Here is an 82,353-nt window from a genome sequence, read left to right as displayed (position 1 = left end):
TGTTGCGCGGTTTCCCGCGCCCCTTTGGGGCGCTTGTCGCGCGTCGGCCTTCTTTGACCGCCGGGGGCTGGGCGCGTGCCTTGGGGCGGTAGGTGGGCTGTTTGTCAGCAGGTTTTCTTTGTGGTTGCGGCGGCCGGTTCGGGGGCGGAGAGGGCTGTGATGGCCTTGGTGGCCGTGGCCTGAGGGGTCAGGGACTTGAAGGCGTTGCCGATGATCAGGTCGACGGCGGGGCCCTTGCGGCCCGCTTCCGTGCGCTGGTCGGCGGCCGTCACCTGGGTGGCGAGGACCGGGAGCGAGGTCTTCAGGGCGGTGGCCGGCCCGAGCAGGACCGCCGTGCCCTTGACCTTCTGATCGAACTTCGCCGGTGCGTTGCCGACGTCGCCGATCTTGAAGCCACGCTTCTTCAGTTCGTCCGCGGTGTCCTTGGCCAGGCCCGTGCGGGTCGTGGCGTTGTAGACGTTCACCGTGATCTGGGCCGGCTTCGGGAACACCGCGGCCGACGTGCCGGCGGACGCTCCGGCCGCGGGGCTCGCGCTGGCGGCGGCCTGCTTGACGCAGTCTCCCGCGGAGCCGGCCGCCGAGGCCGTTCCGCCGCCGCCCGTGAAGACGTCGATGAGCTGCAGGGTGCCCCAGCCGACCAGGCCGAGCGCGGTGACGGAGGCGACCACGGAGAGGACGAGCCGGGCACGCCGCCGGCGCGGGCGCATGCGAGGGTATTTGTCCCCTGTGATCCGGTACTGGCCGCCCATGCCGGGGGGAGTCAGCATGCTCATGAGCGCAGCGTAGTGCGCCGCGGGTGCGTTGACTAATAGATGATCATCCGACGGCGCACGGTCCAACCCGAAAGGGCCAACCGGGGGGCAAATGCCCGATGGCCTACGGGTGTCAGCCCAGTTCGAGCACGCGCGCGTGCAGCACCTGACGCTGCTGGAGGGCGGCGCGGACCGCACGGTGCAGCCCGTCCTCCAGGTACAGGTCGCCCTGCCACTTCACGACGTGCGCGAAGAGGTCGCCGTAGAACGTCGAGTCCTCGGCGAGCAGGGTCTCCAGGTCGAGCTGCCCCTTGGTCGTCACGAGCTGATCGAGGCGGACCGGGCGCGGTGCGACGTCCGCCCACTGCCGGGTGCTCTCCCGGCCGTGGTCGGGGTACGGCCGGCCGTTTCCGATGCGCTTGAAGATCACACGGAAAGCCTACCGGTCCAGACGTTCCGGGCGCAGCCATGGCGACCGAGTGCGACGCTGGAAAAGACATCGTAAAGGTCATCAAGTGGGCCAAACGGGAACAGGGGGTCCGATGACGAGTTCCGGTGACGCCGGCGAAGCGAGCGTCAAGGGCCCCGCGGGCGCCGGCGATCCCGTGGTCGCCGGGATCGCCGCCGGGTACGCCTTCGCCGGTCAGGCGCTGGAGCTCGGCGCTGTCCTCCGGGACGGCCGGTGCTTTCCCGGCGCGCAGGTCCGCATCCCCCTCCCCATGCTCAACCGGCACGGCCTGGTCGCCGGCGCCACCGGCACCGGAAAGACCAAGACGCTCCAGCTGATCGCCGAGCAGCTCTCGGCGCACGGCGTCCCGGTGTTCCTCGCGGACGTGAAGGGCGACCTGTCCGGCATCGCCAGGCCCGGGCGGCCGGACGACAGGGTCGAGGGCCGGGCGGCCGAGGTCGGCCAGCAGTGGACGGCGACCGGCTTCCCCGCCGAGTTCCTCGCGCTCGGCGGCCTGGGCCACGGCGTCCCCGTCCGCGCCACGATCACCAGCTTCGGCCCGCTGCTGCTCGCCAAGGTGCTCCAGCTCAACCGCACCCAGGAGCAGTCCCTCGGCCTGATCTTCCACTACGCCGACACCAAGGGCCTGGAGCTGATCGACCTCAAGGACCTCAGGGCCGTGGTCGCCTTCCTCAGCTCCGCCGAGGGCAAGGCGGAGCTGACGGACATCGGAGGGCTCGCGACGGCCACGGCCGGGGTGATCCTGCGCTCGCTCACCGCCTTCGAGGCCCAGGGCATGGCGGACTTCTTCGGCGAGCCGGAGTTCGACACGGCCGACCTCCTGCGCACCGCCCCGGACGGCCGCGGCATCGTCTCGGTCCTCGAACTCCCCGCCGTCCAGGACAGACCCCTCCTCTTCTCCACCTTCCTGATGTGGCTGCTCGCCGACCTGTTCCACGACCTCCCCGAGATCGGCGACGCCGACCGGCCCAGGCTGGTCTTCTTCTTCGACGAGGCACACCTGCTGTTCGACGAGGCCTCGAAGGCGTTCCTGGACTCGATCACGCAGACCGTGCGCCTCATTCGCTCGAAAGGGGTCGGCGTCTTCTTCGTGACGCAGACCCCGAAGGACGTACCGTCCGACGTCCTCGGCCAGCTCGGCAACCGCGTCCAGCACGCGCTCAGGGCCTTCACCCCGGAGGACCAGAAGGCGTTGCGGGCCACCGTGCAGACCTTCCCGAAGTCGTCGTACGACCTCGAAGAGCTGCTCACCGGGCTCGGCACCGGCGAGGCCGTGGTGACCGTGCTCGGCGAGACGGGTGCCCCGACGCCGGTCGCGGCGACCCGGCTGCGGGCCCCCGAGTCGCTGATGGGGCAGGTCGAGGCGGCGGAGCTGGACGCGGCGGTGCGCGGGTCCGCGCTGCACGGACGTTATGCACAGGCTGTGGACCGGGAGTCGGCCTACGAGAAGCTGCAGCGGACGCCGGCCGAGCCGCAGGCGCCCGCAGCGCGCGGAGAAGCGGCGCGAAGAACCGTCGCTGGTCGAGCAGGTGGTCGGCAGCGGGATGTTCAGGTCCCTCGCCCGGTCGGTGGGCACGCAACTCGGCCGTGAGATCACCCGGTCGCTGTTCGGCACGGCCCGCCGACGGCGGTGAGCCGGGCGCCCGCACGGGACACCCGGCTCGGCCTGGGCTCGGTTCCGGCTCAGCTCCGCGGGATCAACCGCGTTGCTGCTCCTGCGGCCGTGGCCGCGGCGGTTCGGCCGTCTTCGTCGTCGGTTTCGGTGTGCTGCGCACGGCTTCCGCGCGCAGCAGGGCGCGCAGGACCGCGTATGGGTCTGAGGACATGACCGTGTTCCTTGCGTAGAGCTGACTGAGCTGACTGACCTGGGGGAGCGCGGGACAGGCCGGTCTCTCAGCAGCGCAGGACCACGGTGCGCAGCAGGGGGGTGGCGTACGGCGGACGCGGTGCCGTCGGGCAGGCCCGGCGGCGGTCCGCCGGGCCTGCGGGGGCCGGGTCGGGAAGCGGTGCGGGGCGCTGGAGTACGTCGGCGCGGTCGACGGGGCGGACGGGCGGCCGTAGCGGGATGTCGGGGACGTCGTGCTCGACGGTCTCCGCCGAGACGGCCGGGGCGGCCGCGGCGAGTGCCTCGGCCGCCGTCGGGACGCCGGTCAGCAGCAGGGCGAGCAGCAGCACGAGCACCCGCGGCCAGGCGGGGCCCGACCGCGGGCGGCGTCCGGTCGAAGGACCGCTGCTCATGGCGTTCATCTCCCCGCGAAGTGGGCGGTGTTCATCGCGCAGGGCCCGAGAACCGCTCGCACGGCGTACCTGCGAGGCGCGAGGTTGACGAAGTGGACGGGGCGCCGCCGACGGGGCCCGAGCCGCGCAAGAGGTTGGCGCCGCACACGAGGTCGGCGCCGCGCAAGAGGTTGGCGCCGCGCAAGAGGTTGGCGCCGCGCACGAGGTCGGCGCCGTCCACGAGGTCGGCGCCGTTCAAAAGCTCCGCGCCGCTCAGCAGGCCTGCGCCGCTCGCCAGGCCTGCGCCGCTCGCCAGGCCCGCGCCGCTCACGAAGCCCGCGCCCATGAGGCCCGCGCACGCGAGACCCGCGTCCACGAGGCCCGCCCCGGCGAGGCCGGGGTTCACAGGGCCTGTGGGATCTGCTTGGCGCGGCCGCGGATGCCGAACGCCGTGACGATCTCGACGACGCCCACGACGACCAGCCAGATACCGGCGACCAGGGTGAGCACCGCGACCGACCTGAACGGCGAGACGATCAGCACGACACCGGCGACGAACGTGACGATCCCGAGGAAGATCTGCCAGCCTCGCGCGGGCATCCGGGAGTCGGAGACGGCGGCCATGGTCTGGGTGATCCCGCGGATCAGCCAGCCGATGCCGATCCACAGGGCGAGCAGCAGGATCGACTCCAGGGGACCGCGGAAGCAGAAGAGGCCCAGCACGATCATCAGCGCGCCGCTGATGAAGGCCAGCACGCGCAACGAGGTCGCGCGGTGCGTGCCGAACGCGGAGACCAGCTGGAAGACGCCGGCGATCAGCAGGTAGATGCCGAAGAGCACACCGGCGGCGAGCAGCGAGGCACCGGGCCAGACGAGGACCAGGACGCCGAGGACCAGGGAGGCGATCCCGGTGAGCAGGACGATCTGCCAGGCGGCCCGGGAGAGGGCGTGCAGTGGTCCCTCGAAGGGCGGTTCGGGCTCATGCCGAGCGGTGCCGGTGGCGTGCGCCTTCCGGTCGTCGTCGGCGGGGTCGGTGCTGGGGGGCTCGGTCATGGTTCCAGCTGAGACCGGGTGGGGCGGCGGTGCCAGCAGGGAGGGGCTGATCGGATGACGCCCCGGGAGCCGCGGCCGCCCGCCCGGCGGGTGTCAGGGCGTGTCCGCCACCCGCTGCCCGGCCGCGCCCTTCGCGGCCTTCGCCGCCGCCTTCAGCTCCTGCTTGTGGGCCCGCACCTTCGCCAGCGACTCCGGCCCGGTGATGTCGGCCACCGACCGGTACGCGGCCGCCTCCCCGTACGCCCCGGCCGCCTTCCGCCAGCCCGTAGGCGTCACCCCGAGCTGCTTGCCCAGCAGCGCCAGGAAGATCTGCGCCTTCTGCTTCCCGAACCCGGGCAGTTCCTGGAGCCGCCGGAGCAGCTCCGCCCCGCTGCCGGCGTCGCGCCAGATGCCCTCGGCGTCACCGTCGTAGTGCTCGACGAGGTACTGGCACAGCTGCTGGATTCTCTTGGCCATGGAGCCGGGGTACCGGTGCACTGCCGGTTTCTCGGCGAGCAGCGCGGCGAACGCCTCCGGGTCCTGGGCGGCGATCTCGTGCGCGTCCAGGTCGTCCGTGCCCATGCGCCGGGCGATGGTCGCCGGCCCCTTGAACGCCCACTCCATCGGCACCTGCTGGTCGAGCAGCATGCCGGTGAGTGCGGCGAGCCTGCTGCGGCTGAGGAGTTCGTCGGCCTCGGGGTCCTGGGCGAGGTGCAGGGCGGGGGAGTCGGTGTCGGCGTCCATGGCTCGATGATCCCGCGCCCGGGCCGGCGCCGCGCGCTCGCGGCCGCCAGCGCTCCCCCGGCCTCTGTGACACCCGCACCCCTCGCGTACGATTCCCCCGCGATTCAACTTAGGCAAGGCTAACCTCAGACAAGGGGGTCACGGCGTGGCCATCGAGACGTACCGCGACGCCTGGGGCATCCCGCATCTGCGGGCGGCCGACGCGCTCGAACTCGCCCGCGCCCAGGGCCGGGTCACCGCCCATGACCGGGCCTGGCAGCTGGAGGTGGAACGGCACCGCGCGCAGGGCACGTCGGCGTCCTTCCTCGGTGCCACGGCCGTCGCCTGGGACGTCTTCGCCCGCCGGGCCCGCCTGGCGGACACGGCGAGACGCTGCTTCGCGGCGCTGGAGAGACGGGACCCGGAGGCGGCCCGGTGGGTACGGGCGTACGTGGCCGGCGTCAACGAGGGCCTGCCGGCCGGCGCCGCCCGCACCGAGGAGTTCGCCCGTACCGGTCTCGCCCCCGGCACCTGGGAGCCCTGGCATCCCCTCGGCGTCTGGCTGACCACCCACATCCTGTTCGCCGGCTTCCCGGCCAAGCTGTGGCGCGAGGAGGCGGTACGGCACCTGGGTGAGGCGGCGATCCCGCTCTTCGCCACGGACGGTCCGGGCACCGCGGGCAGCAACGGCTGGCTCCTCGCCGGCTCCCGCACCACCACCGGCCGCCCCCTCCTCGCCGGCGACCCGCACCGCTTCATCGAGGCACCCGGCGTCTACCAGCAGATCCGCCTCGCCTGCCCGGAGTTCGACGTCGTCGGCCTGGCGGTCCCGGGCGTCCCCGGCATCGCCCACTTCGCCCACACAGGCACGGTCGCCTGGTCCATCACCAACGCGATGGCCGACTACCAGGACGTCTACCGGGAGCGCCTACGGCGCACCCCGACCGGCACAGAGGCCCTCGCCCCCGACGGCACCTGGACCCCGACCACCCACCACACAGAAACCATCGAGATCTCCGGCAACCCCCCGATGCGCATCGAGGTACTCGAAACCCCCCGGGGCCCGATCATCACCGACTGGCCGGGGACGGGATCGGAGACGGGGACGGGACGGGAGACGCGGACGGGGACCGAATCAGAGACGCGGCCGGGGACGGGATTGGAGACGGAGGCGAGGACGGGGACCGAATCGGAGGCGAGGACGGGACCGGAGACGCGGACGGGGACGGCGATGAGACCGGGACCCGAGACGGGGACGGGATGGGAAGCGAGGACGGCGGCGGGACGGGAGACGCGGACGGGGACCGAATCGGAGACGGGGACGCGACCGGAGACGCGGACGGGGAGCGAATCAGAGACGCGGACGGGGAGCGAATCAGAGACGCGGACGGGGACCGAGCCGGGGACGGGGATGGCGGGGGACGACGGCGTTTCGCGGGGAGCTGCCGATGGCGCTCGGCCCCCGCTGGGGCCACCCGCACCCGACGACGAAAGCAGCACGGGTGGTGCGGGTGGGAAGACTTCCGCCGATGGCGAAGCCGAGGCGTTGGCGCTGCGCTACCCACCCCGCGTCACCGAAGACCTCGGCTTCAGCGCCCTCCTCCCCCTCCTCCGCGCCCGCCACGTCACCGACGTCGACCGCGCCCTCGACGCCTGGACCGAGCCCGTCAACGTGGTCCACGCCGCCGACACCGCCGGAGGCACCCTGCACCGCGTCGCCGGCCGCGTCCCCGTCCGGTCCCACACCAACCGCACCCGCCTCGCCCCCGCCTGGCTCCCCGGCCACGACTGGCAGGGCTGGCACGAGATGCCGTACGGCGACCTCACGGACGGCGTGGCCGTGATGGCCAACCAGCGCGGCCCGGCCGCCCCCCTCGGCGTCGAGTTCGCCCCGCCGCACCGCGCCGACCGCATCCGCGCCCTCCTCGACGAACGCCGCACCTGGTCCGCCGCCGGCCTGCCCGCGATCCACACCGACACCCACCTCGCCTCCGCCGCCCCCCTCCTGGACCACCTGGCCGCCCTCGACGACCTCACCCCCGAGGCCGGCGCGCTCCGCGACCGACTCCTCGCCTGGGACCGCCGGATGGACGCCGACAGCGCCGACGCCGCCGCCTACGCGGCCGTACGGTCCGCCGTCGTACGGCACCTCGCCGCCCACCCCGCGTTCGCCGCGCTCGCCGAGCCCCCGGCCCCCTCCGAGGTCCTGATCCCGTGGCTGGCCCTCACCCCGCGGATCGCCTTCGCCCTCGAACACCTCCTGAGGGCGGCGGAGTTGTTCGGCGTCGACCGCCCCGCCGCCGTCCGCGCGGCCGTGCAGGAGGTCGCGGCCGCCCCGCCCACCGGAACCTGGGGCGACACCCACCGCCTCGCTCCCTGGCAGGCGCTGGCCGGCCCGGCACCGTACGAGGGACCGGCGCTCTCCGGCGACCACGACTGCGTGCTGTGCACCTCCGCTGTCCCCGGTCTCACGGACCGCTCCGCACGCGGCCCGGCCGCCCGCTACGTCTGGGACCTGGCCCGCCGCGACGACAGCCTCTGGGTGGTCCCGTTCGGCGCGGACGGCGTCCCCGGCGCCCCCCACCACACCGACCAACTCGCTCTGTGGCTGGCGGGAGAACTGGCCCCGGTCGTCACGGACTGGGCCCGACTGAACCGCGTAGACCCCGAAGCCCCTGCAGCCCCCGTAGACCCCGCAGTCCCCGCAGTCCCCGCAGTCCCTGTAGACCCTGCAGTCCCTGCAGCCCCCGTAGACCCCGCAGTCCCCACGGAGAACACCGATGCCTGAGCGCGTCTTCGAACACCCCGTCCCCGGCTTCGGCACCGTCCGGCTCCGGCCCCTCGACCCCGAGCACGACGCGGCCGTCGTGCACACCTGGGTCGACACGGAACGCGCCGCCTTCTGGGGCATGACCGGCCTCACCCCCGCCCGGGTCGCCGAGATCTACGCCCACATGGCGGCCCTCGACACCCACCACGCCCACCTCGCCGAGAAGGACGGCACGCCGGTCGGCCTCCTGCAGACGTACGAGCCGGCCGCCGACCGGGTGGGTGAGTGCTACGACGTCCGCCCCGGCGACATCGGCGTCCACGTCCTGCTCGCACCGGCCGGGCCCGAAGGCCCCCGCCCCGGTTGGACGGAGGCGCTGCTGACCGCGTTCACGGCGTACGTGCTGCTCGCCCGGGACCGTCACCGCATCGTCGTGGACCCGGACGTCCGCAACGAGAAGGCGATCGCCCGCTTCCGGCGCCAGGGGTTCGAGCTCGGCCCGGCCGTCGTCCTCCCGGAGATCGACCTCCCCGACGTCCACCTCCCCGAGAAGCGCGCTCAACTGGCCTTCCTCACCCGGCCGGTAGCCTTCCCGGGTGACCTCCTCGATGCCGACGCCGATGCCGAGCCCTAGGCCGACCCCCGACGACCTCATCGCCCACTACGGCCTGACGCCGATCCCCCGCGAGGGCGGCCTGTTCCGGGAGACCTGGGCGGGTCCCGCCCGCCCCGACGGCCGCCCCGAGGGCACCGCGATCGTGGTGCTCCTGCCCGCCGACGACTTCTCGGCCCTGCACCGTCTCCCCACCGACGAGGTCTGGCACTTCTACCTGGGCGACCCGCTGGAGCTCCTGCTCCTCGCCCCCGACGGCACCACCCGCACCGCCGTCCTCGGCCCCGACCTCCTCGGCGGCCAGCACATCCAGCTGACCGTCCCGGCAGGCACCTGGATGGGTGCCCGGGTGGTGGCCCCGGGTGCCTGGACCCTGTTCGGCTGCACCATGGCCCCCGGATTCACCTTCGAGGGTTACGAACACGGGAACGCGGCCGACCTCACGGCGCGTTACCCCGCCGAAGCCGCCCGCATCACGGAACTCTGCCGTCCATGACCCACCTACTCGACGGACAGACCGCCCTGGTCACGGGCGCGAGCGGCGGCATCGGCCGGGCCATCGCCCGGCGCCTGGCGGAGGAGGGCGCGGCGGTTGCCGTGCACTGCCGCACGGCGGTACGAGCGGCGCGGGAGGCGGCCGCGGAGATCGCGGCCCTCGGCGGCAGGGCGACGGTCGTACAGGGCGACCTGAGCGACGAGGAGACCTGCCACCGCGTCGTCCGGGAGGCCACGGAGTGGGGCGGCGGTCGGCTGACGGCCCTGGTCAACAACGCGGCGGTACAGCCCGTACAGCCGCTGCCCGGCATGACCGCGGCCGACTGGCGCGCGGTCGTCGACACCAACCTCACCAGCGTCTTCGCCTGTACCCAGGCCGCCGCCGACATCATGCGCGAGCTGCCCGGCGGCGGCACGGTCACCCACATCGCGTCCATCGAGGCGAGCCGGCCGGCCCTGGGCCACGCCCACTACAGCACGGCGAAGGCGGCGGTGGTCATGCACGCGCGGGCGGCGGCCCTGGAGTACGGCCGCTCCGGCATCCGCGTCAACACCGTCTCCCCGGGCCTCATCGACCGGGAAGGACTCGCGGAGGACTGGCCCGAGGGGGTGCGGCGGTGGCAGGAGGCGGTGCCCACGGGCCGGCTGGGGAACGCGGAGGACGTGGCGAACGCGGTGGTCTTCCTCGCCTCGCCCCTCGCGTCCTGGATCAGCGGCCACGACCTGGTGGTCGACGGCGGGGTGTCCGCACGCCCGACGTGGTGACGCGCCCCGTGGCGGCACGCGGAAGTGCGTGACCAGCCACGACGAGCCCGCGGACAGAGTGAGCACCACGGGCTTCCCAGCCGTATGACCCAGGAACGCGTGTTTCCGAACTCCGAGCGGGTGACATGAGCGAAGGAAACGACCAGCGGCGATCGCCGACCGGCAGCCACAGGAACCTCGGGAACCACAGAGTCCTGCGCGCCCTCGCGCTCCTGGGCTCCCTCCTCGCCGCCCTCCTCCTCGCATCGGCCGCCCCCGCCTCCGCGCACGCCGCCCTGCGCGGCAGCGACCCCGCCGACGGTGCCGTCCTCAAGTCGTCCCCGGCAGCCCTCACCCTCACCTTCACGGAGGCCGTCGGCCTGCTCGACGACTCGTTCCGGGTGTACGACCCCACCAACCACCGGGTGGCCACCAGCGAGGCCGAACACGGGCCGGCCGGCTCGGACACCGCCCGGATCACCTTCCCGAAGAAGCTGGGCACCGGCACGTTCACCGTGGCCTGGCGGATCGTCTCGGCGGACAGCCATCCCGTCTCCGGCGCCCTCACCTTCTCCGTGGGCAAGCCGTCGGCGACCGCGGCGACCGTCTCCGCCGATCCCGTCGAGAACCCGGTCACCGGCAGCCTCTACAACATCGGCCGCTACGTCGCGTACCTCGCCGCGGCCCTGCTGATAGGCGCCGTCGCCTTCCTGGCCGTCTGCCGCCCGCCGGACCCCGCCCTGCTGCGCACCCCGGTCCGCACGGCGTGGTGGGCGCTCCTCGCCGCCACCCTCTTCCTCTTCGTCCTGCGCTCCCCGTACGAGGAGGGCACCTCCCCGACGACGGCCTTCGACCTCTCCGCCCTCGCCAGGTCCGCGACCGGCCGTCCGGGCCTGGCCCTGCTGGCCAGGGTGGCCCTGCTGGTGCTCACGGCAGCCCTGCACCTCCTGCTCCGCAAGCGCGTGGACCGGGACCTTCAGACCAGCCGGTCCGGCCGGTCCGGCCGGTCCGGCCCGTCCCGGCCGCTGCTCGCCACGGCCGCCGTCCTCTCCGTCGCCCTGGCCCTGACCTGGGCGGCGGCGGAACACGCGTCGGCCGGCATCCAGGTCCCGCTGGCGATGACGTCGTCGGTCCTGCACCTGCTGGCGATGGCGCTCTGGATGGGCGGCCTCGCGGCCCTCCTGATCACCCTCCAGCGCTCCACCACGCCGCTGCCCGCCGCGGTGGTCACCCGCTTCTCCCGCGTGGCCTTCGGATCGGTGACGGTCCTCGTCGTCACCGGCGTCTACCAGTCCTGGCGCGGCCTCGGTTCCTGGCAGGCCCTCACGGACACGTCGTACGGCAGGCTCCTCCTCGTCAAGCTCGCCGCGGTGACCCTGCTGCTGGCGGCCGCCTCGCAGTCCCGCCGCTGGACGGCGAAGTCGGCGCAGGCCCCGGCCGTGCCGGCCCCCGAGCGCGTCCCCCTTCCGGTCGGCGGCCCGGCGGGCCCACCGGCCGACAGGCAGGACGCTCCGCTCCCCGACGAGCCTTCGCTCGGCCCCGACGGGCCTGGGGACGCTCCCGCCGGGCGGCACCAGGCCGCCCTGCGCCGTTCGGTCCTCGCCGAAGTGGCCGTCGGCGTCGCCGTCCTGGGCATCACCACGATCCTCACCGGCACCCTGCCCGGCCGGGCCGCGGCCGAGGCGGGAACGGCGTCGGTCTCGGCCGGCATCCCCGCGGCCGCCGTCGCCCTCGTCCCCTTCGACGTCGGCACCCCGAACGGCCACGGCAAGGTGCAGATCACCCTGGACCCGGGGCGGGTCGGCGCGAACTCCGTGCAGGCGGTCGTCTTCGGCCCCGACAACGGCATCTCCGCCGTCCCCGAACTCCGCCTCTCCTTCACCCTCGACGCCCAGAAGATCGGGCCGCTCCCGGCGAACCTGACCGACCGCGGCGGCTATTGGGCCGCCGACTCCGTCAACCTCCCCATCGCGGGCGAGTGGACGATGTCGGTGACCGTACGGATCTCCGACCTGGACCAGGTGACGGTGACGAAGAAGGTGCGGATCGCCGCCTAGCCGCCCGCGCCGTGACGCTCCGTCTCGTCCCTGACCAGCAGGGTGAGCAGGGAGGCCACGGTCAGTCCGGCGCCGGCCTCGGCGGGGTGGCGGAGCACCTTGTCGGGGTCGATGCGGTACTGGTTGGTACGGCCGTTGCGGGTGTGCGAGAGGTATTCGTCCTGTTCCAGATCGGAGATGATCTTCTGGACGGCGCGTTCGGTGAGCCGGCAGCGGGCCGCGATGTCGCGGATCCGGGTGTTGTGGCCGTCGGCGATGCTGGCCAGGACCCGTGCGTGACTCGTCAGGAACGTCCAGCCGGTGTGCGGCTCGGGAACTCCGTCGACTCCCACCATGGCCCACAGCGTACGGCGGTGCGTTCGCACCGGCAAAAACCTCCGGCGGACCCCGACCGTGCGGAACGGGCCCGGAGACACGCGGCCCGGTGCGGCCGACCGGCTCAGGCGCCCACGGTGCCGTCGACGCCCTCGCGCAGGAAGTCGGCGTGCCCGTTGTGGCGGCCGTACTCCAGCAGCACGTGCAGCATCACCATCCGCAGGGACACCTCCTCCTCCCACCTCGGCTGGTATCCGGCCCGGTCCAGGGAGGCGGCCGCGCGCTCGATCCGGCGCGAGGTCGCCACCTCGGCCTCCCAGGCGGCGAACGCCTCCGCCCTGCTCGACCCGCTCGCGTCGTACGCCGCCTGGAAGTCGATCTCGTCGGACCACACCATGGGCGCGTCCCTGTCCTCGAACACCCGGCGGAACCAGGCGCGTTCCACTTCCGCCAGGTGCCGCACCAGACCGAGCAGCGACAACGTGGACGGCGGCATCGACCGGCGCCGCAGCTCCTCGTCGGTGAGCCCCTCGCACTTCATCGCGAGGGTCGCGCGGTGGTAGTCGAGGAAAGCCCGCAGCATCTCGCGTTCACTGCCGAAGCTGGGCGGTCCTGTGCGGGGGTCGCTGGTCACTGGCCGTACTCCTCGTCCGTTCACCGATCGTCCGCTCCGGCAACCCGGGCGCGCCAGCAGTATCCAGTCGACCGCACCCACTCCGGCACCCTTCCGTCCATGCCGACGCAGAACAGCGGTGCGGAGATCCGCTTGTCCGGCGAGTCGCGGAGAAAACCGTCGCGCCGAACAGCCCATACAGCGGGGCCGTATGGGCTGTTCGGCCGACGAAGGGAGGTGCCGTGCCTGGCGTCGCGGGCGCCGGAGGCATGCGACCTGTGATCATGGGACGGTCATCAAAGGTGACGGATGCGGAGAAAAGTGGCCGATGTGGAGCTCCGGGTCGCGGTGCCCGACGCGCCGCCGCCGTGGGGCGCTCGCGAGAACGCGCTGCGGGTGATGCGGTGAACTGGTTGACCTCGTTGCCGGCGGTGGTGCTGGTCGTGGGCGGGCTCCTGCTCGCCCTCCTGGTCGCGGCGGTGGCGCGGGTCGGCGTCCGGGCACTCGTACCGGCCGGGGAACGGGATCGGGTGCCGCAGATCGCCACCCCCCTGATGCCGACGCTCGGCGCCGCCTTCGCGATCTTCGCCGCACTGTCACTCGCCAGCGAGGCCGGCTACCTGCGCGCAGCCGAGGGGCTGGTGAGCGAGGAGGCGGCCGCGGCCTCCCGGCTGGCATGGGCGGCGACGAGTCCGCACGTCCGGTCGGAGCCGATCCATGCGGCACTGCTGGACTACCTGCAGACCACGCGGGCCAGGGAGTGGGAGGGTGCGGCAGCGGCGTCCGGCGACGATCCGGCCACCGCTCGTGCGATCGCGGGGCTGGAACGGAGCGTGCGGGCCGAGGCGGCCCGGCCCGAGGTGGGCGTCCCGACCGGCGGCGAGCTGGTGCTCTCCCTGGACGGTGTCACCAGCAGCCGGCGCGCCCGCGTCGCCGCCGCCTCGCGCGACGTTCCCACCCTCTACGTCGTCACCCTGGTGGTCAGCGGTGTGGCGCTGATCGTGAACTCCGGTGCCCTCGTCTTCCGCAGCAGTCTGCGCACGTCGCTGCTCATCGTGGGGGTCGCGAGTGTGGTCGGGCTGAGCCTGGCGTTGCTCTTCGCACTCACCGCGCCCTGGAACGGCCCCTTCATCGTCAGCGGGCACCCGCTCGACGCCGTCATCGGCGACCTGAAGTCCGGCTTCTTCGACGGCGGACCGTAGCGGAGGGCGCGATCTGCGCGCCGTGGGCAGGAACCAGGACAACGAGATCCGGCACTGGCGGAGGACACGAGATTCGAACGCGTGAGGGGTTGCCCCCAACACGCTTTCCGACTGTGGTGGTCGTCCCGGGGGCCTCGGACGGGTTCGTTCACCTGCGTTCATCGGCGGACGGTCGTAAGGGCGGCTACCGGCTTCGGTCCCGTCTGAACGACCGTGAACGGTGGTGAATGAGACGGAAACTGAGACGGAAGCCCACCCACCCCCAGCTTCAGGGCCTGAGCCTGTTCAGTTGGGGATCGAAGCAGACCAGCCCCATTGAGTCGGCGAGGATCGCCACGTAGGCGGAGGCCTCATCAGCCATGCTCCAACGCATCGGGAAGTAGACCAGCGGGCCGCGTGCTTCTCCCCTGTCGTCCGCCGCGGCGTCGTGGAAGACTGCTCCGGCCTGTAGGCGGACGCTTTGCACTTGGTCCGTTTCCTCATCAGGTCGATCACGAGGGTCTGCCAACGTCGACCAACCGCCCCTGCGCCTCGGCCGATCGTCCACTGAGGTCCGGCGTCCGCTGAGCCCGAACACCGACTTCCACATCTGGAAGAGACTCCTACGGGACGCTGGGGTGCGAGACGGCCGCCTCCATGACGCTCGTCACGCCGCCGCGACCGTGCTCCTGATCCTCGGGGTCCCGGACGTCGTGGTCGACGCGATCATGGGCTGGGAGCCCGGGGGAGCGGCCCGTATGCGGGCCCGGTACATGCATGTCACCGGGGCAGTGTTGAAAAGGACCGCGCAGCGGGTCGGCGAGGCCCTGTGGGATTCCGATGGACGGCATCTGCCATGATCCGGGATCGCCTGTCTCCCGTCCGGGAGGGGGCAGCGGGGGGAGGAACCATGGACAAGCGGACGGACCCTGTCGAGATCATTGCGCGCGTGGGTGGCGTGACGCCCTATTCGGATCGCGAGCGGGCCTTCGGCACCTGGGTGTATCTCGCCTCGAAGGCCGGCTGGCAGGTGGTCGAGGCTGATGGCTTCACCGCCGACAGCGATCGGGGCGTAATCGGTGCGGTGGACGTCGAGGGCGTTCGGTACGTGATTCGGCTCGGGCCACGAGTGCGGCGGCTGCTCTACGACGTCGTTGACGGGCACATGGTGAAGCGGGACGTCCTCGCGGTTGCGGCCTGGGCGGAGCCGGTCGTCACCAAAGAGAGCGCCCCTGGTTGGTACTCGGCAGAGGCCGACTGAGACGGAAAGTGTGACGGACAACGTCGAAGGGCCCCGCTGCAAACAGCGGGGCCCTTCGACATCGTGCCCGGTGAGGCACTGGCGGAGGATACGAGATTCGAACTCGTGAGGGGTTGCCCCCAACACGCTTTCCAAGCGTGCGCCCTAGGCCTCTAGGCGAATCCTCCGCTGGGAACATTACATGACCGAGAGGAGTGCTCGCGAACTCGTTCCTACCCGCTGACGTCGGGTACTCTGTGCAGAGCCCCTCACGCGGCGCTATCTGACTGAACTCCCCCAGGGCCGGAAGGCAGCAAGGGTAGGTCGGCTCTGGCGGGTGCGTGGGGGGCGCTTGCGTTTGTGGGCGGAGCTGGTTGTCAGTGGGCGCCTATAACCTCGTATGCGTGTCGTCTCTCGCGCTGTACCGCCGCTATCGCCCGGAGTCGTTCGCCGAGGTCATCGGGCAGGAGCATGTCACCGACCCGCTGCAGCAGGCGCTGCGGAACAACCGGGTCAATCACGCGTACCTGTTCAGCGGCCCGCGTGGGTGTGGCAAGACGACCAGCGCACGGATCCTCGCCCGGTGCCTGAACTGCGAGGTCGGCCCGACGCCGACGCCGTGCGGGGAGTGCCAGTCCTGCCAGGACCTGGCGAGGAACGGCCCCGGTTCCATCGACGTCATCGAGATCGACGCGGCCTCTCACGGTGGTGTGGACGACGCCCGTGAGCTGCGCGAGAAGGCCTTCTTCGGGCCCGCCTCCAGTCGCTACAAGATCTACATCATCGACGAGGCCCACATGGTCACGTCGGCCGGCTTCAACGCGCTGCTGAAGGTCGTCGAGGAGCCGCCGGAGCATCTGAAGTTCATCTTCGCCACCACCGAACCCGAGAAGGTCATCGGGACCATCCGGTCGCGGACCCATCACTATCCGTTCCGGCTGGTGCCGCCGGGCACCCTGCGGGACTACCTCGGCGAGGTGTGCGGCAAGGAGCAGATCCCCGTCGAGGACGGCGTGCTCCCGCTCGTCGTGCGCGCCGGTGCCGGGTCCGTGCGTGACTCCATGTCCGTCATGGACCAGCTGCTCGCCGGGGCGGGTGCGGACGGTGTGACGTACGCCATGGCGACCTCCCTCCTCGGGTACACGGACGGGTCGCTGCTCGACTCCGTCGTCGAGGCCTTCGCGACCGGGGACGGTGCCGCCGCCTTCGAGGTCGTCGACCGCATCATCGAGGGGGGCAACGACCCGCGCCGCTTCGTCGCCGACCTGCTGGAGCGGCTGCGTGACCTGGTGATCCTCGCCGCCGTGCCGGACGCCGCGGAGAAGGGGCTGTTCGACGCCCCCGCCGACGTCCTCGAACGGATGCAGGCCCAGGCCGGCACGTTCGGCGCCGCCGAGCTCAGCCGCGCCGCCGACCTCGTCAACCAGGGCCTGACCGAGATGCGCGGCGCCACCTCCCCGCGCCTCCAGCTGGAGCTGATCTGCGCCCGCGTGCTGCTGCCGGCCGCGTACGGCGACGAGCGGTCCCTGATGGCCCGCCTCGACCGCCTGGAGCGGGGCGTCAACTTCTCGGGCGGGGGCGTCGCGCCCACCATGGGGTACGTCCCCGGTCCCGAGGCGCACGTGCAGCCTCCGGCGCCCGTACAGCAGGGGGGAGGCCCGGCGGCGGCCCGGGCGGCCGTACGAGGGGGAGCGGCACCAACCGCGGCACCAACCGCGGCACCGACCCCGGCACCGGCACCTGCACCGACCCCGGCACCGACCCCGGCCCCTGCGCAGACTCCCGAGCCGCCGGCTCCGGCGCCCGCCGCCGCGCCCGCCCCGGCCGCTCCCGCGCCCGGTGCCTGGCCGACGGCGGCTCCCGCGGGCGGTGGCACCCGTCGCCCCGGCGGCTGGCCCACGGCCACGGCCACCGCCTCGGGCGGCGCCGCCGCTCCGGCGCCCCAGCAGGCTTCGCAGCCCTCGGCGGCCCCGGCAGCCGCCGCCCCGGCCCCGGCTGCCGCCGCCGGTGGCCCCGACCCCCGGGTGCTCTGGCCGAACATCCTGGAAGCGGTGAAGAACCGCCGCCGTTTCACCTGGATCCTGCTCAGCCAGAACGCCCAGGTCACCGGTTTCGACGGCACCACCCTGCAGATCGGCTTCGTCAACGCCGGCGCCCGCGACAACTTCGCGAGCAGCGGCAGCGAGGACGTGCTGCGGCAGGCGCTGGGCGAGCAGTTCGGCGTGCAGTGGCGGATCGAGGCGGTCGTCGACCCGACGGGCGGCGGTGGCGCGGCTCCGTCCGTCGGCTACGGGGGTGCGGCCCCCTCGGGCCCGGCCCGCCCCGCGCCCGTCCAGCAGGGCCCGACGGCCGCCGCCCCGGTCCAGAGCCCGCCGCCGCCCGCCCCGAGGGCGACGGCCCCGGCCCCCATGCCGGCCGCCGCCCCGGAACCGCCGCCGGTGTCCCCCGAGGACGACATCCCCGAGGAGGACGACCCCGACCTCGACGAGTCGGCCCTCTCCGGCCACGAACTGATCGTGAAGGAACTGGGGGCGACGGTGGTCGAGGAGATCCAGAACGAGTGACGCGTGGCGGGCGGCGGTCCGTCGCGGGCTGCGGGGCGGTGCGGGTGCGCGCGCAGTTCCCCGCGCCTCTGGGGTTCTCGGCGCATCCGGCGCCGGAGGGCGCCACGCGTGAGTGGTCCGCCGGATGTGCCGCGATGTGCCGTCGGACGGCCACGGCGCCGTCGTGGCCGGTCGCGCAGGTCCCCGCGCCCCTTGTGCGGCGCTGCCGCGCGGCCCGTCCGGTGACGGAGGCAGCGACCACCGCTCGGCCCCCGTCCCGTCCGGTGTTCGAGCACTTGGTCGGTCGGGCCGACCCCGAGGACCCCCTTGGAGGAACCTCCAGTCGGCCCGCCCGGCTACGCTGGCCCCCGTGAAGGTCCTCGTCATCGGCAGCGGCGCCCGCGAACACGCCCTGTGCCGCTCACTGTCCCTCGATCCCGACGTCACCGCGCTGCACTGCGCCCCCGGCAACGCCGGCATCGCCGAGGTGGCCGAGCTGCACCAGGTCGATGCCCTGGACGGCGGGGCGGTGGCCGCGCTGGCCCTGGAACTCGGCGCCGACCTGGTGGTCGTCGGCCCGGAGGCCCCCCTGGTCGCCGGGGTCGCCGACGCCGTGCGCGAGGCGGGTGTCCCGGTCTTCGGCCCCTCCGGGGAGGCCGCGCAGATCGAGGGGTCCAAGGCGTTCGCCAAGAACGTGATGGCGGGGGCCGGGGTCCCCACCGCACGTTCGTACGTCTGCACAAACGCCGAGGAGGCCGCCGAGGCGCTGGACGCCTTCGGCGCTCCCTACGTCGTGAAGGACGACGGGCTCGCGGCCGGCAAGGGTGTCGTCGTCACGGACGACCTGGACGCCGCCAGGGCACACGCGGCCGCCTGCGACCGTGTCGTCATCGAGGAGTTCCTGGACGGCCCCGAGGTCTCCCTCTTCGCGATCACCGACGGCGAGACGGTCCTCCCGCTCCAGCCCGCGCAGGACTTCAAGCGCGCCCTGGACGGCGACGAGGGGCCGAACACGGGCGGCATGGGGGCCTACTCCCCGCTGCCCTGGGCCGACCCCAAGCTCGTCGACGAGGTGCTGGAGACGGTCCTGCAGCCGACCGTCGACGAGATGCGGCGCCGCGGCACCCCGTTCTCCGGCCTCCTCTACGCGGGCCTCGCGATCACCTCGCGCGGCGTGCGGGTCATCGAGTTCAACGCCCGTTTCGGCGATCCGGAGACCCAGGTGGTCCTCGCCCGCCTGCAGACCCCGCTCGCCGGTGTCCTGCTCGCCGCCGCCAACGGCACCCTCGCCGACCTCCCGCCGCTGCGCTGGAGCGACGACGCGGCCGTCACCGTCGTCATCGCCTCGCACAACTACCCGGGCACCCCGCGTACCGGCGACCCCGTCACCGGCCTCGGCACGGTCGCCGCCGAGGACGCGCCGCACGCCTACGTCCTGCACGCGGGCACGAAGCGCGCCGGTGACGACGTCGTCAGCGCGGGCGGCCGGGTCCTCTCCGTCACGGCGACCGGCGCGGACCTGACCCAGGCCCGTGAGCGGGCGTACGCGGCGGTGGCGCGGATCGGCCTCGACGGTTCCCAGCACCGTACGGACATCGCCGCGAAGGCGGCGGCCGAGGCCCGGGAGGCCTGAGCCCGCCGCCCCCGCAGACCCGTCCCTGATCAGGCCCCGGACCCGAAATCCGGGGCCTGATCGTTGCTGTCTGTCGATCACCTCTGACCAAAGCCATTCCATCGAGTGACCGATGCCCTATCCGGCTGACGGGGGCCGAACCCCCAACTAGGGTGCGGCGCAGGCGTTCCGGCACTTGGCCCACCGGCATTGCGATGTCAGTGACGGGTGCCACAGTGGGGGAGTGAGCAACAGCCAGGACAGGCCGAGGACAGCAGGGAGGGGGTGAGGTCCGGACGTGACCAGTACCGGTATCGGTGCGGAGGCGGGAGCGCAGGCAGCGCGTACCCGGGCGCTCGCCGTGCTGCGCATCCGCGGCCGCGCCCTGGCCGTGGCGCTGCTGCCCGCCGCGGCCACGGTGATCCTGCTGGCCGGCGGTTCCACCGGCCACTTCGTCGGCCGCGGCTGGGACACCGCCCGCTGGACCGTCGGCGCCCTCGCCCTCCTCGTGCTGCTGGCCGCCGCCGGCATCGCCCTGGTGGTGGCCCGCGCCCGCCCGGCCGTGAGCCCGACGGTCGCGATCCCGGAGGAGTCCGCCCCCGACCTGTACCGGATGGTGCGCGACCTGGCCGACCGCCTCGACGTGCCGGCGCCCTCCGCGATAGCGCTCACCCCGGACTGCGACAGCTGGCTGGAGGACCGCACCCACCCGGCCCACGGCCCGCCCGTACCCAGGGGCGGCGACGAGCTCGGCACCCCCGGCCTGCACCGCCGCACCCCGGCCGCCCCCGTCCTCGTCATCGGCTCCCCGTTCCTGTGGTGGATGCGCGTCGGCGAGCTCCGCGCGGTCCTCGCCCCGGTCGTCGCGGGCACCGGACCCTCGGCGCACCCGGACATAGCGGCCGCCCGCCGCTTCGTACGGGGCCTGGACGCGGCGGTGGCGGTCTCCGCGACGTCCGCCCGATGTCCGGCCACCCGCCTGGTGTGCGCGGGTGTCGCCTGGGTGGCCCGGCTGCTGCTGCGTGGCTGCCGGGAGCACGCGGCGCTGATGGAGCGCGGGGTCGCCGCGGCGGCCGCCGAGCGGGCCCAGGCGGTGGACTACGGACTGCGGATCGTCGCCCAGGAACAGGTCGGCCTGGCCTACGCGGGCTGGGACCGGCTGCTGACCCGGGTCGCGCTGCCCGCCTGGCGGATGGGCCGCTGGCCCTCCCGGCTGGACGCGGGCGTGGTCGCGGCCCTCACCGAGCTCTCCCGGCGCGACCGGCTGGCCGAGGGCTTCGCCTCCCGGCTGGGCGAGCGGCCCGCCTGTGACCTGCTGGAGGAGCCGGGCCTGGTGGACGAGGCCGCCTCGCTGCTCGCCGCCCGCCTCTTCCACGGCGGCCCCGCCGAGCCCGGCCCGGCCTGGTCGCCGGTGGCCTGGCCGGAGTACCCGGACGAGGTCGTCGACCGCACCTGGCGCACCGAGGCCGCCCGCCTGCACCGCGTCCTGGACGCCCTCGGGGTCCGCGCCACCCTCGACCCCGGCGCCCCGGACCCCGGCGGCCCCACCCTGGCCCGGGTCCTGGACCACCTCACCGACCCGACCGCCGCCCCCGGCGGGCGCCGCTGCCGCCCGGCACCCGACGACGACGCCCGCGTCCTGGGCCACGACGTCCGCGCCCCCGGCTACGACGACGAGGCGGACGGCGAGCCCACCGGCACCGAACGCAGCGCCGCCCTCGCCGCCGGTCTCACCGCGGCCCTCGCCCGCGAGGAGCACGAGGGAGCGCACGCGAGCACGGCCGACACCACGCGCCCCGGCTGCCCCGCGGCCGCCGGCGGCCAGAGCGGCCCCGGCAGTCCCTTCTGGGACGACGGGGCACTGCCCCTCTTCCCGCTCCAGCCCCCGCGCACCGCCCGCGAACTCCTCGCCGACCACGTCAGGGCGATGGTGTGCTGCGCGGCCGTGGACACCGCCGGAGCCACCCCCGGCCTGGACTGGCTCGACGGTCCGGCCCTGCTGGTCGACGGCGAGCGGACCGCCGACCTGACGCCCAGAATCCTCAGCCTCATCGAGGAGGGAGACCCGGCCCCGCTGCGGGCCTGGCTGGTCGAGTCCGGAATACGTCCCGAGAAGCCGGTCCGGCTGGTCTGACCTCGACGTTTCGGCGCTTTAGCGGAGCAAATTGTTCCACTTCAGGCAAATTCGCAACGAACCGTGACCGTACACGTGCGTTATGTGATGTGCTGGGACCGTTGCCGGGTGTGGCAAGCGCATCCGACATAAGACAGACGCCACAGTCACGGCCCGGCACCGCACGGAGCGGCACCGCAAGGGCACAGCACCGCACGGAACGGCAGAGCACGGCACGCGGCACGAGACACGGCGCACACATCGCACATCGGCTCGTATCAGCACACTTCACGGGGGCACGAGGGAGGGGAGCCACCATGGCATCGGACCAGATCCGCCGCTGGGAGTCGGGAGCACTCGCGCACGCCGTCACGGACCCCTTCGGTCAGGGGCCCGTCCCCTGGCTGCGCGGCAGCGAGACCTATTTCGACGACACCGGTCATGTCGTCCCCTGGTACGTGGACCCCAGCCGGCCACAGCCCACCGGCGAGAACCCCCGGGTCCCGGCACCGCGCACCGCCGACGGCGGCCCGCGCTCCGCGGACGACGTGCACCGCCAGATCAAGGGGTTCACCTCGACCGGCGCGGTCACCCCGGGCGAGGCCGTCGACTTCCACATCACCGTCGACCCGCCGCAGGAGTTCAGCGTCGACATCTACCGCATCGGCCACTACGGCGGCGACGGCGCGTCCAAGATCACCACCAGCCCCCGGCTGTCCGGCATCGTCCAGCCCCCGCCGCTCGCCGCCGACCGCACGGTCTCCTGCCACCACTGGTGGCTCTCCTGGCGGCTGCAGGTCCCGTTGTACTGGAGCATCGGCGCGTACGTCGCCGTGCTCACCACGGCCGACGGCTACCGCTCCCACGTGCCCTTCACGATCCGCGACAACCACCCGGCCGACCTGCTGCTCCTGCTGCCGGACATCACCTGGCAGGCCTACAACCTCTACCCGGAGGACGGCCGCACCGGCGCCAGCCTCTACCACGCCTGGGACGAGCGGGGCCGGCTGCTCGGCGAGGCCGACGCGGCGACCACCGTCTCCTTCGACCGGCCGTACGCGGGCGCCGGCCTGCCCCTGCACGTCGGCCACGCCTACGACTTCATCCGCTGGGCCGAGCGCTACGGCTACGACCTCGCCTACGCCGACGCCCGCGACCTGCACGCCGGCCGCGTCGACCCGACCCGCTACCGGGGCCTGGTCTTCCCGGGCCACGACGAGTACTGGTCGCCGCAGATGCGCCGCACGGTCGAGCTGGCCCGGGACAGCGGCACCAGCCTCGTCTTCCTCTCCGCCAACACCATGTACTGGCAGGTGGAGTTGGGCCCCTCCCCGTCCGGGGTCGCGGACCGCCTGCTGACCTGCCGAAAGCGCAAGGGCCCGGGAAAGCCCGTGCTCTGGCGCGAGATCGACCGGCCCGAACAGCAGACGGTCGGCATCCAGTACGCGGGCCGGGTGCCCGAGCCGTACCCCCTGATCGTGCGCAACGCGGGGCACTGGCTCTGGGAGGCCACCGGCGCGCACGAGGGCGACGAACTCCCGGGCCTGGTGGCCGGCGAGGCGGACCGTTACTTCCCGCGTACCGCGCTGCCCGAGCACGAGGAGCGCATCCTGCTCGCCCACTCCCCCTACACCGACAACGACGGCGTCCTGCGGCACCAGGAGACCTCCCTCTACCGCGCCCCCTCCGGCGCCCTGGTCTTCGCCGCCGGCACCTTCGCCTGGTCGCCGGCCCTGGACCGCCCCGGTCACGTCGACCCGCGCGTCCAGCGGGCCACGGCCAACCTCCTGGACCGCATCTGCAAGCACGACTGACGCGGACGCGGCCGTCCCGCACAGGTGTCCGCGCGGCCCCGCTGTCCGTGCGCAACCCGGAATACGGGAGAATCGAGGGCACCTGTACAGAACCACGGGGAGGAACCGTGTCCGGATTCGTCGAAAAGCCCGAGCCCGTGGAGGTGCCGGGCCTGGTGCATCTGCACACCGGCAAGGTGCGCGAGCTGTACCAGAACGCGGCCGGAGACCTCGTGATGGTCGCCAGCGACCGGCTGTCCGCCTACGACTGGGTGCTGCCGACCGAGATCCCCGACAAGGGGCGGGTGCTCACCCAGCTCTCCCTGTGGTGGTTCGACAAGCTCGCCGACCTGGCGCCCAACCACGTCATCAGCACCGAGCTGCCCGAGGGCGCCCCCGCCGACTGGGCGGGCCGCACCCTGATCTGCAAGTCCCTGAAGATGCTCCCGGTCGAGTGCGTGGCCCGCGGCTACCTCACCGGCTCCGGCCTCGCCGAGTACCAGGAGTCCCGCACGGTCTGCGGCCTCGCCCTGCCCGAGGGCCTGGTCGACGGCTCCGAGCTGCCCGCCCCGATCTTCACCCCGGCCACCAAGGCCGAGGTCGGCGAGCACGACGAGAACGTGTCGTACGAGGAGATCGCCCGCCAGGTCGGCGCCGAGACCGCGGCCCAGCTGCGCCAGGCCACCCTCGCGGTGTACGGCAGGGCGCGGGACATCGCCCGGGACCGGGGGATCGTCCTGGCCGACACGAAGTTCGAGTTCGGCTTCGACAACGACACCCTGGTCCTCGCCGACGAGGTCCTCACCCCGGACTCGTCGCGCTTCTGGCCGGCCGACGAGTGGCAGCCGGGCCGCGCCCAGCCGTCGTTCGACAAGCAGTACGTGCGTGACTGGCTGACCTCGGCCGAGTCCGGCTGGGACCGCAGGAGCGAGCAGCCCCCGCCGCCGCTGCCGGAGCAGGTGGTCGAGGCGACCCGTGCGAAGTACATCGAGGCGTACGAGCGGCTGACGGGCAACAGCTGGTCGTGACGGAGGCGTCTCCCGGGCCCCGGGCCCGGGAGAACCGAAGGCCCCGAACGCGGAAGGCCCCCGGTGGGAACCGGGGGCCTTCTCTCCGAGCGGACGACGAGGCTCGAACTCGCGACCTCAACCTTGGCAAGGTTGCGCTCTACCAACTGAGCTACGTCCGCATGCGCCGTGGCGCGAGAGCAACTATACCCAACCTCGCTCCCGTGCGAGACGCACCGCCGCATGACGGTTCTCCGCACCGAGTTTGGTGACGGCCGAGGAGAGGTAGTTGCGCACGGTTCCCGGCGACAGCGCGGCCCGCTCGGCGATCTCCGCGACCGGCGCCCCGTCGGCCGCCAGCTCCAGCACCTCCGCCTCCCGCGCGGTCAGCGGCGAGTCCCCGGCGGAGATCGCGTCGGCGGCCAACTCCGGGTCGATGTACCGGTTTCCCGCGTGCACGGTCCGGATGATCTCGGCGAGGCGCTGCGCGCTCACCGTCTTCGGGACGAACCCGCGCACTCCGGCGGTCAGCGCCCGCTTCAGATGCCCGGGCCGGCCGTGACCGGTGACGATCAGCACCTGGCAGCCGGGCAGTTCGGCCCGGAGGGATGTGGCGACCCTCACACCGTCGGCGCCGGGCATCTGCAGGTCCAGCACCGCCACGTCGGGGCGGTGGGCCCGCGCCATGGCCAGCGCCTCCGGCCCGCTCGCCGCCTCCGCGACGACGACCAGGTCGTCCTCCAGGCCGAGCAGCGCGGCCAGCGCACCCCGGATCAGATGCTCGTCGTCCGCGAGCAGCAGTCGGACCGGAGATGTCATGAAGTGACTCCACTCACACTCGTTTCAGGCGTCGTGCGATCGGACAGCGGTACCGAGGCGACCACCCGGAAGCCGTCCGCCCCGACCGGCCCGGCCTCCAGCGTCCCGTCGACCACCGCGAGCCGCTCCCGCAGCCCGGCCAGTCCGGACCCGCCGTCCCGGGACGGGCCGGCGTCCCCGCGTGCCACGACCCCGTCGTTCTGCACCGTCAGCACCACGCTTCCCTCCCGTACCCGCAGCCCCACCGTGCACCGTCCGGCGTCCCCGTGCCGCAGCACGTTGGTGGTCGCCTCCCGCACCACCCAGCCGAGCGCCGACTGCACCTCGGCGGGCAGCCCGGCGGCGTCGCCGGTCACCTCGCAGGCGACTCCCGCGGCCGTCAGCACGCCCTGCGCCCCGGCGAGTTCGGTCCCGAGGTCGGCCTCCCGATAGCCCCGGACGACGTCGCGGACCTCCCGCTGCGACTCCTGCGCGATCCGCTGCACCTCGATCATCTGGTCGACGGCCTCGGGCCGCTCGCGCCGGGCCAGCTGGACGGCCAGTTCGCTCTTGAGGGCGATGACGGCGAGGTTCCGGCCGAGGACGTCGTGCAGATCGCGCCCGAACCGCAGCCGTTCCTCGGCGACGGCGAGCCGGGCGCGGGTCTCGCGGGCCTCGTCGAGTTCGTAGACCGCGTCCAGCAGCCAGACGGAGAAGATCGCGGTGACGGCGAGGAACGCGCTGCCGAGGAACACCACGAGCGCGGTGAGCAGCGCGGCCGGGACGGGGTAACCCAGCGGGAGGGAGACCGCCCCGGCTCCGCACGCGAAGCCCGCCACGAGCGACAGGACGCGTCTGCGGTTGCGCACGCCGAGTGTCATGGTCCCGGCGCCGAAGGACTGCACCCCGGTGAAGACGCCGGCCACGGCGGCGTCCAGGTCCGGGCCGGAGCCGTGCCTGCGCAGGACGAGCGCGACGACGGCGATGACGTAGGTCGCCGTGACGAGTGCCCAGAGCAGTCGCACCGGCTGCTCCCGGCGGCCCCGCGTCCAGTCCAGCGCGCGGGACGCCGTCACCGCGCAGAGCAGGGCGTGGACGACGACCAGGGCCATCAGCAGGCTCGCGAGGGCCGCCCCCGCCTGTCCGAAGACCGGCAGCCCGATGGCCGTGACCTCGATCAGCGCGAAGAAGTGGAACGACCAGCGTGTGTACGTCTCGACCTTGGCGGGGGTGGTCTTCCGCCGCCACCAGCCCCCTGCTGCCCCGCTCATCCCGGTCCCGTTCCCCTCGTTCCCCTCAGCGCCGGGGTTCCCAGCGGAACCACCGCCGTACAGCAAACACCGCGACCACCGTCCAGGCCAGGGCGGTGAGGACCGCGCCCAGGGCCTGGCCCGCGCCGAGCTCCCCGGTCCAGCCGGCCCGGACCAGCCGGACGGCCGGGGAGAGCGGGAGGAGTTCGCAGATCCGGGCGAGCCGGCCGGACAGGGCGTCCGCGGGGAGAGCGATGCCCGAGCCCGTCATGGAGACGAGGACCAGGGGCAGCGCGGTGATCTGGGCGCTCTCGGTGGTCCCGGTGAAGGCCGAGGTGAGCGCGGCGAGCGCGGCGCTGAGCAGCAGGCCGAGGAGGAGTCCGAGCAGCGTGAGGTACGGCGCCCTGGGCGCGCCCGCGCCGAGCAGCACCGTGCAGCCGGTGGCCAGCAGCAGCGCCTGTACCAGGCCGAGGCAGACGGCGGGCAGGGCGGTGCCGGTCAGGATCTCCGCGTCGGACAGTTCGCCGGTGCGCAGCCTCTTGAGGACGAGTTCCTCGCGGCGGGCGACGAACGCGCCGACCAGCGAGGTGTAGACGGCGAACAGGAGGGAGAAGCCGATCGCCGCGGTCAGCATCAGGGTGCCGAGGCCGATCCCCTTGATGCCGGCCCGGTCGACCGCGGGCCGCACGGTGACCGGGAGTGCGAGCGGTACGAGCAGCGCGGTGAGGACGGCGCTGCGGTTGCGGCCGAAGAGGAGCAGTTCGGCGTGGGCGAGGGCGCGCAGCCGCGCCGTGATCACGGTGTTCATGCGGCCGCCTCCCGCGCGATCCCCAGGAACGCCTCCTCCAGCGAGGCGGACCGCACCTCCAGCCGGTGCAGTTCGACCCCGGTCCGTTCGGCCCAGCCGAGTACGGCGGCGGCGGTCCGCTGCACCTCGCGGGTGCGCAGCCGGACGAGGCCGCCGTCGAGTTCGTGTCCGCACACCCCCATCGCGGCGAGCGGCGGCAGGTCCCCGAGGAAGTAGCCCGTGGGCAGTTCGAAGGACATCCGCGCGGGCCGGCCCGCGGTCACCTCGCCCGGTGTCCCGGCGGCCGCGATGTGTCCCTCGTGCAGGATCGCGAGCCGGTCCGCGAGTTCCTCGGCCTCCTCCAGGTAGTGCGTGGTGAGCAGGACCGCGGCCCCGTCGTCGCGCAGGGTGCGGACCAACTCCCAGGTGTCCCGGCGGCCTTCGGCGTCGAGTCCGGTGGTCGGCTCGTCCAGGAAGAGCACCTCGGGCCTGCCGAGCAGCGCGAGCGCCAGGTCCAGGCGGCGCCGTTCGCCGCCGGAGAGCTGCTTGACCCGGACGTCCGTCCGGCCGCCGAGCCCGACCAGGCCGAGCGCCTCGGCCGTGGGCCGGGCTCCCGTCGTACAGCCGGCCCACATCCGTACCGTCTCGCCGACGGTGAGCTCGGAGGGGAAGCCGCCCTCCTGGAGCATCACGCCGGTGCGCGGGCGTACCGCGGCCCGTTCCCGGTGCGGGTCGTGGCCCAGTACCCGTACCCGGCCGCCGTCGGGCGGTGCGAGTCCCTCCAGCAGTTCGACCGTCGACGTCTTTCCGGCGCCGTTGGTGCCGAGCAGCGCGAAGATCTCCCCGCGGGCCACGGAGAAGGTGATCCCACGGACCGCCTCGAACCCGCCCCCGTAGACACGCCGGAGATCTGTGACCTCAATCACGTGTTCGTAGTCCATGGCTCCAGCCTCCCCGTGGCCGGCGCCGGGGAGCAGTGCGCGGTGTCATCACGCGCCATGACAAATGTCAGAGAGCGTCGGGGGCGCGGAGGTGAGCGCACGAAAAAACCCCAGTCATACGACTGGGGTTTCCTCTATGAGCTGGAGCGGACGACGAGGCTCGAACTCGCGACCTCAACCTTGGCAAGGTTGCGCTCTACCAACTGAGCTACGTCCGCACTGCTCCCGACCGGCTCCCACCGATCGGTGCGAGCACCAGCCTACCTGATCCACAAGCATGCTCAGGACCGGCGGTGCAGAGCGGGTGACAGGAATTGCACACTGCGCCTTCCCCCTGGAAGGGGGATGTTCTACTACTGAACTACACCCGCATGTACTCCGTGGGCTTCGGCTTTTCGGCCTGGCCCGTCGGCGTGCTCCAGACATTAGCTGATCAGCAGGGGGGTAGCGCAAGTCGGCTGCCCCCAGGGGCGGCTGACGCTCCCTGAGGGCAGCCGGCCGCCCCGTCACTGGGCGGCGCTGAACGCCTCGTACACCTTCTTCGGGATGCGGCCGCGGGCCGGGACATCCATCTTGTTCGCCTGCGCCCAGGCGCGGACGGCCGCCGGGTCGGGGGCGACCTCCGTCTGCTTGTACGCCTTGCCCGACTTCGACCGCTTGCGGCCGGCCACCACGTAAGGCTCCAGGGCCTTGCGCAGTTTCTTGGCGTTGGCTTGATTCAGATCGATCTCGTACGACTTGCCGTCGAGTCCGAAGGCGATCGTTTCCGCCGCTTCCGAGCCGTCGATGTCGTCAAAGAGAGTGACCACGACCTTCTGCGCCACGAATATCCGGTCCCTTCGTGTGGCACGTCTATACAGCTCATCGACAGCTCATCGGCGATGACCGCGACGGCGGAAGATGACGTGCCGAGTATCGGCTATTGCCAATTCATTTGTACAGTGCCTGGCAATACAAAGTGAAGCCCGACTAAATCTGTCCGCGTGTCCCCGGCGCAATAGATGTCGTGGACGAACCCGGGGAACTTTCCCAGAACTTTTCGTGAGGATCGGCCGCTGTCACCCGATCGTGATGCGGCTCACGTAGTTTCCTACAACTCTACCCGCGTAGAAATTTTGTGCGGGTAGTCTGAAGGCACCGGTCGGAGACCACCGACGGGTATCACGGGTATCTGCTCAGCAGTCAGCACCACAACACCGGGAGTGCCAGTGGCACGCGTCGTAGTCGACGTCATGCTCAAGCCGGAGATCCTCGACCCCCAGGGCCAGGCGGTCCAGCGTGCGCTGCCGCGCCTGGGTTTCGAAGGCATCTCCGATGTACGTCAGGGAAAGCGATTCGAACTGGAAGTTGACGGGCCGGTCGACGAGGCCGCGCTCGCCCGCATCCACGATCTTGCGGAATCCTTCCTCGCCAACACCGTGATCGAGGACTTCACGGTTCGCGTCGACGAAGTCGCGGAGGCGGCGAAGTGACCGCTCGTATTGGCGTCGTCACTTTCCCCGGAAGCCTCGACGACCGTGACACCCAGCGCGCGATCCGGCTCGCGGGCGCGGAACCGGTCGCCCTCTGGCACAAGGACAAGGACCTCCACCAGGTCGACGCGGTGGTCCTTCCCGGTGGTTTCTCCTACGGCGACTATCTGCGGGCCGGCGCCATCTCCCGCTTCTCGCCGGTGATGGAGACGGTCATCGAGCAGGCGAAGGCCGGGCTGCCGGTCCTCGGTATCTGCAACGGCTTCCAGGTCCTCACCGAGGCGCACCTGCTGCCCGGCGCGATGCTCGGCAACAACCACCTGCACTTCATCTGCCGCGAGCAGAAGCTGCGCGTGGAGAACACCTCCAGCGCCTGGACGACGGACTACAGCGCGGGGCAGGAGATCCACATCCCGCTGAAGAACATGGACGGCCGGTACGTCGCCGACGAGTACACGCTCGACAAGCTGGAGGCCGAGGGCCGGGTCGCCTTCCGCTACGTGGTCCGCGGCGAAGCCGCTGATGGATGCGGCAACCCCAACGGCTCGCTGCGCGACATCGCCGGCATCACCAACGAGGCCGGGAACGTCGTCGGCCTCATGCCGCACCCCGAGCACGCCGTCGAGCCGCTGATCGGCACCGGCCGCACGGACGGCCTCCCCTTCTTCACCTCGATCCTCAAGAAGCTGGTCAACGCATGAGCCGGACGCCTCTGGACACGGTCGAGCACGCGGCCGCGACCCCCGACGTCGAGCTGCCCTGGGCCGAACTCGGCCTGAAGAAGGACGAGTACGAGCGGGTGGTGGAGATCCTCGGCCGCCGCCCGACCGGCGCCGAGCTCGCCATGTACTCGGTCATGTGGTCCGAGCACTGCTCGTACAAGTCCTCCAAGGTCCACCTCCGCCAGTTCGGCGAGAAGGCGCCCCAGTCGGACGCCCTGCTCGTCGGCATCGGCGAGAACGCGGGCGTCGTGGACGTCGGCCAGGGCTACGCCGTGACCTTCAAGGTCGAGTCGCACAACCACCCGTCGTACGTGGAGCCCTACCAGGGCGCGGCCACCGGTGTCGGCGGCATCGTCCGCGACATCATCGCGATGGGCGCGCGCCCGGTGGCCGTGGTCGACCCGCTGCGCTTCGGCGCGGCCGACCACCCCGACACCAAGCGGGTGCTGCCCGGCGTCGTCGCCGGCATCGGCGGCTACGGCAACTGCCTGGGCCTGCCGAACATCGGCGGCGAGGTCGTCTTCGACGCCTGTTACCAGGGCAACCCGCTGGTCAACGCCGGTGCCATCGGTGTCATGCGGCACGAGGACATCCACCTCGCCAAGGCCTCCGGCGCCGGCAACCAGGTCATCCTGTACGGCGCCAGGACCGGCGGCGACGGCATCGGCGGCGCCTCCATCCTCGCGAGCGAGACCTTCGACGACGCCAAGCCGTCGAAGCGTCCCGCGGTGCAGGTCGGCGACCCGTTCCAGGAGAAGCTCCTGATCGAGTGCACGCTGGAGGCCTTCGCCGAGAAGCTGGTCGTCGGCATCCAGGACCTCGGTGCGGCCGGCCTGTCCTGCGCCACCTCCGAGCTGGCCTCGAACGGCTCCGGCGGCATGACCGTCACCCTGGACGACGTCCCGCTGCGCGACTCGACCCTCTCGCCCGAGGAAATCCTCATGAGCGAGTCGCAGGAACGCATGTGCGCGGTGGTCGAGCCGGCCAAGGTCGCCCGCTTCCTGGAGATCTGCGAGAAGTGGGACGTCATCGCCACCGTCATCGGCGAGGTGACCGACGGCGACCGTCTGGAGATCTTCTGGCACGGCGAGAAGATCGTCGACGTCGACCCGCGCACGGTCGCCCACGACGGCCCGGTCTACGAGCGCCCGTACGCCCGTCCGTCCTGGCAGGACGCCCTCCAGGCGGACGACGCGAACAAGCTGCCGCGGCCCGCGACGGCGCAGGAGCTGAAGGACCAGGTCCTGAAGCTGGTGGGCTCCCCCAACCAGGCCTCCAAGAAGTGGATCACCTCGCAGTACGACCACTTCGTGCAGGGCAACACGGTGCTGGCCCAGCCCGAGGACTCGGGCATGATCCGCATCGACGAGGCCACCGGCCTCGGCGTCGCCATCGCCACCGACGGCAACGGCCGCTACGCCAAGCTCGACCCGTACACGGGCGCGCAGCTGGCGCTGGCCGAGGCCTACCGCAACGTGGCCACGACCGGTGCCAAGCCCCTCGCGGTCTCGGACTGCCTGAACTTCGGCTCGCCCGAGGACCCGGCGGTGATGTGGCAGTTCGCGGAGGCCATCCGCGGTCTCGCCGACGGCTGCCAGCAGCTCGGCACCCCGGTGACCGGCGGCAACGTCTCGCTCTACAACCAGACGGGCGAGGCGGCCATCCACCCGACCCCGGTGGTCGCCGTCCTCGGCGTGATCGACGACGTGGCCCGCCGCACGCCGGTCGGCTTCCAGGAGGAGGGCCAGCTGCTCTACCTCCTCGGCGACACGCGTGCGGAGTTCGGCGGCTCGGCGTGGTCCCAGGTCGTCCACGACCACCTGGGCGGCCTGCCGCCGAAGGTGGACCTGGAGCGCGAGCGGCTCCTCGCCGAGATCCTGATCTCCGCCTCCCGCGACGGCATGATCGACTCCGCGCACGACCTGTCGGACGGCGGCCTGGTCCAGGCGGTCGTGGAGTCCGCGCTCCTCGGCGACAAGGGCGCGCGCCTCGTGGTCCCCGACGGCCTCGACGCCTTCACCTTCCTCCTCTCCGAGTCGGCCGGCCGCGCCCTCGTGGCCGTACCGCGCTCCGAGGAGGTCCGCTTCAACGACATGTGCGGCGCCCGCGGCCTCCCGGCCACCCGCATCGGCGTCGTGGACGGCGACTCGGTGGAGATCCAGGGCGAGTTCGCACTCTCCCTGACCGAACTCCGCGAGGCGCACGAGGGCACGATCGAGGCCCTTCTGGCGTAACCCGCCGTAGCGCGACGAAGGCCCCGCCCGGGTTCATGTCTCCGGGCGGGGCCTTCGTCGCGCTCATCGGACGTAGTTCTCGAGGATCTCCGTGTCGAGTTCGATGCCCATCGGTTCGGGGAGGGCCAGCTTCTCGCCGACCTTCGAGGTCCGGACGCTGCGGTACCCGCCGACCTGCCGGTCCGGGCCGCTGTGCACCGTGACCGTGCAGGAGTCCCGGTCGATCAGGAGATACAGGGGGATCCCGGACCGACCGTACGCCGTCGGCTTCTCGTGCCGGTCCCGCCGGTCCGTGCACGGGTGATCACCCCGACCGGCGCAGGCGGGTGCGGACGGCGGTGCGGTCGATGTCGAGTTCGGTGAGGAGCGCCGCCACCGGATCCGGGTGCTCGCAGTCGAGCAGCGCCAGCAGCAGGTGTTCCGGGGTGATGCGGCGGCTGTGGGCCTTCCTCGTCTCGGTGAGGGCGCGGGGGAGGACCGCGCGGGCACCCGAGGTGAAGGGGGTTCGTTTGCGGGACGCCGGGATCGGCGCCCGCTCGATGCCCCGGACGTCGATGCCGACCACGGCCAGCGCCGAGCGGTCGAGGGCGTCGAGGGCGGCGCGGGCGGTCTCCAGGTCGGTGCCGAAGGCGCGGGCCGCGCCGGGGTCGCGCAGCACCCCCAGCAGGAGGTGCTCGGTGCCGATGCGGCGGTCGCCGCGCAGCGTGGTCTCCTCGACCGCCGACGTGACGGTCGCCCGGGCCTCCGCCGCGAACTGTTCGAACATGTCGTCTCACTTCCCGTACTTGGCGTGGACGGACTGCCGGGACACCCCGAGGGCGTCCCCGATCTGCTCCCAGGACCAGCCCTGTTCGCGGGCGCGCACGACCGCCGCCGCCTCGACCTGTTCGGCCAGCCGGTGCAGGGCTCCCACGGCCCGCAGTCCCACCGCGGGGTCGTGCGACCTGAGGCGTTCCGAGAGCTCTGGTGTCTCCATGTCTGTCAGTCTGGATTGACGGACAGAGGTTGTCAACCCAGACTGACAACCTCGACCCTCGCCTGTCGGACCGAGGCAATACGCTCACCGCCATGCCTCCCGCCAAGAAGCGCCCCAGGACGTACGACCCCGGCAAGACCCGTACGGCGGTCCTCGCCCAGTTCTCGAACGTGCGGGACGCCGTCCGCGCCCTCACCCCCGAGCAGCTCGCGCTCCCCACCAGGCTGGCGGGGTGGACCGTGCGGGACCTCGTCGCCCACGTCGGCATGGCGCTCACCGCCGTCCACCGGGCCCTGGACCAGCCCGAGCCGGCGAAGGCCGACGCGGTGCTGCTCGACTGGCCGTTCGGGACCTCCGGCAACGCCGTCGCCATCGACGACTTCACCCGGCGCCTCGCCGCCGGCCACCCCGACCTCGACGCCTACCTCGCCGGCATCGACGACAGCTTCCGCGTCCTGCTCGACGCCCACCCCGGCACCCGGCTGCTCGCCACCAGCGCCGGCGCGCTCTCCCTCGACGACTACCTGGTCACCCGGGCCGTCGAGCTGGTCGTCCACACCGACGACCTCGGCGCGGCGGTCCCGGGACTCGACATCCCCTACGACCGGCAGGCCCTGGCCGCCTGCACCCGGCTGCTCGCCGACGCCCTCGCGGTCAAGGCGCCCGGCGGGTCGACCGAGGTGCGGGTGCCGCCGTACGCCGTGGTGCAGTGCGTCGAAGGGCCCCGGCACACCCGGGGGACCCCGCCGAACGTCGTCGAGACCGACCCGCTGACCTGGATCCGGCTCGCCACCGGACGGCTGGGGTGGCAGGAGGCCCTGGCGGACGCCAGGGTCAGCGCCAGTGGGGAACGGGCGGACCTCGGGGCGTACCTGCCCGTCATGGGATGAGGGAACCGATCACCCGGGGCGCACCGTCGAAACGGTATGTACGGGTACGGGTTGAAACTGCGCACGCACCGTACGACCCTGGCGAGGGCAGTGGCCGCCGCCCTCCTCGCTCTGCTCGCGGTGGCCTGCGGCGACGGGAGAGGCGGAACCGTGGGTACTGCGCCGGCCGTGACCGGGATCGACTGGACCGTGGACAGCGTGACCGTCGACGGCACCACCCACCGCGCTCCGGCGCGTGCCCACGTGAGGATCGAGGACGACCGGGCGGCCGGCAGCTTCGGGTGCAACCAGTTCAGCGGCACGGCCCGGATCACCGGCGACCAGTTCCGGCTGAGCCACGTCCGCACCACGCGGATGGCCTGTGACAACGCGCGGATGGCCTTCGAGCGCGCCCTCTCCCGCACGCTCACCTCAGGACCGCTGACCATGACGGGTGAGAGCGGGAAACTCACCCTCACCGCGAGCGGCGGCGACCGCGTCCAGCTCTCCAGGACGTGACCGCCACCCGGGCCGCAGCCCCCTCGCGACCCCCCGAATGATGTGCGACACCTCACTCAGAGATACGGTGTGAGGGGGTTGCGCGGGCGCCGCTCCGCCCGAACCGGCGCCGCCTGGAGGAAGCTCTGACCGCGCTGACCTGCGGAAATGGAGAAAGCCACAACCGCGTCCGCGGTCGTAGATCCATTACGGCGGGGTATCCCCAATTCGGACCAGTGGTCGATCTCGCCTACACTCGGTGCCGTGCCACGTGGTGACGGTCTCCTCAATCACGATCTGCTCCCCGGTGAGAAGGGCCCCCAGGACGCTTGCGGCGTCTTCGGAGTCTGGGCTCCCGGTGAAGAGGTCGCCAAGCTCACGTACTTCGGGCTCTACGCCCTCCAGCATCGGGGCCAGGAGTCCGCGGGTATCGCGGTCAGCAACGGCTCCCAGATCCTCGTCTTCAAGGACATGGGCCTCGTCTCCCAGGTCTTCGACGAAACCTCGCTCGGTTCGCTCCAGGGTCACATCGCGGTCGGTCACGCCCGCTACTCGACCACCGGTGCCTCCGTGTGGGAGAACGCCCAGCCGACGTTCCGTGCCACCGCGCACGGCTCGATCGCGCTCGGCCACAACGGCAACCTCGTCAACACGGCGCAGCTCGCCGAGATGGTGGCCGAACTCCCCAAGGACCACAACGGCCGGTCCACCCGGGTCGCGGCCACCAACGACACCGACCTGCTCACCGCCCTCCTGGCGGCCCAGACCGACGACGACGGCAAGCCGCTGACCATCGAGGAGGCCGCGCACGCGGTCCTGCCCAAGGTGCGCGGTGCCTTCTCGCTCGTCTTCATGGACGAGCACACCCTCTACGCCGCCCGCGACCCGCAGGGCATCCGCCCGCTGGTCCTCGGCCGTCTCGAGCGCGGCTGGGTCGTCGCCTCGGAGTCCGCCGCGCTCGACATCTGCGGCGCCAGCTTCGTCCGCGAGATCGAGCCGGGCGAGTTCGTCGCCGTCGACGAGAACGGCCTGCGCACCTCGCGATTCGCGGAAGCGAAGCCCAAGGGCTGTGTCTTCGAGTACGTGTACCTGGCCCGCCCCGACACCGACATCGCCGGGCGGAACGTGTACCTCTCCCGCGTGGAGATGGGCCGGAAGCTCGCCAAGGAAGCCCCGGTCGACGCCGACATGGTGATAGCGACCCCGGAGTCCGGCACCCCGGCCGCCATCGGCTACGCGGAGGCCTCCGGCATCCCCTTCGGCAACGGTCTGGTCAAGAACGCCTACGTCGGCCGGACCTTCATCCAGCCCTCGCAGACCATCCGGCAGCTCGGCATCCGGCTGAAGCTGAACCCGCTGAAGGAAGTCATCAAGGGCAAGCGGCTGGTCGTCGTCGACGACTCCATCGTCCGCGGCAACACCCAGCGGGCCCTGGTGCGGATGCTGCGGGAGGCGGGCGCGGCCGAGGTCCACATCCGGATCTCGTCGCCGCCGGTCAAGTGGCCGTGCTTCTTCGGCATCGACTTCGCCACCCGCGCCGAGCTCATCGCCAACGGCATGACGATCGAGGAGATCGGCACCTCGCTGGGCGCCGACTCCCTGGCGTACATCTCCATCGACGGCATGATCGAGGCGACCGCCATCGCCAAGCCGAACCTGTGCCGCGCCTGCTTCGACGGCGAGTACCCGATGGAGCTCCCGGACCCCGAACTGCTGGGCAAGCAGCTCCTGGAGACCGAGCTGGCCGCCGGTCCGGCAGCCACGGCCGCGGCCGACGCGATCCGTCGCCCGTAAGCCTCGTAGAAACCAACCCGAAAGATCCCAGGCAATGTCTGAGAACTCTGTTCCCGGTGCTTCCTACGCGGCTGCCGGCGTCGACATCGACGCGGGCGACCGCGCCGTGGAGCTCATGAAGGAGTGGGTGAAGAAGACGCAGCGCCCCGAGGTCCTCGGTGGCCTCGGCGGCTTCGCCGGCCTCTTCGACGCCTCCGCCCTGAAGAACTACGAGCGCCCGCTGCTGGCCTCCGCGACGGACGGCGTGGGCACCAAGGTCGACATCGCCCGCCGGCTGGGCGTGTACGACACCATCGGCCACGACCTGGTCGCCATGGTCATGGACGACATCGTGGTGTGCGGTGCCGAGCCGCTGTTCATGACCGACTACATCTGCGTCGGCAAGGTGCACCCGGAGCGGGTCGCCGCCATCGTCAAGGGCATCGCTGAGGGCTGCGTGCTGGCCGGGTGCGCCCTGGTGGGCGGCGAGACGGCCGAACACCCGGGCCTGCTGGGCGAGGACGACTTCGACGTGGCCGGCGCCGGTACGGGCGTGGTGGAGGCCGACCGGCTGCTCGGCGCGGATCGTATCCGTACGGGTGACGCGGTGATCGCCATGGCGTCCTCCGGGCTTCACTCCAACGGGTACTCCCTGGTCCGGCACGTGCTGCTGAACCAGGCGGGCCTCGCGCTCGACGCGCACATCGAGGACCTGGGCCGCACGCTCGGCGAGGAACTCCTGGAGCCGACCAAGATCTACTCGCTGGACTGCCTCGCCCTGATGCGGACGGCGGAGGTGCACGCCTTCAGCCACGTCACCGGCGGCGGACTCGCCGCGAACCTGGCCCGGGTGATCCCGGACCACCTGCACGCGATCGTCGACCGCGCCACCTGGACCCCCGGTCCGATCTTCGACCTCGTCGGCCGCACCGGCGGCGTCGAGCGGCTCGAACTGGAGAAGACGCTCAACATGGGCGTCGGCATGATCGCGATCGTCCCGCAGGAATCCGCGGACGTGGCCCTGACCGCCCTGGCCGACCGCGGGGTCGACGCCTGGGTCGCCGGCGAGATCACCGAGCGCGGCGAGCACACCACCGGCGCGGAGCTGGTGGGGGACTACGCACCGAACTAGCCCCTCCGGCGTCTGAGGAGCGGGGTCCGGGGCGGAGCCCTGTGAGGCCAGCACAAAACCCGGTCCGGCGATGAAACCCCGGACCGGGTCAGTGAAGCGGCTCAGCAGCCGCCGGCGTCAAGCACCACGACGATGCTGGGAGTGCGGACCGGACTGGTCGTCCTCGTCCTCGTCCTCATCGTCGTCGTTGTAGAGATCCGCGTACTGGGCGTACGGGTCGTCATCCTCGTCGTCGTCCTCGAACGGCTCGCCATTCGGCGGCTGGCTCGAAGTCGATGCGCCCAGCTCGCTGGCCAGACGTGACAGGTCAGTCCCACCGCTGTTGTACTTCAGCTGGCGGGCGACCTTCGTCTGCTTGGCCTTGGCCCGGCCGCGCCCCATGGCTCGACCCCCTCGGTGACGGGGCTCGACGGCCCCAGAGTCTGACACGCGTTCATGATCCGGAACGGGCTCTCCTCGGAGAGACCGGTCCGTAGGGCTCCCACGGTACCTGAGCCCGCGCCCATACGGTACGTCGCCCGCACCACGCGCCTGGCTGCACAACCCGCGAGGCGCCCCGTCCCCGCTGGTCAACCACGATTTTAACCACTTCCTGGCGGACGACCCGCCGACGAACGTGAGAGTTCTCTCCAAGTGCCCGCCGGCGGGTACCGGAAATCCGTCCGGTTACCCGGTGTTCGATCAGTGGCCGCCCGCCGTTGCCGCTTCGTGCATCCGCTGTTCGGCGATCCGGTCGGCCGCGGCGGCCGGCGGAATCCCGTCCTCCTTCGCACGTGCGAATATGGCCAGCGTCGTGTCGAAGATCTTCGCCGCCTTCGCCTTGCACCGGTCGAAGTCGAACCCGTGCAGTTCGTCGGCGACCTGGATCACACCGCCGGCGTTCACCACGTAGTCCGGTGCGTAGAGGATCCCGCGGTCGGCGAGGTCCTTCTCGACGCCCGGGTGGGCGAGCTGGTTGTTGGCCGCGCCGCACACCACCTTGGCGGTCAGTACCGGCACCGACTCGTCGCTCAGGGCGCCGCCGAGCGCGCAGGGGGCGTAGATGTCGAGACCCTCGACGCGGATCAGGGCGTCGGTGTCGGCGGCCACCTGCACCTGCGGGTGGCGGTCGGAGATCCGGCCGACGGCCTCCCGGCGCACGTCCGTGACGACCACCCGGGCACCCTCGTCCAGCAGGTGCTCCACCAGGTGGTGGCCGACCTTGCCGACGCCCGCGATGCCGACGGTGCGGTCGCGCAGCGAGGGGTCGCCCCACAGGTGCTGGGCGCTGGCCCGCATGCCCTGGTAGACGCCGTAGGCGGTGAGCACGGAGGAGTCGCCGGCGCCGCCGTTCTCGGGAGAACGCCCGGTGGTCCAGCGGCACTCACGGGCCACGACGTCCATGTCGGCGACGTACGTGCCGACATCGCAGGCGGTGACGTACCGGCCGCCGAGCGAGGCCACGAAACGCCCGTAGGCGAGCAGCAGCTCCTCGGTCTTGTCCCGGTCCGGATCCCCGATGATCACGGCCTTGCCGCCGCCGTGGTCGAGCCCGGCCATGGCGTTCTTGTACGACATCCCGCGCGCGAGGTTGAGGGCGTCGGCGACGGCCTCCTCCTCGTTGGCGTACGGGTAGAAGCGGGTGCCGCCGAGGGCGGGGCCCAGCGCGGTGGAGTGGATGGCGATGACGGCCTTGAGGCCGCTCTTGCGGTCCTGACAGAGCACGACCTGCTCGTGACCGCCCTGGTCCGAGTGGAACAGGGTGTGCAGGACGCCGGTGGAAACGTCGGTCACTGTGGTGACTCCCGGTTGTGTCGCGTGTGTCGCGGCGGGTGGAAGCGGGGGCTCCCGTAAGGGTGGCGGGGGCCTGGCATGAGCGTAGAGCCATTGCCCGTACACCATCCGCGCAGTGTTCAGGATCACTCTCCCGTGCCGTGTGTGCACGTATGAGCGTGGGACGATTTGCTGTGGTTTCCGCGGCCGGCCCCGGCCGGTTGCGTCAAGGCTCCGCCGTGGGTTCCGCTGGTTTCGAGCCCGGTCCGATGGGGAGGGAGCAGGCGTGCCCAAGGTGTCCTCGGTGGTCGTCCCCTACGCGACGTACCTGCGTGTGTACGAGCCGCTGGCAGCCTTCCCGGACCGGGAGCGCGACCACTGGACGCGCTACGCCCGCCGTCCGGAGCGCCCCTCCTACCAGGACGAACTCCGGCGCTCCCTGGCCGACTTGCTGCCCACCCCGCCGATCGCGGTGCCGGTGCAGGAGAGCGGCGACGCCTTCGTCCTGGAGGTCGACGGCGTCGTCTGCGTCTGCCCGTGGCGGACCCGGCTGCGCGGCTGGCAGGCCCTGCAGGAACTCTCCGGCGAACTGCCGGCGTCGGTCCTGGACGCGATGCTGCCGCCGGTCGTGCGCCGGCAGGCCACGATGGACTACGAGCGCTGGCTGGCCCGCAACCCCGACTGCCGGCCCTGGATCCGCACCGCGACCTGGCAGGTGCCGCTGAACTGGTTCGTGCTGGTCTCCGACGAGGAGCGCCGGTACGAGAAGGGCACCGCCGAGATCCCGCCGATGCTGCGCTACCGCACGCCCATGGTGCAGGCCCGGCGCCGGGTGGCCCGGGCGCTGCGCACGCTCAAGGACACCGTGGAGGAAGGGCCGCTGATCGACGGCCTGGTGGACGTCGGCCGCTGGCTGGAGGAGTTCCACCCGCGCTCGGTGGTCGAGCTGGACTACGGCGGTCTCGTGCACACCCTGCCGGCCGGGGACCTGGAGGACGATCATTCGGCGGCCGACGTGGCGGCCGGCATCGAGGCGCTGCGCCAGGGCGACGGGGCGGCGGCCGGGGAGGCGTACGGGCGGCTGGTGGAGCGGTGGCGGACGGTGCGGGACCGCCGTTCGGCGAACTGAGGGCCGGTCCGCCTGCCCGCCCTCGGGCCGGTCCGGGGACCGGTCCTGGAGCCGGTCTGAGCACGGACGCCCGGTGATCCGTACTGAGTGACGGGGCGTCCGATGCGGTTGACGACCGGATGACAGCTGCGTGACGTGTGCGTGGTGAGTGATGTACGTCACGGCCCAGAAGCCGTGAAACAACGTACCTTGACGGCACTTCAGTGAACGCACTGGACGTTGGATCCTGATCCGGGCTTTTGCGTCAAGGGTGACGGATAGCACTTACACGGCTCTTGCGCCTCTTGCCACTCCTCGTGCCAAAATAGGACAAGGAGTCCGGGGAGGGCTCCATCCGTCCAAGTGTGGTGCACTGTGGGCGGATTCTCAGCATTACGTGCTTTGGGGGGTCTGGTGACTCCTGATCGTCCTGTGACTGATCGTCACAGTGGCGTGACTGTCCGCTATGGCATGGTCCATCGGCTTCCGCGGCTGATGCCTACCTGGGAGGGCAATTCCATCGGTTTGGCCGACGCGGCTGGACGGATGGTGTAGTTGTAGTGCCGAGGACAAGCCGTTCGTCCTATAACCGACTCGACTCGCGTCCGCCATTTCGGGCAACGCGGGTCAAGGTGCAGAATTTAGAGGAAAGAACCGAGATGGTTCGGTTCTCCCGAGGAGGCCGCTCATGACCGCTCGCACCCCTGATGCCGAGCCGCTGCTGACCCCCGCCGAGGTCGCCACGATGTTCCGCGTCGACCCCAAGACGGTCACGCGGTGGGCGAAGGCCGGCAAGCTGACGTCGATCCGCACGCTCGGCGGACACCGCCGCTACCGCGAGGCTGAGGTGCGCGCCCTGCTGGCGGGCATCCCGCAGCAGCGCAGTGAAGCCTGATCCAACTGAATAGCGGGCAAACCGGCTGGTCCCCCAACTGGTCGAAGTGCCCCGAACCCTAGCTCGAAGCGACGCGGGACCTGCCCCAACAGGGCCCACGCCCAGGCCGACAAGAACTTTTCAGGCAAGCGACACAGGGTGCGTCGTAGATCGCGCTGGACTCCGCCGGGTCCAGCGCGATCTTTTTTGTGCGTCCATGAGGTCTTGGGCGACCCTGGCCGGCGCCTCCGTGAGCAGCCTTGTCGGAGTCTGGGGATCGCTGTCGGATCCGCTGTGCGGGCACCGGAAGGGGCCCGGGGTGGGGTCCACAGGGTGGTGCAATTGCACATATTAAATTGACCAGTTGTAGGAAGGGGGTAAGTACCGCCGTTTCGGAAACTCATGCGGTGACACCCGTCACATACCGCACGGGTTGTTTGTACCGCCCCGGGTGCGCTAGAGGAGTCTCGCGCTCCACCGGCCCTTGGGGGAACGGCGGTTGGGGCCACCGTCACGGGCCGGCGGGGGCCGGATCCTCCGTGGCGTCCTCGGGCGGCTCGGCGGCATGCGGGGCGGAGTCCATGGCCAGCCGCAGCAGCTGGTGGCAGACCGCGCAGTGGCGGGTCAGATGACGGTACGACGAGGCGGCCGCCAGGTGGGCCCTCAGCAGCGCCCGCGTCTCGTGCCGCACCGAAGCCGCCATACGCCACCTCCAGAAGGGCGCCGACAACAACCAGCCCTCCCTCCTGGGTAGCCACCGAATGTGACGCCGTCAAGGGCGCCGACGGCTACGCGCCGGGCACCCCGAGCCGACCGCATGCGATCGACCCAGGCCGTTTTCGGGCCGACTACGTCCGATGCATGCCTCTTCTTGTCCGTCCATGAAGGTGGCCCTCGCCCTCCCGTCGCGACGCCACCCCACCCACCGGCTGCGGGAGGACGGGTGCGGCCGGCGCCCGTCTCTTCGTCGCTGCGGGGCAGGGGACGGGGCAGGGGTGGGCAAGGGCCACGGGGAGGCGGGGGGCGGGGGGCAGGAGGTGGGTATGCGAAAGGCCCGCTTCCCTTGGGGGATGCGGGCCTTGGCGGTTGGGCGGTCCTGACGGGATTTGAACCCGCGGCCTCCACCTTGACAGGGTGGCGAGCACTCCAAACTGCTCCACAGGACCAGGTTTCGCGGCACTTTGTCTTGCGTTGTGCTGCGAGAAGGACTGTACAGGAGGGGGTGGGCCCTGGTCGAACTCACCCAGCGTGCCCGGTCGGTTACGGAGCCGCCGTGTCGATCGCCTTCACGATCCGCTTGTCCGAGACCGGGTACGCCGTGCCCAGCGCGTGCGCGAAGTAGCTGACCCGCAGCTCCTCCAGCATCCAGCGGATGTCCAGGACCTGCTGCGGCACCGGCCGGCCCTTCGGGAGCTGCTCCAGGAGCCAGGCGTACTCGTCCTGCATCTCGTGGACCTTCTCCATGCGGGTGGTGTCCCGCTGGACGTTCGTCGGCATCTGCTGGAGGCGACGGTCGGCGGCGACCAGGTAGCGCATCAGGTCGGGGAGGCGGCGTATCCCCGCCCACGTCACGAAGCCGGGCTTCACGAGCGCGTCCAGCTGCTTGCGGACGTCCGTCAGGTTCGCCAGCAGCGCGGGGCTCCGGACACCCTTCAGGCGGCGCTCACAGGCCTGCCAGGCGGCCAGCACCTGCTGGACCTGCCCGACCGTGCGGACCGTCGTGTCGACGATCTCGGCGCGCACCTTGTCGTACAGCTTCCGGTACGACTCCTCGTCCCACGCCGGCCCCCCGAAATCGGCGATCAGCTTGTCCGCCGCCGCCATCGCGCAGTCGTCGAACAGGGCCTGGATCGTGCCGTGCGGGTTCGCCGACAGCGCGAGCTTCTGGGCGTTCGTCAGCTTCTCCGACGCGAACTTCGCCGGGTTCACCGGGATGTTGCGGAGGATGAGGCGGCGCGTGCCCCTCCACATCGCCTCGGCCTGCTCCTCCTCGGTGTCGAAGAGGCGGACCGAGACCGTGTCCCCGTCGTCGACGAGGGCGGGGTACGCCTTGACCGGCTGGCCGGCCCGGCGCGTCTCGAAGACGCGCGTCAGGGTGCCGATCGTCCAGTCGGTGAGGCCCTTGCGCTCCAGGGACTCGCCGCCCTCACGGGAGGCGGTGGCCGCGGCGGCCTGGGACAGGGCCTGACGCGCCTTCGGCTTCAGCCGGAGCTTCAGCACCTCCAGGTCCTTGTCTTCGGCCAGCTTCCGGCGCCGTTCGTCGACGATCCGGAAGGTGATCTTCAGATGGTCGGGGACCTTCGCCCAGTCGAAGTCCTCGGCCTCGAAGGGCACGCCGACCATCCGCTTCAGCTCGCGCGCCATGGTCGTGGTGAGGGGCTCCTGCAGGGGGACCGCGGTGTCCAGGAAGCGCTTCGCGAAGTTCGGCGCGGGCACGTAGTTGCGCCGGATGGGCTTCGGGAGGGTCCGGATCAGCTCCGTGACCACCTCTTCCCTGAGGCCCGGGATCTGCCAGTCGAAGCCCTCGTCCTTGACCTGGTTGAGGACCTGGAGCGGGACGTGCACGGTCACGCCGTCGGCGTCCGCGCCCGGCTCGAACTGGTACGTCACCCGGAACTTCAGCTGCCCCTGCCGCCAGGAGTCCGGGTAGTCGGCCTTGGTGACCGCCTCCGCCGACTCCCGGATCAGCATCTCCCGCTCGAAGTCCAGGAACTCCGGCTGCTCGTGCCGTTTGTGCTTCCACCAGGAGTCGAAATGGGCGCCGGAGACGACGTGCTCGGGCACCCGCTGGTCGTAGAAGTCGAAGAGGGTGTCGTCGTCGACGACGATGTCCCGGCGCCGGGCGCGGTGCTCCAGCTCCTCGACCTCGCTCAGCAGCCTGCGGTTGTCGGCGAAGAACTTGTGGTGGGTCCGCCAGTCGCCCTCGACCAGTGCGTTGCGGATGAAAAGCTCGCGGCTGGCCTCCGGGTCGATCCGGCCGTAGTTCACCTTCCGGTCGGCGACGATCGGTACGCCGTACAGCGTGACCTTCTCCAGCGCCATCACGGCCGCCTGGTCCTTCTCCCAGTGCGGCTCGCTGTACGTCCGCTTCAGGAGGTGCTCGGCGAGCGGCTCGACCCACTCCGGCTCGATCTTCGCGTTGACCCGGGCCCAGAGGCGGCTGGTCTCCACCAGTTCGGCCGACATGACGAACCGCGGGGGCTTCCTGAAGAGCGCGGAGCCCGGGAAGAGCGCGAACTTCGCGTTGCGCGCCCCCAGGTACTCGTTCTTCGCCGTGCCTTTTCCGCCCTCACCCCCGGCGTTCTTCACGTCCTTCATGCCGATGTGCGACAGGAGCCCGGCCAGGAGGGAGACGTGGACGCGGTCGCCGGGGGCGTCCTCCTCGTTGAGGTGGATGCCCATCTGCTTGGCGACCGTGCGCAGCTGCGTGTAGATGTCCTGCCATTCGCGGATGCGCAGGAAGTTCAGGTACTCCTGCTTGCACATGCGCCGGAAGGACGACGACCCGCGCTCGCGCTGCTGCTCCCTGACGTACCTCCACAGGTTGAGGAAGGCGAGGAAGTCGCTGGTCTCGTCGCGGAAGCGGGCGTGCTGCTGGTCGGCCTGGGTCTGCTTGTCGGCCGGGCGTTCGCGCGGGTCCTGGATGGAGAGCGCGGCGGCGATGACCATGACCTCGCGGACACAGCCGTTCTTGTCGGCCTCCAGCACCATCCGGGCGAGCCGCGGGTCGACGGGCAGCTGGGCGAGCCTGCGGCCGGAGTCGGTGAGCCGTCTGCGCGGGTCCTTCTCGGCCGGGTCGATCGCGCCCAGCTCCTGGAGCAGCTGCACGCCGTCCCGGATGTTGCGGTGGTCCGGCGGGTCGATGAAGGGGAACTTCTCGATGTCGCCGAGGCCGGCCGCGGTCATCTGCAGGATGACGGAGGCGAGGTTCGTGCGGAGGATCTCGGCGTCCGTGAACTCCGGGCGGGAGACGAAGTCGTCCTCGCTGTACAGCCGGATGCAGATGCCGTCGGAGGTACGGCCGCAGCGGCCCTTGCGCTGGTTGGCGCTGGCCTGGCTGATCGCCTCGATGGGCAGCCGCTGCACCTTGGTGCGGTGGCTGTAGCGGGAGATGCGCGCGAAGCCGGGGTCGATGACGTACTTGATGCCCGGGACGGTCAGCGAGGTCTCGGCGACGTTGGTGGCCAGCACGATCCGGCGGCCGGTGTGCGGCTGGAAGACGCGGTGCTGCTCGGCGTGCGAGAGCCGGGCGTACAGGGGAAGGACCTCGGTGAACCGGTAGTTCTTCCTAGTGAGCGCGTCGGCGGTGTCCCGGATCTCCCGCTCGCCCGAGAGGAAGACGAGGATGTCGCCCTGGCCCTCGCCCTGGAGCTCCTCCACCGCGTCGCAGATGGCGGTGATCTGGTCCCGGTCGGCGTCCTCCGCGTCCTCTTCGAGGAGCGGCCGGTACCGCACCTCGACGGGGTACGTCCGGCCGCTCACCTCGATGATCGGGGCGTCGTCGAAGTGCCGGGAGAACCGCTCGGGGTCGATGGTCGCGGAGGTGATGACGACCTTGAGGTCGGGCCGGCGGGGCAGCAGCTGGGCGAGGTAGCCCAGCAGGAAGTCGATGTTGAGGGACCGCTCGTGGGCCTCGTCGATGATGATCGTGTCGTAGGCGCGCAGCTCGCGGTCGGTCTGGATCTCGGCGAGCAGGATGCCGTCCGTCATCAGCTTGACGAAGGTGGCGTCGGGGTTCACCTGGTCGGTGAAGCGGACCTTCCAGCCGACGGCCTCCCCGAGCGGCGTCCGCAGCTCCTCCGCCACCCGCTCGGCGACGGTACGGGCGGCGATCCGGCGGGGCTGGGTGTGCCCGATCATGCCGCGCACGCCGCGCCCGAGCTCCATGCAGATCTTGGGGATCTGGGTGGTCTTCCCGGAGCCGGTCTCACCGGCGACGATCACGACCTGGTGGTCGCGTATCGCCTCGGCGATCTCGTCCTTCTTCTGGCTGACGGGCAGCTGCTCGGGGTACGACACGGCGGGCACGACGGCGCGCCGGGCGGCCATCCGGTCCTCGGCCCTGGCCACCTCTGCCTCGATCTCGGCGAGGACGGCGGCCCGGGCCTCCGGCTTACGGATCTTGCGCGCACCTTCCAGCCTGCGCCCGAGCCGGTGCGCGTCGCGCAGTGAGAGCTCGGTCAGGCGGGGGGCGAGGGGGCCGAGGGCGGGGGCGGGATGCGTAGACATACGCGGTCCAGGATCTCACCTCGGGGAAATTCATGGCGAACGCTTTTGCCTCCGGCGGTTCGGCCGGTTGCTCTGGGGGGCCGAGGCAGTGGTACGGGTGCGGGTGGGTGGGGGCTGGGCGCGCAGTTCCTCCTCCCCCCAGCCTTCGGCCGGGGGACCCCCAGCGCCCCTCGAAGGGGCGCTGCCCAGTCGCATCTCACCCTGCGGGCGCCGGGGAGTGAAACCCCCCTACGGGGTTCGCTGGGTCGGGGTGGTGGGGGTTTGGATGGGCTGGGTCGAGGTGGCCGCCGCGATGGACTTCGCCGTGTTCGACACCGCCTTGATCCCGAGGTATGCCGTGGTCATGCTGCTCACCGCCGTGAAGGCGGCGGTGAGGACGCCGATGATCACGGACTCGTTGCCGTTGAGCCGCCAGACGCCGAAGACCGCGACCCCGGCGATCGCGAGGTTGCTGACGACGACGGCGAGCAGGCCGTAGCGCGCCCGGTCCTTCTCCAGCTGTATGTCCTGATCCCGGCTCATCTTCCCCACCCTGGTGACGTGTTGACCCGCCAGAACCTAGCGGCGGCGGGCCGCGGCGCCAAGGAGGTTCAGGATGTGGCGGGGATGACGGTGTAGGCGCCCACCAGGTCCGCGTACACGTCCACGGGGGTGCTGCCGGTGTTGTAGAGGTCGATGTCGCCGTCGGTGCCGACCTTGACCAGGGCGCGGACGGTCGTGGGGTGGCCCTTGGTGAAGTTCAGCGAGTAGGTGCCGGGGCGCGAGGTGCCGTCGGGGTAGGCGACGAGGCAGCCGCCGCCGGACGGGGACGGCACCGTGAGGTTCAGGTCGGCGGCGGTGACCCCGGTCGCGGGGACGCCGTGGGCGCCGGTGACCTTGAGCCTGAGGGTGGCGTGGGCGGCGAGCCTGGCGACCTTGCCGGTGCCGGTACCGGTGCGGGTGTTGAGGACGCGGGCCGGGGTGACGGGCAGGAACTCGGAGCCGTTCGCGGCGGTGCCGTACCAGCCGGCGAGGTCGGCCACGAGGTTCGCCGACGCCTTGCTCTCGTTGTGCAGGACGACCTTGCCGTCGTGCACGGGGATCACGACCTGCGTGGTGGCGGTCTGGCCGGTGGTCCAGTGCGGGCCGCTGACGACGGAGTCGTCGGTGCTGTGCGTGGCGACGGTGAGGTCGCCGGACGCCTTGGTGGCGGTGGCCGTGACGTCGAGGACCACTGCGTGCGCGGTTGCGGGGACGCCGTGGGTGCCGCCGACGGACAGGGTGAGCGAGTGGCCGCCGGCGACCGGGCTCCGCGGGCCGCCGGTGCCGGTTCGGGTGTCGAGCAGGCGGGCCGGGGTGACCGGGTGGTAGGTGTCGGCGTACTGGGCGTGGGACTGGAGGCCGACCGTGGCGATGTCGACCGCCACCGCGCCGGAGCTGCCGTTGTAGACGTCGACGGAACCGGTCGGGGTGACCTTCACCGTGGTCTCGGCGGTGGTCGTACGGCCCGGCTCGAAGGTGGTGTCGCCGGTGCCCGGACGGGTGGTGCCGTGGGGGTAGAGGGTGAGCGTGCCGCTCGCCTTCGCGTTGCTGGTGACGAGCTGGAGCTGCACGGCGTCCGTGCCGTCCGAGTCGGCCCGCAGCACGGCCGCCGAGAGCTTCAGGACGCCGTGCGCGGCGATCGTCTTCCCGGTGTCGTGCTGCGGGGCCATCGCGACGAAGGCGTCGGCGGCGTGGAAGGTCGTCCGGGCGGTCGTGGTCCGGCCGAACAGGTCGGTCTGCGTCAGGGTGGCGGTGTAGGTGCCGGGGGCCGCGTACGGGTGCCTCAGCTGCTGGGTGCCGGTGGGCAGGCCCAGACTCTGGTCGCTGCCGTCACCGAAGGCCAGGGTCAGGTCGTGGATCTCCCACGGGGCGGACGACGGTGGAACGGTGAACACCGCGAGCCCCGCCGCGATCTGCCCGGCGGCGGCGGTGTCCGCGGTGCCGGACACCGCTACGTTCGGTGCCGCGGCCGTTCCCGCCACGACCTGCGCGGTCTGACGGGCCGAGGAGACGCCGTCGGTGTCCGTCACGGTGGTCTTCGCCTGGTACGAGCCCGCGGAGGCGTAGGTGTGGCCGATCGGCTCGCCCGCAGGGGCACTGACGGGTGCGGTGCCGTCGCCGAAGTCGACGGAGTAGGTGAGCGGCTCGCCCCAGCGGCTGATGAAGTCGTCGGTCCGCACCGAGGTGCTCAGCGGCGCCAGTCCCGTCCTCGGTGACAGCCCGCCGCCGTCGGCCGGAACGGCGATGGTGTCCTGGCGCTCGAAGGCACCCCGGTCGCGACGGGCCGCCGGGCCGGGACCCACGTCGTCCACCAGCGGGTCGTCGACGCCCGGGGCGCCCGCGGCATCCGTGCTGAGTTCGCCGGGGGCGCCGGGGTCCGCCGAGTCGATGAGCGGGGAGTGCTCGGGCGGCGCCTCGAGCCGCGCGCCGACACCGTCGATGTCGTGCGCGCCCTGTCCGGTCGCGTTCTGGAGCGCGGCAGCCGTGGCGTAGGGAGTCTCCGCCCAGAGGTATTCGGTACGCCGGGGGGTCGTACCGCCCACGGTGTCCGCCGCCACGTTGTAGTCGTCGGTGACCTGTCCCGCCGAGTCGTCCGACACCGAGTACAGAGGGGTGGTGGGCGCCGGGCACGTGCTGCTCCGGAGCAGCTTCGGGGCGGCGACCACGTTGTTCTCGACCGCGCCGGAACTCCCGTCGGCCAGCGATATCCCGGGGGCGCACGGCGAAGCGAGCGAGTTGCTCGTGACAGCGATGCCGGCTGTTCCCGTGGCCGTGATCCCGCCCAGCCGCGGGTTGTCGATCACGTTGGTCGTCACCGTGACCCGGGCCGCGCCCTGCGCCGTCCGTACGCCGTACGCGTATCCGCTGCCGATCGAGTTCCGTTCCACGGTGACGTCGGAGGACGTGCCGTCCACGGTGATCGCGGTTCCCGTACCGCCGTCGCTCGGCGCGGACGAGCGCGCGAAGGTCAGCCGGTCGAGGGTGATGTGGTCGGATCCCGCCGACACCAGTGCGTCGGTGGCGTCGTACCCGAAGACCAGCGACTGGACCCGGACGTCGTGGACGCCGTTGAGGGTCAGCGCCGGCGCGGAGCCGGGTGTGGCGAGCTCTGCCCGCGTGGTGCTCCCGCTGGGCGCCCCCGTGAAGGTGATCGGCGCGTCGCTGGTCCCCGATCGCGTGAGAGTCACCGCTCCCGAGTACGGGTGGGCGTCCGGCGACAGGATCTGAACCGTGTCTCCCGGCGTCACCACGTTCGCCGCGGCCTGCACGGTGCAGAAGGGCAGGCTCTGCGTCCCCGTCCCGGTGTCGCTGCACGCGACGTCGTGGTTCACGTAAAGCGTTCCGTCGGTCCCGGCGGCCGCCGCCGTGCCGCTCTCCCAGCCGCTCATCACCCCCGCCACGACGACCATGGCGAGGGACAGTCCGACGGCCGGGCGGGATCTGCGCATGCGGTCTCCACGGAGCGTTCGCGGTGGTGGTCACGAGAACGCCGGAGACGACGGTTCAGCTCAGCGTTGTCATGCGGTCGTCATGATCGCAGTCCGACTGCAAAGGAACGCCATGCTCCGCCCCCGACTTCCTCAAGACGCGGCCCGGCGGCGTGGGTTGGCGGACCACTGTGCAGACTGCACGGATGGACGAGACGGTGTTCCGGTACACGCGCAGGCAGCGCCTGGCGATGTGGGTGTTCGCGTCGGGGATGGCGGTCTGGGCCGGGGCGGTGAGCGTGCGTGCGGCCAGGTACCTGGCCGACGGTCAGACAGGTTCCGCCGTCGGCCTGTGGCTCATGTTCGGGCTGATACCGACCGTGCTGTTCGTACCGCTGGCGGGGATGCCGACGGGCTGGACGCGGATCGACGTGGAGGGCCTGCGCACCCGCGGGATGACCGGCCGTCGGCGCGTGGTCTGGAGAGACATCGCGAGCGTCCACGCGCTCGCGGGGCGTGGGCGCAACGGGAGCATCACCCAGATCGGAGTCACCCGGACCGACGGCACGTCGTTCCTGCTGCCCGTTCCCTTCACCTCGGGGGCGATCGCCAAGGATCCCGATTTCTACGAAAAGCTGGAGCTGATGTGCCAGGAGTGGAAGAAGCGCAGCGGCACGGGGGATGACACATGAGAAGCGATGACACATGAGAACAGCCCCTCCGGAATCCCGGAGGGGCTGTCTGTTGTGGCTGGGGCCGGGGTCGAACCGGCGACCTATCGCTTTTCAGGCGATCGCTCGTACCAACTGAGCTACCCAGCCACGAGGTTTCACGTGAAACCCCAGCGGTCCTGACGGGATTTGAACCCGCGGCCTCCACCTTGACAGGGTGGCGAGCACTCCAAACTGCTCCACAGGACCAAGCTTGTGTGCAACAGTGTCGCACACGATCTTGCGTGCCCCCAACGGGATTCGAACCCGTGCTACCGCCTTGAAAGGGCGGCGTCCTAGGCCGCTAGACGATGAGGGCTATCGGCCCGCCTGGGCGCTTCGTCAGCGCGTCGGGGACGTGAGAAGCATATGGGATGGCGGGGAGTATCGCCAAAACGGTTTACGGCGCCGAGGGCGAGGCTGTGCCGGCCGTGCTCCCTGAGGGTGACGGGCTCCGGGAGGGCGTCGGGGTCGCACCCGGCTGGTTGTCCGCCGGGAGGTGACGGCTGACCTCGGCCGTCGTCTCGCCCAGGCCGCCCAGCTTGATCTCGTCCCAGGCCTGCAGCCGGTGGCTGTCCCGGTCGAAGTAGAGGATCGAGGCCTCGATCGGGTCCGGGTACTTGCCCTCGACCGCGCGCAGCCCGCTGCCGCCGGTGGAGCCCTCCACGCGGAGCCGGGTGCCGTGCGGGAGGAGTTCCGTCTGCTCGTGGTGGAGGTGACCGGCCAGGACCAGGGGCACCTCGCCGTCCGTCATCCGGGCCGCCGACGGCTCGTGGACGATCGCGACGTCCACCGGGGTGCCGGCCGCCCGCTGTTCCCGCAGGGCCGTGGCGAGGCGGTCGCCGGCCAGTTCCTCGGACGCGTCGCCGCCGGGGACGGACGAGCGGTCGGGGGTGAACTGGGGGTCGCCGATCCCGGCGAAGCGCAGCCCGGCGATCGTCTCGGCGCGGCCGTCGTCCAGGACGTGCACGTTCTTCATGCGGGAGAGGTAGCGCTGAGTGGTGCGGGAGTCGTGGTTGCCCCGCACCCACACGTACGGCACGCCCAGGTCGGCGACGGGGTCCAGGAAGCCGTTCTCGGCCGCGGTGCCGTGGTCCATGGTGTCGCCGGAGTCGACGATCACGTTCACCTTGTACTGCTCCACCAGCGAGGCGATGATCTTCCAGCTCGCCGGGTTCAGGTGGATGTCGGAGACGTGCAGGACGCGCAGGGTGGCCGGGTCCGGGGAGTAGGCGGGGAGCGTGGACGTGACGTCGTACAGCTTCGTCACGTTCGTCACCAGGCGGGCCAGCTCCTTCTGGTAGACGTCGAACTCGGTGACGATGCTGCGGGCGTTGCCGACCAGTGCCGGGGCGGAGGAGAGCAGGCCGGAGAACCTCGGTTCCAGGACCGACTCGGGGTTCCAGGTGGCGAACGCGGTCGCGCCGGACGAGGCGAGCAGAGCGAGGGCGAGGCCGCCGGCGGCCAGGGCGCGGCGCGGGCGGCGGTAGACCGCGAGGCCGAGGGTGGTGGCACCGGCGACCACGGCCACGCAGGAGCGTACGGCCAGGTCGAGGGTGCCGTGCTCGACGTCGTGGGCGACCTCGTCCTGGAGGCCGGAGAGCCGCTCGGGATGGTCGACCAGGGCCTGCGCGCGGACCGGGTCGAGCTGGTCGACGTTGACGTCGAGGCGGACGGGGCCGGAGTGGGTGTCGAGGTAGAGGGCGCCCAGCGGGGAGACGTTGATCTTCGTGCCGCCGGTGAGCGACGGGCGCAGCGTCATCGTCGTGTCCATCGGGCCGACCTGGGCACGGACGTTCCCGACGATCAGCAGCCCGAGCCACGCGCCGACGAGGACGACGGCGGCCAGACCGAGGACCCGGCTCCAGACGGGCGGCTCATGTGCCTCGGGGGCGAGTTCCAGGACGGGCAGGCGGGCTCGGGTTCGGGTGCGGACGCGGGCCATTGGTGCCGTATGCCCAGGATGGCCGGCTCGTATGCGGCGGTTCGTGCCGCGGGCCGGGCTTGTGGAGGCGGGGGGCGTGCGGAGGCGGGCGGGTCAGCCCCAGCCGAGTTCATGGAGGCGGGCGTCCCGGATGCCGAAGTGGTGCGCCACCTCGTGGACGACGGTCACGGCGACTTCGTGGACCACGTCCTGCGGTGTCTCGCAGTACCGCAGGGTCGGTCCCATGTAGATCGTGATGCGGTCGGGGAGGACCCCGGCGTACCACTCGCCGCGCTCGGTGAGCGGTGTCCCCTCGTAGAGGCCCAGCAGCTCCGGGTCGTCGGCGGACGGCTCGTCCTCGACGAACACGGCCACGTTGTCCATGACCCGCGTCAGCTCCGGCGGGATCCGGTCCAGGGCCTCGCTCACCAGTTCTTCGAACCCGTCGCGGGTCATCTCCAGCACAGGGCCATTGTCAGGGACGAACGCGCGGAACGCGGGTTTCCGGTCCCTATTGCAGGCCTGTGACAGCGCGCGCACAGCTCCGTCATCCCCCGTGGCAAGACTTCTGTCATCGACCTGGTCATGCACCCTGGGGGGAACCCGATGTCCGCACGTTACCGTCGTCGCACCACAGCGGCCGCCGCCACCGGCGTCGCCGCGCTGCTGGCCGTGGCCGGCCTGACCGCCACCGCGACGGCCGCGCCCGCCGCCAAGGCGGTGAGCGTGCCCCGGGGGCTGACCGTCAGCGACGGCACCCGGCACGTCCTCGTCGGCGGCAGGTCGATCGACTTCGGTACCGTCGTCCGCGACCTGGCCTGGAACCCGGGCGGCAGCAAGGCCGCCTTCGTCGACGGTCACGGCAACCTCGTCGTCTCTGACCCCGACGGCAGCCACCGTGTCACTGTCGCCGCCAACCCGGGCAACCAGACCTGGTCCCACCCGACCTGGCAGGTCGCGGCGGCCGACCGGACGAACGGCATCCCCGCCAAGAACAACATCATCTTCGCCGCCAAGATCCACGGCAGCACCGTGCTGGAGAGCGTCAAGGCCACCAGCAACCACGGCAAGCCGGCCAGGATCAGCCTCAACAGCGACGACCCGGAGACGGGTGCGCTCCCGAAGACGAACAACACCTGGCCGAACGTCGGCGGGTCCTACGGCACGGCCGTCTACGAGAACACGCACAACGGCGAGGTCTACATCCGGGACGACTACCTGCGCCAGCAGGGCGGTGCGCTGACCAAGGGGTCCGAGCCCGCGCTCTCGCCGGACTCGGAGGAGGTCGTCTTCGTCCGCTCGGTCGGCGGCCACGACCACCTCTTCGTGGACGACCTGACCGCGGGCACCAACGCCGTCAAGGACATCACCCCGCACGCCACCACCGACTACACCGAGCCCACCTGGTCGCCCAACGGCAGGACCATCGCGTTCCGGACCCCGGCCGGCACCTACACCGTCACCAGGTCCGGTCACGGGTTCGGCAACCCGGTCAAGGCCTCCACGCACAAGGGACTGCCCGCCTACCGCGGCTGACCACCCTCCGGGCGGCCGTCGGAGCGGCCGTCCGGACCGGCGTCCGAGCGGGCGAGTTCGGCCCGCAGCGCCGCCAGGTGCTCGTCGGCCGTGTCGTGCGGCAGGAACTCGACCACGTCGAGGAAACGGAACAGCACCTGGGACCTGGTGACGGCGAACTCGTAGTCGGCGAACCCCACCACGGCGCCCAGCTTCCCTCGCACAGCACCCCGGACGACATGCGCGGTCATGTCGTCCGGGGTTTCCGCGCTGGTGCCCCGCCGGGCGTTGGGCCGGGCCAGGTACGGGCAGACCATCGAGGCGTAGAGCATGCACGCGCGGTGCCCGGGACCCTCCAGGGTCGGCGCGAGGTTCCGGTACGGCCGTCCGGCGGCCAGCGCGTCGCGGATCGCGGCACTCTCCGCGGCGCCGACCACCCGCCACACCGGACCCCTCGGCATCAGGGTGTCGCAGACGGAGCACCGCCTGTTGCGGGCGCACTCCGCGCTGCGCCCGTAGTCGGTGAGTGCGAACTGGGGGGCGTCGCCCTCCCACGGGGTGATGGCGGGCACGGGGTAGCCGCGGCTGTCACGAGGCCTGGCCTCGACGCTCGCCGGCATGGGAACGGAGTCGAATCGCACACCCCATGGTGAACCACCTGTCCGCGCCCCCGCGACGCTCGGGCGGGAGGCGTGTCCTCTTGCGGGCGGCGGGAGTTGGGCAGGTTGACTTCTTTCTCCGCCCCGGAGGTGGCCGCCGTGCGCCCCTTGTACGTACCCGTCCGTCTGGCCGTCACGGTGATGGCGGTCGCGGCCGCCGCCGGCTGTGTGAACGTGGGGGACGACGCGGGCCGGGCCAAGCCGTCGCACTCCGCGGGGCACCGGGACGGTGAGGCGGCCGACGGTGGGTCGGGGGTGTCCGGCGAGGGCGGCGCGGGGTACGGCGGTGCGGTGGCCGACGGGAAGCGCGGGCACGGGGAGAAGGCGAAGCCGGGGGAGTCGTCGTCGGCGTCCGCGAAGCCGACGAAGGGGGCGAGCGCGGGGTCGGCGGTGCCGGTGCAGCCCGGTCAGAGTGTGCCGCCGGGCGCTCCGGCCGGCCCGACGGGAGCGCCGACGACCCCGGCGCCGCCGGCGGCCTCGCCGACCCCGCCACCGGACTCCCCCACCCCGCCGCCTCCGGACACGGATCCGCCGTCCGCCGAGCCGTCCTCGTCGGCACACGAGGACGGTTCGGGGACCCAACTGGTCCAGCGGGAGCCGGCACCGGCGGCGGGAACACCGGCGTAGGCGGGCGGCGCCGGACGCGGGGGTGCGGGGGGTTTCGGCACCGCCGGGACACGCCGCGGCGGCCGAGCGCCGTTGCGGCGGGAAAGACCCGTCGGCGGCGGGCGAAGGTTTCGGGTGGCGGGTGAGTCCCGGTCGGCGGGCGCATTCGCCGCGGTCGGAGGGGGCGTTCCCGGGCGGGGAAGAAGATGGGTGGGGTCGGGTGTTGGGGGGTGCGTAGGGCTGCGCGTCCGGTCTATCTGATCCGGTGCACCTGATCCGTGTGATCGGTGCGTCGGGGATCGGCGTGAGCGTCGATGGGGCTGTGGTGAACCTGCTGTGAGCTGCGAGGTTGCGGCTCGGTTTGCCTTCGTGGGTGTTGGGTGCGTATGGTGGTAGATCGTTTGATCCCATTTGCCCGGCGCCACCGCAGAGCGCGCCGTGTGGCGCGTACTCTCCCTTGCCGTGGCGGACCGCATTGAGGCGGTCGTGAGCGAATCACGGAGTTGACGGGCGCGTGCCGAAGAGACTCCGGAAGGTTTCGCATTCGCATGTCCGTGTCCAGTAATGATCAGATCGTCGTGCCCGAGAACATCCAGGACGACGAGCTGGTGACCCAGGTCTCCGAGGAGACCGCTGACACCACCGACACCACCCCCCAGATCACCTTCGCCGACCTCGGTCTCCCCGAGGGCGTCGTGCGCAAGCTCGCGCAGAACGGCGTGACGACCCCCTTCCCGATCCAGGCCGCGACCATCCCGGACGCCCTGGCCGGCAAGGACATCCTCGGCCGTGGCCGCACCGGCTCCGGCAAGACCCTCTCCTTCGGTCTGCCCACCCTGGCCACGCTGGCCGGCGGCCGTACCGAGAAGAAGCGGCCGCGTGCCGTCATCCTCACCCCGACCCGTGAGCTGGCCATGCAGGTCGCGGACGCCCTCCAGCCGTACGGCGACGTCCTCGGCCTGAAGATGAAGGTCGTCTGCGGCGGTACGTCCATGGGCAACCAGATCTACGCCCTGGAGCGCGGCGTCGACGTCCTCGTCGCCACGCCCGGCCGCCTCCGCGACATCATCAACCGCGGCGCCTGCTCCCTGGAGGACGTGCAGATCGCCGTCCTCGACGAGGCCGACCAGATGTCCGACCTGGGCTTCCTGCCCGAGGTCACCGAGCTGCTCGACCAGGTCCCGGCCGGCGGCCAGCGCATGCTGTTCTCGGCCACGATGGAGAACGAGATCTCCACGCTGGTCAAGCGCTACCTGAGCGAGCCGGTCACCCACGAGGTGGACAGCGCGCAGGGCAACGTCACGACGATGTCCCACCACATCCTCATCGTGAAGCCGAAGGACAAGGCGCCGGTCACCGCCGCGATCGCCTCCCGCAAGGGCCGCACGATCATCTTCGTCCGCACCCAGCTGGGCGCGGACCGGATCGCCGAGCAGCTGCGCGACGCCGGAGTGAAGGCCGACGCGCTGCACGGCGGCATGACCCAGGGCGCCCGCACCCGGACGCTGGCCGACTTCAAGGACGGTTACGTCAACGCGCTCGTCGCCACCGACGTCGCCGCCCGCGGCATCCACGTCGACGGCATCGACCTGGTCCTGAACGTGGACCCGGCCGGCGACCACAAGGACTACCTGCACCGCGCGGGCCGTACTGCCCGGGCCGGCCGCACCGGAACCGTCGTCTCCCTCTCCCTGCCGCACCAGCGCCGCCAGATCTTCCGCCTCATGGAGGACGCGGGTGTCGACGCCGGGCGTCACATCATCAACTCCGGTACCGCCTTCGAGCCCGAGGTCGCCGAGATCACCGGCGCCCGGTCGATGACCGAGGTCCAGTCCGAGTCCGCGGCCAACGCGGCGCAGCAGGCCGAGCGCGAGGTCGCCCAGCTCACCAAGGAGCTGGAGCGGGCGCAGCGCCGGGCCGCCGAACTGCGCGAGGAGGCCGACCGCCTGGTCGCCCGGGTCGCCCGCGAGCGCGGTGAGGACCCGGAGGTGGCGGTGGCCGAGGCGCAGGCCCAGGCGGCGGAGACCGAGGTGGTCGAGGAGGCCGTCGTGGCGGCCGAGCCGACGGTTCCGGCGGCGCGGGAGACCGAGCGCCGGGACAACCGGGAGCGCGGTTTCGAGAAGCGCTCCTTCGACCGGGACCGGGACCGCGACCGCGGCGACCGCCCGTTCAACCGTGACCGTGGCTTCGAGCGTCGCGACGACCGCCGTGACGACCGTGGCGGCCGCCCCTTCGAGCGTCGCGAAAACCGCGAGCGCGGTTTCGAACGCCGTGACGACCGTCGCCCCTTCGACCGCGACGACCGTGGTGAGCGCGGTGGCCGTTCCTTCGACCGGGACCGCGACCGCACCGACCGTCCGTTCAACCGTGACCGCCGGGACGAGCGTGGTGGCTTCCGCCGCGACGAGCGTCGCGACGACCGGGGCGACCGTGGCGACCGTGGCGGGTTCCGCAACCGCGACGACCGCGGCGACCGCGGTGGCCGTTCCTTCGACCGGGACCGCGACGACCGTGGCGGCCGTTCCTTCGAGCGCCGCGACGACCGCGGCGGCTTCCGCCGGGACGACCGTCCGTCCGGTCACCGTGGCAGCGACCGCCCGTTCAACCGTGACCGCCGTGACGACCGTCCGGGCTTCCGCAGCGGCGGCCACAGCGGCCACGACCGCCCGTTCGGCCGCCGCGACGACCACCGCGGTTCGTCCTCCGGCTCCTTCGGCCGCCGTGACGACAAGCCGCGCTGGAAGCGCAACGGCTGACACCCCTTCATGAACGGCTGAGCGCCGCGTCCCGCACCGGGACGCGGCGCTCAGCCGTTTCCGGAGCGGCGGTGGATCGAAAAGGGATTCCCATGAACCTGTGAGGTGACTGTAAAATCAGCGCACTTCAGAGGGGGACATGACAGCCGGGGGCGGGGCAACCGAACGGCGCGCGTCCTTCCGTACGTCCCATGGGGAGGACTCACCTTGGCGCGTCACGCCTTCGTGTCCGTGGTGGCCGTAGCCGCCTCCGCCGCGCTGATCAGCGCCTTCGGCCCGCTGGACACCGCGGTCGCCGGGCCGGCGCAGGAGACGGTGGTCCCGGCCACGTACCGCAGCACGTACACCTCGGCGCCGCTGTTCTCGTACGACGAGCGGACCGGTGGCGACGGGGCGGGCACGCAGGGTGTGTTCCACCTCCTGGAGGGGCATCCGACCCCGGTGTGGACGCGGTACTCGGACGGCCGGTCCTTCGACGCGCCGCTGATCAACCTCACCCAGCAGACCGCCACCGGCAGTGACGTCCTCGCCTACCGGTACCCCGACGGGCGCGTCGACCTGTGGGACGCGGTGGACGGCACGACCACCACCGTGCGGGTGCCCGAGGACCAGACCTACCTCGGCGTCTACGGCGGCACGGTCGTCACCTACCACCAGGTCACCGCCGCGGACGGCACCGTCACCAAGGTCAAGCACCTGCTGACCGCGGGCCCGGACGGCACCACCCGGGACGTGACCGTCGGTGGGGCTCCGGCGGGGATGGCCGTCGGCGGGGTGCTCCGGGGCGACGCGGACGGACTGGTCTTCCTGGCCAAGCTGGACGACAGCCTGCGCCTGGCCGAGGTCGACCCGGCGACCGGGCAGGTGGCTAGCTGGACGCGCGCGCTGCCGGCCGACGCCTACTACGTGAAGCTCTCGCCGCGGTACCTGGTCGCCTACACCGGCGCCCAGGCCACCACGGCGTACGTCTACTCGCGGGCCGATCCGGCGGCGGCTCCGGCCGAGGTCGCCCTGGACCGCGCGGCGAGCGGTTTCGCCACGGCCGACGACCTCGTGGTCGTCGGGGACTGGCTGGTGCACCGGCCCGGCAGCGGCGGGCAGGTGACGGCCGTCCCGATCGCGGGCGGTGACCCGGTCACCCTGACCGCCGCCTCCAACCCCGGTGTCTCGGCCACGCCGGACGGCGGTGCCGTCGTCGTCGGCCGCACGGGTGCCGACGACTGGGGGGTGCAGCGCATCCGGACGGGGGCCGACGGCCGCCCCGCGGTGGAGATGGTCAAGGCGCTGTCAAAACCGCCGTACCCGATCCAGGGCCTGTCGCTGGACCAGGGGCGGCTGGTCGAGGTGGACGAGAGCAAGTACGGCAACCGCGCCGCCTACGGCCGTACCGTCGCCGCGACCGGCGCACCGGTGTTCGGGGCGCGCGCGATCTACGGCGGCGGGAACGTCCTGCTGGGCGACTGCGCGACCACGGACACCGGCTGCTCGCAGCTGTTCGGTACGGCCTCGGGCCTGACCGTGTGGCTGATGCGCGGGGCGGGCGCCCCCGGCGATTCCGACCGGCTGCGGGCGAACGGCCCCGGACCGGACCGCCTCTGGGACCGCGAGGTCCCGGCCGGCGGCCGGATCACCGACGTCTCCGGCGAGTACGTCGTCTACACCACCGGCACCCAGCAGTACGTCTACCGGATCGGTGACAGCGGCGGACCCAAGGTCACCCGCGCCCCTGGCGCCGCCGCCCTCTCCGGCACCCTGCTCTGGACCGCGAGCGCCACCACCCCCGGGCAGGTCAGCGCCTACGACCTGGCGGCGAAGAAGACCGTCGAGACGCTCACCCTCGGCGACGGCGGCTGCGCGCCCACCGAACTCCAGGCGAACGGCCGCTACCTGTACTGGAACTGCGGTGGCACTACGGCCGGGGTCCACGACCGTACGGCGGGGAAGTCGGTGCCGGTGCCCGCCGACGAGGCGAGGCTCGGGGACGGGTACGTCGTCACGCACGACAGGGAGGCCGGGCGGCTGGTGCTGACCGCCGTCGCCGGCGGGACCCCCGTCAGCCGGGTCGTCGGCGAACTGCCCGACACCGGTGTCTCGCAGCGGGACGTGCGCTGGACGGTCGACGAGTCCGGGGCGAACGCGGCCTACGTCGACGACGAGGAGCAGATCCACCTCGTACCGTCCGGGGTGGCGCAGCAGCCGCTGCGACTGCTGTCCCCGGCGCTGAACGCGGCCTCGGTCGACCCGACGCCGGTCGACACGACGGCGGACACCCTGACCAGCCTGCTGCTGTCCAAGCCGGCCGCGGGCTGGCGGCTGACCGTGCGTTCGAAGGCGACCGGGAAGGTCGTGGACACCGCGAACAGCGGCGCCGAGGTGCGCGGTGAGCTGAAGGTCGGCTGGTTCGGCATGGACCGGACGGCCCCCGGGGACGTGCCGCTGCCGAACGGGGCGTACGAGTGGACGCTGTCCGTCCCGCCCGCCGACGGGACCGGGGCGGACCTCCAGGTGACCGGTTCGGTGCGGATCGGGACCGGCAGCCCGGTACGCCATGACCACGTCGGCGCCGACGGCGTCGGCGACCTGCTCACCCTCAACTCCTCCGGGTCGACGCTCACCTTCCAGCAGGGCACCGGCAAGGGAGGCTTCGCCGGGACGGTCTCCGGGAAGGGCTGGTCGACGAAGACGCTCGCCGTGCCCTACGGCGACCTGAACAACGACCGCTGCAACGACGTGCTGGTCCGCACTCCCGGCGGCGCGCTGCGCGCCTACCGGCCCGCCCGTGGCGCCGCGCTCACCTCGTCGACGTCGTACACGACCCTCGGGGCGAGCGGCTGGAACCAGTACGACGTCCTCACCTCGCCCGGTGACCTGAACCGGGACGGCCGCCCCGACCTGCTCGCCCGCAACGCCTCGACCGGCGCGGTCTACCTCTACCGGACGACCGGCACGGGCAGGCTCTCCGCGCGCGTGCAGCTGTACGGCAACTGGAAGACGTACAAGAAGGTCGTCGGCGCCGGGGACCTGAACGGCGACGGCATCGGGGATCTGCTCGCGCAGGACAGGTCGAACAACCTGTACCGGTACTACGGCACCGGCAAGGGCACCTTCGGGGGCCGGGTGCGGATCGCCGGCGGGTGGGGAGCGTCGTACAACGCGGTCGTCGGCGTCGGGGACCTCACCGGGGACGGGAGGAGCGACCTGGTGGCGCGCGACACGGCCGGGAACCTCTACCGGCTGAGCGGCACCGGCAAGGGGACGTTCGCGGCCCGGGTGAAGATCGGGACGGGCTGGCAGGGCTACAAGGGCCTTTTCTAGCCAACTTGTGACGCATGTCACGCCCCCAGGGAGGGAATCGCTGGGGGCATGACAGATGACGCGACAGCCAAGTCGCCCTCCGGCCCGGCTCCCGGCGCGCTCTCCGACGAGGAGCGGCTCGCCCAACTCGGCTACACCCAGGTCCTGGCCCGCCGTATGTCGGCCTTCTCGAACTACGCGGTGTCCTTCACGATCATCTCGGTCCTGTCCGGCTGTCTCACCCTCTACCTCTTCGGCATGATCACCGGCGGTCCGGCCGTGATCACCTGGGGCTGGGTGGCCGTAGGCCTGATGACCCTCTTCGTCGGCCTCTCGATGGCCGAAATCTGCTCGGCGTACCCGACCTCGGCAGGCCTCTACTTCTGGGCCCACCGCCTGGCACCGCCCCGCAGCGCCGCCGCCTGGGCGTGGTTCACGGGCTGGTTCAACGTGCTCGGCCAGGTGGCGGTGACGGCGGGCATCGACTTCGGTGCCGCGTCCTTCCTGGGCGCCTACCTGAACCTCCAGTTCGACTTCACCGTCACCCCCGGCCGGACGATCCTCCTCTTCGCGGCGATCCTCGTCCTGCACGGTCTCCTCAACACCTTCGGCGTCCGCATAGTCGCCTTCCTCAACGGCGTCAGCGTGTGGTGGCACGTGCTGGGTGTCGCCGTCATCGTCGGCGCGCTGACCTTCGTCCCCGACCACCACCAGTCGGCGTCCTTCGTCTTCACGAAGTTCGTGAACGAGACCGGCTGGAGCAGCGGCCCGTACGTCGTCCTCCTCGGCCTCCTGATGGCCCAGTACACCTTCACGGGCTACGACGCCTCGGCGCACATGACCGAGGAGACCCACGACGCGGCGACGGCGGGCCCGAAGGGCATCGTCCGCTCGATCTGGACGTCCTGGATAGCCGGCTTCGTCCTCCTCCTCGGCTTCACGTTCGCGATCCAGTCGTACGACAAGGAGCTGGCCTCCCCGACCGGCGCGCCCCCGGCCCAGATCCTCCTGGACGCCCTCGGCGCGACCTCCGGCAAACTCCTGCTGCTCGTCGTCATCGGCGCCCAGCTGTTCTGCGGAATGGCCTCGGTCACGGCCAACAGCCGCATGATCTACGCCTTCTCGCGCGACGGCGCGCTCCCCTTCTCCCGCGTCTGGCACACGGTCAGCCCGCGCACCCGCACCCCCGTGGCGGCGGTCTGGCTGGCGGCCCTGTCGGCGCTCGCCCTGGGCCTCCCCTACCTGATCAACTACACGGCCTACGCCGCCGTGACGTCGATCGCGGTGATCGGGCTGTACGTGGCGTACGTGATCCCGACGCTGCTGCGGGTGCGCAAGGGCGATGCGTTCGAGCGCGGCCCCTGGCACCTGGGCCGCTGGTCGCAGGTCGTCGGCGTGGTCTCGGTGACCTGGGTCGTGATCATCACCGTCCTCTTCATGCTCCCGCAGGTCTCCCCGGTCACCTGGAAGTCCTTCAACTACGCCCCGATCGCCGTCCTGGCCGTCCTCGGCTTCGCCGCGATCTGGTGGCAGGCCTCGGCCCGCCACTGGTTCCTCAACCCGGACAGGGCGCGCTCCCAGGACTCCGCCGAACTGGTCGATCTCTGACCCACCGGACCCCGTACGTCCCGCTTCTGCCACGCGACGCGGCCACGACCCCGATACCCGATCGGCGAGACGCCTCCGTCCGGCTATGCTCGGGGAGGCAACATCGCCTGGGCCGTTAGCTCAATTGGCAGAGCAGTGGACTTTTAATCCATTGGTTGTGGGTTCGAGTCCCACACGGCCTACGAGAGGTGGGCGGGGGAGATGGCCCCTGACCTGCTGTGCAGCGCCCGGGTCGGCTTCGGTCGGCTCGGGCGCTGCTTCGTTCTCGGGACCGTGCGTGAGCGGATGTGCTCCGGAACCGGTGGCCGGCATGTCCGCCGGCCGAGAGCGCGGACTCGCACACACACGTGGCGACCACGCGCACCCTCAGAGCCCTGATCACGTGCTGGGCGCCGAACCCCGTCGCCTACGTCGACAATCCGCACACCCTGTGCGACCCGATGGGGCTCACTCCGTGCGACGAGGCCGACGTCACCTGGGGTGGTCGCGTCCGCTACGGTGCACCCGGACCCGGCGGCCGGGCCTCCGGCATGGAAGCCACCATCGAACCGGACATGACCGGAGGAAAGACCAACCCCCAGGTCAACGTGCCCGGTTACCAGAAGTACAAGAACCTCAACAAGACCCACCTGCTCGGCGCCCAGATACGCGGATCCAACAAGGACCCGCGTAATTTCGTCACCATGCACCGATTCGCCAACTCACCGGTCATGCGAAAGGTCGAGGACCAGATCAGGGCGGCGGTGGACGGAGGCGAGACCATCGAGTACTCGGTCACACCCGTCTGCCGGACCAACGACCCGAGCGACGTCGTACCCGTGGGGCTCACCCCGGAGGGCACCGGCAGCAACGGCTTCACCTTCACCCCCTACGAAGGCGGCAGCGCGACGAACGCCGTCACTATCCTGAACGTACCCAAACCCAGGTAGCACGCGCGCAGTAAGGAAGCCGACCGCCATGCGTCCTGCCGTGGAACGCCTCTTCGAGCTCATCCCCCCGGCCACCCCGCCCCGCTCGCGCGACTGGGCGGCCGTCGAGCGGCGACTGGGCACGCCTTTGCCGGGCGACTACAAGGAACTGGTCGAAACCTACGGCGGTGGCGTCTTCGACGAGACCGTCTGGCTTCTGGACCCGGAATGCCCCGACGAGAACTACAACCTCGTCGACCAGGCCACGGAGCGCGCGGACATCCTCGCGGACCTCTGGCAGACCGAAGCCCGACCGGCGGAACTCCAGGACGCCGACGCGCAGGTGCTGCCATGGGCCTACGTCGAGGGAAGCGGCATGTACCTGTACTGGCTGAGGCGGCCGGAGCAGAAGCCGGACGAGTGGACGGTCATCCTCAACGAGGGCCGGGGTCCGGAATGGGAACACCACGCCACCCAGTGCGCCTCCTTCGTACTCGCCGTCCTGACCGGCGAGGCCGAGACCGAGTACTTCCCCGACCTGCCGACGGACAGCCACGGCTTTGATTCCAACGACGAGATTCTTGACTAGCCGGGCATGAGCCACGCACCGGCTTCACGGTGCGAGCGGTCACGGAGGGAGCGACGGCGGCGTCAGGATCTCGGCGGGGGTGCCGTCGGTGTCGGCGCAGGTGGTCGTTCCGCCGGGGAAGGCGACGGTGTTTTCCACGGACCCGGAGCTGCCGTCCGTCAGGCTGACCGCGTTGCCGCAGCCGGTCTGGATGGTGTCACCTGCGAGCACGATGCCCGTGGTGCCCGCAGCGGAGACACCGCCGCCCGCCTCGCCGAGGAAGAGGTCGTCGGCGAGCGTGACGCGCTGCGCACCGGCCGCGCTGGAGAAGGCCCAGCCGCGGGCGTACGCGACGCTGAGACGGGTGAGGGAGATGTCGGAGGAAGACCCGTCGACCGTGATGGCCGCGACGGTCGCGGTCGTCGCGGTGGACGTGACGGAGGTGGTGCCGTAGGAGATGTGCGCGGAGCCGTTGATGGCCAGGGGAGCGACGCCGGACGCCGCCGGCCGCACGCCGAGCACGTCGACGTACTGGGCGCCGGAGAAGGTGACGGCGGTGGTGCCCCTGCCGACGACGGTCACCTGGGCCCCGTTGCCCGTGGTCGGCTTGAAGGTGATCGGTGCGTCCGCGGTGCCGGCCGAGCTGATGGTCACCGGCGCGTAGGAGGCGGAGTTCCTCGCGATGTAGACGGTGTCCCCCGGCTCGGCGGCATCCGCGGCCGGCTGGATCTGGCAGAACGGCTCCGCCTGGGAACCGGGTCCGCTGTCGCTGCAGTCGGCGGTCGCGTTGTCCACGTACAGAGAGCCGTCAGTGCCGGCGCGGGCCGTTGCGGCGCCGAGGCCACCGAGAAGGAGCGTGAGCACAGCGGAAGCCACGAGCGATCTTCTGACTGCCATGAACGTGTTCCCCCCGGCCCGATCGAGGCGCCGGAGACTCGACGCGCAGGGCCTGCCAATCCATTCACGCAATTTGTTGAAACTGCGGAGAGAGACTAGAACACGTGCACGGCAGTGCACAGTTGGGGGTAATGGCAGTCTCCGCCCGAGCCGGCTGCTGTCCCGTTGCGCGTGCCTGCGCGACGCGTGAGCAGTGCTTCGGCGTGAGCCGTCACGGAGGCGTTGGCCGTCACACGGCAGATCGCACCGCATGGAGTCCCCCACGGCCTACGGAAGCGGGGGCGGTCTCTCCGTCCTTCGGTGCGGCGCCCGGGGCGGCCTCGGCCGGTCCGGGCGCCGTGGCGTTTGCCGGGCTCGGTGTCTCCCGCGCCGCGGCGCGCCGTTACCGCCAGCCGCCCGTGAAGTCGCCGGTCAGCTGGGCGTTGCAGATGGTGTAGCCGCCCGAGGCGTGCGCGTTCTTCGTCTTCCTGTCGACGGTGACCGAGCAGTTGATGTCACCGGATCCCTGCAGCTGCGCCATCACGTTGAAGTACAGGGCCTGGTCCGACAGCGGCAGCGTCGCCTCGAACCTGCCGTTCTTGAAGGTGCCCTTGCGGGTGTCGGTGTCGGAGCCGTAGGTGATGTCGAGGCCGCCGAGGGCGCCGGCCGGGGCGGAGCCCCACACCTTGAAGACGACGGTGTCCGCACGCGCGTCGCCCTTCGGGGTGCCGTTCCGCTCGGCGTCGTCGGCCTTCTCCGCGCTGCTCCTGCCCGCGGCGGCGCCGGTCTTCGTGGCCGACGGCGGCGCGGCGGTCCGGTCGTGGCCGGAGCCGCCGACCGCCGCGCCGATCGCGCCGACGACCACGACCAGCCCGACCAGGCCGAGACAGCCCAGCCCCACGATCCTGCCCGCGCCGGGCTTCCTCCGCGGCGGCTGCTCCTGGAACGGTGGGGCGCCGTAGGGCTGCTGGTCGTTCATGGGTCCCCCTGGTCGTTTTGCTGGTGGATGTGCGGTGTGTGACATATGCGGGCGCTGTGCGGTTGCCGTCGCCAGGGGGATTCACCTGAACGGGGGTAGGGGCGGACGGCACCCGGATCGGCGGTGCGGCTGACGGGCCGGTGCGGTGCTCAGCGCACCCGCACCCCGGTCAGCAACCCGTCGCCCACCGCGTGCAGGTCGACGGGGAACTCCGCTGTCGCGGCGAGCAGTTCACGGAAGGCGGCCACCTGGTCGCGGTGGCCGACCGCATTGTCGACGGCGAGGCCGCCGTACGGCTTCAGGACACGTCGCAGGTGCGGCCGGTAGCCGGCGTACGCCGGTCGCTCGGCGTCGGGCGCGACCGGGTCGACGGACGCGTCCGGGGTGCCGGCCAGGGTCTCGGCGGCGTCGACGGCCACGGGCGTCGGGCGGCCACCGGTGTCGTGGAGGGCGCCGGTGTCGTGGAGGGCGCCGGCGAACCAGCTCGCCGAGCAGCCGTTGGAGGGGCCGATCTCCAGGGCGGACGTGGCGCGCCGGGCCCTGATCGGCGTGCGGATCGGGCGGACCGCGTCCGGGGCCATGTCGCGCAGCCTCGGCAGCCGGTCGGCCGGCGGGCCGTCGTGTGCCCGGCCCTCCTGGTGGAGGTCGTCGGGAACACGCGCCGGCCGGTCGTCCGCGGAGGCTCTCCTCGTCGGTGTGCCCGCCGTCGGCAGCACACCGCGTCCCGCAGTGCTCAGCCCGCGTTGAGCTCCGTCAGCTCGGACAGCGGCAGCGTGTGCTGGGTGTGCAGGACCTTGGCACGCAGGTAGCGGACGTTGTGGGCGGTGCTGAAGACGCCGGTCGGGACGCGGTCCCGGACGGTGACGCCCAGGCCGCGCAACTGCTCCGCCTTGTCCGGGTTGTTGGAGAGCAGGTCCAGGTCGGTGATGCCGAGGGCGGCCAGCATCTGGGCGGCGGCGGTGTAGTCGCGGGCGTCCTCGGGCAGGCCGAGGGCGGCGTTCGCCTCGTAGGTGTCGAGGCCCTGGTCCTGGAGGGCGTAGGCGTCGAGCTTGTTGTAGAGGCCGATGCCGCGGCCCTCCTGGCGCAGGTAGAGCAGGACGCCGCCGCGTTCGGCGATGCGCTCGACGGCCTCGCGCAGCTGGGGTCCGCAGTCGCAGCGGGCCGAGCCGAAGACGTCACCGGTCAGGCATTCGGAGTGCAGGCGCACCAGCGGGAGGGCGCCGGGGGCGGGCTCGCCCAGGACGACGGCGACGTGCTCCTGGCCGTCGGTCAGGCCGTGGAACGTGACGAGTTCGGCGGTGACGCTGTAGCCGTCGTTGAAGCGCAGCGGGACCCGGACGCGGGCTCGCTGGGTGGCGGCGGGGAAGTCGGTCATCGGGTTCTCCAGTGGGACGTCGCGGGTGCCTGCTTCAGATTTGAAGCAGATCCACGGCTGGAACCCTACCTCATGTTTTAAATTTGAAGCAACAGATTTCCGCACGGTTTCGGGAAATCAGGCGCACGAACAGCGCTCAGGAACCGGAACAGGGCGACGACGACCGGCGCCGCCACGGCACCTCGTCCGCGGTCGGCCGCGGAGTCGACTCGTCACCCTCCAGCGCCCGCGCGATCACGGAGCTGATCTCCTCCAACTGCTCCACCTGCTCGGCGGAGAGATGGTCGAAGACCGCCGCCCGGACCGTCTCCACGTGGCCCGGCGCCGTGCGCTCCAGCACCGTCATGCCCTCGTCCGTCAGGATCGCGAAGCTGCTGCGCTTGTCCCACTGGCAGTCCTCGCGCCGGATCAGCCCGTCCTTCTCCAGCCGGGTCACGGCGTACGTCAGCCGGCTGCGGGTGATCTTCGACTTCTCGGCGAGATCGGTCATGCGCAGCTTGCGCTCCGGCGCCTCGGAGAGGTTGGCCAGGATGCCGTAGTAGAGATGGGGCATGCCGGCGTCCTGCTGGAGCTGCCGGTCGATCGCGTCCTCCAGGAGGTGCGTCGCCGCCATGTAGGCGCGCCAGGCGCGCTGCTCCTTCGGAGTGAGCCAGCGAGTCGTCATGGCACCAGTGTAGGTTTGTTTCAAACTTTAACCAAGCGTCCATGTCAGAGCAGGCAGGCCGATCGCCGATCCGAGCCCGCCCGCCCGCCGCCGGGAGTGAGCGCGTCCGATGCCGTACCCCTACGTCCTGCTGTCCGCCGCCGTCTCCCTCGACGGCTTCCTCGACGACACCGGCCCCGACCGGCTCCTGCTCTCCTCCCCCGCCGACTTCGACCGTGTCGACGAGGTACGGGCTTCCGTCGACGCCATCCTGATCGGCGCCGGCACCATCCGCGCGGACAACCCCCGGCTCCTGGTCAACTCCCCGGAGCGGCGCGCGACCCGGACCGCGGCCGGCCGAGCCGAGTACCCCCTCAAGGTTACGGTCACCGCGACCGGCGACCTCGACCCGGACGCGAAGTTCTGGCACACCGGCGGCGAGAAGACCGTGTACACGACGGACGAGGGCCTGCGGCGGGCCCGCGCCCTCGGGATCGCCGCCGACGTCGTCTCGCTCGGCGCCGACCTCGACTGGCGGCTGCTCCTGGAGCACCTGCACGACGTACGGGGCGTGCGGCGGCTGATGGTCGAGGGCGGCGGCACCGTGCACACCCAGCTCCTCCAGCAGGGTCTGGCGGACGAGCTCCAGCTGGTGCTGGCGCCCCTCTTCGTCGGCGACCCGAAGGCGCCGCGCCTGTTCGGTCCCGGCGGCTACCAGGCCGGGCGGCTGCGGCTCCTGGAGACCCGCCGGATCGAGGACGTCGTCCTCATGCGCTACGAGCCCACGGCCCCCGGCACCGGCGGGTCGGCGGCCGCCGCGGACCGGCACTGGCTGCGGCTCGCCTGCGAACTGGCGGCCGAGTGCCCGCCCTCCCGGACCGCGTTCAGCGTGGGCGCGGTGGTCGTCGCGGCCGACGGCACGGAACTGGCCCGCGGCCACTCCCGGGAGGCCGGCGACCCGGTGGTGCACGCGGAGGAGGCGGCCCTGGCCAAGATCCCCGCGGACGACCCCCGGCTGGCCGCGGCCACGGTCTACACCAGCCTCGAACCCTGCACCCACCGCGCCTCCCGCCCCCACCCCTGCGCCGAGCTGGTCCTCAGGGCCGGGGTACGACGGGTGGTGACAGCGTGGCGCGAGCCGGACACCTTCGTGGCGGCGGCCGACGGCACGGGCATGCTGCGCGAGGCGGGGGTGGAGGTGCTGGTGCTGGGGGAGTACGAGGGGTCGGCGAAGGCGCCGAACGGGCATCTGCTCGGCTGAGCCGGGCGGGGGCCCGACCCGTCCGGTCCCGGCCGTGCTCCCTGGCCGTGCTCCCGGGCCCGACCCGTCCGGTCCCGGCCGTGCTCCCTGGCCGTGCTCCCGGGCCCGGCGCTTCCGCGTGCGCCGACCCGCTCCTGCGCGTGAGACGTAACCCGTGTGACTCCTCCTCTTCCGATGGCGTATGCTGGTGTCACCGACGCGGGGTGGAGCAGCTCGGTAGCTCGCTGGGCTCATAACCCAGAGGTCGCAGGTTCAAATCCTGTCCCCGCTACTGAAACCCAGGGCCGGAATCCGAGATTCGAGGATTCCGGCCCTGAGTCATATCCGGGCCCGTGTTCCTCATCACACACGTCCGCGCTCATCCGCCCGGCCCACCCCGTTCGCCCCACCCGCTCGCAGCCGCAAACCTGGACGGACAGGCATCGAACACACCGGACGCATCGAGGACTGCGAGCACATCGCACACGACGGGCTCGTCGAGGACATGGGACGGCAGGGGGGTCGCGTGGTGGGCCGTGCAGAGGTGGGGCAGCGCGGTCCGGCATCCGCCCGTATGCTCGCCCGCTTCCTGCCCGCGCTGCTGATCTGCGCCGGGGGCTGTTACGACCTCCTCACCCCCGCGCCCTTCACCGCGGTCCCCTTCTTCACGGCGGCCCCGCTGATCGCCGCGTCCCTCTCCTCGCTCCGCGCCACCCTCCTCACCGGCCTGGCCGCGCTCCTCGCCACCTACGCCGTGCATGCGCGGGGCACCGTGCTCCCGGAGGCCGACGCCCTCACCGAGATCCTGACGGTGGTCACCGTCGCCGTCCTCGCCGCCGGCATCAACCGGATCGTCCGCCTCGGCGACCAGCGCCTCGCCTCCGCCCGCGAGGTCGCCGAGGCCGCCCAGCGGGCCGTGCTGCCCGAGCCCGCCGAGCGGATCGGCGGCTTCGAGATCGCCGCCCGGTACGAGGCGGCCCAGGAGGGCACCTTCATCGGCGGCGACCTGTACGCCGTCCAGGACACCCCGTACGGCGTGCGGCTGGTCGTCGGCGACGTCCGCGGCAAGGGGATGGGCGCGGTCGCCGCCGTCGCCGTGGTCATCGGCGCCTTCCGGGAGGCCGCCGAGCAGGAGGCCACGCTGGAGGCGGTGGCCGGCCGGCTGGAGCGGGCGCTGGCACGTGAGGGCATCCGGCGCGGCGGCATCGACGCACACGAGGGGTTCACCACCGCCGTACTCGCCGAACTCCCGCACGGCGACGGCACGCTCCGGCTCGTCAACCGCGGCCATCCGCCGCCCCTGCTGCTGCACGGCGACGGCGAGGTGCGCCCGGTGCGGGCGCCGGAGGCCGCGCTGCCGCTCGGGATGGGCGAGCTGGGGGCGTGGCCCGACCGGGCGGCCGAGCACGCGTTCCCGAGCGGCGCCACGCTGCTGCTGCACACCGACGGCCTCTCCGAGGCGCGGGACGCGCACGGCCGGTTCTACGACCCGCAGCGGCGGCTGACCGGCCGTACCGCCGCCGCCCCCGGCGCCCTGGTGGCCCGGCTCGCGGCCGAGGTACGCCGGCACACCGGCGGCGGCATGACGGACGACATGGCGCTGCTCGCCGTACGACGGCCCTGAACGGCGGGCGGTCACGTTCGGTGTCCGGGTGACGTCCCTGCGCATGACAACTGAGACACCATCAAAACCTGTGTGACTCCTGAGCTGAGCGGCGCGCACCGCCGACTCGACCGATTTCGACCGGTCGTGGCAGGTAAGTCCAAACCTTGAAAGCTTAATGATCAAGACGAACGGCTTGGAATCTGGCCGCCGCGTCTATTAACGTTCGATAACGCAGCGCGGTCGTCCCAGCCGTCACCCGCGACGGCTCCGTGCGCACGCGCCGAATCCCGCAAGGGAACCGGGGAACCACCACCTTGGGGTGAATCGCACGTCAACCGCCGGGTACGAAACGGCCGTTATACGCGCGTAGGAGACCTTCCCGCTCCGAACCCGTCAGCTAACCCGGTAGGCGGCGGAAGGAAAGGAGTGCGCCCGCGTGGCGTCCAACCCGCCTGCTCCGACAGCCCCGTTCGTGCCCAGCCAGCGCCGGCCCGAGACCTTCGCCTACGGCGGCTACCGCGCCGACGAGGGCCCCTTCGAGGAGTGGAACCCCACCGAGGAGTCCCTCTCCGCGGCGCGCGGCCGGCACCGGGTCGCCAAGCAGAAGGGCGGCGGGCTCGCCCGCAGCTCCACGGTTCTCGGCGTCGGCGTCATAGCCGCCGTCGGCGCGGGCGGCATGGCCAGCGCCAACACCGGCAAGCCGCCGGTCTCCATCTCGCTGCCCGACCTGCCCTCCTCGGTCGATGCCCTGCTCGGCGAGGGCAGCGGCCACCAGGCCACCCAGACCGCGCTCAGCAGCGTCACCACGACGACCGCCACCGACGCGGACTCCTCTTCGTCCGACGCCGGCGAGGCGCTGCGCAGCCGGATCATCGCCCAGGCCGCACAGCAGCAGAGCCAGCTCGACACCAAGGCCGGCGCCAAGGCCGTCGCCGCCGCCGACAAGGCGATCGCGGCCGCCGAGGCCAAGGCGGAGAAGGCGGCCGCCGCCAAGGCCGCCGACGCCAAGGAGAAGGCCGAGGCCTCCGCGAAGGAGAAGGCCGAGCAGGCCCGCCTCGCCGAGCTGGCCAAGCAGTACACGCTGCCCGTCGTCTCGTACACGATCACCGGCACCTTCGGTCAGGCCGGCTCCATGTGGTCCTCCGGGTACCACACCGGCCTCGACTTCGCCGCGCCCACCGGCACGCTGATCAAGGCCGTGCACAGCGGCACGGTGACCGAGGCGGGCTGGGCCGGCTCCTACGGCTACCGCACGATCATCACCCTCGACGACGGCACCGAGCTGTGGTTCTGCCACCAGTCCTCGATCGGCGTCAAGGTCGGCCAGAAGGTCGCCACCGGCGACGTCATCGGCCGGGTGGGCGCCACCGGCAACGTGACCGGCCCGCACCTCCACCTGGAGGTCCACCCGAACGGCCAGGCCACCGCCATCGACCCCATGACCTGGCTGCGCGGCAAGGGCCTCAACCCCTGATCCGGACCGCCGCGCTTCACAAGATCTTCGTGTCGCGTCGGCATGGGGTGCCGGGGAACGCGTGTTGAAGTGAAGCATGACTGCTTCTTCCGCTTCCCCTTCGCTCCGTAAGCTCGGCGCCTCCGACCTGGAGGTCTTCCCGCTCGCCCTCGGCGGCAACGTCTTCGGCTGGACCGCCGACGAGGCCACCTCCTTCGCCGTCCTCGACGCGTACACCGCCGCGGGCGGCAACTTCGTCGACACCGCCGACTCGTACACGGCGTGGATCGAGGGCAACAAGGGCGGCGAGTCCGAGACGATCATCGGAAAGTGGGTCAAGGCGCGCGGCAACCGCGACGACGTCGTCATCGCGACGAAGGTCAGCCAGCACCCCGAGTTCGAGGGCCTGTCCGCCGCCAACATCAGGGCCGCCGCCGACGCCTCCCTGCGCCGTCTCGGCACCGACCGCATCGACCTGTACTACACGCACTTCGACAAGCCCGAGATCCCGGTCGAGGAGATCATCGGCGCGCTGGACGAACTGGTGCGGGCGGGCAAGGTCCGGCACATCGCCGCGTCCAACATCACGCCGGAGCGGCTCCAGGAGTCCCTGGACTTCTCCGACCGCGAGGGCCTCGCCCGGTACGTGGCCCTCCAGCCCCACTACAACCTGGTCTCCCGCGACACCTACGAGGGCCCCCTCCAGGACCTGGCCTCCCGCACCGGCCTCGCGGCCGTCCCCTACTTCGCGCTGGCCGCCGGCTTCCTCACCGGCAAGTACCGCCCCGGTACGACGGTCGACAGCGCGCGGGCGGGCCGGGCCGCCCAGTACGCCGAGTCGGAGCGCGGCCGGAAGGTGCTGGCGGCCCTGGACGAGATCGCCGCGGCCCACGAGGCCCCGATCCCCACGGTCGCCCTCGCCTGGCTGGCGGCCCAGCCCACCATCGCGGCCCCGATCGCCTCGGCCCGGACGCTGGAGCAGCTCCCGCCCCTGCTGGGCGTCGCCGACCTGCAGCTGACGGACCAGGAACTGTCCCGTCTGACCACGGCCTCCGCCTGACTCCCCGCCGGCCGGCGCCCACCGTCGGAACGCCGGCCGGCCGCGGGGCACAGCGCCGTCGCGCCTGATCGCGCGGTTCCCCGCGCCTCCAGGGGGTGCCGTCCGGCTCGCTGCTTTCCCTCCGGCGGTGCCGAGCGGTTCGCAGCCTCCGGGTGTCAGCTCCGGTACGGGTTGTAGGCCGGATACGGCACCGCCGTCCCGTGCCATCCCGGAGCCGCGTAGGCCGACGGCGGGTGGCCGGGGTATCCCGGCCACCCGCCCGGCGCCGCCGACCGCGCCGCGTACTCCAGGGCCGGGCGGACCAGCTCCCGGCGGCTCCACAGCTCGGTGAGGAGCTCGCGCTCCCGCACCACGAAGTCGGCCCCCGCCCGCCCCTGCCGGCCCCGGCGCCGGAGCAGCGCCAGCGTCGTCGCGTACCCCTCGTACTCGGCGACCGCCCGTCCCGCCGCCTTTCCGAAGTGGTAGGCGGCGTACTCCCGGGCCATCTGCCGCGCCCGCATCGAGCCGAGCACGAACGGCGCCGCCGTGCTCAGCCACCCCGCGTAGACGTACGCCGGCAGCTCCTCCCGCACGGCCCGCAGTTCCCGCTGCCGCGTCCAGACGGCCAGCCAGGTCAGCAGCCCGAACGCCGGGACCATGAACATGCCGTACACGGCGAAGAACCCGTACTGCCCGAACGTCGACGACCCGTTCCAGAACGCGTGCATGCTCATCGCGAGGAGCAGTCCGGCCACCGGCACCAGCACCCGCCGCGCCCGCTGCCGCTCCCCGGAGAGCGCGGCGATGCCGAAGCCGATGCCGGTGAGCACGGTGAAGAGCGGATGCGCGAACGGCGACAGCACGATCCGCACGAAGAACGTCGCGGCGGTGACGGAGGCGATCCCGCTGCCACCGGTCAGCTGGTCGGTCCCGAAGGCCGTGCCGAGGTAGAGGATGTTCTCGGTGAACGCGAACCCGGTGGCGGTGACCCCCGCTATCACCACCCCGTCGACGATCCCGGTGAAGTCCCGCCGGCGGAACAGGAACACGAGGAGGACGGCCGCCGCCTTCGCCGACTCCTCGACCACCGGCGCTATCACGGTCGCCCCGAGCGTGTCCGCGCTGCTCGGGTCCGCGGTCGCCGTCGCTATCCACCTGGTCGCGAAACTGTTGGCGACGATGGCTATCAGCGCGGCCGCGCAGGCGCCCCAGGCGAAGGCGAACAGCACGTTCCGCCAGGGGCCGGGCTGTACCCGGTCCAGCCACCGGAACGCGCCCACGAGCAGCGGCACGGGCAGCACGGCGAGCCCGAGCCCGACGAGGAAGCCCTCCGTCCCGGTCTGCTCCCGCACCAGCGCGAGGATCACCAGGCCGGAGAGGGCCAGCAGCGTGCTCAGCGCCCCGTACCGCACCCAGCGCCGCTGCCACCAGCGGGGATGCCGCAGACCGCGCCCGGCGGGGTCCGGCGGATACGGCGGCTGTGGTGAGTACTGCGGGTACGGCGGCGGGGAGGTGGCCACGGCATCGACCCTAACGAGGTGACTCCTGACGGTGCTGCTCGCTCTGCGGCACCCGGTGCTGTACGCGACGGAAGAGCAGATCGTTCACCACATGTCCCTTGTCCAGTCCCTGGCCCTCGAAACGGGTCAGCGGCCGGTGCGCCGGACGTGGCGCGAAACCGCCCTCGGCCTGCGTGTTCTCGAACGCCGGGTGGGCGTCGAGCACGTCGAGCATCTGCTCGGCGTAGGGCTCCCAGTCGGTCGCGCAGTGCACGATCGCCCCGGGCCGCAGCCGGGTCGCGGCGAGATCCAGGAACTCCGGCTGGATCAGCCGCCGCTTGTGGTGCCGCTTCTTCGGCCAGGGGTCCGGGAAGTAGACGCGCAGCCCGTCCAGCGAGTCGGGCGTGAGCATCTCGCGGAGCAGGATGATCGCGTCGCCGTTGCCGACGCGGACGTTGGACAGCCCGTTCTGGTCGGCGAGGTTGAGCAGGTTCCCCTGGCCCGGCGTGTGCACGTCGACGGCGAGGATGTTGAGGGCCGGCTGCTCGGCGGCCATCTGCGCGGTCGCCTCGCCCATCCCGAACCCGATCTCCAGCACCACCGGGTCGTCGTTGCCGAACAGCTCGCCGAGGTCGATGACCCGCTGCCCGTCGATGTCCAGGCCCCACTTGGGCCACAGGCGCTGCAGCGCGTCGGCCTGCCCGGCGGTGACCCGGCTGCGGCGCGGCTGGAAGCTGCGGATCCGCCGCTCGAAGTGCGACCCGGCCGGATCGGCCCTGGGGCCGTTCGGGAACCGCGGCTCCCCCTTGGCCCGGGTGTGCCGGACGGACACCCCGGGGGCGTGGGCGGAGTGCGCACCGGGGACGTGCTCGGCCGGGCCGGTCTCGGCGGGCCGGGGGGCTTCGGGGGCATTGAGGGAGTCAGACACAGTGCGTCGATTTTACGGCCCCCACGGGACGGCCCGCGGGGTGTCACACCGAGCCCAGCGCCTCCAGCGCCCTGCGTGCCACCTCCCGCCCGATCGGCAGCGAGGCGGTCGCCGCGGGCGAGGGCGCGTTCAGCACGTGGACCGTCCGCGGCCCCTCCTTGATCAGGAAGTCGTCGACGAGCGTCCCGTCCCGCAGCACGGCCTGCGCCCGCACCCCCGCGGCCGCCCGCACCAGGTCCTCCTCCTGCGCGGCGGGCAGCAGCCGCCGTACGGCCGTCGTGAACGCCTTCTTCGACACCGACCGGAGCAGTTCCCCGCCCCCGTACCGCCAGTGCCGCCGCGCCAGCGCCCAGGACCCCGGCCAGGCCAGCGTCCCGGCGACCTCCCGCGGCCGGACGACGTCCCACCCGTACCCCTCCCGGGCCAGCGCCGGCACCGCGTTGGGCCCGATGTGCACACCACCGTCGATCCCGCGCGTGAGATGCACCCCGAGGAACGGGAACGCCGGGTCCGGCACCGGGTACACCAGCCCCCGCACCAGCTCCGGCCGCGCCAGCTCGTAGTACTCCCCACGGAACGGCACGATCCGCATCCCCGGCTCGTCCCCGGTCAGCCGGGCGACCTCGTCGCAGTACAGGCCGGCGCAGTTGACCAGCACGCGCGCGCGTACGACGTCCCCGCGCGAGGTGAGCACGGCCACGCCCCGCTCCGGGCGCCGGTCCACCCGGACCACCCGGGCGCCGTACCGGATCTCCGCCCCCGAGGCCTCCCCGAGCTGCCGGGCGACGCCCACGAAGTCGGCCACCCCGGTCGTCCCGACGTGTATGGCGGCGAGCCCCCGCACCTCGGGCTCGTACTCCCCGATCTGGGCGGCCCCGAGCTCCCGCACCGGTATGCCGTTCTCCCGGCCGCGCTGCACGAGCGCGTGCAGCCGGGGCAGCTCGTCCCGCTCGGTGGCGACGATCAGCTTGCCGGTGACGGCGTGCGCGATGCCGTACTCGGCGCAGAACTTGACGATCTCCGCGCCGCCCTTGACGGCGTACCGCGCCTTCAGCGACCCGGGCCGGTAGTAGATCCCGCTGTGGATGACCCCGCTGTTGCGCCCCGTCTGGTGCCGGGCCGGGCCGGCCTCCTTCTCCAGCACGGTGACCCGGGTGCCGGGCGCCGCCCGCGTGACCGCGTACGCGGTGGACAGCCCGACGATCCCACCCCCGACCACGAGCACGTCACAGTCGTACGCAATCCCGGCCCGCACCTGCACCACCTCCCACGCTCGATAGTGCACTGCGCCACTGACATCACTTTCAAACGCCGGTTTCCGCAGCGCGTCCCGTCAGGGCCGGGGGCCTGTGCGACATGCGGCTGCGTGGTCGCGCCCCACCGGGGCGCCGGGCACTGGGCGACCGGCCCCCACGCCGCACCCGCACCCGCACGGCCACGGCGGGCCGGCGGACGAGGGGGCGGCCCTCATGCCGGCGCCATGAGCAGCGGCCGTGCCCGCTCCCGCAGCTCCACCACCCTCGGCTCGTCCCCGTACGGCTCCAGCCGGTGCAGCAGATCCTTCACGTACTCCGTCGTCCGCGCGGACGATATCCGCCCGGCCACCTCCACGGCCCGCACTCCCTGCTCGCAGGCCGCGTCGAGGTTCCCCGACTCCAGTTCGGCGACCGCCGAGACCACCAGCCGCAGCCCGTGCGACCGCACGAACTCCTCCGTGGGCTTGGACAGCGCCTGTTCCGTGAAGCGCCGCACCTGCCGCGGCGCCTTCAGGTCCCGGTAGCACTCGGCCGCGTCCGCGGCGAACCGGTCATAGCCGTAGAAACCGAGCCAGGACGGGTCGTTGTCCCCCTCCCGCGCCCGCTCCAGCCACCCCTCCGCCGCCTTCAGCGCGGCGCCCGCGGCCTGCGCGTCCCCCGCACGCGCGTGGGCCCGCGCCTCGACCAGCCGGAAGAAGCTCATGGTCCGCGCGGTCGCCAGCCCCCGGTTGCGCTCCACGGCGGCCTGCGCGAGGTCGACGCCCTCGTCGCCGAACCCGCGGTACGTCGCCTGCAGGGACATCGATGCCAGGACGTACCCGCCGAGCGGCACGTCGGCCGCCGCGCGGGCGAGCCGCAGCGCCTGGATGTAGTACCGCTGCGCGGCTTCCTGCTGCCCGGTGTCGAAGGCCATCCACCCGGCGAGCCGCGTCAGTTCGGCACTCGCGCCGAACAGCGCCCGCCCGACCTCGTCGGAGTACGCGCCGAGCAGCAGCGGTGCCGCCTCCACCCGTAAACACTCCGGCACCATCGACGACCGCCAGTCGCCGCCGCCGTACTTGGAGTCCCAGCGCCTGGCGTCCTCGGCGGCCTCCCGCAGCTTCTGCACGTCGCTGTGGCCGACTTTGAGCGGTGTGCCCGCCCCGTCCAGGGCGTTCGTCTCGCGCGCGACCGAACTGTCGGCAGGGGTTATCAGCCACCGCGAGGCGGGCGTTGCGTATGCGCTCACTGCGAACGAACCGGCCAGGGACTGCCAGATGCCGCCCGAACCGGCCCGGCGGCCGGCCAGGTCGAGGCGGTACAGCTCGGTGGCCGACCGCACCGCCTGGCCGACGTCCCTGGGGAAGGCGAGGCCCACTTCGGGGGCGGGATCCGCGTCCGCCAGGCCGATCTCGTGGAGCGGCACCGGGCGGCCGAGCTTCTGGCCTATCGCGGCGGCGATGAGGTGTGGCGCGGCGCCCTGCGGCACCATGCCCTTCGACACCCAGCGCGCCACCGACGTCTTGTCGTAGCGAAGAGTCAACCCGCGTTGAGCGCCAAGATCGTTGACGCGTCGCGCGAGTCCTGCGTTGCTGATTCCCGCGAGGGCGAGAACGGCGCCGAGCTTTTCGTTCGGCCCGCGTTGCTCCCTGGACATGCGCCACCCCTCGACACAGACGGCTGCCGCACTGGCATAACCACGCGGCATTCGTAAACCCAGCGTAGTTCGCCGCATCCCAAGCGTTAAGGGGCATTGTTCCGGATGGCGGGATTGTGGTCCGTACGCGAGTGCGGCCCATATACGCACCGTGCACGGCCTGTCGCGACGTGCCCCCGCCGTGTGGCCGTGCGCCCGTGCGTGCGCTCTTCTCCGGCCATCGGGGGAGCGGTTCCATGGCTGATGCGTGGGTCGGCCCGCTGTACTGGATCCAGTGGGCTGGGGGACACCGCCACCTTCATCCCCGCGGGTGGCGGACCGGTCCGGGAGGCGATGCCCGCCTCCCGGACTGTGCGCGTCCGGGCAGCCGCCCGTGCGATGCGCAAAGCATGTACGGAGCGTGCGCAAGTCCGCGCGGCCGTTTCTGATTTGGCTGAAAATCGACCCCACTATTTTCGGCGACTCAACGCTCCTACCACGGCAATTGAGGGCGTGAAGGGCGTTATTGGGGAGCGTACAGGGGGCGCATTCACGTCGCGATCGCCCGGTACCGTACGGCGCCCGGCTCCCCCCACGACTCTTCCGTGGCACGCGCGCGTGGCCGCTCCTGCCTCGACTCCACGGCAACTCCGTGAAATCTTCCGGGGATCAAAGGCGGCCCCACCGCCACTCCTGGCCCCGTCCTTCATGGCAGCATGGGGACCCGGTTCGTACCGTGCATGGTTGTCCACAGCCTGTGGAGGCGTCGATGCGGTGGTTGGTGGGATGGAGCAGCACCATCTCCGGTGCCGCCACGATCGGCTCCGCCGGCGCCATGGGCTACGACGGCGAGACCGTCCACCCCGTCGGCTCCCAGCTCCTGTGGGGCGACCCCGACCCGCTCTGGGCGGTCGGCGACTGGCGCCCCGACGAGGTCCGCGTCATCAAGGCCGACGCGCAGAACCGCATCGCCGTCCTCGGCACCTGCGGGGCCACCGACGAGGAACTGCGCCTCGGCCTCTTCACGGCGCGTGGGGGCGCACTCCGGCATCTGACCGCCTGGCCCGGCAGCTACACCGCCGTCGTCCAGGTCGGCCGCCGGGTCACCGTCTGCGGCGACCTCGCGGGCGCCCGCCCGGTCTTCTACAGCCCCTGGGCAGGCGGTACGGCCTACGCCACGGCCGCCCTCCCGCTCGCCGACCTGATCGAGGCCAACCTCGACTACGGCCATCTCGCGGCCCTCCTCGCCGTCCCCGACGTGCCGGCCGCGCTGCACGACTCGACCCCGTACGAGGGCGTGCGGCGCATTCCGCCGGGGCATGCGCTGATCCTGCGCACCGGGGCGCGCGAGGTCGCCGGGTACGAGCAGGTCGCCTCGCTCGCGGTCGCGGCACCCTCCGCCGACCCCGACCGCGCGGTGGACGCCGTACGGGACGCGCTCGTAGAAGCTGTACGCGCGCGGCTGTCGGCACCCCGGCACGTCCCGGACATCGACCCCGGTCCGGTGCCCGGCATGGGCCCCGCGGAGCGGCGCGCGGCGCGCGGGATGCCGGTTCCGGGCATCGGCGCCGACCTCTCCGGCGGCCCGGCGTCGGGAACGCTGGCCCTGCTCGCCGCGGGCCTGCCCGGCATGCCCGGCACGGTCCTCGGCCACGGCACGGGCGCCGGCGAGCGCCTTCTCGCCGTCACCTTCAACGACCTCGCCGTGGGCGGCCGCGAGGCCGAACTCCAGCGCGCGGGCACCCTCGCCGCCAACCCGCGCCTGCACCACGTGGTGGTCACCGGCGGAGAGGAGGTGCTGCCGTACGCCGACCTCGACGGCCCCCTCACCGACGAACCGGGCCCGTCCCTGATCTCCGCGGCCCGGCACCGCGCCCGGCTCGCCGCCGGCAGCGCCGACCACTTCACCGGCTACGGGGCCCGCCAGGTCCTCGACGCCCACCCCGCACGCCTCGCCGACCTGCTGATGGACCGCAAGCGCCGCCACCTCGTCCGCCCGGTCGCCGCGCTCGCCAAGGCCGACGGCTCGGTGATGGTCCCCGCGCGTGTGTACAGCGCGGCCCGCCGCCTGGCGCGCACGCCGTACCGCGCGGGCGTCGAGTCCCTCGCCGAGCGCCTGCTGCGGCGCCGGTTCGACGACCCCGGAGGCGCGGTGGGCGCGTCCCTCGCGGCGCTCACCTGGGCGAGACCGGGTCCCGCGGCGCGCTGGCTGACCGGTGAGGCGCTGGCTGAAGTATCGGTTCTGCTCCAGGGGGCGGCGAACCGCTCCGGCGTCGGCCCCGGGCAGCGCCCCGGAGACTACCGCGCGCGTGCCGTGCTGGCCCGCCACGCGGCCGACATCCGCGTCCTGGAACAGGCGGCCGAGATCCGCTCCCAGCGCCTGCACACGCCCTTCCTCGACAACCAGGTGGTCCGCGCCTGCCGCGACCTCCCCGAAGCGCTGCGCGTCCAGCCGGGCGCCCGCTCCGCCATCCTCCGTACGGTCCTGGAGGGCGCCGGCGTCGCCGACCTCCCGCCGGGCTGGGGTGCCCCCTCCCACGCGTCCTCGGCGGCCGCCACCCGCACGGGGCTGCGCGTGGCGGCCGACGACCTGATCTCCCTCTTCTCGACGCCGCTGCTCGCCCAGGCGGGGCTGGTGGAGGCGAGAGTGGTCCGCAAGGCGCTCCGCGCGGCGGCCGCGGGCGAACCGCTGCCGCTGGACGGGCTGGCCGACCTGGTCTCCCTGGAACTGTGGCTGCGCCGGCTGCTGTCCCGCCGGGGCACGTGCTGGACGGGGACGCCGGCGCGGGCCCGTGCGGTCCCTGCGGGGGTGCGGCCGATGAGGGGTGCGCTGGCCTCGGGAGCGTGAAATTGCGAGGGGCTGCCGCATCTGGGGGGCTGCCGCCCCCCAGACCCCCGCATCAGGGGTGCGGCCCCTGTGCTTCGGCCGCGGGCCGGTGGGGGCTGATCGCGCAGTTCCCCGCGCCCCTTGCGGGGCGGTGTCCAGTCGCAGGTGTCTGTGTCGCCCTCTCGGCTGCGGGCAGTCGGGCCGGTGGGGGCTGGTTGGGTAGTTCCCCGCGCCCCTTGCGGGGCGGTGTCCAGTCGCAGGTGTCTGTGTCGCCCTCTCGGCTGCGGGCAGTCGGGCCGGTGGGGGCTGGTTGGGT

Annotated in this window: 68 protein-coding genes, 10 tRNA genes, 1 other RNA gene, 4 pseudogenes and 1 riboswitch; of the genes and pseudogenes, 39 read left to right on the top strand and 44 right to left on the bottom strand. The window is 72.0% G+C overall.

The features are described 5' to 3' along the window. Positions 1–104 precede the first annotated feature (104 nt). The gene (locus tag AB0472_RS05360) at positions 105–773 is read right to left on the bottom strand and encodes a LytR C-terminal domain-containing protein (protein ID WP_366353586.1); all 669 of its coding nucleotides are present in this window, start codon (positions 771–773) and stop codon (positions 105–107) included. A gap of 112 nt (positions 774–885) precedes the next feature. Continuing rightward, positions 886–1,182, bottom strand: a complete 297-nt coding sequence (locus tag AB0472_RS05355; RefSeq protein ID WP_003955420.1) for a type II toxin-antitoxin system VapB family antitoxin — start codon at positions 1,180–1,182, stop codon at positions 886–888. 112 nt (positions 1,183–1,294) lie between these two features. Between AB0472_RS05355 and AB0472_RS05350 the strand changes: the two are divergent. Next, a pseudogene (locus AB0472_RS05350) lies at positions 1,295–2,855 on the top strand (helicase HerA-like domain-containing protein). Between the two features lie 63 nt (positions 2,856–2,918). On the opposite strand, the gene AB0472_RS05345 reads toward AB0472_RS05350, so the two are convergent. From AB0472_RS05345 to AB0472_RS05325, 5 genes are all read right to left on the bottom strand, one after another. Continuing rightward, entirely contained in the window at positions 2,919–3,047 is a 129-nt protein-coding gene (locus AB0472_RS05345; RefSeq protein ID WP_366353584.1) for a hypothetical protein, read from the bottom strand. 67 nt (positions 3,048–3,114) lie between these two features. Further along, positions 3,115–3,459: a hypothetical protein gene (locus AB0472_RS05340; RefSeq protein WP_366353583.1), complete on the bottom strand. Its 345-nt coding sequence runs from the start codon at positions 3,457–3,459 to the stop codon at positions 3,115–3,117. A gap of 31 nt (positions 3,460–3,490) precedes the next feature. After that, positions 3,491–3,844: a hypothetical protein gene (locus AB0472_RS05335; protein WP_366353581.1), complete on the bottom strand. Its 354-nt coding sequence runs from the start codon at positions 3,842–3,844 to the stop codon at positions 3,491–3,493. Beyond that, positions 3,841–4,491 carry an HdeD family acid-resistance protein gene (locus AB0472_RS05330; protein WP_366353580.1) on the bottom strand — a complete coding sequence of 217 codons (651 nt, stop codon included), beginning with the start codon at positions 4,489–4,491 and terminating at the stop codon, positions 3,841–3,843. Before AB0472_RS05330 ends, AB0472_RS05335 begins: the two co-directional genes overlap by 4 nt. A 93-nt stretch (positions 4,492–4,584) precedes the next feature. Then, positions 4,585–5,214: an HhH-GPD-type base excision DNA repair protein gene (locus AB0472_RS05325; protein ID WP_366353578.1), complete on the bottom strand. Its 630-nt coding sequence runs from the start codon at positions 5,212–5,214 to the stop codon at positions 4,585–4,587. A gap of 145 nt (positions 5,215–5,359) precedes the next feature. Here AB0472_RS05325 and AB0472_RS05320 point away from each other — a divergent pair, with 145 nt between their 5' ends. The 5 genes from AB0472_RS05320 to AB0472_RS05300 all read left to right on the top strand — a co-directional run bounded on the left by AB0472_RS05320 (position 5,360) and on the right by AB0472_RS05300 (position 11,872). Next, positions 5,360–7,981, top strand: coding sequence for a penicillin acylase family protein (locus tag AB0472_RS05320; RefSeq protein ID WP_366353576.1), 2,622 nt, complete (start codon positions 5,360–5,362; stop codon positions 7,979–7,981). Continuing rightward, positions 7,974–8,597: a GNAT family N-acetyltransferase gene (locus AB0472_RS05315; RefSeq protein ID WP_366353574.1), complete on the top strand. Its 624-nt coding sequence runs from the start codon at positions 7,974–7,976 to the stop codon at positions 8,595–8,597. Before AB0472_RS05320 ends, AB0472_RS05315 begins: the two co-directional genes overlap by 8 nt. Then, the gene (locus AB0472_RS05310) at positions 8,584–9,072 is read left to right on the top strand and encodes a cupin domain-containing protein (RefSeq protein ID WP_366353572.1); all 489 of its coding nucleotides are present in this window, start codon (positions 8,584–8,586) and stop codon (positions 9,070–9,072) included. The genes AB0472_RS05315 and AB0472_RS05310 overlap by 14 nt, the downstream gene beginning before the upstream one ends. Further along, positions 9,069–9,836 carry an SDR family oxidoreductase gene (locus tag AB0472_RS05305; protein WP_366353570.1) on the top strand — a complete coding sequence of 256 codons (768 nt, stop codon included), beginning with the start codon at positions 9,069–9,071 and terminating at the stop codon, positions 9,834–9,836. The genes AB0472_RS05310 and AB0472_RS05305 overlap by 4 nt, the downstream gene beginning before the upstream one ends. 125 nt (positions 9,837–9,961) lie before the next feature. Continuing rightward, positions 9,962–11,872, top strand: a complete 1,911-nt coding sequence (locus AB0472_RS05300) for a copper resistance protein CopC (RefSeq protein WP_366353569.1) — start codon at positions 9,962–9,964, stop codon at positions 11,870–11,872. Here AB0472_RS05300 and AB0472_RS05295 read toward each other — a convergent pair. Both AB0472_RS05295 and AB0472_RS05290 read right to left on the bottom strand, forming a co-directional pair. Further along, a complete protein-coding gene (locus AB0472_RS05295) occupies positions 11,869–12,207 on the bottom strand; it encodes a helix-turn-helix domain-containing protein (RefSeq protein WP_366353567.1) in 339 nt (112 codons plus the stop codon). The two genes, AB0472_RS05300 and AB0472_RS05295, sit on opposite strands and share 4 nt — an antisense overlap. 104 nt (positions 12,208–12,311) lie before the next feature. Further along, complete coding sequence (locus tag AB0472_RS05290) at positions 12,312–12,821, bottom strand: DinB family protein (protein WP_366353565.1); 510 nt, start codon at positions 12,819–12,821, stop codon at positions 12,312–12,314. A 383-nt stretch (positions 12,822–13,204) separates the two neighbouring features. On the opposite strand from AB0472_RS05290, the gene AB0472_RS05285 reads away from it, so the two are divergent. After that, complete coding sequence (locus AB0472_RS05285) at positions 13,205–14,002, top strand: hypothetical protein (RefSeq protein ID WP_366353564.1); 798 nt, start codon at positions 13,205–13,207, stop codon at positions 14,000–14,002. A gap of 268 nt (positions 14,003–14,270) precedes the next feature. Here the strand turns inward: AB0472_RS05285 and AB0472_RS05280 are convergent, their stop codons facing one another. Next, on the bottom strand, positions 14,271–14,468 hold the full coding sequence (locus AB0472_RS05280; RefSeq protein WP_366353562.1) for a hypothetical protein: 198 nt from the start codon (positions 14,466–14,468) through the stop codon (positions 14,271–14,273). Between the two features lie 94 nt (positions 14,469–14,562). On the opposite strand from AB0472_RS05280, the pseudogene AB0472_RS05275 reads away from it, so the two are divergent. Together AB0472_RS05275 and AB0472_RS05270 are read left to right on the top strand one after the other, a co-directional pair. Then, positions 14,563–14,841: pseudogene (locus tag AB0472_RS05275) on the top strand (tyrosine-type recombinase/integrase); the annotation flags it as partial. A 50-nt stretch (positions 14,842–14,891) separates the two neighbouring features. Next, positions 14,892–15,242 carry a hypothetical protein gene (locus AB0472_RS05270; protein WP_366353560.1) on the top strand — a complete coding sequence of 117 codons (351 nt, stop codon included), beginning with the start codon at positions 14,892–14,894 and terminating at the stop codon, positions 15,240–15,242. Positions 15,243–15,321: 79 nt separating this feature from the next. On the opposite strand, the gene AB0472_RS05265 is transcribed toward AB0472_RS05270, so the two are convergent. Next, positions 15,322–15,409 (bottom strand) — tRNA-Ser (locus tag AB0472_RS05265). Between the two features lie 72 nt (positions 15,410–15,481). Here AB0472_RS05265 and ffs point away from each other — a divergent pair. The 6 genes from ffs to AB0472_RS05235 all read left to right on the top strand — a co-directional run bounded on the left by ffs (position 15,482) and on the right by AB0472_RS05235 (position 24,310). Next, positions 15,482–15,580: signal recognition particle sRNA small type (gene ffs, locus AB0472_RS05260), an RNA gene on the top strand. Positions 15,581–15,625: 45 nt separating this feature from the next. Then, complete coding sequence (locus AB0472_RS05255) at positions 15,626–17,785, top strand: DNA polymerase III subunit gamma and tau (protein WP_366353558.1); 2,160 nt, start codon at positions 15,626–15,628, stop codon at positions 17,783–17,785. Positions 17,786–18,134: 349 nt separating this feature from the next. Then, complete coding sequence (gene purD / locus AB0472_RS05250) at positions 18,135–19,397, top strand: phosphoribosylamine--glycine ligase (RefSeq protein WP_366353556.1); 1,263 nt, start codon at positions 18,135–18,137, stop codon at positions 19,395–19,397. A gap of 277 nt (positions 19,398–19,674) precedes the next feature. Then, the gene (locus AB0472_RS05245; RefSeq protein ID WP_366353554.1) at positions 19,675–21,510 is read left to right on the top strand and encodes a hypothetical protein; all 1,836 of its coding nucleotides are present in this window, start codon (positions 19,675–19,677) and stop codon (positions 21,508–21,510) included. A 296-nt stretch (positions 21,511–21,806) separates the two neighbouring features. Further along, the gene (locus tag AB0472_RS05240) at positions 21,807–23,303 is read left to right on the top strand and encodes a N,N-dimethylformamidase beta subunit family domain-containing protein (protein WP_366353552.1); all 1,497 of its coding nucleotides are present in this window, start codon (positions 21,807–21,809) and stop codon (positions 23,301–23,303) included. 107 nt (positions 23,304–23,410) lie between these two features. Beyond that, positions 23,411–24,310, top strand: a complete 900-nt coding sequence (locus AB0472_RS05235; RefSeq protein WP_366353550.1) for a phosphoribosylaminoimidazolesuccinocarboxamide synthase — start codon at positions 23,411–23,413, stop codon at positions 24,308–24,310. 88 nt (positions 24,311–24,398) lie between these two features. Here AB0472_RS05235 and AB0472_RS05230 read toward each other — a convergent pair. From AB0472_RS05230 to AB0472_RS05195, 8 genes are all read right to left on the bottom strand, one after another. Further along, positions 24,399–24,471 (bottom strand) — tRNA-Gly (locus tag AB0472_RS05230). Between the two features lie 22 nt (positions 24,472–24,493). Beyond that, a complete protein-coding gene (locus tag AB0472_RS05225; protein ID WP_366353548.1) occupies positions 24,494–25,108 on the bottom strand; it encodes a response regulator transcription factor in 615 nt (204 codons plus the stop codon). Next, complete coding sequence (locus AB0472_RS05220) at positions 25,105–26,358, bottom strand: sensor histidine kinase (RefSeq protein WP_366353546.1); 1,254 nt, start codon at positions 26,356–26,358, stop codon at positions 25,105–25,107. Before AB0472_RS05220 ends, AB0472_RS05225 begins: the two co-directional genes overlap by 4 nt. Before the next feature lie 25 nt (positions 26,359–26,383). After that, positions 26,384–27,145: an ABC transporter permease gene (locus AB0472_RS05215; RefSeq protein WP_366353544.1), complete on the bottom strand. Its 762-nt coding sequence runs from the start codon at positions 27,143–27,145 to the stop codon at positions 26,384–26,386. Then, a complete protein-coding gene (locus tag AB0472_RS05210) occupies positions 27,142–28,065 on the bottom strand; it encodes an ABC transporter ATP-binding protein (protein WP_366353543.1) in 924 nt (307 codons plus the stop codon). The genes AB0472_RS05215 and AB0472_RS05210 overlap by 4 nt, the downstream gene beginning before the upstream one ends. Positions 28,066–28,207: 142 nt before the next feature. Next, positions 28,208–28,283 (bottom strand) — tRNA-Gly (locus AB0472_RS05205). A gap of 81 nt (positions 28,284–28,364) precedes the next feature. Further along, a tRNA-Gly gene (locus tag AB0472_RS05200) sits at positions 28,365–28,436 on the bottom strand. A 135-nt stretch (positions 28,437–28,571) separates the two neighbouring features. Beyond that, complete coding sequence (locus AB0472_RS05195) at positions 28,572–28,889, bottom strand: Lsr2 family protein (protein ID WP_189262718.1); 318 nt, start codon at positions 28,887–28,889, stop codon at positions 28,572–28,574. 384 nt (positions 28,890–29,273) lie between these two features. On the opposite strand from AB0472_RS05195, the gene purS reads away from it, so the two are divergent. From purS to purL, 3 genes are read left to right on the top strand one after another with little or no spacing between them, the layout of a single operon-like run. Then, the gene (gene purS / locus AB0472_RS05190; protein ID WP_093501106.1) at positions 29,274–29,537 is read left to right on the top strand and encodes a phosphoribosylformylglycinamidine synthase subunit PurS; all 264 of its coding nucleotides are present in this window, start codon (positions 29,274–29,276) and stop codon (positions 29,535–29,537) included. Beyond that, a complete protein-coding gene (gene purQ / locus AB0472_RS05185) occupies positions 29,534–30,238 on the top strand; it encodes a phosphoribosylformylglycinamidine synthase subunit PurQ (RefSeq protein ID WP_366353542.1) in 705 nt (234 codons plus the stop codon). Before purS ends, purQ begins: the two co-directional genes overlap by 4 nt. Next, entirely contained in the window at positions 30,235–32,493 is a 2,259-nt protein-coding gene (gene purL, locus AB0472_RS05180; protein ID WP_366353541.1) for a phosphoribosylformylglycinamidine synthase subunit PurL, read from the top strand. Before purQ ends, purL begins: the two co-directional genes overlap by 4 nt. Before the next feature lie 63 nt (positions 32,494–32,556). Here purL and AB0472_RS05175 read toward each other — a convergent pair. From AB0472_RS05175 to AB0472_RS05165, 3 genes and pseudogenes are all read right to left on the bottom strand, one after another. After that, positions 32,557–32,787, bottom strand: a pseudogene (locus tag AB0472_RS05175) (Uma2 family endonuclease); the annotation flags it as partial. Between the two features lie 10 nt (positions 32,788–32,797). Then, entirely contained in the window at positions 32,798–33,259 is a 462-nt protein-coding gene (locus tag AB0472_RS05170) for a Clp protease N-terminal domain-containing protein (RefSeq protein WP_366353539.1), read from the bottom strand. A 6-nt stretch (positions 33,260–33,265) separates the two neighbouring features. Next, positions 33,266–33,469, bottom strand: coding sequence for a helix-turn-helix domain-containing protein (locus AB0472_RS05165; protein WP_366353537.1), 204 nt, complete (start codon positions 33,467–33,469; stop codon positions 33,266–33,268). A gap of 92 nt (positions 33,470–33,561) precedes the next feature. On the opposite strand from AB0472_RS05165, the gene AB0472_RS05160 reads away from it, so the two are divergent. The 4 genes from AB0472_RS05160 to purM all read left to right on the top strand — a co-directional run bounded on the left by AB0472_RS05160 (position 33,562) and on the right by purM (position 37,741). Then, a complete protein-coding gene (locus AB0472_RS05160; RefSeq protein WP_366353535.1) occupies positions 33,562–34,359 on the top strand; it encodes a sterol carrier family protein in 798 nt (265 codons plus the stop codon). A 150-nt stretch (positions 34,360–34,509) separates the two neighbouring features. After that, positions 34,510–34,857: an META domain-containing protein gene (locus tag AB0472_RS05155; RefSeq protein WP_366353534.1), complete on the top strand. Its 348-nt coding sequence runs from the start codon at positions 34,510–34,512 to the stop codon at positions 34,855–34,857. Positions 34,858–35,100: 243 nt separating this feature from the next. Next, positions 35,101–36,630: an amidophosphoribosyltransferase gene (purF, locus tag AB0472_RS05150; RefSeq protein WP_366353532.1), complete on the top strand. Its 1,530-nt coding sequence runs from the start codon at positions 35,101–35,103 to the stop codon at positions 36,628–36,630. Positions 36,631–36,664: 34 nt separating this feature from the next. Then, the gene (gene purM / locus AB0472_RS05145; RefSeq protein ID WP_366353530.1) at positions 36,665–37,741 is read left to right on the top strand and encodes a phosphoribosylformylglycinamidine cyclo-ligase; all 1,077 of its coding nucleotides are present in this window, start codon (positions 36,665–36,667) and stop codon (positions 37,739–37,741) included. A 117-nt stretch (positions 37,742–37,858) separates the two neighbouring features. Here the strand turns inward: purM and AB0472_RS05140 are convergent, their stop codons facing one another. Further along, positions 37,859–38,122 (bottom strand): DUF3073 domain-containing protein, encoded by a 264-nt coding sequence (locus AB0472_RS05140; RefSeq protein ID WP_046733692.1) that lies wholly within the window; start codon positions 38,120–38,122, stop codon positions 37,859–37,861. Positions 38,123–38,422: 300 nt separating this feature from the next. After that, positions 38,423–39,514 carry a Glu/Leu/Phe/Val dehydrogenase dimerization domain-containing protein gene (locus AB0472_RS05135; protein WP_366353529.1) on the bottom strand — a complete coding sequence of 364 codons (1,092 nt, stop codon included), beginning with the start codon at positions 39,512–39,514 and terminating at the stop codon, positions 38,423–38,425. 265 nt (positions 39,515–39,779) lie between these two features. Here AB0472_RS05135 and AB0472_RS05130 point away from each other — a divergent pair, with 265 nt between their 5' ends. Beyond that, positions 39,780–40,622, top strand: a complete 843-nt coding sequence (locus AB0472_RS05130) for a hypothetical protein (protein ID WP_366353528.1) — start codon at positions 39,780–39,782, stop codon at positions 40,620–40,622. A 667-nt stretch (positions 40,623–41,289) separates the two neighbouring features. Next, positions 41,290–41,496 carry a developmental transcriptional regulator BldC gene (gene bldC, locus AB0472_RS05125; protein WP_003949541.1) on the top strand — a complete coding sequence of 69 codons (207 nt, stop codon included), beginning with the start codon at positions 41,290–41,292 and terminating at the stop codon, positions 41,494–41,496. 490 nt (positions 41,497–41,986) lie between these two features. On the opposite strand, the gene AB0472_RS05120 is transcribed toward bldC, so the two are convergent. From AB0472_RS05120 to AB0472_RS05100, 5 genes are all read right to left on the bottom strand, one after another. Further along, positions 41,987–42,178: a DUF6274 family protein gene (locus AB0472_RS05120; RefSeq protein WP_366353526.1), complete on the bottom strand. Its 192-nt coding sequence runs from the start codon at positions 42,176–42,178 to the stop codon at positions 41,987–41,989. A gap of 388 nt (positions 42,179–42,566) precedes the next feature. After that, positions 42,567–42,641, bottom strand: a tRNA-Asp gene (locus AB0472_RS05115). A 94-nt stretch (positions 42,642–42,735) separates the two neighbouring features. Next, a complete protein-coding gene (gene hrpA / locus AB0472_RS05110) occupies positions 42,736–46,704 on the bottom strand; it encodes an ATP-dependent RNA helicase HrpA (RefSeq protein ID WP_366353525.1) in 3,969 nt (1,322 codons plus the stop codon). A gap of 228 nt (positions 46,705–46,932) precedes the next feature. Further along, on the bottom strand, positions 46,933–47,226 hold the full coding sequence (locus tag AB0472_RS05105) for a hypothetical protein (protein ID WP_366353523.1): 294 nt from the start codon (positions 47,224–47,226) through the stop codon (positions 46,933–46,935). Positions 47,227–47,294: 68 nt separating this feature from the next. Continuing rightward, on the bottom strand, positions 47,295–50,174 hold the full coding sequence (locus tag AB0472_RS05100) for a PKD domain-containing protein (RefSeq protein WP_366353522.1): 2,880 nt from the start codon (positions 50,172–50,174) through the stop codon (positions 47,295–47,297). Positions 50,175–50,359: 185 nt separating this feature from the next. Here AB0472_RS05100 and AB0472_RS05095 point away from each other — a divergent pair, with 185 nt between their 5' ends. Continuing rightward, on the top strand, positions 50,360–50,845 hold the full coding sequence (locus AB0472_RS05095) for a hypothetical protein (RefSeq protein WP_366353521.1): 486 nt from the start codon (positions 50,360–50,362) through the stop codon (positions 50,843–50,845). Positions 50,846–50,900: 55 nt separating this feature from the next. Here the strand turns inward: AB0472_RS05095 and AB0472_RS05090 are convergent. The 5 genes from AB0472_RS05090 to AB0472_RS05070 all read right to left on the bottom strand — a co-directional run bounded on the left by AB0472_RS05090 (position 50,901) and on the right by AB0472_RS05070 (position 53,252). Then, positions 50,901–50,974: transfer RNA gene (locus AB0472_RS05090), tRNA-Phe, on the bottom strand. A gap of 24 nt (positions 50,975–50,998) precedes the next feature. Next, a tRNA-Asp gene (locus AB0472_RS05085) sits at positions 50,999–51,073 on the bottom strand. A gap of 36 nt (positions 51,074–51,109) precedes the next feature. Further along, a tRNA-Glu gene (locus AB0472_RS05080) sits at positions 51,110–51,182 on the bottom strand. A gap of 81 nt (positions 51,183–51,263) precedes the next feature. Beyond that, positions 51,264–52,808: a metallophosphoesterase gene (locus AB0472_RS05075; RefSeq protein WP_366353519.1), complete on the bottom strand. Its 1,545-nt coding sequence runs from the start codon at positions 52,806–52,808 to the stop codon at positions 51,264–51,266. Between the two features lie 93 nt (positions 52,809–52,901). Then, the gene (locus AB0472_RS05070) at positions 52,902–53,252 is read right to left on the bottom strand and encodes a metallopeptidase family protein (RefSeq protein ID WP_366353518.1); all 351 of its coding nucleotides are present in this window, start codon (positions 53,250–53,252) and stop codon (positions 52,902–52,904) included. A 141-nt stretch (positions 53,253–53,393) separates the two neighbouring features. On the opposite strand from AB0472_RS05070, the gene AB0472_RS05065 reads away from it, so the two are divergent. Then, positions 53,394–54,323 carry a hypothetical protein gene (locus AB0472_RS05065; protein WP_366353517.1) on the top strand — a complete coding sequence of 310 codons (930 nt, stop codon included), beginning with the start codon at positions 53,394–53,396 and terminating at the stop codon, positions 54,321–54,323. On the opposite strand, the gene AB0472_RS05060 is transcribed toward AB0472_RS05065, so the two are convergent. Next, on the bottom strand, positions 54,311–54,922 hold the full coding sequence (locus AB0472_RS05060; protein WP_366353515.1) for a hypothetical protein: 612 nt from the start codon (positions 54,920–54,922) through the stop codon (positions 54,311–54,313). The two genes, AB0472_RS05065 and AB0472_RS05060, sit on opposite strands and share 13 nt — an antisense overlap. Before the next feature lie 138 nt (positions 54,923–55,060). Between AB0472_RS05060 and AB0472_RS05055 the strand changes: the two genes are divergently transcribed. The 7 genes and pseudogenes from AB0472_RS05055 to AB0472_RS05025 all read left to right on the top strand — a co-directional run bounded on the left by AB0472_RS05055 (position 55,061) and on the right by AB0472_RS05025 (position 64,722). Next, positions 55,061–55,588, top strand: a complete 528-nt coding sequence (locus AB0472_RS05055) for a hypothetical protein (protein ID WP_366354051.1) — start codon at positions 55,061–55,063, stop codon at positions 55,586–55,588. A 527-nt stretch (positions 55,589–56,115) separates the two neighbouring features. After that, the gene (locus AB0472_RS05050) at positions 56,116–58,323 is read left to right on the top strand and encodes a DEAD/DEAH box helicase (RefSeq protein ID WP_366353513.1); all 2,208 of its coding nucleotides are present in this window, start codon (positions 56,116–56,118) and stop codon (positions 58,321–58,323) included. Positions 58,324–58,530: 207 nt separating this feature from the next. Continuing rightward, complete coding sequence (locus AB0472_RS05045) at positions 58,531–61,638, top strand: VCBS repeat-containing protein (protein WP_366353512.1); 3,108 nt, start codon at positions 58,531–58,533, stop codon at positions 61,636–61,638. Between the two features lie 48 nt (positions 61,639–61,686). Continuing rightward, positions 61,687–63,225 (top strand): amino acid permease, encoded by a 1,539-nt coding sequence (locus AB0472_RS05040; protein WP_366353510.1) that lies wholly within the window; start codon positions 61,687–61,689, stop codon positions 63,223–63,225. Between the two features lie 109 nt (positions 63,226–63,334). After that, positions 63,335–63,407: transfer RNA gene (locus AB0472_RS05035), tRNA-Lys, on the top strand. A gap of 210 nt (positions 63,408–63,617) precedes the next feature. Further along, positions 63,618–64,154 (top strand): annotated as a pseudogene (locus AB0472_RS05030) (DNA/RNA non-specific endonuclease); the annotation flags it as partial. Between the two features lie 28 nt (positions 64,155–64,182). Continuing rightward, the gene (locus AB0472_RS05025; RefSeq protein ID WP_366353509.1) at positions 64,183–64,722 is read left to right on the top strand and encodes an SMI1/KNR4 family protein; all 540 of its coding nucleotides are present in this window, start codon (positions 64,183–64,185) and stop codon (positions 64,720–64,722) included. A 39-nt stretch (positions 64,723–64,761) separates the two neighbouring features. On the opposite strand, the gene AB0472_RS05020 is transcribed toward AB0472_RS05025, so the two are convergent. The 5 genes from AB0472_RS05020 to AB0472_RS05000 form a co-directional block, all read right to left on the bottom strand. Then, positions 64,762–65,577, bottom strand: coding sequence for a hypothetical protein (locus AB0472_RS05020; RefSeq protein WP_366353507.1), 816 nt, complete (start codon positions 65,575–65,577; stop codon positions 64,762–64,764). Positions 65,578–65,980: 403 nt separating this feature from the next. Then, positions 65,981–66,556 (bottom strand): hypothetical protein, encoded by a 576-nt coding sequence (locus AB0472_RS05015; RefSeq protein ID WP_366353506.1) that lies wholly within the window; start codon positions 66,554–66,556, stop codon positions 65,981–65,983. Positions 66,557–66,705: 149 nt separating this feature from the next. Next, positions 66,706–67,272, bottom strand: a complete 567-nt coding sequence (locus tag AB0472_RS05010; protein ID WP_366353504.1) for a hypothetical protein — start codon at positions 67,270–67,272, stop codon at positions 66,706–66,708. A gap of 17 nt (positions 67,273–67,289) precedes the next feature. After that, the gene (ribA, locus tag AB0472_RS05005) at positions 67,290–67,931 is read right to left on the bottom strand and encodes a GTP cyclohydrolase II (protein ID WP_366353502.1); all 642 of its coding nucleotides are present in this window, start codon (positions 67,929–67,931) and stop codon (positions 67,290–67,292) included. Between the two features lie 136 nt (positions 67,932–68,067). Then, the gene (locus AB0472_RS05000; protein WP_366353500.1) at positions 68,068–68,595 is read right to left on the bottom strand and encodes a MarR family transcriptional regulator; all 528 of its coding nucleotides are present in this window, start codon (positions 68,593–68,595) and stop codon (positions 68,068–68,070) included. A 109-nt stretch (positions 68,596–68,704) separates the two neighbouring features. Between AB0472_RS05000 and AB0472_RS04995 the strand changes: the two genes are divergently transcribed. From AB0472_RS04995 to AB0472_RS04975, 5 genes are all read left to right on the top strand, one after another. Then, positions 68,705–69,835 carry a dihydrofolate reductase family protein gene (locus AB0472_RS04995; RefSeq protein WP_366353499.1) on the top strand — a complete coding sequence of 377 codons (1,131 nt, stop codon included), beginning with the start codon at positions 68,705–68,707 and terminating at the stop codon, positions 69,833–69,835. A gap of 197 nt (positions 69,836–70,032) precedes the next feature. Beyond that, positions 70,033–70,106, top strand: a tRNA-Met gene (locus tag AB0472_RS04990). Between the two features lie 282 nt (positions 70,107–70,388). After that, the gene (locus AB0472_RS04985; RefSeq protein ID WP_366354049.1) at positions 70,389–71,438 is read left to right on the top strand and encodes a PP2C family protein-serine/threonine phosphatase; all 1,050 of its coding nucleotides are present in this window, start codon (positions 70,389–70,391) and stop codon (positions 71,436–71,438) included. A 250-nt stretch (positions 71,439–71,688) separates the two neighbouring features. Next, positions 71,689–71,849, top strand: a riboswitch (cyclic di-AMP (ydaO/yuaA leader). A gap of 7 nt (positions 71,850–71,856) precedes the next feature. Next, a complete protein-coding gene (locus AB0472_RS04980; protein WP_366353498.1) occupies positions 71,857–72,894 on the top strand; it encodes a M23 family metallopeptidase in 1,038 nt (345 codons plus the stop codon). Positions 72,895–72,970: 76 nt separating this feature from the next. Continuing rightward, positions 72,971–73,933, top strand: coding sequence for an aldo/keto reductase (locus tag AB0472_RS04975; protein WP_366353497.1), 963 nt, complete (start codon positions 72,971–72,973; stop codon positions 73,931–73,933). 155 nt (positions 73,934–74,088) lie between these two features. Here AB0472_RS04975 and AB0472_RS04970 read toward each other — a convergent pair whose 3' ends face one another. The 4 genes from AB0472_RS04970 to AB0472_RS04955 form a co-directional block, all read right to left on the bottom strand. Beyond that, positions 74,089–75,357, bottom strand: a complete 1,269-nt coding sequence (locus AB0472_RS04970; RefSeq protein ID WP_366354048.1) for a PrsW family intramembrane metalloprotease — start codon at positions 75,355–75,357, stop codon at positions 74,089–74,091. A gap of 85 nt (positions 75,358–75,442) precedes the next feature. After that, the gene (gene trmB, locus AB0472_RS04965; RefSeq protein WP_366353495.1) at positions 75,443–76,339 is read right to left on the bottom strand and encodes a tRNA (guanosine(46)-N7)-methyltransferase TrmB; all 897 of its coding nucleotides are present in this window, start codon (positions 76,337–76,339) and stop codon (positions 75,443–75,445) included. Positions 76,340–76,382: 43 nt separating this feature from the next. Further along, positions 76,383–77,603: an L-2-hydroxyglutarate oxidase gene (gene lhgO / locus AB0472_RS04960; protein WP_366354046.1), complete on the bottom strand. Its 1,221-nt coding sequence runs from the start codon at positions 77,601–77,603 to the stop codon at positions 76,383–76,385. Between the two features lie 203 nt (positions 77,604–77,806). After that, a complete protein-coding gene (locus AB0472_RS04955) occupies positions 77,807–79,231 on the bottom strand; it encodes an MFS transporter (protein WP_366353493.1) in 1,425 nt (474 codons plus the stop codon). A gap of 748 nt (positions 79,232–79,979) precedes the next feature. Here AB0472_RS04955 and AB0472_RS04950 point away from each other — a divergent pair. Next, entirely contained in the window at positions 79,980–82,058 is a 2,079-nt protein-coding gene (locus tag AB0472_RS04950) for an asparagine synthase-related protein (protein ID WP_366353492.1), read from the top strand. Positions 82,059–82,353: the final 295 nt, after the last annotated feature.

The sequence above is a fragment of the Streptomyces sp. NPDC086777 genome, assembly GCF_040702065.1.
GTDB lineage: Bacteria > Actinomycetota > Actinomycetes > Streptomycetales > Streptomycetaceae > Streptomyces.
Note: the sequence above shows the minus strand (reverse complement) of the source record. Positions and strands in the feature narration are given on the sequence as shown.

Bases quoted from the DNA above. Each gene is read 5' to 3' on its own strand.
- AB0472_RS05305 (WP_366353570.1), top strand. From the start codon at position 9,069: ATGACCCACCTACTCGACGGACAGACCGCCCTGGTCACGGGCGCGAGC.
- hrpA (WP_366353525.1), bottom strand. From the start codon at position 46,704: ATGTCTACGCATCCCGCCCCCGCCCTCGGCCCCCTCGCCCCCCGCCTG.
- AB0472_RS05170 (WP_366353539.1), bottom strand. From the start codon at position 33,259: ATGTTCGAACAGTTCGCGGCGGAGGCCCGGGCGACCGTCACGTCGGCG.
- AB0472_RS05025 (WP_366353509.1), top strand. From the start codon at position 64,183: ATGCGTCCTGCCGTGGAACGCCTCTTCGAGCTCATCCCCCCGGCCACC.
- AB0472_RS05165 (WP_366353537.1), bottom strand. From the start codon at position 33,469: ATGGAGACACCAGAGCTCTCGGAACGCCTCAGGTCGCACGACCCCGCG.
- AB0472_RS05065 (WP_366353517.1), top strand. From the start codon at position 53,394: ATGTCCGCACGTTACCGTCGTCGCACCACAGCGGCCGCCGCCACCGGC.
- AB0472_RS05220 (WP_366353546.1), bottom strand. From the start codon at position 26,358: ATGAGCGGGGCAGCAGGGGGCTGGTGGCGGCGGAAGACCACCCCCGCC.
- AB0472_RS05345 (WP_366353584.1), bottom strand. From the start codon at position 3,047: ATGTCCTCAGACCCATACGCGGTCCTGCGCGCCCTGCTGCGCGCGGAA.
- purM (WP_366353530.1), top strand. From the start codon at position 36,665: ATGTCTGAGAACTCTGTTCCCGGTGCTTCCTACGCGGCTGCCGGCGTC.
- AB0472_RS05225 (WP_366353548.1), bottom strand. From the start codon at position 25,108: ATGACATCTCCGGTCCGACTGCTGCTCGCGGACGACGAGCATCTGATC.
- AB0472_RS04995 (WP_366353499.1), top strand. From the start codon at position 68,705: ATGCCGTACCCCTACGTCCTGCTGTCCGCCGCCGTCTCCCTCGACGGC.
- AB0472_RS04955 (WP_366353493.1), bottom strand. From the start codon at position 79,231: ATGTCCAGGGAGCAACGCGGGCCGAACGAAAAGCTCGGCGCCGTTCTC.
- AB0472_RS05015 (WP_366353506.1), bottom strand. From the start codon at position 66,556: ATGAACGACCAGCAGCCCTACGGCGCCCCACCGTTCCAGGAGCAGCCG.
- AB0472_RS05360 (WP_366353586.1), bottom strand. From the start codon at position 773: ATGAGCATGCTGACTCCCCCCGGCATGGGCGGCCAGTACCGGATCACA.
- AB0472_RS05040 (WP_366353510.1), top strand. From the start codon at position 61,687: ATGACAGATGACGCGACAGCCAAGTCGCCCTCCGGCCCGGCTCCCGGC.
- AB0472_RS05340 (WP_366353583.1), bottom strand. From the start codon at position 3,459: ATGAGCAGCGGTCCTTCGACCGGACGCCGCCCGCGGTCGGGCCCCGCC.
- AB0472_RS05120 (WP_366353526.1), bottom strand. From the start codon at position 42,178: ATGGCGGCTTCGGTGCGGCACGAGACGCGGGCGCTGCTGAGGGCCCAC.
- bldC (WP_003949541.1), top strand. From the start codon at position 41,290: ATGACCGCTCGCACCCCTGATGCCGAGCCGCTGCTGACCCCCGCCGAG.
- purL (WP_366353541.1), top strand. From the start codon at position 30,235: ATGAGCCGGACGCCTCTGGACACGGTCGAGCACGCGGCCGCGACCCCC.
- ribA (WP_366353502.1), bottom strand. From the start codon at position 67,931: ATGACCGACTTCCCCGCCGCCACCCAGCGAGCCCGCGTCCGGGTCCCG.
- AB0472_RS05105 (WP_366353523.1), bottom strand. From the start codon at position 47,226: ATGAGCCGGGATCAGGACATACAGCTGGAGAAGGACCGGGCGCGCTAC.
- AB0472_RS05240 (WP_366353552.1), top strand. From the start codon at position 21,807: ATGGCATCGGACCAGATCCGCCGCTGGGAGTCGGGAGCACTCGCGCAC.
- AB0472_RS04950 (WP_366353492.1), top strand. From the start codon at position 79,980: ATGCGGTGGTTGGTGGGATGGAGCAGCACCATCTCCGGTGCCGCCACG.
- AB0472_RS05330 (WP_366353580.1), bottom strand. From the start codon at position 4,491: ATGACCGAGCCCCCCAGCACCGACCCCGCCGACGACGACCGGAAGGCG.
- AB0472_RS05160 (WP_366353535.1), top strand. From the start codon at position 33,562: ATGCCTCCCGCCAAGAAGCGCCCCAGGACGTACGACCCCGGCAAGACC.
- AB0472_RS04985 (WP_366354049.1), top strand. From the start codon at position 70,389: ATGCTCGCCCGCTTCCTGCCCGCGCTGCTGATCTGCGCCGGGGGCTGT.
- AB0472_RS05215 (WP_366353544.1), bottom strand. From the start codon at position 27,145: ATGAACACCGTGATCACGGCGCGGCTGCGCGCCCTCGCCCACGCCGAA.
- AB0472_RS05000 (WP_366353500.1), bottom strand. From the start codon at position 68,595: ATGACGACTCGCTGGCTCACTCCGAAGGAGCAGCGCGCCTGGCGCGCC.
- AB0472_RS05295 (WP_366353567.1), bottom strand. From the start codon at position 12,207: ATGGTGGGAGTCGACGGAGTTCCCGAGCCGCACACCGGCTGGACGTTC.
- AB0472_RS05060 (WP_366353515.1), bottom strand. From the start codon at position 54,922: ATGCCGGCGAGCGTCGAGGCCAGGCCTCGTGACAGCCGCGGCTACCCC.
- AB0472_RS05095 (WP_366353521.1), top strand. From the start codon at position 50,360: ATGGACGAGACGGTGTTCCGGTACACGCGCAGGCAGCGCCTGGCGATG.
- AB0472_RS05050 (WP_366353513.1), top strand. From the start codon at position 56,116: ATGTCCGTGTCCAGTAATGATCAGATCGTCGTGCCCGAGAACATCCAG.
- AB0472_RS05315 (WP_366353574.1), top strand. From the start codon at position 7,974: ATGCCTGAGCGCGTCTTCGAACACCCCGTCCCCGGCTTCGGCACCGTC.
- AB0472_RS05300 (WP_366353569.1), top strand. From the start codon at position 9,962: ATGAGCGAAGGAAACGACCAGCGGCGATCGCCGACCGGCAGCCACAGG.
- AB0472_RS05270 (WP_366353560.1), top strand. From the start codon at position 14,892: ATGGACAAGCGGACGGACCCTGTCGAGATCATTGCGCGCGTGGGTGGC.
- AB0472_RS05325 (WP_366353578.1), bottom strand. From the start codon at position 5,214: ATGGACGCCGACACCGACTCCCCCGCCCTGCACCTCGCCCAGGACCCC.
- AB0472_RS04975 (WP_366353497.1), top strand. From the start codon at position 72,971: ATGACTGCTTCTTCCGCTTCCCCTTCGCTCCGTAAGCTCGGCGCCTCC.
- AB0472_RS05100 (WP_366353522.1), bottom strand. From the start codon at position 50,174: ATGCGCAGATCCCGCCCGGCCGTCGGACTGTCCCTCGCCATGGTCGTC.
- AB0472_RS05075 (WP_366353519.1), bottom strand. From the start codon at position 52,808: ATGGCCCGCGTCCGCACCCGAACCCGAGCCCGCCTGCCCGTCCTGGAA.
- AB0472_RS05310 (WP_366353572.1), top strand. From the start codon at position 8,584: ATGCCGAGCCCTAGGCCGACCCCCGACGACCTCATCGCCCACTACGGC.
- AB0472_RS05210 (WP_366353543.1), bottom strand. From the start codon at position 28,065: ATGGACTACGAACACGTGATTGAGGTCACAGATCTCCGGCGTGTCTAC.
- AB0472_RS05140 (WP_046733692.1), bottom strand. From the start codon at position 38,122: ATGGGGCGCGGCCGGGCCAAGGCCAAGCAGACGAAGGTCGCCCGCCAG.